Origin of the sequence: Arthrobacter sp. 7Tela_A1, assembly GCF_049311065.1 — a bacterium.
In the GTDB taxonomy this organism is placed as follows: domain Bacteria; phylum Actinomycetota; class Actinomycetes; order Actinomycetales; family Micrococcaceae; genus Arthrobacter_B.
Window position 1 is genome coordinate 1 of sequence record NZ_JAXIOO010000003.1, and the last position, 111,629, is coordinate 111,629.

The following is a 111,629-nucleotide window of genomic DNA, read 5'->3' on the forward strand; positions in this document are numbered from 1 at the left end:
CCCGAGAGCCCAGCCACCCCTCCCCAAACCATCGAGATGACAGAAACTGCCCGTTTCAGCGCTGTAACGTGCAGTTTCTGCTATCTCGATGTGGGAGGGGGCGGATTCGGAATGTTACGCGGAGACTTGCCCGAAGGCCGTCCGAGGGCGTTTAGTTGCTCTTGACCATCCCGAGCGGCTGAGAGACCTGGATCAGTGAAGCCGCAGCAACCCTGGTCGGAGTGCTTCCTCCTTGAAGCACTGCGATAGCGAGGTGGACGTCGCAGGAGGCCGCTAACCCGGCCCAGGACGTTTTCCGTAGGGTGCTACTGCCAGGACCGATGGAGTGTTCACATGACTGCAGTACTGTCCTCCGGCTCCCATGCCGTTTCCACTGTCCCGCGCCCCACACCCGGCTCTGCACTGCCGGTAACGTTCGACGGCGTCGGCCGCAGCTTCGGCTCCGGCGCAAACACCCACGTGGTGCTGCGCGACATCAATTTCGAGGTCCGTCCGGGCGAAGTCCTGGCCATCCTGGGCTCGAGCGGCTGCGGCAAGTCGACGCTGCTGCGTGCCACCGCGGGACTCGACGCGGCCTCCACCGGGCAAGTGCTGATCGACGGGACTGCCGTCCACGGCATCGACGACCGGTGCGCCGTGGCCTTCCAGGAACCGCGGCTGCTGCCGTGGCAGACCCTGCAGGCCAACGTCGCCATCGGCCTGCCCAAGAGCACCAGTGCGTCCGAGGGCAAGGCCAAGGTCGCCGAGCTCCTCAAGCTGGTTGAGCTGGACAGCTTCGCGAAGCACCAGCCGCGCGCTGTGTCCGGCGGCATGGCCCAGCGCGCGTCGCTGGCCCGGGCGCTGGCCCGCAAGCCCGGCGTGCTGCTGCTCGACGAACCGTTTGGCGCCCTCGATGCCCTGACCCGCCTCAAGATGCAGGACCTCCTGCTGGACGTGCACCGTGCAGCTCCAGCCACTGTCCTGCTGGTCACCCACGACGTCGACGAAGCGCTGCAGCTCGCGGACCGGATCATCATCCTCGGCCGCGAACCGGGCAAGCCCGGCGCCACCATCACGCAGACCATCACCGTCCCGGGTGTCCGTCCGCGGGACCGTGCCTCAGCTGAGCTGGCACGAATGCGCGGAGAGCTCCTGGCGAGCCTCGGCATCGACCGCCACTAGGCGACCCCTTCCCCACCGCCGCGGCGGATGCCGCGGGCCATCCGTGCCCGCGCCTTTCTTCTTCCCTGCCCTCCACTTCCTAAGGAATCCCCATGAACAGCCGTTCCCGCTTGTCCCGCCGTCCGTTCGCCGTCCTGGCGGCCACTGCCGCAGCGTTCTCGCTGGCCCTGACCGGCTGCGTTGCCGGCGAAGACTCCTCCGGCGCTGCCGCCAATGATGCAGCCGACGGCGGCACCCTGAACATCGACTTCGCCACCTACAACCCGCTCAGCCTGGTCATCAAGGACCAGGGCTGGCTGGAAGCCACCCTTGAAGAGGAGGGTGTGGACGTGAACTGGGTGCAGTCAGCCGGATCCAACAAGGCCAATGAGGCTCTGCGTGCCGGAGCGATCGACGTCGGCTCCACTGCCGGCTCCGCCGCCCTCCTGGCCCGGGCCAACGGTTCCCCCATCAAGACGATCAGCATCTACTCCCAGCCGGAATGGGCCGCCCTGGCCGTCGGACCGGATTCGGGCATCACCTCGGTGGCAGATCTCAAGGGCAAGTCAGTCGCCGCCACCAAGGGCACCGATCCGTACTTCTTCCTGGTGCAGGCCCTGGAAGAGGCCGGCCTGGAAACCTCCGACGTCACCGTGCAGAACCTGCAGCACGCCGACGGCCGTGCAGCCCTGGAAAACGGGTCCGTGGACGCCTGGTCGGGACTCGATCCGATCATGGCGGGGGCTGAGCAGGCGGGAGCCACGCTCTTCTACCGCAATCTGGACTTCAACACGTACGGCTTCCTGAACGCCACGGAATCCTTCCTTGAGGAGAAGCCGGAACTCGCTCAGGCCGTCGTGGATGCCTACGAGAAGGCACGCGCATGGGCCACCGAGAACCCGGAGGGAACCGCGCAGATCCTCGCTGACGTGGCTGGCCTGGATATCCAGGTAGCCCGCACCGTGATCCTGGAACGCAGCAACCTCGACGTCGACCCTGCTCCGGGCGATGCCCAGCGCAAGGTCCTGGAAAAGGTTGGCCCGGTGTTCGTGGAAACCGACGACGTCGCAGACCAGTCCGCCATCGACGAAGCCGTCTCCACACTGCTCGATGACTCCTTCGTGCAGAAGGCCGATCCGGAAACCATCAAGGAGTCCTAATGACCGGCACCCCCGCCCTCAGTGCCGCCGGGCCGGCGGCCCCCCCCCCAGCAAACCGGGCCCCCGCGCCGCGCCCCCCCCCAGCTGCATCCGTCGCCCCGGCGCCGGGCCGCCAGACCGGCAGCTCCTCCGGCGTCCTGTCCAAGGGCTGGGTCCGGGCAGTACTGGGACTCGTCGTTCCGGTACTCCTGCTGGCCCTCTGGCAGCTGGTGTCCGTGCTCGGTGTCTTCAGCACGGTCCAGCTCCCCTCCCCCGGCGCCGTCCTCTCCTCCGCTGCCGACCTTTTCGAACGCGGCGACCTGGGCACTCACATCGCCATCTCGACCCAGCGGGTACTCACCGGCTTCGCCATCGGCGCCGCACTGGGCCTGGTCCTGGGCGCGGTGCTGGGCCTCTCCAAGCTTGCGGACGTCCTGCTCGGTCCGCTCTTCGGGGCGGTCCGGGCCGTGCCGTCCCTGGCCCTCGTTCCACTGCTCATCCTCTGGATGGGCATCGGCGAGGACTCCAAGGTCACGCTGATCACCATCGGCGCGTTCTTCCCGGTCTTCACCACAGTGTCGCTGGCTTTGCGCCATGTGGACAAGAACCTCGTCGAAGCCGCCCGGGCCTTTGGGCTGAACGGCATCAGGCTGCTCACCACCGTGCAGCTGCCCGCCGTCGTCCCCTCGGTCTTCTCCGGCCTGCGCCTGGCCCTGGCCCAGTCCTGGCTGTTCCTGGTGGCGGCCGAACTCATCGCGTCCTCCATGGGCCTGGGTTTCCTGCTCACCGATTCGCAGTACAACGGGCGGACCGACCGGATGTTCCTGGCCATCGTGCTGCTGGCTGTCATCGGCAAGGCAACCGACGCCCTGCTGGGCATCGCAGAGAAGCAGGCGGTCAAGAAATGGGCATAGCAGCACCCGTCCAGGCTCCGGCGGAGCCGGAGTTCGCCACCGAAGCCGAGCGCATCGCATTCTGGGAGGACGCTGCCAGGCGGCTGCAGTGGCAGACGCCGTGGCAGACCGCGCACCGGTTCACCCCGCCCCAGCGGCTCAGCGGCCCGGAGGTTCCGGAAGCCGACGCCGAGTACACCGTCCCGGAGATCGAATGGTTCGCGGGCGGCAAGCTCAACGTCGCGGTGAACTGCGTCGACCGCCACGTCGCCGCCGGACGCGGCGACAAAGTCGCCCTGCACTGCGAGGGCGAACCGGGCGACCGCCGCAGCATCACCTACGCCCAGCTGCAGCAGGAAGTCTCCAAGGCAGCCAACGCACTGCTGGCCCTCGGGATCGAAAAGGGCGACCGGGTGGTCATCTACCTGCCCGTCATCGCCGAAACCATCATCATCACGCTGGCCTGCGCCCGGATCGGCGCCATCCACTCACTGGTGTTCGGCGGATTCTCCGCTGAAGCGCTGAAGTTCCGGGTGGAAGACACCCGGGCCAAGCTGCTGGTCACCACCGACGGGCAGTTCCGCCGCGGCACTGCCGTTCCGGTCAAGGACAACGCGGATGAAGCGGTGTCGGGTGACAACGCGATCGAGCACGTCCTCGTGGTCAAACGCACCGGCTCGGACATTGCCTGGACCGAAGGCCGGGATATCTGGTGGCACGAGACCTTGGACACCGCCTCCGATGTCCACGAACCCGAGTCCTTCGACGCCGAGACGCCGCTGTTCATCATGTATACCTCCGGCACCACGGGAAAACCCAAGGGCCTGGTCCACACCATGGGCGGCTACCTCACGCAGGCGTCCTGGAGCTACGAGTTCCTCTTCGCCAATCCGGACGAAGCCGCCCGCGAGGCGGACGTCCACTGGTGCACTGCCGACCTGGCCTGGGTCACCGCGCACACCTACGAGATCTACGGCCCGCTCTCCAACGGCGTCACCCAGGTGATCTTCGAGGGCACCCCGAACACCCCGCACCCCGGCCGGCATTTTGAGATCATCGAACGCTACAAGGTCACCAGCTACTACACCGCCCCCACCCTGGTGCGGTCCCTGATGGGCTGGTTCCCGGACGGCGTCCCGGACACCTGGGATCTCTCCTCGATCCGGCTGCTCGGCACAGTCGGCGAAGCCGTGAATCCCGAGGCCTGGCGCTGGATGCGGGAGAACATCGGCCGCGGCGAGGTCCCGGTGATCGACACCTGGTGGCAGTCCGAGACCGGTGCCACCATCCTTTCCCCTCGCCAGACCGACACCGCGTTCAAGCCCGGCTGCGCCTCCCGCGCGCTGCCCGGAGTCTCCACCCGGATCGTGGACGAGCACGGCAACGACGTCCCGCCGAACGTGCAGGGTTTCATTGTGGTGGACCGGATCGGCCCATCCATGGCGCGCACCTGCTGGGGCGACCCGCAGCGCTACCTCTCCTCCTACTGGCGGCAGTACGCGGAGCAGGGCTGGTTCCTGGCCGGGGACGGGGCCCGGTATGACGACGACGGCGACACCTGGATCCTGGGCCGGGTCGATGACGTGCTCAACGTCTCCGGCCACCGGCTCTCCACGATCGAAATCGAGTCGGCGCTGGTCTCCCACCCCTGGGTCGTTGAAGCCGGGGTCTGCCCCGTTGCGGATCCGAAGACCGGGCACGCCATCGCCGCGTTCGTGGTCCTGACGGATGCCGCTCCCACGGAGGCAGACTCCGTGACGAAGGCCCTGCGGGACCACGTCGCCAAGGAGATTGGGCCAATCGCCAAGCCGGCCGCCGTCGTCGTTGTTCCCGATGTTCCCAAGACCCGTTCCGGGAAGATCATGCGCCGCCTGCTCACCCAGCTGTTCGAGGGCAGCACGCTGGGAGACACCACCAGCTTGCAGAACGAGCCATGCATTCCCGCGATCCACACTGTGTGCGAGGCACGGCGCGCCGGGAGCGCGGCCTAGTGAACCCGCGCCAGGGTCACCCGGTCCAGCTCCACCGCGCCGCCCATGGCACGGTGCAGGCGCAGGAACTCCACCGGAGAAACTTCCAGGATGGTGGTGTTGTGCTTCGGCGGCAGCAGTTCCGGGTGCCGGCTGTCCATCATTTCGGTGAACATCTGCTGCGCCTCGACCCGGTCCATCGGCTGCGTCGGTGTGATTTTGTGGTTCGCCGAGGCCAGTTTGTACCCCGTTTCGACCACGATCACGTACTGTTCCATGCCAGCTCCCCGGGTCGCCTCGTCGCATCTGTTCTTCACATTGTTGGTTTTCCGCACCTAATAAAGCAACCATCGGAGAACCGCTTACCCGCGGTTCCCCCAAGGAAGGAGCACTCAGTTCCATGAGTGACCGCCAGTTCGGCTTCCGCACCCGTGCCCTGCACGCCGGCGGAACCCCCGACGCCATTCACGGCGCCCGTGCCGTGCCCATCTACCAGTCGACGTCGTTCGTGTTCAAGGACACCGCCGATGCCGCGAACCTGTTTTCGCTGCAGAAATACGGCAACATCTACTCCCGGATCGGCAACCCCACCGTCGCGGCGTTCGAGGAACGCATCGCGTCCCTCGAGGGAGGAATCGGTGCCGTGGCGACGGCGTCGGGCATGTCCGCGGAGTTCGTGACCTTCGCGGCGATCTGCTCCGCCGGGGACCACATCGTGGCCGCTTCCCAGCTCTACGGCGGAACGGTCACGCAGCTGGACGTCACGCTGCGCCGCTTCGGAATCGAAACCACGTTTGTTCCGGGCACGGATCCTGCGGACTACGCGGCGGCTATCCAGGAAAACACCAAGGCCGTGTACGCCGAGGTCGTCGCGAACCCCAGCGGCGAGGTCGCCGACATTGAGGGCCTGGCAAAGGTGGCGCACGACGCCGGTGTGCCGCTGATTCTCGACGCCACGCTGAGCACTCCTTACCTGGTGCAGCCGTTCAAGCACGGCGCGGACATCGTCATCCACTCCGCCACCAAGTTCATCGGCGGGCACGGCACCACCCTGGGCGGCGTCGTCGTGGAGGCCGGCACGTTCAACTGGGGCAACGGCAAGTTCCCGGCCATGACTGAACCTGTGGCCTCCTACGGCAACATCTCCTGGTGGGGGAACTTCGGTGAATACGGCTTCCTGACCAAGCTGCGTTCCGAGCAGCTGCGCGACATCGGACCGACGCTGAGCGCCCAGTCCGCCTTCCAGCTGCTGCAGGGCGTGGAAACCCTGGCCCAGCGGGTGGATGAACACCTTCGCAACGCCCAGGCCGTGGCCGAATGGCTGGAAGCGGACGAGCGCGTCGCCTGGGTGTCCTACGCCGGGCTGCCGTCGCATCCGCACCATGAGCGGGCCAAGAAGTACCTGCCCAAGGGGCCCGGTTCCGTCTTCAGCTTCGGTGTGAAGGGCGGCCGCGCAGCCGGACAGACGTTCATCGAGTCGCTGCAGCTTGCCTCGCACCTGGCCAACGTGGGCGACTCCCGCACCCTGGTGATCCACCCGGCATCGACCACACACCAGCAGCTCTCCCCCGAACAGCTGGCTGCAGGAGGTGTGCCGGAGGACCTGGTGCGCATTTCCGTGGGCCTGGAGGACCTGGAGGATATTCTCTGGGACCTGGACCAGGCACTCACCGCGGCCGCTGCCGGAACTCCGGCCGCCGCCGAAGAAGCTGCGTCCTGCAGCGTTCCGCTCGCAACCGAGGAGTCAGCCCATGTCTGAGACCCGCACCTGGGTGGGGCCGAGCGCCCCGGAACGCCTGGCCCTGCTGCGTTCAGCCACATCGATCGCCATCGTGGGAGCCTCGGACAAGCCGTCCCGTGCGTCCTACTTCGTGGCAACCTATCTGCTCTCCTCCTCGCCGTACAAGGTGTACTTCGTGAACCCGGTGGCCAAGGAAATCCTGGGCCAGCCGGTGTACGCGTCGCTGGCGGACCTGCCGGAGACCCCGGACATCGTGGACGTCTTCCGCCGGCACGATGACCTGCCGACGGTACTGGAAGAGGCCAAGGCTGTGGGCGCCAAGACGCTGTGGCTGCAGCTGGGCTCCTGGCATGAAGAGGTCGCCCGGGACGCCGAAGCAGCGGGAATGAACGTGGTGATGGACCGTTGCGTGAAGATCGAACACGCCCGGTTCCACGGCGGCCTGAACCTGGCCGGCTTCAACACCGGAGTGATTTCCTCCAAGCGGCAGCTCACCGCCTAACCCGCCTGCCGGCCCTCACCGGGACCATCGAGAGGCCAGTTACGGCCCGTTTCACGCCTGGAACGAGCCGTAACTGGCCTCTCGTGTGAAGGGGGACGGGTTAGCGGAAGTCCGCGGCCCGGTCAGTCATTATCCCGGCCGCCCTTGCCGCGGTTTTCGTGGCTCTTGCCGCGCTCACCGTGGTCCTTGCCGTACTCGTCTTTCGACGGACCGGAGCGCTTCTCAGCGTCCCCGCCGGATTGCCTTTGACTGTTCTCGAAACCGCTGCCCCGGTGGCCCTGGCCGTTCTCGTGGCCGTTGCCCCGGTGGCCCTGGTTCCAGTCCCTGCCGCTCCGCTGTTCTGAACGTTCCGGAGCGGGTTCCGGAGCGCGCTCCGGAGAATCTTCCGCGGGGGCTTCCACGGCGTCGGCTTCAGGCACCGCCGGCGTGGCCGGATCGGCTTCTGCCGACGGAGGCAGCTCCGGCTCCGGGTCCGGGATGGTTTCGGGAGCAGGTGCGGGATCGCCGGAGGAATCCGGGAGATCAGTTGGCGCCGGGGTTTCCGGAGCCGGCGCCGGGGCCGGAATCTGTTCGTAGTGCACGGGCGCCGGCGACTCGTGCGAGTTTTCCGCAGTCACCCAAAAGTCGCTGTTCGTCGCTGCGACCCCTGTAGTACCGGCAGCCATAGCCGCAATGACCGCTCCGCCCAGCAGGAAGCCGCGGCGCCGGGATTTCCGAAGCGGGGTGACTCCCGCCGTGAAGAGTGCTTCGAGTTCGGCGCACGGCACCGGTGCCTCGCCGCGGGACTCGGTGCGCAGCTTGCGGAGCGCGTCTGTGAGCTCCGGTGTTGCTGCGACACCTGATTCATCCAAGAGGCGCCGGATTGCTTCCTCGTCGCCGGGGTTGCTGGATATGCCGTTCATAGTCCCGCTGCCTCCTTTCCCGAGAAGCGTTCCTTGAGGGCCGCCAGGGCCCTTCGTTGAAGTTGTTTGACGGAGTTCTCCGTCTTCCCCATGATTTGCGCCGATTCCTCCAGGGAGAGATCCGCCACGACGCGCAGGAGGAGCACCTCGCGCTGCTGGTCCGTAAGTCCTTCCAGCAGGGGCGCAACCATGAGGGAGGTCCCCATCACTGTTTCTTCAGCCGATTCCGAATGCCGGGTATCCGCCAGCGGGTCATAGGGGGCGGTAACAGGCTGGCGTTCACGCCGCCGCTGGTCATCGACCATCCGGGCGTGGGCAACGGAGAAGGTAAAGGTTCGCAGACCTGCGGCTCCGCCGGTGATTGTCGATAGCTTGCCGAATACCGTCAGGAAGACCTCTTGTGCCAGGGCTTCAGGGTCGTCGCAGCCTTTTGATCTCAGGTAACCAAGGACTGCCGGCGCCAGGGACTCGTAAACAGCCCGCAGCGCCACGGGGCTGTTTGCACGCGCCTCAGCAACCATCTGCTCTGTGAGCGGGTCAGCCAAGGCGGGGTCCTTCGATCCAGAACGTTGGGGCGAACCAAATCGTACCCCGCCAAGGCTGATCCTGCAGGGAAATGGCCGCGCCGACGTTTTTTGGGGGGATAAACCCCGGCGCGGCCATTACACAGAGGTAATCGACCAACGACCCGGAAAAGTTACGCGGCTGCGAAAAAAGTTTCTCCTTCCGTTCCGGGACTCCCTCCACCCTGGTCCGGAGAGCTCTCCGGAGAGGCGGCGGCACCGGCGAATGTGGGAGACTTGAGCGGCGCCGCCCCCGTTGGCGCACGCCGCGCGGCAAGCGGGATCGACAAGCCTCCAAGCCCGCACCGGACCAGCAACCCCGGCGGCCGAGTGCCCCGGCACAGGAAGACCATGCCCCTCACCACCCCCCTTGACCGCCGCAGCGACACCGGGCTCCAACGCAGCCTGACCCTCAGGCACATCCGTTTCATTGCGCTTGGATCAGCCATCGGCACCGGGCTGTTCTACGGCTCGTCCCAGACCATCCAAGCGGCGGGACCCGCCGTGCTGATCGCCTACCTGATTGCCGGCTGCGCGGTTTTCCTGGTCATGCGGGCGCTGGGAGAAATGGCCGTCCGCCATCCCGTCGCCGGCTCGTTTTCGCAGTACGCCGGCCGCTACCTTGGCCCCCGAATGGGTTTCCTCACGGGCTGGACGTTCGCCTTCGAGATGATCATCGTTGCCATCGCGGACATGACCGCCGTAAGCATGTACATGGGTTTGTGGTTCCCGGACACTCCCGGCTGGCTGTGGATGGTCGCCGCGATGCTGGTGATCGGCGGGCTGAACCTGATGCGCGTGAGTGTCTTCGGGGAACTGGAGTTCTGGTTCACCCTCATCAAGGTCTCCACCATCATCGCGATGGTGGCAGGCGGCCTGTACCTGATCGTCTTCGGCATCAGCACCGGCGGCTACGAACCAGGCGTGCACCATCTGGTGGACCACGGCGGCTTCGCGCCCTTTGGAGTGTGGGGCGTGGTCATGAGCCTGGGAATCGTGGTGTTCTCCTTCGGCGGCATCGAGACACTCGGGGTAACCGCCGGCGAAACCGGGGACCCGCAGCGGGCCATCCCCAAGGCCGTGAACACCGTACCGGTGAGGATCCTGCTCTTCTACGTCCTCTCCCTGGGCGTCATGCTCTGCCTCCTCCCCTGGGACCGGATCGGCTCCGAGGGCAGCCCCTTCGTGCAGGTTTTCGCTGGCCTGGGCATTCCATTCGCCGAACACCTCATCAACGCCGTGGTCCTGACGGCAGCGCTGTCGGCGATGAACTCGATCTTCTACGCTGCCGCCCGCACCATGTACGGGCTCGCCGAACAGGGCCACGCCCCGCGCAGCTTTACCCGGGTGTCCCGCTTTGGTGTGCCTGTCTGGCCGGTGAGCATCCTCATGGCCAGCCTCGTCGCGGGGCTCGGGCTGTATCTGTGGATCCCGGACCAGCTGTTCCTGGTGGTGGCCTCGATCGCCACGTTTGCGACGCTCTTCACCTGGTCCTCCATCCTGCTCAGCCACCACCGCATGAGGCTGGAAATGCGGCGGGAAGGGACGCCGTCGGCCGGCTTTGAGTTCCCCGGATGGCCGGTGCTGAACTATGCCGCCCTGGCGTTCATGGGCGTGGTGACCGTCATCCTGGCCTTCACCGGACCTGGCCGGACAGCCCTGGCCGTCGGAGGGGTGTGGCTGCTGCTGATGCTCGCGGCTTACCGGTACCTCATTAAGGGCCCCGGCCGGCTGCCTATCGAACTGCCGGAACCCAACGCGCGCTAGCCCTCCACAAGCTGCTCATTGGCGGCAAAACGGCGGTTTTTCAGCACCGGAAGGAATTCCCGGACCTCGTCAATGCGGCTGCGCACTACGTCGGCAGTTACTACGCCGGACGGCTCCTCGCCGAGGAATACCTGCGGGATGCCCAGGGGATCAAGCACCGCAGAGTGGCCAATCGTATGGGAGCTCGAGGTTCCGGCGGCGGCCACCCACACGGTGTTCTCGATGGCACGGGCCTTCAGCAGCGTCTCCCAGTGGTCCACCTTGTGCTCGCCCTTGAACCAGGCGGCCGGCACCGCAAGAAGGTCAGCTCCCTGCACGGCCAGTGCGCGGGCCAGCTCGGGGAACCGCAGGTCATAACAGGTCATGAGGCCCACCCGCAGGCCGCCGATCTCCACCACCTGAATGCCGCGGTCCCCAGCCTTGATCCGGGTTGACTCCTGGTAGCTGAAAGCGTCGTACAGGTGCAGCTTGCGGTACGTCCCGGCAATCCTGCCGTCGTAATCGATGGCGACCAGGGTGTTGTAGGGCCGTTCTTCCCCTGAGGATTCATACCCGCCGGCGACGACGGCGATGCCCAGGTCCGCGGCAATCAGCGAGAGCTGCTGGACGAACCTGCTCCAGCCGGCGTCGACTGCCGAGGTGAGGGCTCCCTCCACCTTGCCGATGCTGAACATGGACTCTTCGGGGAAGACGATCAGCTCGGACCCTTCGGCTTTTGCCTTCTCCGCCAGCGAGCGCATCGCCGCAAGGTTTTCCTGGACGTCTCCGCCGGGGCTGAACTGACCTACGCTGACCAACATCGGATGACCGCCTTGCTTCGGGACCGGATTTTTCTCCAGCCTAGTGCAGGTCCTCAAAGTGGAGCACAGGTTTCAGGACCTCTCCGGCTTTCGCGGCCGCAGCGGCATCATTGATTTCACGGAAGCGGTAGGGGGTCACCAGCTTCTGCAGCGGGAACCGGCCCTGCTGCACCAGATCCACCAGCGCGGGCAGGAACAGCTGCGGGGTGGAGTCGCCTTCCGTAATACCCAGCACCTGCCGTCCGTTGAGCAGGAAGTTCACGTCCAGTTCCACGGTCGATCCGGAGGCGGGTGCACCAATCAAGCCGAGCTTGCCCAGCGGTGCCAGGGCGTCCGCTGCAGCCGCGGCGACGTGGGTGCTTCCCGTTGTTTCCAGTGCGTGCGTGACACCCGCCCCGTCCGTAAGTTCCAAAAGAGCCTGCAGCGCATCGGTGCTGCCGGAATTGACGACGTCGGTCGCTCCGAGTTCCCGGGCCAGCTCCAGCCGCGAGTCCACCAGGTCCATGACCACGATCCGGGTTGAGCCGCTGAGCGCCGCAGCCATCACGGCGGAGAGGCCCACAGGACCGGCCCCGAAGACCGCCAGGGTGGAGCCTGGCTCGGGGCGCAGGACGTTCAATACCGCTCCAGCCCCGGTCTGGATTCCGCAGCCCAGCGGGGCGAGCAGGCCCAGGTCGGCGTCAGGATCCACCTTGGTGACGCCGCGTTCGTCCGCGAGGACCAGGTTCGCGAAGGAAGACTGCGCGAAGAAATGCCCGTGAACTCCCAAGCCGTCCTTGGTAATGGTGGCGCTGCTGTCCATGCGCGAGCCGCCCAGCAGGTTGAGGTCCAGGAAGTCCACACAGTAGGCGGGATGGCCGCTGCGGCAGTTCCGGCAGGTGCCGCAGCTGGTGAAGCTGAGCAGGACGTGGTCGCCGGGAACCACGGAGGTCACGGCACTGCCGACCTCCTCGACGACGCCGGCTCCTTCATGGCCCAGGACGCCCGGCAGCGGGAACGGAATATGGCCGGCCTGGACTCCGAGGTCAGTTCCGCAGACGCCTGCTGCGATCATCCGGACCACCACCTCGTCCGGACGGGGGTCGTCGAGGACGACGTCGGTGATTTCAAACTGTTCATGGACGCCGCGCAGGATCGCGGCACGCGCCTGGGTAGTCATGTGCCAACGCTACGCGGCCCGGTGCCCGCGCGTCAGTGCCCGGACGCGGATCGGGGCGGCAGGTGGGAACTCCGCCTGCCGCGAATGGACATGGTGCCGCTAAGCGCTGACCGCCTCGGCTTCGCGCTGCTCGCTGCTGCTGCCCAGCGATGCCGAGGAGCCGGACTGCACCTCGATACGGCGCGGCTTGGCCTTTTCACTGACCGGGATGAGGACAGTGAGCACACCGTTTTCGTAGTGGGCGGTGATGCCTTCGGTGTCGAGGCCCTGGCCAAGGCTGAGCTGGCGCAGGAAGGAGCCGCCCTCGCGCTCACGGGTCAGCCACTGGACGCCGTCGGCACCGCGCAGGGTGCGCTCGGCACGGATCGTCAGGAGCTGGCCGTCGACGTCGATGTCCACGGAGCCCGGATCAATGCCGGGGAGGTCGACGCTGAGGACATACCGGTCGTCCTGCCGGTACAGGTCCATGGGCATGCCGCGCAGGGTTTCGCTGCGCAGGGTCTGGGCGAAACGGTCCAGTTCACGGAACGGGTCAAATCGGGTAGCCATCACACAATCAACTCCTTCACGCCTCCGCTGCTCCATTCAGCGGGCTGATCTGCTGTTTGAGGAAAAGTTGAGTTGGATTCGCTCAACTTTCGGCAGTAGATTAGCACTCGAAGCATGAGAGTGCCAGTCTTAGTTCGGGCCCCTTATGATTTCGCCCGGGCGGATCAATCCGTCCGCAGTCTTTCATTCGAAACTTGTCTGGAAGCAGGTCAAACGTGTTCGTCCCCGCAGACTTCCGGCGGCGCCATCCCGATGCTGCCCGGCTCCTGTCCCTCCCCAGCCGGGTTGCCGGCTCCCCTCCCTCCGCTGTCCTGGACACTGTCTGCTGGTTCAGCGTCCTTTGGGTAGCCGCCGGCCTGCTGGGCCTTGGCTTCTTCTCCGGCGGAACCACGTCTTTGGTCCTGGCGGTGGTGCTGCTTTACGGCACCGGTGCCTGCCTGGCTGTCGTGGGATGGCTGGCCTTCCGGGCGCTGCGGCTGCGGGCCGCCCGCCGCGCGGCCGAGGAACCAGACGCCACAGCTGCCCGGGACTTCCTCGCCGCGGAGGAGTTCGCCCGGGCCGAGATCCGCGCGGCGCTCTTCCCCGAGGGAGCAACCGGCCGGCCCGCCCGTGCGGACACCCCTCAGGCACCGGCAGGTCCCCGGTGTGCAGCGCGGCCATCCGCCAAGTCTCCGATCTCCAAGAAGGCCAGGCGCAAGTCCTCCCCCGGTAAGCCGAATAAGTCCTTCCCCCTGAACACCGCCGTGACGTCCGCGGCGGTACAGGATGACTTCGCGCAAGCCGCCTAGACTGTGGCGCCATGGACGAAATCAAGGAACCCGTGCAGCTTGCCCTGCCCGGCGGGAAGCTCAACCCCGCCGCAAGAGGCTTCACGCGCAGTCCGCTGCACGCCTTCGGGCACCTGCCGTCCGGGCTGCGGCACGGCTGGCGGAGCAAGCGGTGGGAGTACTGGGGCGTTGTGACCCCGGAGCTGGTGATCGGCATGACGATCGCCCACCTGGACTACGCCGCGACGCTTCAGCTGTACGTCCTGGAGCGTGCCACCGGCAAGGAAGTCCGCTGCGACCCGTTGGCCCTGCCCGCCGGCTCGGCGGCCCTCCTGCCGGATACGCTGCCGCCCCTGACCGCAGTGGGCTCCACGGGCGGGCTGCACTTGCGGTTCCATGACGACGCCGGCGGCACGCACCTGCGCGCCGAAGCGGAGCGCGTCGCCGTCGAACTCTATGCGCCGTCAGGCGGGGACGTGCTTGGCGTGGTGGTGCCGTGGTCGGACACGCGGTACCAGTACACGCTGAAGGACGTGGCCCGGGAGGTCAGCGGGACCGTGACGGTGGACGGGCAGGAGTATTCCGTCGGCGGGCCGGAGTCTTTTGCGGTGCTGGACCGCGGCCGCGGCCGCTGGCCGTATTCCAAACGCTGGAATTGGGCTGCCGGGTTCGGGACCGTGGCCGGCACGCGGCTTGGCCTGCAGGTCGGCGGCATGTGGACCGCCGGAACTCCGGCTACCGAAAACGCCCTGATCGTGGACGGAGTGCTCCACCATTACGACGGCGAACTGGAGTTCAGCTACGACCTGGCGGATCCGCTGGCTCCATGGCACGTGCGCGGGCCGTGGCTCGAGGCCACGCTGACGCCGTTCCACCGGCGCCTGGCGGCAACGAACGCCGTCCTCGTGGCTGCGAAGACCTGGCAGGCGTTTGGCTCCTGGTCGGGCTGGGCCGCGGCCCCGGACGGAACACGCCACCGGCTCGACGGCCTCCAGGGCTGGATCGAAGAGGCCCGAAACCGCTGGTAACCTGCCGGCGGGTGCCCGGATCAGTTCGAGGCCAGGGGTGTTCCGCCGCGGAATCCGCTGCTAGGTTCGTAGCGACCTCGCCCGAGCCGAAGGAGCCTTCCGTGAGCAGCAGATTTTCTTCCCTTGCCCTTGATGCCGTCGACGTGAACGCCCAGGCCGCATTCTGGACCCAGGCCCTCGGGTACCGGATTGCCGAGGAATTCGACGGCGGGCTCGGCCTGATGCCGGAAAACGGCGTCGTGGGGCCGCCGATCGACATCATTCCCGTCCCGGACGCGAAGACAGCGAAGCTCCGCCTGCACATCGACCTGGTTCCCGAAGGCTGCACCCAGCAGGAGGAAGTGGACCGGATGCTGGCCCTCGGTGCTGTCCGCGCCGACGTCGGACAGGGACCGGATGTTGACTGGGTTGTCCTGGCGGACCCCGAAGGCAACGAGTTCTGCATCCTCTCGGCCAGGGACCAGGACGGCGGATAACCGGGCATGGACACAACGGACATCACGATCCGCCAGGCAGCAGCCCAGGATTCCGAGCCCCTCGCCGAGCTCCACGTTGCAGCATGGCGTGCCGCCTACCGGGGAATCATGAGCGATGACTACCTTGACGGCATGGACGTGGCACGTGTGGCGGACGGCTGGCGGCGCAACCTCGGAACGCCGAATCCGGGCACCACGTACCTGGTCGCCGCTGTGGCCGGCCGCCCGGTCGGCTTCGCCGCTTTCGGTCCCGCGCCCGGAGAGGACGACGCCGGCACGGGAGAGCTCCGCGCCATCAATGTCCACCCCGGCTGGTGGGGCCGGGGAGCAGGTTCCGCCCTCTTCACGGAAGCGGAACGCCGTCTGGCCGGACTGGGCTGCGCCCGGGCCTTCCTCTGGGTGGCCAGGGAGAACCGCAGGGCCCACCTGTTCTATGAGAGACACGGCTGGACGAACGACGGCGGTGTCCTCGAGGACACCCGGTTCTCCCCTCCGGTGTTCGAAGTCCGGTACAGCCGGGACTTCCCTGCAGCCGCGCCTTCCGAGCGGCAGCAAAAAGCCCCGCAGCCACGGGGGCTGCGGGGCTTTCGGAAGAGCGGGACTACTCGCTGATCAGGTCGCGGATCACGATCGTCTGGTCGCGGTCCGGCCCGACACCGATCGCGGAGAACCGGGTGCCGGACATCTTTTCCAGTGCCAGCACGTAGTTCCGGGCGTTCTCCGGGAGGTCTTCCAGGGTCTTGGCCCCGGTGATGTCCTCGGTCCAGCCGTCGAAGTACTCGAAGATCGGCTTGGCGTGGTGGAAGTCGGTCTGCGTCATCGGCATCTCATCGAAACGCACGCCATCGACGTCGTAGGCCACGCACACCGGGATCTTCTCGATGCCGGTCAGCACATCCAGCTTGGTCACGAAGTAGTCCGTGAAGCCGTTGACTCGGGAAGCGTGGCGCGCCAGCACGGCGTCGTACCAGCCGCAGCGGCGCGGGCGGCCGGTGTTCACACCGAACTCACCGCCGGTCTTCTGCAGGTACAGGCCCATGTCATCGAAGAGTTCCGTGGGGAACGGACCGGCACCAACACGGGTCGTGTAGGCCTTGATGATACCCACGGCGCGGTTGATCCGGGTCGGGCCGATGCCCGAACCCACGGAGGCGCCCCCGGCGGTCGGGTTGGAGGAGGTCACGAACGGGTAGGTGCCGTGGTCGACGTCCAGGAACGTGGCCTGGCCGCCCTCCATCAGGATCACCTTGTCCTCGTCGAGGGCGCGGTTCAGCTCATAGGTCGAGTCGATGACCATGGGCCGCAGCCGGTCGGCGTAGGAGAGGAAGTACTGGACCATTTCCTCGATGTCCACGTCGCGGCGGTTGTAGACCTTCAGCAGCAGCTGGTTCTTCTGCCGCAGTGAGCCTTCGACCTTCTGGCGCAGGATGGATTCGTCGAAGATGTCCTGGACGCGGATGCCCAGGCGGGCGACCTTGTCCATGTAGGCCGGACCGATCCCGCGGCCGGTGGTACCGATGGCGCGCTTGCCCAGGAAACGTTCGGTGACCTTGTCCATGACCTGGTGGAACGGTGCCACGAGGTGGGCGTTGGCCGAGATCCGCAGTTTCGAGGTGTCCGCGCCGCGGGCTTCGAGTCCGTCGATTTCGGCGAACAGCGCTTCCAGGTTCACCACGCAGCCGTTGCCGATCACGGGAATCGCGTTGGGGCTCAGGATGCCGGCGGGCAGGAGCTTCAGCTCGTACTTTTCACCGCCGACGACGACGGTGTGGCCGGCATTGTTCCCGCCGTTGGGCTTGACGACGTAGTCGACGCGGCCGCCGAGCAGGTCGGTGGCCTTACCTTTACCTTCGTCGCCCCACTGGGCGCCGACGATGACAATTGCTGGCATGGGATCCTCCCCCATTAGTTACGCTAGGGAGCCGCGCCAGGCGCTGAACCGCTACCGTGCATGAGAACGCCCCTGCACTCATGCGAGGTAGGCCACAAAGGCACCGGCGCAGAGCTGCGGGGCTCTTACCTGTCAAGTTTAGCCGATCTGCGCCGGACCCGGTTTGGAAGACCTGATCCAGGCGTACGGTTGAACGATGGAGCGCTTCCGCGGCTATATCGCCGGGCTGGGCACTGCCTCGGGAACCCGCCTGGTTGTTGGACACTGGCCGGACTCCCCCTTTGGCCCTTTTACCGATGTCATGGTGGAAAACCGCTTCGGTTCACGGCTTCTCCTGGCCCCCAGCGAGACCCTAGCCCGGTATGTCTCTGCCACGTATACGTTCGATGCAATCGACGTCGTCCCGGTGAGCGCGTACCTCGGCGACGGAAGGCTCACAGTCGACGGCGGCCCGCTGCGGCTGAGCGCGGACCTGGGCGGCGTGACGCTGCTCGGCAGGATGCTGGAATCCGTTCCGGTGCCGCTCGCGGTGCACCCGCTGTGGCTGCAGGCCGTTAATCCGCTGGCCCGGCTGATCGTGCGCGGGGTGCGGACAGCGGGCACTACCGGTGACCGGCTGGAGTTCTACGGGGTCCGCTCCATCCGCCGGATCTCCGCGGCGGCGTGCTTCTGGAATTGCCAGGACCTCGGACCGCTGGCGCCGGTCCGCCCGCCGGTGAGGTTCGGATTCTCCTCGGTCCCGGCCCGACCCCAAATTCTTGCCGTCACGACTACAATCGCGGCGAGGCCCGCCGCCGGTGAAAGAGGAACCGCATGGAAAACCGCTATCACCCGCATGCCGAGTCCGTCTGGTCCTATCCCCGTCCGCCGCGCGTCGAACCAAGCAGCGAACTCGTCCAGGTCTGGCTTGGCGGATCCCGGATAGTCGAAACCAGGCAGGCACTGCGGGTGCTGGAAACCAGCCATCCCCCGGTGTATTACCTGCCGTTGGAGGCATTCGCTCCGGATACCCTGCACCCGGTCTCCGGTGTCACCCACTGCGAGTACAAGGGCACTGCCTCCTATTACGACGTCGTCTCCGGCTCGTCGCGGGCCGCCCGCGGCGCCTGGACCTACCTGCACCCCGCCCCGGGGTATGAGTCCCTAGCCACCACCGCCGCACTGTATCCCGGGCTGATGGACTCAGTCCTGGTGGACGGCGAGGAAGTCCAGCCCCAGGAGGGCGACTTCTACGGCGGCTGGATCACGAGCCGCGTGACCGGCCCCTTCAAGGGTGCACCCGGGACCTGGGGCTGGTAACGGCAACCGGACAGCGAAAAGGCGCCGCCCTTGCGGGAGGCGCCTTTTCGGTTCAATCCGTGGATACCCTAGCCGGCTTCGATAGCGGCCTTGGCAGCCGGGTCGGACGCATCCAGGAACTTCTCGATGCGGTCCACCTCATCGGCCTCGCCAATAGCGGCGGCCGCGCGCCCCAGGGCGTAGAGGGAACGCAGGAAACCCCGGTTCGGGTCGTGTTCCCACGGGATGGGCCCGGTTCCACGCCACCCGGCCCGGCGCAGCGCGTCCAGGCCGCGGTGGTAGCCCACCCGGGCGTAGGCGTAGGACTCCACCGGACGCCCGTCGGCAAAGGCCTCATCAGCCAGCGTCGCCCACACCTGCGAGGAGGTGGGGAACTTGGCAGCCAGGTCCACGGCCTCGTCACCGGCGGCGAGGCGGGCGACGACGTCGGTCTCTTCGGGCAGGTACGTGGGCTCGGGGCCGAGCAGGTTCTTGCGGAATTCGTCTGACATTAGAGGTGCTTTCCTGCCGATCCGAGGGACTGTGCAGCTTCGACCACACGCGCGGCCATGCCCTTTTCGGCCGACGCTCCCCAGACGCGCGGGTCGTACTGCTTCTTGTTGCCGACTTCGCCGTCCACCTTCAGCACACCGTCGTAGTTGCGGAACATGTGGTCCGCTACGGGGCGGGTGTAGGCGTACTGGGTGTCAGTGTCGATGTTCATCTTCACCACACCGTAGGACACGGCGTCGGCAATCTCCTGGGCGGAGGAACCGGAACCGCCGTGGAAGACCAGGTCGAACGGGCGCTCCTTGCCAATCGAGCTGCCAACGGCGTTCTGGATCTCCTGGAGGATTTCCGGGCGCAGCTTCACACCGCCGGGCTTGTAGACGCCGTGCACGTTACCGAAGGTCAGGGCAGTGATGTAGCGGCCCTTGCTGCCGTCGCCCAGCGCTTCGATGGTGGCCATGCCGTCTTCGACAGTGGTGTACAGCTTTTCGTTGATTTCGTTCTCGACGCCGTCTTCCTCGCCGCCGACAGTGCCGATTTCGACTTCGAGGATCATCTTGGCAGCTGCCGTGCGGGCCAGGAGGTCCTGGGCGATCCGCAGGTTCTCTTCCAGCGTCTCCGCGGAACCGTCCCACATGTGGGAGTTGAACAGCGGGTCTTCGCCGCGCTTGACCCGCTCCTCGGAGATCGCCAGCAACGGCAGGACGAAGTCGTCCAGCTTGTCCTTCGGGCAGTGGTCGGTGTGCAGGGCGATGTTCACGTCGTAGCTCTTGGCTACCTCGCGGGCGTAAGCGGCGAAAGCCACCGAACCGGTGACCATGTTCTTCACCGATGCGCCGGACCAGTAGGCGGCACCGCCGGTGGAGACCTGCACAATACCGTCCGAGCCGGCTTCAGCGAATCCGGCGAGCGCAGCATTCAGCGTCTGGGAAGAGGTGACGTTGACCGCCGGGTATGCGAACCCTCCTGCTTTGGCCCGGTCGATCATCTCTGCGTAGATCTCGGGGGTTGCAATAGGCATGCTGACTCCTTAGCGAAGATAAAAATGCGGCAGGGCCGGGCCCTCTGTGGCTTCCCCCATCCTAGCCACAAGTCACCGGCGCAGAGCAGGGTGTGCCGGTTCTTGACGCCTCCGGGAGCGTTCACCGGCGGCCCCGGCCGCCGGAACGGACCTCAGAGGCGAAAAGGGTCAGGACACCTTCTGGCCGAACACGTGCCGGCGGACCCAGCCATGCATGGCGATGGCTGCCGCAGCGGAGGCGTTCATGGACCGTGTGGAGCCGAACTGGGCGATGGACAGTGTTGCCTCGGCGGCTTCGTGCACCTCGGGAGTGAGTCCCGGCCCTTCCTGCCCGAAAACCAGCACACAGCTGCGGGGCAGGTCGTAGGTTTCCAGCGGAACGGAATCCGGGAAGTTATCGATCCCGATGATCGCCAGCCCCTCGGACCGGGCCCATTCCGTGAAGTCTTGGACGGTGGGATGGTGGCGGACATGCTGGTAGCGATCGGTGACCATGGCACCGCGCCGGTTCCACCGGCGTCGTCCGATGATGTGCACTTCCTTGGCCATGAACGCGTTGGCGGTCCGCACCACGGAACCGATATTGAGGTCGTGCTGCCAGTTCTCGATGGCGACGTGGAACTCGTGGCGCTTCGTGTCGAGGTCCGCGACGATCGCATCATGTTTCCAGTAGCGGTACTCGTCCACGACATTGCGGCGGTCTCCGGCGGCCAGCAGCTCGGGATCCCAGTGACCGCCCTCGGGCCAGGGCCCCTCCCACGGTCCGACGCCGACCTCGTGTGCCGGGAGCTCCGGACCGGGCTCCGCTGCGGGCAATGTTTCAGGGCTCTCTATCACCCTTCCAGCCTAAGGTGAAAGACTGGGCCCGCCCGCATCCAGGCCCCGGGAGGAGACTGCCGCCGCCCGGGCTGCTGCAGCGGGCTGCCGTGCCGAACCAGACCTGGAAGAGGACACCGTGGGCGAAAACGAAGACATCGAGTGCTGGCTGACGGACATGGACGGGGTGCTGGTCCACGAGAACCAGGCGATCCCGGGAGCGTCGGAGCTGATCAACCGCTGGGTAGACACGTCAAAACGGTTCCTGGTGCTGACCAACAACTCGATCTACACACCGCGTGACCTCGCGGCCCGGCTGCACGCCTCCGGCCTCGATGTGCCGGAGGAAAACCTGTGGACTTCGGCCCTGGCCACAGCCGAGTTCCTGAAGGACCAGCTCAAGAATGCCCCCTCCCCCGGCCGGGCCTTCGTTCTCGGCGAGGCGGGATTGACGACCGCGCTGCATGAGGCCGGCCTCATCCTCACCGACACCAAACCGGACTACGTTGTCCTCGGCGAAACACGGACCTACTCCTTCGGCACCATCACCAAGGCCATCCGGCTCATCCTGGACGGCGCACGCTTCATCGCCACCAACCCGGATGTCACCGGCCCCTCCCCGGAAGGGCCTATCCCGGCTACCGGTGCCATCGCTGCCCTGATCACCGCGGCGACCAACCGGGCACCGTACATCGTGGGAAAGCCCAACCCGATGATGTTCCGGTCGGCCATGAACAAGATCGACGCCCACTCAGAGACCACCGGGATGATCGGGGACCGGATGGACACCGACATCATCGCCGGCATCGAGGCAGGGCTGACCACCGTGCTGGTGCTGACCGGGATCACCCGGCGCGAGGACATTGCCCGCTACTCCTTCCGTCCCACCCAGGTCATCGACTCAGTCGCAGACCTGATCGGGACCATCTGAGCCCCGGCCCGGGCTAGAAGGGCTTCTTCTGCCCGCCGCCGCCCACAGCCGGGAGCGGGGCATAGGCAGTGAGCACCTGATCCACCACCTCCTGGTAGATCAGCGGATTCCACTGCGGACTGGCATGTGCCGGAAGTGCCCCGCGGGTGATCAGCGAATTCGCCACCATGTTCGCCCCGAACAGCTCCGTCCAGCGGGCCCGCGCCGTGTAGTAGTTCACTGTCGCGTCGTCCGGGTTGCCTATGTACGCGAGGTCGGCGTCCCCGATGGCACCCGCGTAGGCCGCGGCGTCGTAATGGTAGATGTAGGACGATTCCGACTGGATCAAAACGCTCGACGGCGCCAGCGGGGAGAGCTGCTCCAGCGTCTGGTCCACCACGGTATTCCAGCTGCGTTCGTCCTTGTGCAGGATCCGCTCGCCCAGCTCATAGCCGCCTCGCAGGGCGCTGGGAATGCGGTAGCCGGCCTCGTACAGCAGGACGACGCCTTCGATCATCCGGGCATCCAGGACATCGAAACGCCCGGAGGGGCTGGAGTCCAGGATGATCAGTTCCACCTGCACTCCGCGGGCCAGCAGCCGCGCCGCCATCTCTACCGCCAGCATGCCGCCGAAACTGTGGCCATAGAAGTACACCCGGTTGATCCGCCGGGTTCGGATGTGACGGAAGACTTCTGCTTCGATGACGTCCACGTCCAGACCGTTGTTGGAGTACCCGACGGCCGCCATCTGGCCGCGGGTGGCCAGCGCCGGACGCAGTGAATTCAGGATCCAGACAGCCTCTTCCCAGCTTGTTTTGTAGCCCGGAAAGAGGAACCACATGGCCCGTGGAAAGCGTGAGGCTGCCGCGTCGTCGCGCACTGGAATGATTTCCAGCTGCTCACGCTGCTCCTGGATCAGCCGGGTGACAAAGAGGTCGGTTGCCAGCGCCAGGCCTGCGCCGGCCCCTACAAGGAACCGCCGCCGGGAGAAACGTCCCAGGCTCTCCGCGCTGCGGAGGAGCTTGGCTGGATCGTCGGTCATAGGCTCCCGTTACCGCGTAGACGAATTAGTCGAGCCCGAGCTCGTCCTTGCCGAAGGCGAACAGATACGGAACGCCCGCTTCTGCTTCTATGCGCTCCTTGGCGCCCGTGTCGCGGTCCACGATCACGGCCACCGCCACGACGTTGCCTCCCGCGTTGCGCACACCCTCCACGGCGGTCAGCGCGGAGCCACCGGTAGTCGAGGTGTCCTCCAGCACGACGACGTCGCGGCCGGCAACATCAGGGCCTTCCACCTGGCGGCCCATCCCGTAGGACTTCTGCGCCTTGCGGACCACGAAGGCATCGACGGTGCCGCCGGCACGGACTGACGCGTTCATGACGGCAGTGCCCACGGGATCGGCGCCCATGGTGAGTCCGCCGGCGCTCTGGAAGGAAATCCCGGCGGCGTTGATCATGTCCAGCATGACTTCGCCGACCAGCTGGGAAGCCTCGTGGTGCAGGGTCACCCGGCGCAGGTCAATGTAGTAGTCGGCTTCCTTTCCGCTGGAAAGGATGACCTTTCCCCGGACCACGGCAAGCTCCTTGATCAGTTCCAGGAGGCGGGCACGGGCGGCGGCAGTCTGCGGCGAAGTCATGCCCGTAATCCTATCGGAGCGCCCGGCGGCAGCCCCTGTCAGGGAGGCCGCAGCACGTCACAGAGTGCAGGAGGCCTCCCCCGCGGAAGACCGACTTGTATAGGCTGAACGCCATGCGCGAACTACAAGCACAGATCATTGCCGAAATGGGCGTGCGCCCCAGTATCGACCCGCAGGCCGAGATCCGCCGCCGGGTGGACTTCCTCAAGGACTACATGCGTGCCTCCCACACCAAAGGGTTCGTCCTGGGCATCAGCGGCGGGGTGGATTCCACCCTGGCCGGCCGCCTGGCGCAGCTCGCCGTTGAGGAACTGAACGCTGAGGGCATCGACGCCGATTTCATCGCCCTGCGCCTGCCCTACCGGGTGCAGCACGATGAGGACGACGCGCAGGCCGCACTCGACTTCATCCAGCCCAAGACCCTGCGGACCTTCAATATTGGAGATGCAGTGGATGGCTTCGAGAAGGCCTATTCCGCCATGGGCGGTGAGAGCATCAGCGACTTCAACAAGGGCAACATCAAGGCCCGGGTCCGCATGACGGCGCAGTATGCGCTCGGCGGAGAGCACAACCTGCTGGTGATCGGCACCGACCACGGCGCCGAATCCGTCACCGGATTCTTCACGAAGTACGGCGACGGCGGAGCGGACATCCTGCCGCTGTTCACGCTGGACAAGAGGCAGGTGCGGGAAGTGCTCGCGGCCCTGGGCGCTCCGGAGAAGCTGGTGGGCAAGGCGCCGACCGCTGACCTGCTCGACGGCGTTCCCGGCCAGACCGATGAGACCGAGCTCGGCATCACCTACGAAGAGATCGACGACTACCTCGAAGGCCGGGAAGTCGCCGAGGATACCGCGCAGAAGATCGAGAAGCGGTACCTGATGACGCGGCACAAGCGGACGACCCCGGTTTCGCTGCTTGATTCCTGGTGGAAGTAGGCGTCTGAGGGGCAGCTGTCCCCGGAACGGCGGCAACGAAACTCCTCGCTCGCAGAGCTCGCTTGGAGTATTAAAGCCGCCTAACCCGGGGCCAGCAGCCGACTCGTGGGTGTGCGCAGGGCGGGAAGCCGCCTAACCCGGCACGTCCGGACCCGGTTCTGCCCCGTCCGGTGAGTCGGCAGAGCGCCGCCTAACCCGGCCTGTCCGGACCCGGTGGAGCGTCCTCGAGTTGCGCAGTTAAGCCGGGCTGAGGGAGTCCAGCTGGGTGGTGAAGGCGGCCGCGGTGGTGGCTTCGACGTCGGATACTTCCAGGCCCGGGGCTAGGCGGCGGAGGATCAGGGCGCCGTCCTCGACGTCGAAGACGGCGCGGTCGGTGATGATGCGGTCCACGACGCCGACGCCGGTCAGCGGGAGGTCGCACTCCGGGACAATTTTGGATGATCCGTCCTTGGCCAGGTGGTCAGTGATGACGATGACCCGAGGGGTGCCGGCAACCAGGTCCATGGCGCCGCCCATTCCCTTGACGAGCTTGCCGGGAATGGTCCAGTTCGCCAGGTCTCCGGCCGCGGAAACCTGCAGCGCTCCGAGGATAGCCGTTTGCACATGCCCGCCGCGGATCATGCCGAAAGACGTCGCCGAGTCGAAGAAGCTGCCGCCCGGGAGCACCGTGACGGTCTGCTTTCCTGCGTTGATCAGGTCCGCGTCCTCCTCACCCTCATAGGGGAAGGGGCCCATGCCCAGCAGCCCGTTCTCGCTTTGCAGGAAAACGCTGACGCCGGGTGGCAGGTGGTTCGCCACGAGGGTGGGAATGCCGATGCCGAGATTGACGTACTGCCCGTCCTGCAGTTCTGCTGCGGCGATGGCCGCCATTTCGTCCCGTGTCCACATGATGATCTAGGCCTCCACCCGGACCCGGACGGTCCGCTGCTCGATGTGCTTTTGGGTATCCTCCACGGCCACTACACGCTGCACGTAGATGCCGGGCGTGTGGATCCGGTCAGGTTCAAGGTAGTCCCGGCTGATTTCTTCCGCCTCGGCGATGGTGACGCGTCCCGCAGCAGCCACCAGGGGATTAAAGTTCTGCGCCGTCATCCGGTACCGGAGGTTCCCCTCCGGATCCGCCCGGTGCGCCCGGACCAGGGCCAGGTCCGCCACGATTCCGCGTTCCAGAATCGCCCGTCGGCCGTCGAACTCCATCTCGGGCTTGCCTTCAGCCACCGGCGTGCCCACTCCGGTGGGAGTGTAAAACGCCGGGATACCGGCCCCTCCGGCACGCAACCGCTCCGCAAGGGTGCCCTGCGGAACAAACTCCACCTCCAGATCGCCGGAAAGGTACTGGTCCGCGAAGAGCTTGTTCTCCCCCACATAGGACCCCAGGACCTTTCGGACCTGCCGGTTTTCCAAGAGCAGGCCCAAACCCTTGCCATCCACGCCCATGTTGTTGGAAACGATGGTCAACCCGGTGGCCCCGCTGTCCCGCAGTGCCGCGATGAGGTTGCCGGGAATGCCGCTCAACCCGAAACCGCCGACGGCGATCGTCATGCCGTCACGGACGGTGCCTGCCAGGGCCTCCGCCGTACTCTCATACACTTTTGACCCCATAGCGGCATCCTTCCGACCATAATGTGGACCACGGAGCGTGGATCCTTGGACGGTAGTCTGACGTGGAATCCAAGGTCAATGGATTGGTGCGTGCAGCGAGAAAGTGCTCAGATGGTGACCGTCGACGGGAAAGGTGTTCATAATATGGACATAGCAAACGGGGTCCAAGGCGCACAGGTGGTCCGGCGCCTTTCCCAGGTGCTGCGCACGGTGAGTGCGGCCGTGCCGCACGGAATCAGCACCAGCGACGTCGCCCGCTCCACCTCCCTGCCGCGGCCGACCGTCCACCGGCTCCTGGCGTCCCTCGCGGAGGAGGGTTTCTTGGATCACGACCGCTCAGCCGGCCGCTGGCTTCTGGGTCCGGAACTGTATCTGATGGGGTCAGTGGCAGCCGAGCGCTACGACGTCACCGGCGTCGCCCGGGAACATGTGAAGGCACTGGCCGAAGCGACCGGGGAAAGCGCCTTTTTCTCGGTCCGCCGCGGTGACGAAACGGTGTGCCTGCTGCGCGAGGACGGCGCGTTTCCCATCCGCTCGTTCGTGCTCTTCGAAGGCAAACGCTTTCCCCTCGGTGTTGCGTCGGCCGGGCTCGCGATCCTGGCGTTCTTGCGGGAAGACGCCGTGGAACGCTACCTGTCCGCTGCCGATCTCACCCGGGAGTTCGGCCCGGCGCACGGCCGTGAAGCGCTGCGGGACAGGATCGCCGAAACCCGTGCCGCCGGCTACGCCGTGAACCCGGAACTCATTGTCACGGGAAGCTGGGGCATGGGTGCTGCAGTTTTCGATCGTGCCGGCCAGCCGGCCTGGGCCCTGAGCCTCACCGGAATCGGCTCACGGTTCACCGAGCAGCGCCGCCCCGAACTCGGCCGCCTTCTCCTGAAGCACGCCCACGCACTCACTACGCAGCTCCGGTCCCACGGCACTCCCTGAGCTCGGTAAACCTTTGAACCAATCATCCTGTGGGGAGATAACGGTCTTTAGAGGGGTCCCCCGTCATCCTTTGGGGAGTTAACGCTCTTATTCGACCCCCTAAGCGACGTTATCTCCCCAATGGTTTGGCGGACCCCGCCCCATCCAGCGTTATCTCCCCACAGGATGCGCAACCAGAGGATGGCTCCCGCATTCGACGGGCCACGCACGCACCCGTCCGCCCCTCACCCACGCGGCTGAGTACAGGGTTCCACCAGGGGGCCCCGCATGACCGCGCTGCGCACCCACCCGCCCGGCGGACAGGCCGGGTTAGGCGGCTTTCATATTCCTTGCGAGCCCTGCGAGCACAGGAATTTCGTTGGCGCCGTTCCGGTCCGCCCGCCGGGTGGCCACCCGGGCACCTACGGGGGCGGTCCGGGCGGCAGACACCCGGCGGGCGGCGGACACCCTGCACCTACCGGCGCGCCCACGAAGGAGAAACGACACATGCACGCCCGTAGGACCCCCGTGCCCTGATTGGGTAACGTAGCAAGGGTGAAGATTGCTACCTGGAACGTGAACTCCATCCGCGCCCGTGCCGACCGCGTTGAAGGCTGGCTGCAGCGCTCCGACGTCGACGTCCTGGCCATCCAGGAGACGAAGGCGAAGGATGAGAACTTCCCGTGGGAGGTCTTCGAGTTCAACGGCTACGAAGTGGCCCATTTTGGCCTGAGCCAGTGGAACGGTGTCGCCATCGCTTCCCGGGTGGGGCTCGAGGACGTCGAGCGCACTTTCCCGGGCCAGCCGCACTTCGGCAAGACCGCGGAAACCACGGCCGCTGAGGCCCGGGCCATCGGTGCCACCTGCGGTGGAGTGCGGGTCTGGAGCCTGTATGTTCCCAACGGCCGCGCTGTCGGCGATCCGCACATGCCGTACAAGCTGGAGTGGCTGAAGATCCTCAAGGACCAGGCTGCCTCATGGATCAAGGACGATCCGAAACTGAACCTGGCGCTGATGGGCGATTGGAACATCGCTCCGCGGGATGAGGACGTCTGGGACATCGACTGGTTCCGCGCCCAGAACGCCACGCACGTGACCGAGCCGGAGCGTGCCGCTTTCCAGTCCTTCCTCGACGCTGGCTTCCATGACCTGGCCCGCCCGTATACCGAGGGCCCCGGCGTCTACACCTACTGGGATTACACGCAGCTGCGCTTCCCGAAGAAGGAGGGCATGCGCATCGACTTCGTGCTGGGCTCCCCCGCCCTGGCGGCCCGGGTCACGGGTGCGAGCATCGACCGCGAGGAACGCAAGGGCAAGGGCGCTTCCGACCATGCACCCGTGATCGTGGAACTGGACTAGCGGTGGCAGGGGCACCGGAGGCTACCGCGTGGCGTACCTTCCCGTACGTGTCCTATCTGCGCGTCTATGAACCGCTGGATGCGTTCGATGACGCCCAGCAGCTGCGCATCCTCGACCAACGTTCCCGCGCACGGCATGAGACTGAAGTCCTGGAACGCAGCGACGCCGTACGCCGGCTCGTCCGGCCGGTGTCGGATCCTTTTCCCCACACCTCCGGTGACCTGGTGCGGGTGCTGCACCATCCGCGGCCTGACGGCAGCACGACGCGCCTGTACTGCCCCAACCAGCTGGCCGTGCGGACCTCGCTCGCTGCAGAGTCCCTGGGTGAGACCGTGAACGGTCCCCTGGTCGATGTCCTGCTGCCGGAAGTGGCCCGGGAAGCCCACGCCGCGCGCATCGACCCTGACTCGTTCGCTGATTCGCTGGCCAAGCTGCACACCCGGTCAGCGACGTGGGGAGTGCCGTTCGGCTGGTTCATTTTGATCCACGAGGACGACGCGACCGACGTCGTGGAGGACGATGGCCGGGTGCTCACGGTGCGGATGTCCGCGCCGATCCCGCAGTGCATTGACCGGGCACGGCACGCTGCAGCCGCCCTGGCGCTGGCAGCACCCGAACTGGACCTGCTTGATGAACTGACCGACCTGGTCGCCTGGCTGGAAGTTTTTTCGCCGGATGCCGTTCTGGAGCTGGATTACGGGCCCGTTGCCGAGCTGGTTTATCCGGACGATTCACCGTCTGATGTGCGGCTGGGCATCGAATCACTGGCCGACGGCGACATGACGGGTGCCGCCGCGGCCTACCGCAGGCTGGCCGGCCGCTGGATTCCCATCCGCCAGCTCGCCCGCGCCTCCTAGCCCTCCACAGACCCACAGATTCATGCCCACGCGGGCCAGCGATCACCGGAGCAAAACCCCTAGCGGACCCGCTCCTCGCGGCCAAGGCGGTAGCGCCGTCCTGCATCCAGACTGATCAGCACCGTGGAACTGCGGCCGAGGGCGCTGTCCAGCGCGTCGACGAGGTTGGTTGCGTCGGCTGCAATCAGGTGCGGCGCGGCCCCCTGCCGCGGAGTGATCCGTACGCGAAGCCCGTTGCCGCCGCGGCCCAGGGACCATGTACTCACGGCCACCGACGTGACGTCCGGATCCTGCAGCAGGGCAGCCCTCAGCGCCTGCTCGGGAACCGCACCGCTGATGGCGATCCGGCCCGGGGCACCGTCGTCGTCGAACTCTTCCACCAGCGTGTCCACCCGTCCCCTGCCCTGTGCAGAAATCCACAGCACCAGCAGGACCACGGACAGGGCCATGGCGAGCGCCAGGAGCGGCCAAAGCCAGCTTTGGGACTGGCCGGGCATGGCCGTGTCTGCCAGGACCCGGCCGCCGTCCGCCATCAGGGCAGGGCCGGTGTTCCCCCACCAGCGGGCAGCTGCCGGATCGGCGCTCAAGAGAATCAGGCCGGTGCCGAGCGCGAGCAGGACCAGGCCGGAGAGGCCCAGCAGGACACGGTTCAGGGTGCGGGGTGTGCGGTTCATTGCCCGATCGCCCCCATAGTCGAGACCTGGACCTGCACGCTGGGCTGCGGCTCCAAACCTGTCAGCGCGAGTTCGTCCTCTACTGCCGAACGTACGGCGTCAGCATCGACCGGGATACCGGAGGTCGGCCGGATGCGCACCTCGACGCGGGTGCGGCCCACCGTCACCAGCACCTGGCCGGCAGTGACGCCCGCGGCCAGGCGGCTGCGGCGAGCCAGCGAGGCCGCGAGCACCTCGGCATCCACCACGACGGCGGCACGCGGGTTGGGAATGGCGTACCGGGCACGGCGTCCGGGCAACACAGCCATCAGGAAGAACCAGAGTCCGCAGAGGAAGATCAGGGCGCCAACCAGGCCGAGGATGAGCGGATCGGAGTCCCGGGGCAGGCCGGCCAGCCAGTGGGCGAACGTGGGCGGATCGATCAGCCATTCTTTCTGGCCGAGGGACTGGAGCACCGATTCCAGGAGCACGTACAGGCACAGCAGGATGCCGAGGACAGCTGCAATGACGGCAGGCACGGTGCGGGCGGCATGGGTTTCGCGGCGAACGATCCGCTTGGCAGCGGCATCGGAGGGAGCGCTGGAGAGAGTTTTGGGACCGGCGTCCGTTACGTGGCTCATCGAACCCGGCTCCCTTCCTGCACGCGGACGCCCGTGACCCGAATATCGACCAGCGAAAGAATCGAACCGGTGAGGTAGGTAATCCGCTGCAGCAGCACCGGTTTCGCGCCGTGCACCCGTTCCCAGACTGACCCGCCGGTGCGTGCCACGAGGGAGGGGTCCTTAGCCACTGCTTCGAGCGGCGGCATGGTGACGGGCAGGCTCATGGACAGGGCGAGCAGGCCCTCGTCGTCACTCCAGGTCACGCGCACCAGGGAGGCCGGGACGCCGAAGTGCTCGGCAGCAACTGCCTGGGCCGTGCTGGTCAGGGCCTGGGTACTGATCCGGTTGTGTCCGGCCAGCCCCCGCGCCGTGCGCGGAGTCGCCCGCGGCGTCATGACGGCAGCGCTCACGAGGAGGAACGGCGTCCGGTCAGGGCGTCCCGTACGCTGCGGAAGTCGACTTTGCCTTCGACGGCGCGACCGAAAAAGGCTCCGGCAGCGATGAACAGGGCCATGAGCAGGAAGCCCCAGAAGTCGAACAAAAGGGCAGTGAAGGCCAGCACGGCACCTACGGCCATGCCCACCACGGTCGGTTTCATTGTTCCTGCCTTACTTCGTTCGTCGTTATTCAGCACTGGGGGTACCGGCGGGACGCTTGGTTCCGCGGTTGTCCAGGGCTTCTGGCAGGTGCACGTCTGCAATGGAGACATTGACCTCCACTACGTTCAGCCCCACCAAATCCTCTACCGCTGCGTACACAGCGGTCCGCACCGCATCGGCGATCCCGGTCAGCGGCTGGCCGTAATCCGCAACAAGGGTCACGTCGACGGCGGCTTCCGTCTCCCCGACCTCAACGTGCACGCCGGCGGTAGCGCTGCTGTCAGAACCGGCGACAGCGTCACGCACGGCGCCGAGCGTCCGTGCACCGCCTGTGCCAAGGGCGTGGACGCCCGGCACGGAGCGTGCGGCTATCGCGGCAACCTTTGCCACAGCCTGCTCGGCGATGGCCGTCTTGCCGCCGCCTGGGGCTGCCGCTTCAGCGGCACCCGTTCCCGCGCCCTGGCCGGCAGGGACCGGGGCGGGTTCCTGCGGCTTGGGCCCGGGACCAGGCGGCGGAGCGGACACGCCGGAGCCTGGCTGCACGCCGGACGGCGGGGGCGGCACTGGCGGCATCGGCACAGCGGGGATTCCTGCCGGATCGGCGGGACCGGCCCCGGGATTCTTCTGGGCATCATCCATAAGAGCCAAGCCTAGCCCCTCACCTGCTTCGTTGGGCAGGGAAGGGTCACCCCATTCGCACCCGCCGGCCGGTCAGCACGGACGGCGCGATGCCTACGAACATGTTGCGCGCACCCCCGCCGTAAGGGGACTGCGCGCGGAGACCCCACAACGTCGTGAGCAGCGTTTCGTCCTGGATGCGGTTGGCTGGCCCGCTGACCAGGACCGACCAGCCCTCCATGCGGCCGACGTCGTGGGAATCGCTTTGGAAAGACGTGTTCAGATCCCCCGGAAGCAGGGCCAGTCCGCTGTCGGCACTGGTGCGGAAATATACGCACTGGTCATACACGAGGTAGCTCACCGGGAAAACCATCAGCCTGCCGTCCTGCAGGAACGCCACGCGTCCGGTATCCGCTCCCGCGAGCAGCGACCAGCACTCGGCTTCGCTGAGCTCCAGGTTTTCGTGCGGGCCTACTGAATCCCAGTCGTATCTTTCGGTGCTTGGAAACATCTTCGTCCTCCAATTGGTCGGACCTACCAGTGAACCGGGGACGCTGGACGAAAGAAAGGGCCTCGCCGGATACTCCCCCGCGGCGGCCCGCTTTCCTCAGTCCAGGACTATTCCGCCGCCGGCTTTGGGCTTGGGGTCCGGGAGGCGCTGCATCCGGAAAGACGTCAGCAGGCCCAGGGTTCCGGCGAGGATCGGGATGGACAGCGCGATTTGCAGGGCAAGGGGCCTGGCCTCCGTGTTGATGCGGAGGATTTCCTCCTGGATCTGCTCCGGCTGGCCGGTGAGGAGCTCCTGGAGCTGGGTGTCGCTGAGGAGCTGTGCGTCGTCTTCGAGCACCCGGGCCACCTGCTGCTGTTCAGCGGCCGGGAGCACCGTGCTGGACCCGGCCAGGCCGGTGAAGATGATGGACAGCGCCGCCAGCATGATGCCGCCCGCAAACGCGAGCCCGAAGGACAGGCCAAAGGAACCGGCGGCGGAGTTCACGCTGGCTGCCTCGCTGACCCGTTCGTCGGAGATCGGGGACAGGGTGTAGTTGTTCAACTGGGAAACCAGCAGCCCCAGCCCGGCCCCGGCAATGAGCAGCGGGAGAAGGAGCCACCAGCCGGAGTCCGCGCGCGGTATCACGGGAAGGAGCAGCACGAGCCCGGCGACCAGGAGCAGGAAGCCCCATCTGATCAGGCGGGCGGGTCGATGCTTTCCCGCCCGTTTTCCAGCGAACAGTGCAACGGCGAACATGGTCAGGGAGAGCGGGGCAATGGACAGCCCCGATTCCATGGCGTTGTAGCCGAGCACCATCTGCAGATAGATGGGCAGCACGATCATGGTGCCGCCCAGGGCAATCTGTTGCTGCATTTGGCCCGTGGCACCAAACCGGAAGGCTTTGGATCGGAAGAGGTCCGGGTCCAGCAAGGTGGGCTTCCCCAGTCGTTTCCTCCGGACCAGCCAGTAGACGAGCGAGCCCAGCCCGGCGGCGCCGGCGGCCAGGAGCGCCCCTACCGCTTCCCCGCCTTCCTGCCAGACCAGGATGCCCAGCACGATCCCGCCCATCCCCAGGATGGAGAGCAGCGATCCGACCGCATCCAGGGTCCGCGGCCCCTCATAGGGAACATCGTGAACGAGTTTGATGCCGGCCAGCACGACGGCGATGACGAGGGCTTCGAGCAGGAAGGCCATACGCCAGGACAGGAACGTGGTGATGAAGCCGCCCAGCAGCGGCCCGACCGCCGCGGCGATCGCCGCAGAGGCACCAACCAGCGCATAGACCCGCTGCTGTGCGGCTCCCTCGAAGTTGCCGTGGATGAGGGACTGGATGGAAGGGAGCAGCAGCGACGCCCCCAGTCCGCCGATCACAGCCCAGAAGACAATGATCGGCAGCAGGCTCTGTGCCAGCGTCATCGCGACGGCACCGACGGCATAGCAAACCAGTCCGGTCACGTAGGCCCGCCTGCGCCCAAACAGGTCGCCGATCTTTCCGCCGATCAGGATGAACGCGGCAGACACCAGCGCCTCAAGGGCGATGGTCGACTGCAGGCCGCTCACCGTGGCGCCGACGTCGTGCACCACCGCCGAGATGGAGACGTTCATGATCGAGGTGTCGACCACGAGCACGAACATAGCCATGGCCAGCAGCAACGCCAGCCGCCCGTTGAATGGGACTTCCTTGGCGCCGTCCTTGGCACCGTCTCCGCGCGCCGGTTTCATGGCTGGAACTGTTTCGGGCCCGGCGTGCCCGGGGCCGTCTGCAAACCGGGCATGTCGCCTCCTCTGGCGGCCCTGGCAGGGCCTGCCGGCGGTTTGATCCATCCTCTCGCATGAAACCACAGCCGCAACAGCGAAGGAAGAAGAATCCAAGACCCCGTCCCGGACAAAGAAAAACCCCGCACTCACTGAGTACGGGGTTTTTAGCTGGTGGCTCCGACCGGCGTCGATCCGGTGACCTTTCGATTTTCAGTCGAACGCTCTACCAACTGAGCTACAGAGCCGGGCATCATCGAAAAGATGATCACCGAGATCTTCCAAATCGCTTCAGAAAATCTGAGCGACCCTGACGGGACTTGAACCCGCGACCTCCGCCGTGACAGGGCGGCGCGCTAACCAACTGCGCTACAGGGCCTTGCATTTCACGAGTGTCAACTCTACCAGCTTTTCGGCCGGTGATTTACCACTTCCGTGAGTACCCCCAACGGGATTCGAACCCGTGCCGCCGCCGTGAAAGGGCGGTGTCCTAGGCCGCTAGACGATGGGGGCTCAGAACACGCAGCGTTCAACCTGACTGGCACCGAAAACTTCCCGGTTCCAGTCGTGTTTCCCGGCTGCGGACTTATAAAACTATAGGGCCTACTCGCGCGATCTTCAAAATCGGGTTCCGGGCACTCCCGGCTACAGTGGAAAAGTGCCGATTGAGATGAGCCTTGATGACTTCGAAGCCGCGGTCGACGACGCCTTGGATTCCATCCCTGAGGACCTCGCCAAGGCGATGAACAACGTCGCCGTCTTCATTGAGGACGAGTACGTCCCGGGCCCGCACGAAGACCCAGGGACGGAACTGCTGGGCCTCTACGACGGCACGCCCCTGACCGAACGGGACTCCTGGTGGGGTGCGGGATCCCTTCCGGACCGGATCGTCATCTTCAGCGGCCCGCTGACCCGGATGTGCGAAACGAGGGAAGAGCTCGTGGACGAAATCCGCATCACCGTCATTCACGAAGTCGCCCACCACTTCGGGATCGACGACGCACGGCTGCACGAACTCGGCTGGGACTAGCCTGTAAGTATGGGCGATCATTCCGGCCACAGCCACGGCCTGCCGTCAGGCACCGCCACGGGCAAGCACCGCCGCAAGCTGCTTGCTGTTTTCCTCATCACCATCACCGTGGTGGCCATCCAGGCCGCTGGCGCACTGGTCTCCGGCTCCCTGGCGCTGCTTGCAGACGCCGGACACATGCTCTCCGACGCCGCCGGCGTTTCGATTGCCCTGCTGGCCGCATGGATAGCCGGCCGCCCGGCAACATCGAAACGGACCTATGGTTATCAGCGGGCAGAGGTCCTGGCTGCACTGGCCAATGCGGTGCTGCTGATTGTCATTGCCGTCGTGATCTTCACCGAGGCGGTCCGCCGGATCGGGGACGCACCGGAGGTCCAGACCGGGATCATGCTTTTTGCCGCAGTCGTCGGCGGGCTGGCCAACCTGGTGTCCTTGTTCATCCTCCAAGGCGGCCGGAAGGAGAGCCTCAACGTACGCGGCGCCTACCTGGAGGTCCTGGGCGACCTGCTGGGCTCGGCCGCAGTGATCGTCTCCGCCGTCGTGATTATGCTCACCGGGTACCAGCAGGCCGATGTCTGGGCATCATTCCTCATCGCTTTGATGATCCTGCCGCGTGCCTGGTCGCTGCTGCGGGAGGTCATCGACGTCCTGCTGGAAGCGACGCCGCAGGGGGTGGACGTTGCGATGATCCGGGAGCACATTGTCCGGGTCGACGGCGTGAGCGATGCCCACGACATCCATATCTGGACCATCACCTCCGGCGTTCCGGTGTTCTCCGCGCACGTGGTGGTGGACGAGGCCTACCTGACCCCCGACGGGATGGATACGATCCTGGACCGGCTGGACAGTTGCCTGGCCAGCCATTTCGACACCGAGCACTGCACCTTCCAGCTGGAGCCGGAGCGGCATGCCGTCCACGAGGGTGAACGGCACGCCTGAGGGCTTCGGCTAGTCCTCGGCCATGGGACCGAACTTCTCCCGGTCCGCAAGGCGGGAATCATCCCGGTCCGGAACCACCATGACCGGCCCCTTGGCATGGTGCAGCACGCTTTGGCTGGTGGAGCCGAGCAGCATGCCCGTGAACCCGCCGCGGCCCCGGGTTCCCAGCACCACCAGTTCGACGTTCGCCGTCCGCGCCACCATCACTTCAGCCGGCGGCCCGTCGACCAGTTCCACGCTCATTTCCACGTCCGGGAAATGGCTCTGCAGCCAGTTCCGCCCTGCGGAGAGCTGTTCCATCACTTCCGCGTGGAGCGCGTCAAGATCCAGCGGGGCGGGAACCCACGCCAGCGAGCCGCTGAACGGCGGGAGGGCGCACACGATCCGCAGCGGCAGCCCGGTGCTCCTGGCCTGCTCCGCCGCAACCAGCGAGGCGGCGCGGCCCTGCTCCGATCCGTCGACACCCACCACGACCGCCTGGTGGACATCATCGGCCACCGGACTGCCGGCGGGGGCCTGGACACCCGCTTCGGGCAGTCTTCCGGCAGTGCGAAGCGGGACGACGACGGTGGGGCACTTTGCGTGTGCGGGCAGGGCACTGGAGACGGAGCCCAGCAGGCGGCCCACAAAACCGCCGCGGCCGCGGGAGCCGACCACCATCAGGTCCGCGTCCTCCGAGAGTTCCAGCAGCACGGCGGAGGCATCACCGCTTTCGACCCGCGGCACGATTTCCAGGCCGTCCCGTGAAATGCGGGCCAGCGCCTTCTCCTGGACCGAGCGCGCACCGTCACGGATGACGGCGTCGTCCACGGCGGTGTAGCCGGCGTCCATCGATGAGGCGGCAAAAATCGGAACCGTATATGCGGTGACGACGTGCAGGGGAACGCCGCGGCGGCGGGCTTCACGTGCTGCCCAGGTCAACGCGCAGATGCTTTGGTCCGACCCGTCAACTCCCACGACGATCCCAGCCCGGGCCGAGGCCGCTTCCCATTCAGAATCGGTCATACCGGCTCCCTTCGGATGCACGTGCCCAGCCTCCGTCGGCTGCGCTCCTAGTGCCAGACTACTCGTCTGACGGGCTCCGTTGCTGCAGATTTCCTTCATGCCCCCGGCCGGTTTAAGGCCTGTCCCCCAGCAGGACTACTATCGAAAATGCAGGATTCTCCCGTCCCAACCAGAACATCTTTAGAGGGAAGCCGTCATGCTCAAACAAGGTTCCAGGCTGGACCGGTATTTTGAAATTTCCAAGCGGGGTTCCTCGGTAGCTACCGAGGTCCGCGGAGGTCTGGCCACGTTCTTCGCGATGAGCTACATCGTGGTGCTGAACCCGCTTATCCTCGGCGGCGAGGACGGTTCGGGCCGCTCGCTTGGCGGGCCGGCGATTGCCGCGGCTACCGCACTCGTGGCAGGTGTCCTGACCATCGTCATGGGCGCCTGGGCCAAGCACCCCTTTGCCATGGCCACCGGCCTCGGCGTCAACGCCTTCGTAGCCGCTACCGTTGCCACCAACGACAACCTCACCTGGCCGGACGTGATGGGCCTGGTGGTCCTCGCCGGCATCACCATGTTCATCCTGGTGCTGACCGGGTTCCGGACGGCGGTGTTCAAGGCAGTCCCCGCGAGCCTCAAGACTGCCATCGTGGCCGGCATCGGCCTGTTCATCGCCCTGCTTGGGTTCGTGAACGCCGGCTTCGTCCGCCGCATCCCCGACGTCGCCGGGACCACCGTTCCGGTCGAACTTGGCGCAGGCGGAGTGCTGCTTGGCTGGCCCACGTTTGTCTTCGTCTTCGGACTGGTCCTGACCATCGCGCTGATGGCCCGCAGGACCCGCGGAGCCATCCTCATCGGCATCCTGGCATCCACGGTCCTGGCCGTCATCATCGAAGCCGTTGCGCCTCCCGGAAACCAGGGCGCCGGCGTTGCCACCGGTTGGTCCCTGGTCACCCCCAGCATGCCTGAATGGGCTGCGCCGGACCTGTCCCTGATCGGCAACTTCAACCTGTTCGGCTCGTTCGAGAAGCTTGGCGTCATCGGCGCCTCCCTGCTGGCCTTCGTCATCCTGCTCAGCATCTTCTTCGATGCCATGGGCACCATGGTCGGTCTCTCCACCGAGGCCGGCAGCATCGACAAGGACGGCAACATCCCGAACACCGAGCGGGTGCTGCTCGTAGACGCAGCCGGCGCCATCGTCGGCGGCGGTGCCAGCGTGTCCTCCAACCAGTTGTTCGTGGAGTCAGGCGCCGGCATCGGTGAAGGTGCACGTACCGGACTGGCCTCGATCGTCACGGGCCTGCTGTTCCTCGCAGCAATGTTCCTGACGCCGCTGATCTACCTGGTGCCGTTCGAAGCCGTGGCACCGGCGCTCGTCGTCGTCGGTTACCTCATGGTCTCCCAGGTGGCCAAGATCGACTGGACCGACATCGGCCTGGCGCTGCCGTCCTTCCTGACGATCGTGCTCATGCCGTTCACCTACTCGATCGCCAACGGGCTGGGCGCCGGGTTCGTCTCCTACGTGCTGATCCGCATCTTCCAGGGCCGCGCCAAGGAGATCCACCCGGTGATGTGGGTTGTCTCCGCCGCCTTCGTGCTGTTCTTCTGCGTCGGACCGATCGAAGCCGCACTCGGCATCATCTAGTCCCGGCACCGAAGACAAATCCATACAAAACGGGTGCCCCGGCCATTGCGGCCGGGGCACCCGTTTTTTCAGGCGGCGCCGCTAGGCCGGCTGGGCCGTGCGCTGGGCCTCGGCGTCGTGGATCACCTTGGAGCTGCCGGCGAAGGACCGGACCAGCGCGTCGTCCCAGAGCTGCGCCGGCAGGGCCCCGCCCAGCAGGCGCCGCGGCAGTGAAGCGTCCTGGGCGAAGGGGACATCCGAGCCGGCGATGATGATGTTCCCGTACCGGCGGCCCTTCAGCATCGCCGGATCAGCGACGATAGCCGTATGGCTGAAGGCGGCGGCAATCGTCGCGGCTTCGCGGCGGGCCATCCGCAGGTCCGGGGAGTCACCGCAGTTGACCACGTACAGCCCGTCCGCTGCCAGCACCTTTTTGGCATGGACCAGGAATTCGGCTGAGGTGAGCGGCAGCGGAGTCTTGTCCCCTGCGAAGACGTCCCGGATCAGTACGTCCCGGCTGTCTTCACTGAGCGATTCCGTAACTTCGCGGGCCTCCCCCACGCGCAGCCGCATCAGCGGTGCCCTGGGCAGGTCGAACCACCCGCGCACCAGTTCGGCCAGCTTGCCGTCCAGTTCGACGACGACCTGCCGGGCTTCCGGATAGACGGCGGCGAAGTAGCGCGCCAGGGAACAGGCTCCGCCGCCCAGGTGCAGGGCCCGCAGCCGGGTGTCTTCGGGGAAGCGGGACTCCACCAGCGCCGCAATCCAGCGCATGTACTCAAAGTCCAGTTCGCGCGGGTTCGCCAGGTCGATGTGCGAAGAGTGCACGCCGTTGATCTTCAGCAGCCAGCCCGTGGAGGAGTACTGGTCAGGCAGCAGCTCGCAGGTCCCGGTATCGATTTCGTGGCGGCCGGGCACGGGCCCTGTGCCGGTGTCCGGCACCTCGTTCGGCGCCGCCTTGCCGGGACGTTTCCTGCCCATTCAGTCCCCCGCCGGCCGGACGTGCATAAAGCTCATGCATCCAGCTTAGGCTTCGGAAGCGGCCGTTGCTTCCGGTCCCGCAGCGGGCTAGGAGTGCCCCCGGTATTCGTCCCCGTCGGCCAGGAGCTGCTCCAGCCGCTCCACCTTGCCCGTCAGTTCCCCGGTGTGCCCCGGGCGGATATCTGCCTTCAGGACCAGGGAAACGCGGCTGCCGTACCTGCCCACCGCTTCCGTTGCGCGGCGGATCACGTCCATGACTTCGTCCCACTCACCTTCAATGGTGGTGAACATGGCGTCCGTGCGGTTCGGCAGGCCGGACTGGCGGACGATTTTCACGGCCGCGGCAACGGCGTCGTGGACCGAAGCGTCGGCCGAGGGGCCGTCCGGGCCGGTTTCCGGGCCGGCGCCGGAGGGAGCAACTGAGAAGGCTACAAGCATGCGCCCAGTCTGCCACTCACGTGCGGAAAACCAGAACAGCACAGGCCAGGGCGAAAGACCTCCCCTAGTCCGTGACGTGCTTCCCGGACGTTCCACCGGCAACCGCTGCGGAAACCTCGTTCTTCGGATTCAGGCGTGAACGGCGGCGGCCGTAAACGAAGTACAGCGCAAAGCCGAGGGCCAGCCAGAACATGAAGTAGATCCAGGTTTCCACGGACAGGTTCGTCATCAGGTACAGGCACAGCAGCGCCGAGAGAACGGGAAGCACGGGGCCGAAGGGTACCCGGAAGGCGGGCTTCAGGTCCGGACGCTTGCGGCGCAGCACCAGGACACCGGCGCTGACCACGACGAACGCGGACAAGGTGCCGATGTTGATCATTTCCTCGAGCAGGTCCACCTGGGTGAACCCGGCGACAAGGGCCACCAGGACGCCGCAGAGGATCTGCAGCCGGGCCGGGGTGGCGTGCTTGGAACTGGTCTTGGACAGCGCGCGCGGCAGCAGGCCGTCGCGGGACATGGCCAGGACCACCCGGGCCAGGCCCATGAGCAGCACCATGATGACGGTGGTGAGGCCGATCAGCGAGCCGATCGCGATGATCTGAGCGGCACCGGTATTGCCGACCAGGGCGAATGCCGTGGCCAGGTTCGGCGACTCCACGGACGCGAGTTCCTTGTAGGACACCATGCCGGTCAGCGCCAGCGAGACGCCGATGTACAGCAGGGTCACGACGGCAAGTCCGGCGAAGATGCCGCGGGGAAGCGTGCGTCCCGGATTCTTGACCTCTTCGGCGGACGTAGCAACGACGTCGAACCCGATGAATGCGAAAAAGACGACCGCGGCTCCGGCGAATACACCGAGCATGCCGTACTGCGCCGGGGCGGCACCGGTGAAGAAGGAGAACAGCGACTGCGCCATCACGCCTTCGGAACCGGCGGCCTCAGTGGAAACGGATTCCGGGATGAACGGGGTGTAGTTCGCAAAGTCGATGTAGAAGAACCCGGCAACGATCACGAAGAGCACGACGCCGATCTTGATCAGGGTGAAGACGTTGCCGACCCGGGCGGAAAGCTTGGTTCCCATGACCAGCAGGACGGTGAACAACGCAACAATCAGGAACGGGCCCCACGTCATGTCTACCGGGCCAAGGGAAATCGTGGCCGGGATGTTCCAGCCGATCAGCGCAAAGACCTCGCTGAGGTAGATGCCCCAGTACTTGGCGATGACCGCCCCGGCCGTGAACAGTTCCAGGATCAGGTTCCAGCCGATGATCCAGGCGATCAGCTCACCCATGGTGGCGTAGGTGAACACGTACGCCGAACCGGCCACGGGGATGGCGGTGGCGAACTCGGCGTAGCACATGATGGCCAGCGCACAGGTGATGGCCGCCAGAACGAAGGACAGCGTCACTGCCGGTCCGGAGAACTGCGCGGCCGCCTTGGCTCCGACGGAGAAGATACCTGCGCCCACCGCGACGGCTACGCCCATGATCATCAGGTCCCAGGTGGTCAGGGACCGTTTGAGCCGGCGGCCTTCCTCATCAGCGTCGGCAAGTGATTGCTCAATGGGTTTGGTGCGGAACAGACTCACTGCGTTCGTCCTTGCTGTGGTGCTTGGGAGCGGCTCGCGGGCCGCAAGAATTGCGGACGATACAAGTGTAGGCCGAAGGCCCGTAGCGAAGTGCACTTGGCTTTGGGAGGATGGGGACAGCCCGTGCAGAATTCTCCGGCGCGGGTGCCGTCCTAGAGATCGGACAGTTCCATGGCCCGAGGTATCTATGTCAGCGCCATGACCCCCGGATCCGGCAAGTCTTTGATCAGCCTGGGCCTGGCCGACATGCTGCACCGGCACGCAGACCGGGTGGGGTTCTTCCGCCCGATCGTGGAGGGAACGGACCGCGACGACGATCCAGTGGTCCGCCTGATGCAGCGCCGCTTCAACCTCAGCACCTCCAACTGCCGCGGCGGACTGACCCGCCCGGAACTCCGGGCCCTCCTGGTGGCCGGCGAACGGGGCGAGGTGGACGCACGGTGCATGGCGATTTACAGCGAGATCGCAGCTAACTGCGACGTAGTCATCGTGGAGGGGACTGACCTCTCGGGACACGACGTCGCCCTGGAATTCGACCTCAATGCCCGCCTCGCCAATAATCTCGGTGCGGTGGTCATCGCCGTCGTCAACGGGCTGGACGTCGGCGTCGAGGAAGTAGCGGACGCGGTGGACGTGGCACGGCGCGAGCTGACTGCCGCGAAATGCGACATCCTGGCGATGATGGTCAACCGGGCCCCGGAGTCCGCCGTCGATGAAATCCGGGCACATGTCCGGCCCGGGGCGTCCCACCGCCCGGTCTACGTGCTGCCCGAGCTGAACGAGATCTCCCAGCCTTCCGTGTCCGAGGTCTCCAAGGCACTGAATGCCCGGCAGGTTGCCGGCAGCACGTCGCTGGAGCGGGACGTAACCGGCGTCAAAGTCGCAGCCATGACTGTGGGGAATTTCATCACCCAGCTCGCGGACGGATCGCTCGTGATCGCGCCCGGCGACCGTGCGGACGTCATGGTTGCCGCCCTCGCCTCCTCCTTTTCTTCCGAGTTCCCTGTTCCCAGCGGCCTGATCCTCACCGGCGGGCTTCCGGTGGATCCCGGCATCCTGGCCCTGCTGGCGCAGGCGCCCTTCCCTGTGTTCGCAGTGGACAGCGACACGTACGCGGCGGCCCGCGACGTGAGCCAGGTCCGCGGGGAGATCGCCACCGGGCAACGGCGGAAGGTTGCTGCCGCACTCGGCGTCTGGTCTCGCTACGTGGATGAGAAGGAACTCCTGGAGCGGCTTGAGCTGCCCCGCCCGGAGAAGACCACCCCCCTGCGTTTCCTGAACGAGCTCATTGTCCGCGCCCGGACAAACCGGCAGCACATTGTCCTGCCCGAGGGCCTGGACCTGAGGATCCTCCGCGCCGCGGAGATCCTGCGCCGGCGCGATGTCTGCGCACTGACCATTCTTGGCCCGGAGATACAGGTCCGGGAACTGGCCGCCAGCGAAGGCATCGACCTGAGCGGCATAACCTTCATCAATCCGGCAACCAGCGGACTGCGGGACGACTTCGCCCGGGAGTACCAGCAGCTGCGCGCCAACAAGGGTGTCACCCTGGAGGACGCCAACGAACGTATGCTCCAGGGGGCATATTTTGGAACCATGATGGTGAAGCTGGGCCGCGTCGACGGAATGGTGTCCGGTGCCGCGCACACAACAGCCAACACCATCCGCCCGGCACTGGAATTCATCCGCACCAGGGACGGAGTGAAGATCGTTTCCTCGGTCTTCCTGATGCTGCTGCAGGACCGGGTCCTGGTCTACGGCGACTGTGCAGTGAATCCGGAGCCGGATGCCGAACAGCTTGCTGACATCGCCCTGGCTTCCGCTGCGACCGCGGCACAGTTCGGCATCTCCCCGCGGGTAGCCATGCTCTCCTACTCCACAGGTTCCTCCGGGAAGGGCGGCGCTGTGGAAAAGGTCCGGCAGGCAACGGAAATTGTCCGCACGCATCGCCCGGACCTGCCGGTGGAGGGACCAATCCAGTACGACGCCGCGGTGGACGCGTCCGTGGCGGCGTCGAAAGCACCGGGATCGACCGTCGCGGGCCAGGCGACGGTGTTTATCTTCCCGGACCTGAATACCGGCAACAACACGTACAAGGCGGTGCAGCAGTCCGCCGGCGCAGTCGCCGTCGGACCGATCCTGCAGGGCCTGCGCAAGCCGGTCAATGATCTCTCCCGCGGCTGCACGGTCGAAGACATCGTGAACACCGTGGCCATTACAGCCGTACAGGCACAGGAGGACTAATGCTGATTCTCGTGGTCAATTCAGGTTCATCCTCACTCAAATACCAGGTCCGCGACACGGACACCCGTGAAGTCCTGGCCAAGGGACTCATTGCCCGGATCGGCGAAGGGGACGTTCCGGACCACCACACGGCCATGCTGCTTTTGAGTGAGCAGGTGCACGATGCCATGGGAGACAAAGGCATCGATGCAGTAGGGCACCGCGTCGTGCACGGCGGTGAGCGCTTCAGCCAGCCGGTACTGGTAGACAACGAAATCACCCGCGCAATTGAGCGCCTCAGCCCCCTGGCCCCGCTGCACAACCCCGCGAGTGCCATGGGAATCCGCGCCGTCGCCGAACAGTACCCGGACGTTCCCCAGGTCGCCGTCTTTGATACCGCGTTCCACCGGTCGCTCCCGGAGCGCGCGTGGCGTTACGCCATTCCGCAGTCCCTCTACCGCCGGTACGGCATCCGGCGTTACGGCTTTCACGGCACCAGCTGCGCCTACGTCAGTGAAATCGCGGCGGGGTTCCTCGGCATCCCGGTGGACCAGTTCGACGGCATCGTGGCGCACCTTGGCAACGGCGCGTCCGTTACCGCCTTGAAGGAGGGCCGCAGCATTGACACCTCCATGGGGTTCACCCCGCTGGCGGGACTCGTGATGGGAACCCGCAGCGGGGACATCGATCCCTCAGTCCTGGTGTTCCTGGAACGCCAGGGGTACACGGCCGAAGAGCTGGATGACCTGCTCAACCGCGAGTCGGGACTCCTGGCCCTGGGCGGGGCGCCGGATATGCGCGAACTTACGGCCTGGGCAGACGCAGGAAACGGCCAGGCTGAGCTCGCGCTGGAAATCTCTGCGTACCGGCTGGCCAAGTACATCGGCGGCTACCACGTGGCCGTCGACGGCGCCAAGGCAATCGTCTTCACCGCAGGAATCGGCGAGAACGACGATCCCTACCGGGCCAGGGTCCTGAACCACCTTGGAGCACTGGGCGTGCGGCTGGATGAAGAGGCGAATGCCTCGCCCTCCAAGGACACCCGGCGCATCAGCACACCGGACTCGGCCATCGAGGTACTGGTGGTCCCCACCGATGAAGAGGAAGCCATTGCCGAGGCAACAGCGGAGACAGTCCTCGCAGCGGGCCGGGAATAACAACCACGCTTTGACCAGCGGATCAACCCTACCGGCGGGTACTTCGGCAAACGGTCCCGAAGGCCTCCCGGAAGGCGACAGGCGACCATAAGCATTGCTATATTTCAGGGCAGGTTAAGCAGAAGCCGCGGAATCCCTCGTGCGTGGAGTTGGCATGGAGCACAGCCTGCGGGTACTGGTAAGAATCGATACTAAGAGCTCAACAGCATGCGTCGAAGTGCGCGGCTGCCTGGTCCCGGAGACATGCCTGGACCTGTTCGACATCCTCCGGCACACCGCCTCGCTGGGTGCCCATGTGACCGTCAACCTGTCCAAGGCGCATCATTTGGACGCGTCCGCGTTGGATGAACTGCTGGTCCGTGCGGACAAAATCCCGTCAGTACCCCTGGGCACCGGACACACCACGGTCTCGATCCAAATGCCTGCCCGCCTGCCCGCCTGCGGGCATGCCGCTGCACCCGAACAGGGCCTGCCGCTCACTAACGACCAGGTTTTCGACCTGGCCTTCCTGCAGCGCGATCCGAAAGCATTCCGCCGGCTGAGCTGAGTGCGCAGCCTGCCTCCTGCAGTCCCTCCGGGCTTCCGCACACCACGCCGCCTAATTGTCAGCAGGCTTACAAATTTGGCAGGATGGGTGCAACGTATCCCGCAGCAAACGAGCAGGAGGCAGCATGAAGGCAGTCACATGGCAGGGCAAGCGCAAGGTCAGCGTGGAAGAAGTGCCGGATCCGGTGATCGAACAGCCGACGGACGCCATCATCCGCATCACCTCCACCGCACTCTGTGGTTCGGACCTGCACCTGTATGAAGTCCTGGGTCCGTACATGAACGCCGGCGACATCGTGGGCCACGAGCCCATGGGCATTGTCGAAGAGGTCGGCAGCGCCGTCACCAACCTCAAGCGCGGCGACCGCGTGGTCATCCCCTTCCAGATCGCCTGCGGCCAGTGCTTTATGTGCCGCCAGGGCCTCCAGACGCAGTGCGAGGTCACCCAGGTCCGCGAAAAGGGCTCCGGCGCGGCACTGTTCGGCTACTCCGAACTCTACGGTTCGGTTCCGGGCGGGCAGGCAGAGTTCCTGCGCGTCCCGCACGCCGACTACGGCCCCATCAAGGTCAGCTCCGAAGGCCCGGACGACAAGTACCTCTTCCTTTCCGACATTCTGCCCACCGCCTGGCAGGGCGTGCAGTACGCTAACGTGCCCGACGGCGGCACCCTCGCCGTTTACGGCCTGGGCCCGGTGGGCCAGTTCGCCGCGCGGATCGGCACGCACCTGGGCTACCGGGTCATCGGTATCGAACCCGAGGCAGAGCGGCGGGAACTGGCAGCTCGCCACGGCGTCGAAGTGCTGGACTTCTCCAAGGACCTTGGCGATGAGCTGAGGGAGATGACGCAGGGCCGCGGCCCGGATTCGGTGGTGGATGCCGTCGGCATGGAAGCACACGGCTCCCACGTGGGCGCCTTCGCCCAGGCAGCTGTGGGCCTGCTCCCTGATGCGCTGGCCCAGAAAGCCATGGAAACTGCGGGAACGGACCGTCTCTCCGTTCTCCACAGCGCCATCGACTCCGTGCGCCGAGGCGGCACCATCTCGCTGAGCGGCGTCTACGGCGGCACGGCGAGCCCTATGCCGCTGATGACCATGTTCGACAAGCAGCTCAACTTCCGCATGGGCCAGGCCAACGTGAAGCGCTGGGTGGATGACCTGCTGCCGCTGGTCGAGGACCCGGCCGATCCACTGGGGGTACTGGACCTGGTGACCCACCGGGCAGGACTTGAGGCAGCCCCTGAGATGTACGAGAAGTTCCAGAAGAAGGAAGACGGCTGCATCAAGGTGGTCTTCCAGCCGGGGCTGAACTAGCTCCGCAGCGCATTTCCCGCCCGTCCCTTTCCAGGGGCGGGCGGGAGCGTTTAAGCCTTCCGCAGGCTCCAGGCCCAGCGGATGAGCGGAAGCTGCAGGGGCAGCCGCAGGCTGTGGATGACCCGCTCACGGCCCGAGCCCCGCTCCCCAAAGGCACGCTCGAGCGCACTGACATGGCCGGCAATAAACGCGGCGAACATCAGTGCCGTACCGGTGGCCGCGGCCCGGCGGGTGGCAGGAAAAAGCAAACCCGCTGCAGCGGCAATCTCTGCCGCACCGCTGGCGCTGATCCACTGGCTCCGCGTCAGGACACCAAACCGGCCCTGCTTGTCCCGGCAGAGGCTCCGCGGCACCACCTGCCCGTAGAACCCCGGACTGCGGAAGTGGTTGACTGCGCTGACGCTCAGCAGCACGGCCAGTGCAGCGGCTGAGACGGACTGTTTCTTCATGAACTTCTTTCCATCGGTGGAACCGGCTGGCGTCTGGATGGCTGAGCGGCGGCCGGAGCCGACTGGATTGCGTCGGCAGCGCGCACCAGGGCCAGATGGGAAAACGCCTGCGGAAAGTTCCCGGCCATCCGGTCACCGCTGGTGTCATATTCCTCGCTGAGCAGCCCTACCTCGTTCGCATACCCTACAAGCTGGTCCATCAGGGCCACGGCTTCGGCGCTCCGGCCAGTCCGGGCATACTGCTCCACCAGCCAGAAACTGCAGGCCAAGAAGGGGTTCTCGCCCGGCTCCAGACCGTCGACGCCGGAATCACTGCGGTAGCGATGCAGCAGCCCGGCCGGATTGAGCAGTTCGTGTTCCAGGAATTCCACGGTCCCGAGCATCCGTGGATCGTCATAGTCCAGGAACCCCACCTGCGGCAGCTGGAGCAGAGCCGCATCCGGCAGGGAGCTCCCGTAGGACTGCACGAAGGTATTGCGGCCGGCGTCGTAGCCCTTGTCCATGATCTCCGCCCGCAGTCCGTCCCGAAGTGCTTCCCAGATTTCCACCGGTCCGGACAGACCATCCTGCCTGGCGGCCTGTGCAGCCCGGTCGAAGGCAGCCCACATCATCACCCGGGAATGGGTGAAGAAGCGCGGCACCCCCCTGACCTCCCAGATCCCGTGGTCCGGGTCCTCCAAATGGCGTTCCAGGAACCCCAGCAGGGCCCGCTGCAGCGGCCAGGAGAAACCGTCTTCCTCGATCCCGCGGTCTCGCAGGCGGGCGAGGGCCACCATGACGGTGCCGACGACGTCGGCCTGGTACTGGTTCACTGCTCCGTTTCCGATCCGCACGGGGAGGGCACCGGCATGGCCGGTGAACTGCGGCAGTATGCGCTCGGGGAGGTCCCGGCCGCCGTCCACCGCGTACATGATCTGCAGGTCGTCCGGATCCCCCGCCACCGCCCGCAGCAGCCAGTTGCGCCAGTGCAGGGCCTCCTCTGAATAGCCGTGGGTCATCATTGCTTCGAGTGTCAGGGCCGCATCCCGCAACCAGCAGAAGCGGTAGTCCCAATTCCGCGATCCGCCGAACTCCTCCGGCAGCGACGTGGTGGGAGCAGCGACTATGCCGCCCGTGTCCTCATGGGTCAGCGCCCGGAGCACCAGCAGCGAGCGCAGGACCGGTTCCTGGTAGCGGGCGCTGTCAACGCAGAGCCCCGACCATTTCCGCCAGTATGCGGTGGTGGAGGCAAGGCAGGCATCGATGTCGTTCGGCTCCGGAGCGGGCCGGTGGGAGGGGTACCACACCAGCTCCAGGTCCACCTGTTCCTTTTCTCCGACGATGAAGCTCCCTGTATGGCGGTGATCGCTGCCGTGCGGAATGTTGCCTCCGTGCAGCACCATGGCACCCGGTCCGGCAATGGCCAGCAGCCGCTCTGTACCGTCCTGTCTGTCGCGGCGCATCCACGGGACGGTGGTGCCGTAATTGAAGCGGACCTCGAGCTCCTGGCGCATGTCAACGCGGCCGCTCAGGCCTTCGATCCGCCGCACCACGGAGGCCCTGCGGTCCTTGACCGGCATGAAGTCCGTAACGAGGACTTCCCCGGAGTCCGTCCGCCAGTGGGTCTGCAGGATGAAGGTGGAATCCAGGTAGGCCCGGTGCAGCACCCGTGCGCCCGGGCCGGAGGGAGCCACCACCCACCGGCCGTGGTCCTTGTTGCCGAGCAGGGCACCGAAGACGGAGGGCGAATCGAACCGTGGAAGGCAAAGCCAGTCAATACTTCCGTTCCGCGACACCAGGGCACCGGTGTGGAGGTCCGAAAGCAGGGCGTAGTCCTCAATTGGAGTGGCCATTGCACCACTCAACCACACGCTCCCGGCAGCAGCCTATGGGCCAGGCGCGCAGCCCTACGTCAGCTGTGCACCGGCATCGAGCCGGGAAAGAACCTCCCGCAGGCGTGCCGGATAGTTCGTCGTGAACTCGCGCACTCCCAGCGCGAAAGCGGCTGTGGCCTCCGCTTCGGTGTCCACGGTCCAGGCCCGTACGGTCCGGCCGGCGTCCACCCAGGCTGCTATCCGCTCGGGGTGGGCGCGCAGGTACTCCACACCCGGCCCGGCGATGCCGGCGCTGCCGTCCGAGACAAGCTGTTCGCCGGCGGCCAGGGCACCGTGCAGCATGCCGGCAGCATCCGATCCTGCAGGAAGCAGCGCCTCGGCTTCGGCCACAGCGGCGTCGTCGACGTCGGACAGCAGCTGGCACACGAACCCTGCCGGAACAATCTCCAGCAGGTACTGGACGGATTCGGGACTGAAGCTCATGAAGCTCACAGTGACCGATCCCAGCCGCGAGGTTTCGGGGTCCCAGCCGCGTGAGCGGAGCAACGCCAGGACGGTGTCTTCCAGCTCCAGACCGAAGGGACCCGGCTGCTTGAACTCTATGGCCAGCCCGATTTCCCGCTCGACGACGGCGAGAAGGTCCAGCAGGTCGGAGAGGGACAGCAGCTGCTCGGCCTCCGTTCCGAAACCTTCCGGCAGGACAACCCCCTTCCAGGCGCTGAAATCCAGCAGGCGCAGCTGGTCAAGGGTGATACCCGCGACGGCGCCGGTTCCGGATGACGTCCGGTCCACCGTGGAGTCATGGATGAGCACGGCCTGCCGGTCACTGCTGAGGTGGACGTCGCACTCCAGCCCGTCAGCGCCGTCGGCCAGCGCCTGGAGGTACGCGGCGCGGGTGTGCTCGGCATACTCGCCACTGGAACCCCGGTGGGCATAGATGAGGGATCGCATGCAGGACCTTCCGGTGCGCTGTTCAGGAACTGGATCCACCCTACGCGAGTTCCCCGGCAGTCCACGGGCGCTCCGGGCCCCGCCATGCGTGGCGCGCAGGGACCCGGTGCTGGTTAGATGGCAGTGCCGGTCCACACAGGTACGGCGGGAGAAACCCGGCGCCTGGACTTCGCAGGACCGCACCTAAGTTTTGGGAGTTGCCTGAATGTCCGCTTGCCTGACGTCCTTGAACCCTACGGCCCGGCGTGTTCCCCCGCCCGTGCAGTGCCGGTTTGTTCCGGAGGTGCGCCCATGAGCACGCCGCTGCTGGAAAAGGATGCCGTCAAAGCCGCTGCCCTGCGGCGGATGAAGCTTGTGGCCACCGGCCTGCTGGTGATCCTGGGCATCATTTTCGTTATCGCCTTCGCCCTCCAGGACCAGTACCCCTGGCTGCAGTACGTGCGTGCCGCAGCCGAAGGAGGCATGGTGGGTGCCCTGGCGGACTGGTTCGCGGTCACCGCTCTGTTCAAGCATCCCCTGGGCCTGAAAATCCCGCACACGGCCATCATTCCCCGCAACAAGGACCAGATCGGCGCCACGCTGGGGGACTTCGTGGAGGACAATTTCCTCTCGGACGAGGTCGTCGAAGCGAAACTGGCCTCGATCGGAGTTGCCGAACGTGCCGGGGCCTGGCTGTCCCGGCCCGAGAGCGCCGCGCGGGTGGCCGCTGAAGGGGCGGCGGCGATCCGCGGGCTCCTTCGGGTGCTCGACGACGAGGCAGTCCGGGAAGTCCTTGAGTCCATCTTCCGCAGGCATGTGGTTGACGTCCCGTGGGGGCCTCCGGTGGGACGGATGGCTGGGAAGGTATTCGACGAAGGGCACCACCATAAACTGGTGGACCTGCTTGTGGACAGCCTCACCGAATGGGTTGAACAGAATCCCCACATAGTTTCGCGGCTGGTGTCCGAACGCTCGCCGTCATGGGTTCCCGGGTTCCTGGACGACCTGGTCGGTGAGCGAGTCCAGGTAGAGCTCACCCGCTTCCTCGAAGCTGTGCAGGACGATCCGAACCACCAGGTGCGGCGGGCGCTCGATGATTACCTGCGCGGCCTGGCAAACGACCTGCAGCACGATCCGGAAGCCATGGCCAAGGCTGAGCGCATCAAGGAACAGGTGCTGGATGATCCGCGGGTGAAGGAACTGGTCACCCAGACATGGAGCACCATCAAGAACGCCCTCGCCGAGGCAGTCGACGATCCGGACAGCGAACTGACCACCAACTTCAAGTCAGCCGTGCAGGACTTCGGAACGCGGCTGGTCAGCGATCCGGAGCTGGCCGCCAAGGTCAACGCCTGGGTGGCTGATGCCGCGGGTTACCTGGTCCGCACCTACCGCAAGGACATTGCCGGCGTCATCACAGAAACAGTGGAACGCTGGGACGCCGAAGAGACCTCGGAAAAGATTGAACTGCAGGTCGGCAAGGACCTGCAGTTCATCCGCATCAACGGCACAGTGGTCGGCTCACTCGCCGGCTTGGCCATCTTTACCGTCGCGCACGCCATTTTCGGCTAGGCAGGCCGCTTGTCAGGGAGCGCCTGGATCTCCTCGGCAAGTTCTCCGGGAATGGAATGGGGTGCCTCGCCGAAGGCGCGGTGCGCCGCCTTAATGACGGACCGGCCCATCGTGTAGTTGCCGGCCCCGCCAATAACCGCGCCAACCCCCAGCGGCAGTGCCCGCCCAATGATGACGGATCCCTGGCGGGCAAGCATCTTCTTCATGAACTGGCGCCGGATTGTCGCACCGAGGCTGCCCAGCATCCCGGACGAAGCGCCGCCGAGGGCGTTGCCCCACGGCTGGCCCTTGCCGAGCTGCTGCATCATGGCAGTGCCCTCTTCGCCGAGCATGATGGCCATGACCATGGTCCGCGAGCGGTCGGGGTCCTGGAGCCGAATCCCGTGGATCTCAGCAACAGACTGGGCATAGAGGGCCGTGGCTTCGAGGAAGCCCACGGTCGCGGCCGCGGAGAGGCCCAGCGCAGCAGCAGTCCCTACCGCCGGGATCACGGCCGTTGCGCCAACTGCGGCTCCGCCTCCGGCAACGGCTGCGAGATAGTGGTGTTCCAGGATTTTCACGAGTTCCGCGGCGGACGCCTCGGGGTGCCTGCGCTGCAGCCTGCGGATGTTGGCAAGGACCAGCGGCCGCTGGACTTCCACGGCCCGTTCTATCCCCCGGGCAATGTGCGACTTGGGCCTGCCGTCACTGTCGAAGACGGCACCGCCGGCAAGCCGCAGTGCACTGTTGGTCTTGAAGCCCATGAACGCTCCTTACAATCGCCGATGTCCGCCCATCAGCCTACGCGAGCGGACTTAAAAGAGAACGGGCCCACGGAAGCAAATCCGTGGGCCCGTTTCCTGGCTGGGGGAAGAACCCGCAGCCGTGCCTCACTAAGCCCGAGCACCGCGCTTGGTGATCATGCCGTAAACCAGCAGGACGATCACGGAGCCGAGAATGGCTACGATCCACGTCTGGATCGAGAAGAATTCCTCAAGACCAATACCGAAGATTGCGTTACCGATGAAACCGCCCAGCAGGGCGCCAACGACACCGAGGACCATGGTGATGATCCATCCGCCGCCCTGGCGTCCCGGAAGCAGGGCCTTCGCAATGGCGCCTGCAATAAGTCCCAGAATAAGGAAAGCAATGATACCCATGTGAATACTCCTTGCTGTGTGAGTGACTAGTGAAAGTCCGCGCTGCCTGTGGGCAACGCTTTCCCTAAGCCTACTTCATAAGTAACCTTATGCGAACTCGAATCGGCCCAAAATGACCCCCAGCAAGAACATAACGCCTAGTCAGAGTGTTAATCAGGGACCTTATATTTTTTTGCGTCCCGCACGAATCTGTTCAGGAAAACCCCTATGTCGCGCACTTCCTCCACACCTATCCGGTGCCCCATGCCAAGGTAGGTGCGGGCGGTCAGGAAGGTATTGGCAGCCAGCCAGGATTCGGCTGCAAGCACGGCGTCGGGATGGATGACCCAGTCCTCGCGGTCCCTTCCCCAGAAGAAGGGAACCGGGTCCGCCAGGGGTTCGGCCATGGCGAGCAGTTCACTGGGAACCACGAACCCGGACAGGCCGACAACGCAGGTAAACGCCGTGGGCCTCAGCCTCAGGGCTGTCACCGCCATGGCCATCCCCTGCGAGAAGCCCAGCAGTGAGACGCCGCTGAACGTTCCCTGCTGCTGCAGTTCCGTAATGCTCGCCAGCACTGCAGATCCGGCCGACAGCACCTCGGCCGGATCCGATGCCAGCAGCGGGTCCAGCAGGAACCAACCGAAGCGCCCGCCGACGTCGAACGGGCCGCGGAGCGCAGCGCAGGTGATCCCTGCGGGCAGGCGGCCAAAGAGCTCGGCCATGGCGGCCTCGTCAGAACCGTACCCGTGCAGCATGACCAGCAGGTGGGTGCCGGCGCGGTCCTTTTCGGGGGCGGACCAGAGAACGTGGTGCATGCCTCCAAGACTAGGGCCGCCAGCGCGCTGCGGCGTTTGGGGACGCAGCGGACCGGCCTTCCGGGAAGCCATTGCAAATGGGTTGGACAGGAATCTACCGTTGCAGGACAGCGCATACCCGTGCGCCGCGGCCACTGATTACGGGGGCACATGTACTCAGCAACGAACCGGGGCGCCATTGTGACGCTCACCGCCAACCCGAGCCTTGACCGGACGATTGAACTCGCCGGAACCCTGGTGCGCGGGGCTGTCCAACGGGCCGCTGGCAGCCACGAGGAATCCGGCGGCAAGGGCGTGAACGTTTGCCGGGCACTGAAAGCGTCCGGCACTGACTGCATTGCGGTCCTCCCCGGCGATGACTCGGATCCCGTGATGGCCGGACTCCGTGCGGCGGACATTGACTACCGCAACCTCCCCATCGGTACCGCCCTGCGGGCGAACCTGACGCTGACCGAGCCGGACGGCACCACCACGAAGGTCAACCTGCCCGGGCCGGAGCTGGGCACCGCTTTGCAGGAGAGGCTTCTGGCCCTCACCGTGGATGCCTGCGCCGGCCCCGGGGATTCGCTGCCGGCAAGCTGGCTGGTGCTGGCCGGCTCGCTTCCGCCGGGTCTCCCGGCGGATTTTTACGCGGTCGCCGCCCGCGCCGTCCGCGAACGGTTCGGCGCCGGGGCACCACTGCTGGCCATCGATTCATCCGGTGCCCCCCTGCTGGGAGCGCTGCTCCACGATGCTGCCCCGGACCTGCTCAAGCCCAACGGGGAGGAGCTCTCCGAGGTCACCGGTATCTCCTCCGGTGAGGAACTCGAAGCCAATCCGCCCTTGGCGGCGAGCGCCGCCATGACACTGATCGAGCGCGGCGTCGGCGCTGTCCTGGCCACACTGGGCGCAAAGGGCGCCCTGCTGGTAACGCCCGCCGGCGCCTGGCTAGCTACCCGCCCGCCGGTGGCCGCGCGTTCCACGGTCGGCGCCGGTGACTCTTCGCTGGCCGGGTACCTCCTGGCGGCGACGGCGGGACAGGCGCCTCCTGACTGCCTGCGCCAAGCTGTCGCGCACGGAGCAGCAGCGGCATCCCTGCCTGGCTCCACCGTTCCCTCTCTGGAGCAGACCGAACCGGAGGCCGTGACGGTCAGTCCACTCGAACTGCATCCGGTTCCGCCCGTAACTCCGCGGGGCGGCCCTGCATCAACCATGCCTAAGGAGCAAGAGTGATGTCAGATTTGATCATTCCGGACCTGGTCACCCTCGATCAGGACCTGGGCACCACGCGTGAGCAAGTCATCCGCCACCTTGCCGAACAGGTCGCGGCCACCGGCCGGGCCACGAGTTTTGATGGACTCTTCACGGATGCGATGGCCCGTGAGCAGAAAACCGCCACGGGCGTACCGGGCGGGATAGCCATTCCACACTGTCGATCCGCCGCCGTCACCCAGGCGAGCCTGGCCATGGCTCGGTTGAAGCCACCGGTGGACTGGGGTGCCAAGGACGGCCCGGCGGACATCGTGTTCTTCATCGCCGCTCCTGAAGGCGCCGACCAGGAACACCTCCAGCTGCTGGCAAAACTTGCGCGGTCATTGATCAAGAAAGACTTCACCTCCGATCTTCGCAATGCGGCAACACCTCAGGACGTCGTGGAACTCGTGGACGGTGCACTGGGGCTGGGTCCGGCTCCACGGACAACTCCGGCTCCCCCCACCGGCTCCACGGATACCGGGTCCGGTGCATCCAGCGCAGACCATCCAGGCGGAGCATCCGGGGCGGCAGCTGCCGGAGGTGCTGCCGCAGGCGCCACCGCTGCAGGCGTAGGAGCCGGAGCCGGCTCGGAAAACCCCGCGGGGAACGTGAGCGGCGGCGGTGGAACCGCAACGGCAGGAGACGAACCGGCGTCGGCATCCGGTTCGAGGCCGGAAAGCCTCGTAGCAGTCACGGCCTGTCCCACAGGAATCGCCCATACCTACATGGCCGCGGATTCCCTGGCGGCAGCCGCAGCTGAACGCGGCATAGACCTGCAGGTCGAAACCCAGGGATCGGCCGGGTCCACCCCGTTGGACCCCGAGGTAATCAAGAACGCCTCGGCGGTGATTTTCGCCGTTGACGTGGATGTCCGGGATAAAGGCCGCTTCGGCGGGAAGCCTGTGGTCAGCGGCCCCGTCAAGCGGGGGATCGACGAGCCGGGCGTGATGATCGACGAAGCCCTGGCAGCCGCCAAGGACCCCAATTCCCGGAAGGTTTCCGGAGGCGGAGGCGGCGGCGAGGAGCGGGCGTCTTCGGGCGGAGAGAACTTCGGCGGACAGCTCAAACGGGCCCTGCTCACCGGCGTCAGCTACATGATCCCCTTCGTCGCCGGCGGCGGCCTGCTGATCGCCCTCGGGTTCCTGCTCGGCGGCTATGAACTCTCACTCTCTGACGACGCCGGGGTCGCCAACGGCGATAACATGCTGGACGGAACGGGCCTCTTCAACCTTCCGCCCGAGGGCCTGGTGGCCTATCTGGGAGCGGTTTTCTGGAAGATCGGCAACATCTCCCTCGCTTTCCTGGTGCCGGCGCTGGCCGGTTATATCGCCTATGCCCTGGCAGACCGCCCGGGCATCGCCCCCGGGTTCACGGCAGGCGCCGTTGCTGTGTTCATGGACGCAGGGTTCCTCGGCGGCATTGCCGGCGGCCTCCTTGCAGGTTATGTGGCCATGTGGGTGGGCCGCTGGAAGGTCCCAAGCTGGCTTCGCGGACTGATGCCGGTGGTTATCATTCCGCTCCTTGCCTCCCTCATAGCGTCCGGTCTGCTCCTACTGGTCCTTGGCGGACCGATCGCCGCGCTGACACTTGCCCTGAACGACTGGCTGTCCGGCCTGACCGGCGTCGCCGCTGTGGGGCTGGGCGTGATCCTGGGGCTGATGATGGGCGCCGACCTCGGCGGCCCGATCAACAAGGTGGCCTACGCCTTTGCAGTAGCGGGGCTGAGTGAGGGCGCCTTCGATAATCAGGCACCCTGGCAGATCATGGCCGCCGTTATGGCCGCCGGCATGGTTCCTCCGCTGGGCATGGCGCTGGCGACTGTGCTGGACAAGAGCCAGTTCAGCATGGCGCTCCGGGAGAACGGCAAGGCCGCCTGGCTGCTGGGCGCGGCGTTCATTTCGGAAGGCGCGATTCCCTTCGCCGCCTCCGATCCACTGCGGGTGATCCCCTCCACCATGCTGGGCGGAGCTACTGCCGGTGCGATCTGCATGGCCGCGGGAGTAACGTCGCAGGCACCCCACGGCGGGATCTTCGTCTTCTTTGCGATCGGGAACATCCTGATGTTCATCGTCGCAATCCTCGCCGGCATGGTCGTCAGCGCACTGGTCCTGGTCGGCCTGAAACGGGCAACATCGCCAAAGAACACAACGGAACCGATTGTTGCCTAGTAACCGCGTGACCCACAGAGAGGTACTTTAATGCGCACCATCAAGGGAATCGGAGTCAGCCCGGGCCGGGTGCTGGGCCCGTCTCTGCGGATGCCGCCGCCCGTCCCGGAACCGGATGCCGGCCTCAAGTTTGGCCCCGACAGTTCCGTGGACGGGGAAAAGGCACGCCTGAAGGACGCCGCGGACAACGTGCGCGAGGACCTCAAGCGCCGCTCTGCAGCGGCATCAGGCGATGCCAAAGCCGTCCTTGATGCGACCGCGATGATGGCAACGGACCCGATGCTCCTCAAGGCAGCCGGGAAGCACATCAACAACGGAATGGCTGCTGACCGTGCCATCTGGGAAGCAGGCCTGGAAGTCGCCTCCATGCTCCAGAGCCTGGGCGGGTACATGGCAGAGCGGACCCAGGACGTGCTGGACGTGCGTGCCCGCATCGTCGCCGAGCTGGACGGACTGCCGGCGCCCGGCATACCGGCGTCGGACGTACCCTTCATCCTGACCGCGGAGGAACTGGCACCGGCGGACACTGCGACGCTCGATCCGGCACTGGTGATCGGACTCGTCACCAGCGGCGGCGGCCCCCAGTCGCATACCGCCATCCTGGCCCGGTCCCTCGGCCTGCCTGCCGTGGTGGGAGCAGCGAGCGCGGATTCGATCGTTGACGGGGCAGAAATCTACCTGGACGGCGCCGCCGGGACAGTCGTCGTGAACCCCGGAGTTGCCGAACGCGAGGCAGCACAGAAGTACGCCTCACGGGGTTCCCTCCCAGCCTTCAACGGAGTGGGTACGACGTCGGACGGCCACCGCGTCCCCCTGCTCGCCAACGTGGGTTCAGGCAAGGATGCCGTGGCGGCAGCCGCGGCCGGGGCAGAAGGCGTGGGACTGCTGCGGACGGAGTTCTGTTTCCTCGGCCGCGACACCGAACCCAGCATTGACGAGCAGGTCGCTGCCTACGGCGCAGTTTTTGAGGCTTTCCCGGGCCGCAAGGTGGTGATCCGGACCCTGGACGCCGGGGCGGACAAGCCGCTGCCGTTCCTGACGGACGCCACCGAACCCAATCCGGCGCTTGGGGTCCGCGGCTTCCGTACGGACCGGTCCTCTCCCGGCGTCCTCACCAGGCAGCTGGAGGCGATTGCCGCGGCGGCCGGCTCCCATGAATCGGATGTCTGGGTGATGGCACCCATGATTTCCACCGCCGATGAAGCGGCCGACTTCGCGGTGATGTGCGGCGCCGCGGGGCTGGCAACGCCTGGCGTCATGATCGAAGTGCCTGCCGCTGCGATCATGTCCAGGGCGGTCCTGTCACGGGTGAAGTTTGCATCCCTGGGCACCAACGACCTGACGCAGTACACCATGGCCGCGGACCGGCAGCTCGGAACGCTGGCGTCCCTCAACGATCCCTGGCAGCCGGCTGTCCTGCAGCTCATTGCCGCTACCGTGGCCGGCGGTGCCGCGGCGGGTGAAGTGGACGGAGCTGTGCGCAACGTGGGGGTCTGCGGGGAAGCCGCCGCAGACCCGGCCCTCGCCGTCGTGCTGACCGGTCTGGGTGTGAACACGTTGTCCATGACTCCCCGTGCGCTCTCCACCGTGGGTGCGGTCCTGGCCTCAGTGACCCTCCCCCAGGCCCAGGAGCTGGCGGCACTGGCCCTGGCTGCCGAAACCGCAGCCGAGGGGCGTACCCAGGTGAGGCGCAAGCTTCCTCTCCTTGAGCAGCTCGGCTTGTAACGGCATTCCCGATCACCAAATGGAAGGACATACCAATGGCTGAACGCCAAGCAACCATCGCCAGCAGGGTGGGGCTGCATGCCCGCCCCGCCTCCCTCTTTGCGGAAGCAGCCGGGGCCCAGCCGGTGGAGGTAACGATCGCCATGGAAGGCGATCCTGCGGAAGAGGCAATGGACGCCTCGTCCATGCTTTCCCTCATGAGCCTGGGCGCGTCACACGGAGACGTGGTGGTCCTGCGGGCGGAGGGCGAGGGCGCGGACGCTGCGCTGGACGAGCTGGTCAAAATCCTGGAAACGGACCTGGACGCGCAGTAGCCTGCGCGTTAGCAGGACCGAAAAGGTGAAGCCAGCGGCTTTATGGGCCGCTGGCTTCATTAGCAACTTCACGCTGACCCCCCACAGGCAGCGGACGTTACATATTCATTAGTCTGGCATATGAGCATGAATATGTGAACAGAATTTGTGAAAATCAACTCACATTTCGGTAACTTTCAGCAAGCGGACTCGGCCGGGGCCGGAGCATCTGCCGGCGGTGTGACATCCACATGATGGCAAGACCCACGGTGACGAGGATGACCGCAGAAAAAGGCAGGAGCAGCATGAAGGCGCCGAGATCGGCGACGAGGGCAAAAGCCGTGAAGACCACGACGATGCCGAGCCCGGTACCCATGAGTCCCGCCCCGATCCGGTGCGGCAGGCGGTAGCGGGCATTGCGGGATACGGCGAGCGCCGGAGCACACACGCAAGCCGCGACGTAGGCCGGGTAGAGCCGGCCCAGCATGGCATAGACCTGCACGGAGACCTGCTCGTCATAGGCATACAGGCTTGTAGACGTGGCAGGCAGGTCACTGGCAACGAAGAATCCGACGGTCAGCGCAACGATGATACCCAGGACCACCAGTCCGATTGGCCCAATGATCAGCTTCTTCGCCCAGTCAGCATCAAAGGCTGCTGCTGCGCGCACGCCGAGGATGACGAAGACACCGTACAGCGCCATCCTCAGGAAGAGGTTGGCCACGTTGACGCCTCCCAGCAGCGGGTCAACAGCCGTATAGATTGCGGGCAGGCTCAATCCCACGGACACGGATATCAGCACCATGCACGCGAACATCATGCGATTGCGCCCCCGGATTGCATCCGGCAGGCGGAAAAGTGCGAAGAGGGAACTGATCCCAAAAGCCGTCATCTGGACGGCTACCCCTGCGGTCATCCCAAGTTCTCCAAAAGTGCGTGGTCATATTTTTCGTCTTGTTCGCGTTTCCGCAGAACTTTTGCAAGCGCATCCAGCCGGTCCCGCGCAAGGGTGACCAGTTCGACGTCGGACAGACCCGCGACAGCCTGCTCCCTGGCCCCCTCGGCCCAGCCGCCTTCTTCAGGCAACAGCACACCGGTGACAACCAGTCCGCTGGTGAGCGAAACGCCTGACAGGCGCGCCGCCTGGACTGCGACATCCGGCGACAGCCGTTCCGCGCTCAGCTGGGCAGAAATGTTCTGCGGGGCGATTCCCGTGGCGGCCGAGAGCCGCTGGCGCAGGTCCCCTGCATCGATGGCTTCGAACCACAGGCGCACCGAACCGGAGTACGGAAAAACACACGGTTCCAGCTGGGGGGTTGCTTCCGCCTCGGACGCAGCCCGCGACAGGAGGGTTCGCAGAATGCAGGGATAGGACACCTGGCTGATGAGCTCTGCATCGGTGGGCGCGCGGCGGCCTTCGGCCAGTCCCTCGAACTCGGGAAACGAAGACAGTGCGATAACCGGATCTTCGTGGAAGGCGCGCGCCACGCGCACCACGGTGTCTACCGACACCCTGCCGCGCACCAGCTGCTGCGCGAGGGTCGAGCGCTTGATTCCGGTCTTCCGGCAGAGGTCGCTCGTAGATTCCCCTGGCGCCACAGAGGTACGCCAATTCTGGAATGCCTTAGCGGCAACCCCCATTGCATCCCCCTGATTGGATTCTTCGAACAGGCATCAGTATACTGTGATGACTGGCTCCCCCCTCTGCGTTCCCCCCATATGCAGAGGCGGGAGCCAGCTCCAATTAACCGGGGCTTGCCGCCCGCCCGGGTTCCTACGCTGAACTTCCCGACGCTAACCGGCCCGCCGGCGGGCGGCAGCGCGCGCCTCTTCCCAGGCGTCCTCGAGCTGATCTACGGCGGAAGCGCAGAGCTGCAGCGCACCGTCACTCCCGGGCTCTGACTCAGCCGCCGCCTGCGCAGCCTCTGCCGCGGCGGCCGCCCGGGCAAGCCTGCTGGTCTCGGCTTCCCGCACATCCGAGATCCCCGGATACTCGCTGCCCTTCCAGGGATCGAGTTCGTAGGAGCTCCAGTCCAGCAGTACAGCCTGACGCCGCTGCGCCAGCGCTTCGATCCGGCTTTTCCACAGTTTCCTGCGGCGGGCGTCCAGCCTTCGCATATGTCTGCGCCGCAGCCACAACCATCCGGCTGCTGAGCCCGCCAGCACGGCCAGCCCGGTGACGGCGGCGGCACCCGAACCTGAGACCCCCGCCCACGCCACGGCGGCGACGGCAGTGAGCACACCCGTGAGGCCAACCCAGAAGAGCCGCTCACCGTCACCCCTCCGCAGTGCCGAATCCATGGCGGGAACACCGAAGAGGACGGCCGCGGCAGCCAGCAGGAGGGCGGGGAGGGCGGCCAGGAAGCCGTTATCCATGCCTGGCATCGGCGAAGTACTCCCTTCATGGTGCTGAATGGACGGGCTGAGCGGGCTGCGGACTGCGCGGCGGACAGCGCCGCAAAATACCAAGTATGCTGATAGACGATGTTTTCGGAACTCTGCTTCGTGAAAATCAAGCATTGCATGACGCCTCACACCTAAGGAACTACATGTTGGTACCTGCTCCGCGGGGAGAGCTCACCTCCGCACTCTTGGATGCCCTTCAGGCCGGCCCGGAGACTTCTCCGGACACGTACCGGAGGCTGGAGGCGACCACCCGTGACGTCCTCGCCGCGGCCGGGGACATCCTTCGGCACGACGATGTGCAGCTGGCATTGTTCTGCCTCTATGAACTCCACTACAGCGGCCTGGACGGCGTTGATCCGGACATGGAATGGCAGCCGGAGCTGATCAGGGTGCGGCGCTTGCTCGAAGCGGCCTTCGAGGCGGCCCTGCGTGAGGCAGTGCGCGTACCCGCCCTGCCCGCGCCCGAGGCAGAGCAGGTTGCCCAGGCCCTGTTCGCCATGGCCGCGGATGATGACGGACCAGGCGTTTCCCGGTTCATCGCCCGGCACGCGACCGAGGATCAGCTCCGGGAGTTCCTGGTTTTGCGCTCTGTCTACCAGCTGCGGGAAGCGGATCCCCACAGCTGGGCCATTCCCCGTCTGGCGGTTGGGCGGGCCAAGGCTGCGCTGGTGGAAATCCAGGCCGATGAATACGGCGGCGGCCGGCCGGAGCGGATGCATTCCCTGCTGTTCGCCCGCACCATGGAAGGCTTGGGACTGGATACGCGCTACGGCTACTACCTGGACCGCGTTTCCGCCCTGGTCCTGGCCTCGTCAAACGCCATGTCCCTCTTCGGCCTGAACCGGCGCCTGCGCGGCTCGATCGCCGGGCATCTGGCCGCTTTCGAGATGACCTCTTCAATTCCCAACTCGTTCTACGCCCGGGGATTCAAGCGTGCGGGCTACGGGGAGGACGTCACGTTCTACTTCGATGAGCACGTCGAAGCAGATGCTGTCCATGAGCAGATTGCCGCCCGGGACCTGGCCGGTGGACTTGCCGAAGCGGAGCCCGAACTCCTGGCGGACATCATTTTCGGCGCCTCGACCGTGCTGACGCTGGACGCCCTGCAGGGAGCGGAGCAGCTTGCCGCCTGGACCGAGGGCCGCTCGGCCCTGCGGGAGCTCCCGGGGCAAGCGTCCGGAGCCGCAGCAGCCCTCGCGGCCGATGCCGCCGCCGTCGGGGTCCCGGCGTGAGCGCCGCGCCGTCCAGCCCGGCCGCGACCATCAAAAGCACTGGAATCAGGGTCGTGGCAGTCGGCGGGGACAGCGCAGACCCGGCCGCCGTGAGCCTGACATCCTGCCCCGGAGGGCCGCTGCTGGTACGCGGAGACTTCGAGGTGCAGGCCGACGACGGAACGGTCATTCCGAAGAACCGGGAAACCGTGGCCTTGTGCCGCTGCACCGGGTCCAAGATCAAGCCGTGGTGCGACGGCACCCATAAGCTCCTCAAGCGCCCGGCGGCAGAGACTGAGGCATAGCGCGCGCGGTGGACAAACGGAGGACAAAGCAAGAAGCACCCCGGTTCAGGTGAACCGGGGTGCTTCTTCGCCGTTCGGCGCAGGGTGGGCCCTGTGGGGCTCGAACCCACGACCCACGGATTAAAAGTCCGATGCTCTACCAACTGAGCTAAAGGCCCCCCGCCAACTGGCCGCGAAATGCTCCCGGCGCGTCGACTTTTCCACTTTATCGCACGGCTAACGAATCGTGGAATCCCCCGCACTCCAAGCAGGGCCAGGGTCCGGCGGGCGGCATTTCCGCTTGCCGGAAGCCGCCTCGATTCCCGGTTCCTGCGGGAGTATTCTCAAAACATGACTGAGTCGAATGCATCAGTTCCCCGTCACCACAAGCCAAAGCTCTACGCGCCCATGGACTTCGCCAATCACCCCGGCGGCGCAGATCCGGCCCGCGTTTCGGAAGCTGCCCATCTGGCCGCCCAGGCACTGGTCCACCATGGCAGGCAGAGCGATGATCCGGAGGTCACAAGGCGCCTGGTCGAGCTGGCTGACCAGCAAGGCCTGGAAGCCATTGCCGAGATTTGGGCCACGAGTCCGGCACGGTCGCTTCCGGGCGCGCTCTGGCGCCTGTACGCACTGAGGGCCGCGGTCCAGCAGAATCCGGAGCGGGTTGCGTCCTACTATGCGGCCGGCAAGGAAGCCGCGCAGGTGTCCAAGGTCGTGGCAGGCGTCGCCGAGCCCCTGGGCGCTGACGAAGTACGGGCCATGGCCGACACGATTCTCTCCGGTGCCTTCGAGGGAGATTTCGACGTCGCCCTGGAACGCTTCGCCGCTTTCTGCCGTGTTGTGGCCCTCGGTGAAACGCATCACGCGGACTCCACTGAGACGGCCAACAGCGAGCGCGCCACCGAGCTGACCCGCAACGCCCGGCAGCTGGTTTTGACTGCTGAGGACCTGGAACATTCTGCTGAGGCGTGGCGCCGCGGCGAGCTGGACTGACCAACGATCCGCTGCTCCGTGCCTGTGGATAGCGCAGTTGACATCGGAGACAGGGAGTAGAAAACTGAAACTGGTGTCGGACCGCGGAACCCCCGGGCTTCAACTTAGAGCCGCTTCGAGCGGCCTTCCGCCGAGAGGCGCTCCCGGTTCGGCACCGTTACTCTTTCCTCCATCGGATATTCTTACCGGTGTGACGACCCCCCAGCAGCTCAGGTCCACCCGATGAAGCTCCGCCTTTTCCCGCAGGAGAATGCAGGCCTGGACCTGCTGTCCCGGATGGCGTCGCAGGCAGTGCGCGGTACGGCCACCCTGTCCGAGGCACTTGGCGCCGAGCCGGCGGAGTTTCCCCGGCTGGCCGAGGAGCTGCACGCGCTGGAAGCGGAGACAACCGAGCTCCATTTCGCACTCATGACGCAGATGCGGACCAGCTTCATTAATCCCCTCCCCCGCGAAGACCTGTACGACCTTTCCCTGATTCTGCTGGCAGCAATGGAGCGGCTCGACAGCGCGGCGGAGATCATATCGCTCTACAAACTCACGAACATCTCCCGCAGGGCAGCCGAACAGCTCGAAGTCGTCGGCCGCCAGTCGGAGCTGACCGTTGCCGCCATGCGGACCCTCGCCTCGCTGGAGGACCTCGAGGACTACTGGATCGAGATGCTGCGCCTGAGCAAGCGCGTGGAACGCACCCACCGCATGTGGCTGGCGGAGCTCGCCCACGACCACAAAGCCCTGTCCTACATCCGCCACCGGGACCTAGCAGACCAGCTCGCGGCAGCGTCGAAGGAACTCCGCCGTGTGGGTACCTACGTGGGCAATATCCTGGTGCGGGAATCGTAGGTGACCACCGTCCTGCTCGTCGCCGTGATCGCCTTTGCGGGCTGCTACGCCTTCATCAACGGCTTCCACGACGTCTCCAACTCCGTTGCAGCCGCGGTCCGGACCCGGGCACTAACCCCGGGCACCGCCGTCGTCTCGGCGAGCATCTTCAATCTCCTGGGCGCGCTGATGAGTACCGCCCTGGCCTTGGTCCTGGCCGACCTGTTCATCAAGCTCCCCGCCGGCAGCAGTGGCCTGGGGATCCTCATAGCCGGCCTGGCAGCGGCCTGTGCGTGGGGTTTATGGACGTGGCTGCGCAGAATGCCCTCATCCTCTACCCACGCCCTTATAGGCGGCATTGTGGGTTCCGGAGCGGCATCAACGCTCATTGGCGGGCAGAGCATCTCCGAGTCATTCCGGGTGCTCTGGGACCAGATCGCGCTGCCCCTGCTGCTCTCCCCCGTGATTGCCTTTGTCCTGGCCTATCTGTTGGTGTATCCCGTGATGTGGCTGATGCGGTACAGCTCGCTGCGCCGGGGGGACGCCGGCAACCGGATTGCGCAGTCCGTGCTGTCCGCAGCGTTTTCACTGGGTCACGGCATGCAGGACGGGCAGCGGACCATGGCCGTGATTGTCCTGGGGCTGGTGGCTGCCGGCTACTCGACCGGCGGCGAAATCCCCTGGGGCGTGCAGCTGTTCGCCGGAGGCGCCCTTGCTGCGGGCGCACTGTTCGGTGGATGGCGGATCACCCATACCCTCGGCTACCGGCTGGTGCGCATTGATCCGCTGCGCGGCATGAGCGCCCAGGCCGTGGCCACGGGGATGCTCTTCCTGGGCGGACTGTGGCTGCACATTCCGCTCTCCAGCACCCAGACCATGACGTCCGCCGTTGTCGGTGCGGGAGCCAACCGCCGCTTTGCCGCGGTGCGCTTCATCCCGCTTCGCGAGATCCTGATCACCTGGCTGATCACTGCACCGGCCGCGGCCCTGCTGGGCGGAATCTTCTTCCTGGCGCTCAGTCCGCTCCTCTGAGGCCCGCCTCAAAAGCTCCGGATTACCCGAAGCGGCCCGAGACGTAATCCTCCGTGGCCTTCACTGACGGGTTGTTGAAGATCACCGTGGTGTCGTCGTACTCAATGAGTTTGCCGGGCTTGCCGGTGCCGGCGATGTTGAAGAACGCCGTCTTGTCCGAGACGCGTGCGGCCTGCTGCATGTTGTGCGTGACGATCACGACCGTGTAGTCGCTCTTGAGCTCCTCGATGAGGTCCTCGATGGCCAGCGTCGAGATGGGGTCCAGGGCCGAGCACGGCTCATCCATCAGGATCACCTCGGGTGAGACCGCAATGGCACGGGCAATGCACAGGCGCTGCTGCTGGCCGCCGGAGAGGCCCGAGCCGGGCTTGTTCAGCCGGTCCTTGACCTCGCGCCACAGGTTCGCGCCGGTGAGGGACTTCTCCACCAAATCATCGGCGTCGGACTTGGAGATCCGCTTGTTGTTCAGCTTCACGCCGGCCAGCACATTGTCGCGGATGGACATGGTGGGGAACGGATTCGGGCGCTGGAACACCATGCCGATGTGGCTTCGGACCGTCACGGGATCGACGCCGGGGCCGTAGAGGTTTTCGCCGTCGAGGAGGACTTCACCCTCGACGCGGGCACCGGGAAGGACTTCATGCATCCGGTTCAGCGTGCGCAGGAAGGTGGACTTGCCGCAGCCGGACGGACCGATGAATGCCGTCACCGAGCGCGGTTCCATCTTGATGCTGACGTCTTCGACGGCCAGGAAGTCGCCGTAGTAGACGTTGAGGCCCTTGACGTCGATTCGCTTGGACATGTGTTTCCTTCTGTTCTGTTCCGGTGGACATCCGTACGGATGTCCGGTGCCGCAGCAGCGGCCGGGTCGGTCTGGAGGTCAGCGGCCGGTCTTCGGCGCGAAGATTCGCGCGACCAGCCGTGCGGCGAGGTTCAGCAGCATGACCATCACGATCAGCAGCAGGGCGGCGGCCCAGGCACGCTGGGTACTCGGGTCGGTGTTCGTCGGTGAGGTCGGGCTCATCAGCTGCCGGTAGATGAAGGTCGGAAGGCTGGCCATCCATCCGGCAAACACGTTGAGGTTGATGGTGTTCACAAAGCCGGCCGTCACCAGCAGCGGTGCGGTCTCGCCAATAACGCGGGCTATCGCCAGGGTCACACCGGAGGCAATGCCGGAGATCGCAGTGGGCACCACGACCTTGAGGATGGTCCGCCATTTGCGCACACCCAGAGCGTAGGCGGCCTCGCGCAGTTCGTTCGGGACGATCTTGAGCATTTCTTCCGTCGAGCGCACCACCACGGGGATCATCAGGACGGACAGCGCGACGGCGGCGACGAAGCCGGTGCGGGTGCCGGGCCCGAACAGCAGGCCAAAGAAGGCGGCCGCGAACAGGCCCGCGACGATCGAGGGGATGCCGGTCATAACGTCGACAAAGAACGTGATGGCACGGGCAAGGGGTCCGCCCTTGCTGTACTCGACAAGGTAGACAGCGGTGAGCAGGCCGATCGGCACGGAGATGACCGTCGCCCACAGCGTGATCAGCAGGGTGCCCATGATCGCGTGGTAGGCACCGCCCAGGACCGGTCCCCCGGTCTCCACGGTGTTGTTGTCCACGGTGCCGGTCATGCCGCCCATGGAAGTAAACAGGAAGTCCGGGCTCAGGCCGGGGATCCCGCGCACCAGCACGGTGAAGATGACCGAGACCAGCGGGACCAGCGCCAGGATGAAGGCGCCGTAGATCAGGTTCGTGGCGAAGCGGTCCACAGCCCGTCGGCTGCCTTCCACGACGCGGGTGAGGATCGTTCCGGCAGCCACGAAAAGGACGGCGGAGAAGATCGCGAACGATGCGATGTGGAAGCCAAGGAGGGCGGAAAGCGCAGCACCCAGGATGACCGAGGCGGCCAGGACGGCCCACATGGCATAGCCCGGCAGCTGGTTCTTGGTCAGTGATGACGAGCGGGTCAAAGTGGTGTCAATCATCAGTTGGCTCCCGAGAATTCTTTGTGGCGGCTGATGATCCAGCGGGCAATGACGTTCACGATCAGCGTGATCACGAAGAGGACCAGGCCGGCGGCGATCAGCTCAGAGAGGCGCAGGCCGTACGCCTCGGGGAAGTTCAGTGCGATTTCCGCGGCGATCGTCTGGTTGCCTGGCCGGATCAGGCTGGCGATGAGGCCGCCGGAGGACAGCACCAGGGCCACGGCCATGGTCTCGCCGAGGGCGCGGCCCAGCCCCAGCATCACGGCGCTGATAATGCCCGGACGCGCGAAGGGGAAGACGGACATGCGGATCATTTCCCAGCGGGTGGCTCCCATGGCCAGGGCAGCTTCCTCATGGAGCTTGGGCGTCTGCAGGAAGATCTCCCGGCTCAGCGAGGTGATGATTGGCAGGACCATGACTGCGAGGACAATGCCCGCGGTGAGCATGGTCTTGCCGGTCTGGCTCGCGGGTCCGGCGAAGAGGGGGAACCAGCCTGCATTATCGGCAAGCCAGTTGTACGGGCCCACGAGTGCGGGCGCCAGCACGGTCATGCCCCACGCTCCGTAGACCACTGACGGAATGGCGGCCAGCAGGTCCACGACGTAGCCCAGGGTTTGGGCGAGCCTGCGCGGCGCATAGTGGGAGATAAAGAGGGCGACGCCGATTCCCACGGGTGTTGCAATCAGCAGTGCGATGGTGGCGGCAATGACCGTGCCGATCACCAGCGGGAAGATGTAGGCCAGGAAACCCGACCCGCCGGAGATGTCGGATGAGGATGCGGTGAAGGTGGGGAGTGCCTGCCACAGCAGGAACGCTGCGACGGCGAACAGGACAGTCAGGATGAGGCATCCTGCCAGGAGCGTGATGCCGGAGAAGACTTTGTCCCCCGCGCGCCCGGCACCGCCGGTGCCCTGTATTGACTTGCTTGACACTGCACAACCCTTCGAACTTTGTTGGCACTTTTGCATTACGTTGTGGACAAGACACCGCACTCGCCAGTTTTCACTGTCCATCGATGAGATTCAAGCTGGGCCCGGACCGGGCGAATGCCCCGCGCTGCGCCCGCGGCGCGGCGCGGGGACTTGTCCTTCAGCTCTTAGTTTGGGGAAGCAACCTTTATGGAATCGAGTGCTTTCGAAGCCTGTTCCTGCAGGTTAGCGGACATCGGGGCATTGCCTGCGGCGCCGGCCGCGGCTGCCTGGCCGTCAGGGCTGACCACGTAGTGGCCAAAAGCCTTCACCAAGTCCACAGTTTCCTGGTCCTCATACGCGGTGCAGTAGAGGTGGTAGGAGACCAACACCACAGGGTAGGCGCCGGATTCAGTGGTGTCCCGGGCAAGCTCCATGGCCATGTCCAGTTCCGGACGCGCCTCTCCCTCCACCGGTGTCGACGCGTCCACGGCCTTCGCCGCCGCATCGGCGGTGTAGGCAACGTAGTCATCGCCCACCTTCACGGCTACCGTACCCATGGTTCCGACGGCGGAGGCGTCCGCGTAGGTAATGGCCCCTTCGGTAGAGCTGGCTGCGGATACGACGCCGCTGGTGCCCTGGGCGTTTTCCTGGCCGCTGAGCCCGGCCGGCCATTCGCCGTCGGGCTCATCGGTCCAGACCGACGGAGCCGCGGCCGCCAGGAATTCGGTGAAGTTCTCCGTGGTTCCCGACTCGTCCGAGCGGTGAATCACCGTGATGGCGGTGGCGGGCAGTTCCGTGCCCTCGTTCTGGCCGGCGATGGCTGGATCGTTCCACGCGTTGATCTCGCCGCGGAAAATCCCGGCGATGGTGTCAGCGTCGAGGTTCAGTTCCTCCACGGCCTCCAGGTTGAACGCGATGGCGATGGGGGAAATGTAGGCGGGAATGTGGAGCGCACCGTCTGGACCGCAGACTTCCAGGGACGATTCGGCTTCCTCGTCCGAGAGGTAGGCGTCCGTTCCCGCGAACTGCGCTCCTCCTGCCAGCAGGGCTTCGCGGCCGGCTCCGGAGCCGTCCGGTGAGTACTGGACCGAGGCGGCGGGGTTGGCAGCATTGAACCCCGCAATCCAGGCATCCATGGCAGCAGCCTGCGAACTGGCTCCGGCCCCGGTCAGCGTTCCGGAGACGGTCGAAGCGGAGGCTGTTGCGTCTGTGCCGGCTGCAGCGCCGGTGGCATTGTCGGAGCCGCAGGCAGCCAGGGCCAGTGCAGTTGCCGAAAGAACGGCCGCAGTGCGGCCCAAACTCCATACCTTCACGTTGATGTTCCCTTTCAAGGGTGTGGTGGCATTTCTGGCGCGAAGAGCGCCGGGGGACCGTGTTCCTGGGCGGCTTTCCCCGTCCCGCAACTGAGCGTGCCCGTCCAAAGTGAACAAAAAGTGAACTGGGCCCAAGCACTGGGGGAATTCCGTCAGCACCCGCGAATATCCGCTTGTGCGCGGACGGTCCGGAAGTAAGCGGACCTGGGTCCAGCGGACGGCCTGCCGGCCATACCGGCCCGCCGGGTCGGCAGCATCGGCGGCGCCGCCCTAGACTAATCCCATGCCAGCCCGTGACCGTATCGCCGCCAGCCGCGGGTTCCTGCGGGACCGGTTCCGGGTAGGGGTGAAGCGCAGCGGAGCGTCGGTCATCCCCGCACTGCAGATGACTATCTGCGCGGTGGGTGCCTATGCCTTTGCTGAATATGTCCTCGGCCACGAAGGTCCGCTGTTCGCGGCGACCGCAGCCCTGATCTCGCTGGGCTTTTCCCGGGAACCCCGGACCCGCCGGGTGCTGGAGGTCGGAATCGGCTGCACGCTGGGCATCACCATCGGCGAGGTGCTGCTCCACGTCCTGGGCACCGGTCTCTGGCAAGCCGCGATCGTGCTGTTTGTTTCCCTGATGCTGGCCCGTTTCCTGGACCGCGGAGTCATTTTTACTACCCAGCTGGGACTGCAGTCCCTGCTCGTGGTGCTGCTTCCGGCGCCCGACGGCGGTGTCTTCACCCGCAGCATCGACGCAGTGGTGGGCGGCATCTTCGCCCTGATTGTCACCATGCTGGCGCCGCGCGACCCGCGGCGCGAACCAAAATCCAACATCCGGGAGCTGCTGAGCGAACTCTCCGCCGTGCTGCGCCAGACCGCCGACGCACTGGTCCGCAGCGACTCGACCCTGGCCTGGCATGCATTGGTCCGGGCCAGGAACACCCAGCCGCAGCTGGACCTGCTGGCCCGCAGTATCCGCGACGCCCGCGAAGTCGCGAGGATTTCGCCGGCCTACCGGCGGTACCTCGCCGAGCTGGGCGATCTGCGCGGATCCGTCAGCTACCTGGACCTGGCGATCCGCAACAGCCGGGTCTTCGCCCGCCGGACCACCTCCGTCATTAACCACGCAGCGCTTTCGGATTCCGCCCTGGAGAAAGTCTCCGAAGTCATCAATGACACAGCGGACGCCGTCGATGTGCTGGCCCGCGCCCTGGGCGGCGGGGAATCCGCAGCAATGCGCGAACGCCATCTGCGCCAGGCCCGCAACGAACTTGCCGCCGTCGCCTCCCGGCTGCACCCCGCGCACCTGGAGGTCACCGATCTCTACGGCGATGCCCTGGTGATGCTCTTCCGGCCGCTGGTGGTCGATCTCCTCGAAGCCACCGGCCTGCCGCACGAAGAAGCAGTCAGTTACCTTTCCGAGGTCTAACCTGCCGGCGGCATGCGGCCTGCGTGGCCGCCGGTGTCAGTGCCGCCGGATAGCCTGTTGGCATGGCCACCAAGACTTCCCGGGCAAAAACTGCCAACTACCGTTGCACCGAATGCGGCTGGACCGCCGTGAAATGGGTGGGCCGGTGCGGTGAGTGCCAGGCCTGGGGAACAGTGGAAGAAGCCGGGGAAGTCCTGGCCCGGACTACGCCGGCGGCAACAGTCGCCCGCCCGGCGCAGCGGATCGCCGACGTCGACGCCACCACTGCCGCCTACCAGCCCACGGGGGTGGGAGAGCTGGACCGCGTGCTGGGCGGCGGCCTCGTCCCCGGCGCCGTCATCCTGCTGGCAGGGGAACCGGGTGTCGGCAAGTCCACACTGCTGCTGGATGTCGCCGCACGGGTAGCCGGGCAGGGCAAGGACGTTCTCTACGTCACCGGCGAAGAATCCACCGCGCAGGTCAAGCTGCGTGCTGAACGGATTGGCGCCGTGTCCCAGACCCTTTATCTCAGCGCCGAGACCGACCTGGGCCAGGCGCTCGGACAGGTCGAACAGGTCAAGCCTGCCCTGCTGATCGTGGATTCGGTGCAGACGCTGAGCAGCTCCGCGGTGGACGGCAGTGCCGGCGGCGTCAGCCAGGTCCGCGAGGTCGCGGCGTCGCTCATCAACGCGGCCAAGACCAGGAACATGACCACCCTGCTGGTCGGCCACGTCACCAAGGACGGTTCCATCGCCGGCCCCCGGCTGCTGGAACACCTGGTGGATGTGGTCTGCCAGTTCGACGGCGACCGCCACTCACGCCTCCGGCTGGTCCGCGCGGTGAAGAACCGCTACGGCCCGACGGATGAGGTGGGCTGCTTCGATCTCACCGAAGACGGCATCGAAGGACTGGCAGACCCGTCCGGACTGTTCGTTTCGCGCACCAAGGAACCAGTGTCCGGAACCTGCATCACGGTCACCCTGGAAGGGCGGCGTCCGCTCGTTGCCGAGGTCCAGGCCCTGCTGGCTGAAACCGGAAACGCCCAGGCCCGCCGGGCCACGAGCGGCCTGGACTCGGCCCGCGTGGCCATGCTCCTTGCCGTGCTGCAGCAGCGCGCCTCCATGAACCTCGCCAAGGACGACAGCTACGTGGCCACCGTTGGCGGCGTGAAGCTGTCCGAACCGGCGACCGACCTCGCCGTCGCCCTGGCTGTTGCATCAGCCAAGATGAACAAGCCGCTTCCTGCCCGGCTCATCGCTTTCGGGGAGGTTGGCCTGGCCGGGGAGGTCCGTCCGATTCCCGGCATAGCCCGCAGGGTGCAGGAAGCCGAACGGCTGGGGTTCAGCCATGCCGTGGTTCCGGCTTCACCCAACGGTCCGGGCCAGGTTCCGGCCGGCTTCAAGGTTCGTGAGGTCACTACGCTCTCCGAGGCCCTGGAACTGCTCTTCTAGGGCGCGCCGGTTCCGCCAGTGACCGATTTCGCTGTCATACTGCGGGAACAATGAGGCCAATGTGGCCCGTTGTCGCATTACTATGGTGAAGTGTCTGCGCACCCCACGCCCAGAACGCCCGTGGGCCGGACTGGCCGGAAGGAAGTGACGATGGCACGCAGCCCTGAGGATGCACTAAAAGCCACTCTGGCCAGAGTGGCGCCCGGAACCGCCCTCCGCGACGGTTTGGAGCGGATCCTCCGCGGCCGGACCGGCGCGCTGATTGTCCTTGGCTTCGACCGCACTGTGGACTCCATCTGCTCCGGCGGCTTCGACATCGGCATTGAGTTCTCCTCCACCCGTCTGCGTGAGCTGGCCAAGATGGACGGTGCGATCGTCTGTGACCGGGACGGGGCAAACATCCTGCGCGCCGCTGTGCAGCTGGTGCCGGACCACACCATTGAGACGCACGAGTCCGGAACCCGCCACCGCACGGCAGAACGCGTCGCCATCCAGACCGGCTTCCCTGTGATTTCGGTCAGCCAGTCGATGCAGATCATCCAGCTCTACGTCGGGGGCCTGCGCCACGTCCTGGAGGGTTCAGAACCCGTCCTGGCGCGCGCCAACCAGGCCCTGGCCACCCTGGAGCGCTACCGCACCCGCCTGGACCAGGTGACCAACTCCCTCTCCGCACTGGAGATTGAGGCGATGGTGACTGTACGCGACGTCGCCGTCACCCTCCAGCGCCAGGAAATGGTGCGCCGGATCTCCGAGGAGATCTCGCAGTACGTGCTTGAACTGGGAGTCGACGGGCGCCTGCTCTCCCTCCAGCTCGAAGAGCTCACCACCGGCCTGGGCCCCGGAAGCGAAATGATTGTCCGCGACTACGCCGATATCAGCAGCACTCCGGGCAATGTGGATGAGCAGGTCGCAACGCTGCAGAACCTCAGCTCTTCCGACATGGTGGACCTGGGCAAGATCGCTGCCGTAGTTGGTTTCCAGCCCGGCCAGGACTCCCTCGAAGCAGTGGTCCAGCCCCGCGGCTACCGCCTCCTGAGCAACATCAAGAGCGTTCCGCCAGCTGTCTCGAACCGCTTAGTGGACCACTTCAGCGGCCTGCAGAACCTCATGGCCGCCAACATCGAGGATCTGATGCAGGTTGACGGCATCGGCGAACAGCGGGCCCGGACCGTGCGCGAAGGACTTTCCCGGATAGCGGAGACCAGCCTGCTCGACCGGTTTATGTAATCCCGCCGGCGCGCCGGCCCTCAATCCAGCTGGAAGACAGCTTTCTCGCTGGTTTTCCCGCCCAGGCTCGCCGTGAACACGTACCACCCGGGGTTGGGGTTGCTGGCTACGGCCGTGCAGCCGGGAGCCGAACGCAGCCGTTCCCACGTGAAGTTGGCTGTCTCGGTGGCACCCGCAGCGAACTCCTTCACCAGGTCTTCGCCGCCGTCCTGGCAGTCCACCGAGGAGAAGATGCGGTCCGAACCGCTGGTAACCGTGAACTCCATTTGCGTGGTGCCCACATTGATCTCGCAGGGCTCCGGACCCGTATTCGTCACTTTGAGGCTCAGTACCGGATTCACCCCGGCGGCATAGACCTGCGCGTCAGTGGCTGCTTCAACCTTGACCGCCGAGTCCGGACAGGCGGGATCCGCGTCGGCCTCGTCTTCGGCAGGTGCCTCCGGCTCTTCCGCGGCCTTGCCGCCGTCGTCCTCCGAAGCTGACGGCGAAGCACTCGGCGCGGACTGGAAAGGTTCCGCGGCATCCGCGTTGTTGGGACCGGCGAGGGCCCCCGCGAGCGCTGTGGCTGCCCAGGCGCCGCCCGCTACGACGAGCAGCAGGGCAAGGAGGAGCACCAGGCGCCGCCTGCGGTAGACAGCCTTGCTGGGACGCGCAGGCGTACGGGAGCCGCTGCCGCCGCGCGGCTTGGCCTTCGCGCCGGCAGTGCCTCCACGGCCCGGCTTGCCCTGGGGCTTTTTTCCCGCCATGTGTTAAGGCTAGGGAGGCGGCGGCGGATTACTGCGCACACCACGCCGGTCAGTAGAGTATTGGTGGTCAGACAGAGGGAGCAGCGGATGGAACCGGAGCACAAACGGCAGCTCCATGCCCGCATCAACGGCTGGTTCGCCGAAAATGCCCGCGACCTTCCCTGGCGCGACCCGGAGTGCAGCCCATGGGGCATCCTGGTCAGCGAGGTCATGCTCCAGCAGACGCCCGTAGGGCGTGTCCTGCCGGTGTGGCGGGAGTGGATGGAGCGCTGGCCCGAGCCTTCCTCCCTAGCGGCTGAACCCAGCGGCGAGGCTGTCCGCGCGTGGGGGCGGCTGGGATATCCGCGCCGGGCGCTGCGCCTTCATGCAGCCGCCACGGCGATCACGGAAACACACGGCGGCAAGGTCCCGGATACCCATGCCGCCCTGCTCACCCTTCCCGGCGTCGGGGACTACACCGCCGCCGCCGTCGCGTCCTTCGCGTTTGGACGCCGGGAAACCGTAGTGGATACGAATATCCGCCGTGTCCATGCCCGGCTGGTCACCGGCAACGCCCTTCCTTCCCCGTCCCTGACAGCTGCGGAAATGCGGCTCGCCGTCTCGCTGCTTCCCGACGACGGCGCTGAAGCTGTCGCCTGGAACGCGTCGGTGATGGAGCTGGGAGCCATGGTCTGCACCGCCCGCACTCCCCGCTGCGAAGAGTGCCCCGTGCTGAGTAACTGCGCCTGGGTGCATGCCGGACGTCCGGAGCCGCATTACGTCCCCAAAGGCCAGGCGTGGCACGGGACCGACCGCCAGGTAAGAGGCGCCATCATGGCGGTCCTGCGGCATGCAGAGGGTCCGGTGCGGCGCGAACTGCTGCTCACCGGGCCGGTGGATCTGGAAGCTCCCGCCGCAGATTCCTCCTTGAGCCCGCTGGGGGCACTGCATGCGCTTTCCGCGCCGCAGGAACAGCTGGAACGCGCCCTGGCAGGTTTGCTGCGCGACGGATTGGCAGAGCTTTCTGACGCGGGTATCCGGCTGCCGGCGTAGGGGTCCGGCTTCCTAAATCTCACCGAACCCGTTGCGGACCTCAAGTCCGAGCATCTCGATGGCCCGCTCGGCGTCCGGACCATGCGCCGAAACCGTCAGGGTGTCGCCCGCTTTCAGCCCCAGCGTCATCAGCATCATCACGGATTTACCGTCGACGCCGTTGATGGTGATCTCCGCGTCCAGGTCCGCCATTGCCTGCGCCACGGCCGCTGCCGGCCGTGCATGCAGGCCCATCGGGTTGATCAGTTCCCAGGAGGCTTCCTGCACCCCGGTGTCGTCCTGGTCTATGTCGTCCAGCGTGCCGGCAGGCGCCTGGCCGCTGTCCTGCGGCGGGGTGGCCGCGGCCCCGGCCATGGAGGCCGCGGTGGCCTCGGCATCCCGGATCACCGTTTCCAGCGTCTGACCGGTCTGGGCAGCCACTGCCGCCGCCACCGCGCCTTCGACCAGCGGAGCGTCAGCCAGGCGCACTCTCTCCGCCTGCTCGGGATCCAGGAACTCCAGGGCCATTTCCGTGGTCATGACCGCAGACCCCAGGTCCGCCAGGATGGCTGCTCCTGCTCCGCCGTCGGCCCGGGCTATGCCTGCCGTAATCTTCTCCAGGCTGGTGCCAATCCCGCCGTCATCCGTTCCGCCCGCCGCAATGATGGCCACGTCCGGCGCCATCTGTCCGGCAAGGTCGCAGACGCCCTCAGCGAGCTTCTCACTGTGGGAGACGATGACCAGCCCTACCTTCATGCCTGCTCCCCCGCCGCGCGCGCAGCAGCTTCGAGGATGAGCGCCGTCGAGGCGGCACCGGGATCAAGGTGCCCGGCGCTGCGCTCACCGAGATAGCTGGCCCGGCCCTTCCGGGCGATGAGCGGTTCGGTGCCGGCCAGTCCCGCCTCGGCCGCGTTGGCGGCTGCCTCCAGAGCCTCCGGACCGCTGGCCTCTGCTGAGGCGGCGGTCTGCGCAGCTTCCACCGCCGGCGAAAAAGCGTCCACCATGGTCTTGTCCCCGGGCTCGGCCTTTCCCCGGCTCACGATGCCGTCGCGCGCCGCTGCAAGGAAAGCTGCGACGTCGTCGGCGGTCAGGGTGTCCTTCCCGGCCACGGCCGCAGCTCCGCGCAGGAATGCCGTGCCGTAGAGGGGCCCGGCAGCGCCGCCCACTTTGGACATGAGCGTCATGGCGGCGGTCTTGAAGACGTCCGCCGGCGTGGCCGGCACCCCGTCAGCGTCGAGCTTCTCGACGATGGCACTGAAGCCCCGGTCCATGTTCTCGCCGTGGTCGGCGTCGCCGATCGCCCGGTCCAGGTCGATCAGCCGCTGCCGGTTGTCCGAGAGGGACACGGCCGCGTCCCGCATCCATGCTGCAGCCCACTGGGCATCGAGTTCCATTCCTACGCTCCCCACCGCAGGGCCGCGGTATGAACCGGTGAGTCCCACAGATCGATCATGTCGTCGTCGAGTTTCAGCACCGTCACCGACGCGCCCTGCATTTCCAGGGCCGTGATGTAGTTGCCCACCAGGGACCGCTCCACCTGGATGCCCCGGTCCGCCAGGACCTTGGCCGCATGTCGGTACACGATGTAGAGCTCACTCAGCGGGGTGCCGCCCATCCCGTTGACGAAGAGCAGCACGCGCTCCCCCGAGCCGGTACCGAGATCCGAGAGGACCGGTTCGAGCAGCTGGTCCGTGATGGCGTCAGCATCGGCCATCGGCATGCGGCGGCGGCCGGGCTCGCCGTGGATTCCGACCCCCAGTTCGATTTCGTCCTCTGCCAGTTCAAAGCTCGGCTCCCCGGCGTGCGGAACGGTGCAGGCACTCAGGGCAACTCCCATGGACCGAACGTTGGCGTTGACACGTTCGGCAATGGCCGCCACTGAATCCAGGGAGTCTCCGCGTTCGGCCGCTGCACCCGCAATGCGCTCCAGCAGCACCGTCCCGCCAACCCCCCGCCGTCCGGCGGTATAAAGCGAATCCTCCACGGCGACGTCGTCATTGACCACCACCGTGCGGACCTGGATGTCCTCCATCTGGGCCAGCTCCGCTGCCGTCTCGAAATTGAGGATGTCCCCGGTGTAGTTCTTAACGATCAGCAGGACGCCTGCACCGGAGTCTGTCCCCGTGATGGCGGGAAGGATCTGGTCCGGTGTCGGGGACGTGAAGACGGCCCCGGGCACGGCGCCGTCCAGCATGCCTTTGCCGACATACCCGGCGTGGAGCGGTTCATGGCCGCTGCCCCCGCCGGAAACCAGGGCAACTTTGCCGCGCACGGGAGCATCAGCGCGCAGGACGTAGGCCGGATCTGTGTGTACCTTCACGATGTCGCCGTGGGCCTGCGCGAAACCCTCAAGGGATTCAGCGACCACCGAGCGGGGATCATTGATGAGTTTCTTCATTGTCCGAACTCTCCTTTGCCCACAAAACGGGGTAAGACCGGGACCGGCATCCATGCCGGCCCACGCCCGCTGACTGAGAGCCACACTACCGCGCTGCAGGGACGCTGCACAGGCTTGGAAACTTCCCCCCGAACGCACTGAAGGAAGGGCGTTATGCCCTTCCTTCAGTGTTCCCCGGCCAGCAGCGACAACAGCGACCGGGAGCGTAATGCGGGAGGTTATCCCGAGCGGACTATTTGCCCTTGAAAGCATCCTTGACGTGTTCGCCGGCCTGCTTCATGTTTGCCTTGGTCTGGTCTCCCTGACCTTCAGCCTCCATTCCGCGGTCGCCGGTGACCTTGCCGAGGCCTTCCTTGACCTTGCCGCCGATTTCTTCGCCCTTGTTCTGCATCTTGTCGTCTGCGCCCATAAGAGGTACCCGCTTTCTGATCGGCAAGCCGCCATTCCTGGTAAGGAAACTACCGCCTGCATTTGTGATGCTAAGTATGCTTAGCTTAGCGGTTCCAGGGCAGGGCGGCCAGTTATCCCGTCCGGTTCTTCTATGCGCGAACAGTGCGGATCATGCGCGTGTTACCGAGGGTATTCGGCTTCACCCGGGCCAGGTCAAGGAATTCAGCCACGCCTTCGTCATGGGAGCGCAGGAGTTCCGAATACACCTCAGGATCCACCGCGGACTGGTTTTCCATCACGACAAAGCCGTGGCGCTTAAAGAAGTCAACTTCAAAGGTGAGGCAGAAAACCCGTGTGACCCCAATTTCCGCGGCGTCCAAAAGCAGCTGCTCAAGAAGGATGTGCCCGACCCCGCGCCCCCGCCAGTCGCGGTGCGTTGCCAGCGTCCGAACCTCGGCCAGATCCTCCCACATCACATGCAGGGCACCACAGCCCACCACGTTGCCTGCAGCGTCCTCCGCGATCCGGAATTCCTGGAGCCCCTCGTAGTACGCGACCGCCTCTTTCGCGACCAGCACCCGCTCCTCAGCCAGCGGCGCCACCAATTCGCGGATCTTCCCGACGTCGGAGGTGCGGGCGCGGCGGACGGTGACCTGTGCTGTCTGTGAGGTAAGCGTCATTGGTTCAGTCTAGGACTTCTGCTTCGGGCTCTTTTGCCGGCGGGCAGTGAGGAAGACACAAAAAAGCCCCCGGGAATCCCGGGGGCTTCTTCGCTTTAGTGCCTTAGTTTGCGGTGCCTGCGTCGCCCACACCGGCTTCAATTGCCGAGGGGGCTTCTTCGATGGCACGGGGCGCACCATGTCCGGTGAAGGTGAACGTTGCTTCGTCTCCCTCGCCTTCCACGTCGACCGAAACCAGTTCGCCGGGCTTCAGGTCACCAAAGAGGATCTTCTCCGAGAGCTGGTCCTCAATCTCGCGCTGCATGGTGCGGCGCAGCGGCCGGGCACCCATCGCCGGATCGTAGCCGCGCGTTGCGAGCAGGACCTTGGCTGCCGGGGTGAGCTCGATGCTCATGCCCTTTTCTGCCAGGCGCTTGCCCAGGCGCTCCAGGAACAGGTCCACGATCTGGACGATCTCTTCCTGGGTCAGCTGCGGGAACACGACGGTGTCATCAACACGGTTGAGGAACTCGGGGCGGAAGTGCTGGCGCAGCTCTTCCGTAACCCGGGCACGCATCCGGTCGTAGCCGGTCTTCGTGTCGGTGCCGGACTGGAAGCCGGTCATGACGCCCTTGGAGATGTCCTTGGTGCCAAGGTTGGTCGTCATGATGATGATGGTGTTCTTGAAGTCCACCACCCGGCCCTGCGAGTCGGTCAGGCGGCCGTCTTCCAGGATCTGCAGCAGCGAGTTGAAGAGATCGGCGTGGGCCTTCTCAACCTCGTCGAACAAGACCACGGAGAACGGACGGCGGCGTACCTTTTCGGTCAGCTGTCCGCCTTCTTCGTAGCCGACGTATCCGGGAGGTGCACCGAACAGTCGCGAGACCGTGTGCTTCTCGGAGTACTCGGACATATCCAGCGTGATGAGTGCTTCTTCGTCTCCGAAGAGGAACTCAGCCAGTGCCTTGGCCAGCTCGGTCTTACCGACGCCGGTGGGACCGGCGAAGATGAACGAGCCGCCCGGGCGCTTCGGATCCTTCAGGCCGGCACGCGTACGGCGCATGGCCTGCGAGATCGACTTGATGGCCTGGTCCTGGCCGATGACCCGCTTGTGCAGCTCATCTTCCATCTTGAGCAGCCGCGTGGATTCTTCTTCGTTCAGCTTCACCACGGGGATGCCGGTCGAGTTGGCGAGAACCTCTGCGATCAGTTCCTCGTCGACCTCGGCAATGTCATCCAGGCCGCCGGACTTCCACTGGCGTTCCTTCTCTGCACGCTGGTCCTGGAGCTTCTGCTCCTTGTCCCGCAGCGAGGCAGCGCCTTCGAAGTCCTGCGCGTCGATCGCGGATTCCTTCTCCATCTTCAGGGCGGAGATGCGCTCGTCGATTTCCTTCAGCTCCGGCGGAGCCGTCATACGGCGGATACGCAGCCGGGCGCCGGCCTCATCGATCAGGTCGATGGCCTTGTCCGGCAGGAAGCGGTCACTGATGTAGCGTTCGGCGAGGGTCGCTGCCGAAGCCAGTGCGGCATCCGTGATGGAGACGCGGTGGTGGGCTTCGTAGCGGTCCCGCAGGCCCTTGAGGATTTCGATCGCGTGGGCAACAGATGGCTCGTTGACCTGGATCGGCTGGAAGCGGCGCTCAAGCGCTGCATCCTTCTCGATGTGCTTGCGGTACTCGTCGAGCGTGGTGGCACCAATGGTCTGCAGCTCACCGCGGGCCAGCATCGGCTTCAGGATCGAGGCTGCGTCGATGGCGCCTTCTGCGGCACCTGCGCCCACCAGGGTGTGGATCTCATCGATGAAGAGGATGATGTCGCCGCGGGTGCGGATTTCCTTGAGGACCTTCTTCAGGCGTTCCTCGAAGTCACCGCGGTAACGGGAGCCGGCCACCAGTGAACCGAGGTCCAGGGTGTAGAGCTGCTTGTCCTTGATGGTCTCAGGGACATCGCCGCGGACGATCGACTGCGCGAGGCCTTCGACGACGGCCGTCTTGCCGACGCCCGGCTCGCCGATCAGGACGGGGTTGTTCTTGGTGCGGCGCGAAAGCACCTGCATTACCCGTTCCATCTCGTGCTCGCGCCCGATGACCGGGTCAAGCTTTCCTTCACGCGCTGCCTGGGTGAGGTTCCGTCCGAACTGGTCCAGGACCACTGAACCCGCCGGCTGGCCTTCGGCCTGCTGGCCGCCGGCCGAGACCGGTTCCTTGCCCTGGTAGCCGGAGAGCAGCTGGATGACCTGCTGGCGGACGCGGTTCAGGTCGGCGCCAAGCTTGACGAGGACCTGCGCCGCAACGCCTTCGCCTTCACGGATGAGGCCGAGCAGGATGTGCTCGGTGCCAATGTAGTTGTGCCCAAGCTGCAGGGCTTCCCGCAGCGAGAGCTCAAGGACCTTCTTGGCCCGCGGGGTGAAGGGGATGTGGCCGGACGGAGCCTGCTGGCCCTGGCCGATGATCTCCTGCACCTGTTCGCGGACAGCACCCAGGGAGATACTCAGGGATTCAAGGGCCTTAGCGGCTACGCCTTCGCCCTCATGAATGAGCCCAAGCAGGATGTGCTCGGTCCCGATGTAGTTGTGGTTGAGCATGCGTGCCTCTTCTTGGGCAAGCACGACAACGCGACGGGCACGGTCGGTAAATCTTTCAAACATGAGGCACACTCCTAGCTAACGCGTAATTCGATGCTACGGCGCACGGCCCGGGTTAAGGGCCGTGTTCGCCATGGGCGTGACCTCTTGGGGGCAGTTAGCCCTGGGCTGCGCGGTAAGCCTCGATGATCTCGCTGTTGACGCGGCCCCGCTCCGAAACGGTGTAGCCGTTGCTGCGGGCCCATTCGCGGATCTGCGCAGCTTCGTTGCTCCGTGATGCGCCGGTGCCGCGGGGACGGCCGGTGCGTCCTCCGGTCTTGCGTCCGGCATCCACATAAGGCTTCAACGCCGCCCGCAGGTTCTTCGCATTGTCAGTTGAGAGGTCAATCTCGTACTGTGACCCATCCAGGCCGAAACGCACGGTTTCATCCGCACTTCCACCGTCAACATCATCAACCAGAATGATTTTTACCTTTTGCGCCATGTCAGGCTCCTATGCAGTACAAGCGGCGAATGTCGTTAAAATAACGGGACCGCTTTCGAGTATGACGCAATTGGCAATGACTCGTCAAAGCAGGGGAGGTAATTTTTTTACTTTTATTGTTTATCTGCTCCGCCGGCAGCATCATTCTTGGGTTCCGCTGCCAACTTGGCCCGTTCGGCCTCGCGTTCCGCTTCGGCGAGTGCTTTTCTCTCGGAACGGTCGGCGTTCAGTACTGCCTTCATGACGAAATAAAAGAGAGCTGCAACACAAATAGACGGCAGCAGGACTTCGACGTATTCCATCTTCTAACCCATTTCCGGCTTGAGCAGGGGAAACAGAATTGTTTCCCTGATTCCTGCGTTCGTGAAAAGCATCACCAAGCGGTCGATGCCCAGGCCGATGCCGCCCATGGGCGGAGCGCCGTACTCCAGCGCACGGAGAAAGTCCTCGTCCAGTGCCATGGCCTCATCATCCCCGGCAGCGGCACGGCGTGACTGTTCAGTCAGGCGCTCACGCTGGATGACCGGGTCGATCAGCTCGGAGAAGGCAGTTCCCCGCTCCATACCTCCGATGATCAAGTCCCAGGCTTCGATCAGGCGGGGATCCTCCCGGTGCGGGCGGGCCAGCGGCTGAGCCGAGGGAGGATAGTCGTACACAAAAGTCGGCTGCAGCAGTGTGGGCTCGACGATTTCACCAAAGAGCTCGATGACCAGCTTCTCGGCGTCCCACTTGGGATCGACCTTCACGCCGCGCTCTTCGGCGATGCGGCGCAGGGCCGCTGCGTCGGTGTCCGGAGTGATCTCCTCCCCCACGGCCTCGGACAGGCCGGGGTAGACGGAGAGCCAGCGCCACTCACCATCCAGGTCGATCACGCCTTCGGCAGTCTCGATCTGCCGGCTTCCGGCGGCATCCGCGGCGTTAAGGATGATCTCCTTGATCCGGTCCGCCATCACGTACTGGTCGGCGTAGGCCTCGTAGCACTCCAGGGTCGTGAACTCGGGGCTGTGCGTGGAATCGACGCCTTCGTTGCGGAAGATCCGGCCCAGCTCGTAAACGCGCTCGATGCCGCCGACTACGGCGCGCTTGAGGTAAAGCTCGGTGGCGATGCGCAGGGTCATCGGCTGATCGAACGCGTTGAGGTGCGTTTCAAACGGCCTCGCGGCGGCGCCGCCGTGGATGAGCTGGAGCATCGGGGTTTCGACCTCGACGTAGCCGTGGTCATGCAGCGTGTCGCGGACGGCACGGATGATCGCTGCCCGCTTGTAGACCATGTCCCGGGCTTCGTCCCGGACCATCAGGTCCACGTACCGCTGGCGGACACGGGTTTCCTCGTTCAGGCCGGCGTGCAGCACCGGGAGCGGCCGGAGGGCCTTGGAGGCCATGGACCAGGAGTCCGCCATCACAGACAGCTCACCGCGGCGGGAAGAAATCACTTCGCCGTGGATGAAGACATGGTCTCCGAGGTCCACGGTGGCTTTCCAGTCAGCCAGGGCTTCTTCGCCGATCGAGGCCAGCGAGAGCATGGCCTGCAGGCGCGTGCCGTCGCCTTCCTGAAGGGTGGCGAAGCACAGTTTTCCGGTGTTGCGGATGAACACCACACGGCCGGAGACACCGACGGTTTCGCCGCTGGCCTCGTCTGCCTGCAGGTGCCCGAACTTTTCCCGGACCTCGCGCAGCGAGTGCGTGCGTGCGACTCCTACGGGATAGGCTTCGTCACCGCGCTCGAGCAGCTTGGCGCGCTTTTCAGCGCGGATGCGCATCTGCTCGGAGGTGTCTGCTGCTTCGGGAACGGGATTAGAGGAGGTCACGGTCCTTAAGTCTACCCAGCCGTGCACGTGCGCCGGACCCGGAGCGGGCAGCACCGGTCCCTAGCCGCTAAGTTCCGCGTTGTCGATCAGGCGGATACTGCCCACCCGCGCCGCGACGAGCGCCAGCGCCGGGCCGGAAAGGGTGTCGGAGGGACCGGCGGGCAGTGCTGCCAGGGTCAGCGGATCCACGACCTCGAAATAGTCGAGTTCGACGCCGCTGCGCGATGTGATGAGTTCGACGGCGGCAGGCAGGTCCAGCGGCCGGCCCGCGGCTGCGCGTTCCTGCAGCTGGAAGAGCGCCTGCGAAAGCACCAGGGCGTCTTTGCGCTGTTCCGGGTCCAGGAAGACGTTGCGGCTGGACTCGGCCAGGCCGCCTTCGGCCCGGACAATCGGCACGGGAAAGACCTGCACCGGGAAGTTCAAATCAGCAACCATGCGCCGGATGAGGGCCACCTGCTGAGCGTCCTTCTGCCCGAAGTAGGCCCGGTACTCTGCTGGGACCGCCGGCTGGGCGCAGTGCAGCAGTTTTGCGACGACGGTGAGGACGCCGTCGAAATGGCCGGGCCGGAAGGCTCCTTCAAACCGGTTTCCCAGGTCGCCGGAGCTGACCCGGACCAGGGGCGCACCTCCGGGGTACATGGTTTCTTCCGCCGGCGCGAAGACGATGTCCACGCCCGCCTCCCCCAGCAGCGCGAGGTCCGCTTCCAGGGTTCTGGGGTAGCGGGCCAGGTCATCGGGATCGTCAAACTGGAGCGGGTTCACGAAGACGCTGGCGACGACGACGTCATTGTCTGCGCGGGCGGCCTGTGCCAGGGCCGCGTGGCCCTGGTGCAGGGCTCCCATGGTGGGAACCAGTCCGAGCGCGGGCCGGTCCTTGCCGGTCGCCTCGAGGAGTTCCGTGATTGCCTTGCTGAGCTCTGCTGGGGTTGTTGCCAGCCGGGGGTGGTTCACCGGGGTCCTTCGGGTTGGGATTTCAATACTTCTATGATGGCCTCTCCCTGGGCCTCGGTAAGAAGTCCGCGGGCAACTGCCCGCCGGGCTGTCGCGGTGGAGAGCGCCTGGTACGCCGCGACAAGGTCCGGAGCACCGCCGGAGCGCAGGGCAGCGGAGTGCGCGGCGACTGTTCCGGTGTCTCCCCGGGCTACGGGACCTGTCAGCGCATGCTCTCCAGACGCCAGCGCGTTCTCCAGCGATGCGCGCATCAGCGGTCCGAGCAGCCGTTCGGGCTGTTCCACGCCGAGGCCGCGCAGGAGTTCCGAGGACTGCGCGGCAATCGTCACCAGATGGTTCGAGGCGTGGGCCAGGGCTGCGTGGTACTGCACCCTGTCGGCTTCATCGATAACCACGGGCTCGGCACCCATTTCCACGACAAGGGCCTGGGCGATGGGCAGGACGGCGGTCGGGGCCGTCACGCCGAAGGAGCAGTCCGCCAGGCGGGAGAGGTCCAGGCTCATGCCGGTGAACGTCATGGCCGGGTGGATCGCCAGCGGAATCGCACCCGCCCGCCGCGCCGGTTCCAGGACTGCCGTGCCGAAGCGTCCGGACGTGTGTGCCACGAGTTGGCCTGCCTGCCAGGCACCTGTTGCGGCGAGGCCCGAGACCAGCGGCTCCAGGGCGTCGTCGGGCACGGCAAGCAGCACGAGTTCCGCGCGCTCGACAATGTCTGGAATCTCCAGGACGGGAACACCCGGCAGAAGGTTCTCCGCCCGTTCCCTGCTCGCATCGGAAACGGCCGAAACGCCTACTATGGCGTGCTCGGCGGCCCGCAGCGCGGCTCCCAGGACGGCGCCGACCTTGCCTGCGCCGATCACGCCGATTCCCAGCCGTCCGCGCCGGCGCTGATCAGCGGTGTTCATTCCAGTTTTCCTCCATCTGTGGTGCGGGCTGCGCTGCCTCGCCAGGTTGCGCTGCTTCTGCCGGTGCCGCCGGTTTCGGCAGCCCGGTCCCGGGCACTGCCGGTCCGGTTGCCGTTTCGCGGTGCAGCCAGCGTTCGGTGCGGTCCCGGCGGCGGGCATCGGCTGCCCGTACGGACTGCTCACTGAAGAGCTCCAGCAGCACGGAGTCCTCCAGCTGGCGGATCCGCGGGGACACGGGCCCGGGGGTCGAATGCAGGCGCAGGTCTGCGATCCGCAGTTTCCGGGCCAGCGGGCCCTGTTCCAGTGCCATGGACTGGATGCGTTCATGCGGCACGACGGCGAGGCTGCGCCACAGCCGCCCCCTTCGGCTGAGCAGGGCTGTCCCGGTCAGGGCATAGCCGCTGCGCCGCCACTGCAGGGGCGCAACCCAGCGGGCACGGCGGGGTGAAACCGTGAAGCCGTGGTCCTCCCCGCTGCCTTGGATCCCGGCGGTGAAGAGTCCCACCGGGTCCGCGGTGCCGGGGTTCGGCAGCACCAGGGCGAGGATTCGAAGCGTTTCATCGAGGGTTCCCACCGGCAGGAGGCGCGTCCGGGCGGCGTCGTTTCCTGCTGCGACGCCGTATCCGGCCACGTTAACCGAGATCCGGTACCAACCGGTCAGGCGCCAGAGCAGCGGCTGGGTGACGGCCACCGCCTGGATGCGTCCCGGCGGAACAGTCTGGGTACGGGTATCCAGGAGTCCGGAGCGAATCCGGACTCCATCCCGGGAGATCGCGGCGCGGAAGTTCCAGGCGCCGCTCAGCGTCGACCAGTAGCCGCCCGCGACGCCCAGCCCCACCGGGATGAGGGCCGCCAGGGAAATCCCTTCCCCGGTCACGGCAGTGATGCCGGCTATGGCCGCGGCCGCGATGAGCAGGAAGACGGTATTTCCGGACAGGAGCGTGGCGCCGATAACCCGGCCCGGGGTCAGCGCCAGAACCGGCTGTTCCGGAGCTTCCGAGGGCGCGCCGGGCTCCCCGGGCTCCCCGGGCGCGGCTGCGGAAGGTTCGGCGCCGGACGCACGGTCAAGGATGGTTGCCCGCAGGGAGCGGGCGTCGTCCAGGCGGAGGAAGGCCAGCCGGACGGCGGACTCGCCGGCGTCCGCAACCTCGAACCGGAGTTCCGCAAGCCCGAAAAGCCGGGCAAGCAGCGGCTGGTTGATGTCGATGGCCTGCACCCGGTCCAGGCGGGCCTGCCGGTGCTGGCGGAAGAGCACGCCGGACCTGACCCGCACATGTTCGGCCGTGACCTGATAGCGGGTGAACCACCAGGAGAGGAAAAAGACGACCGAAATAACCACCAGGACGGCGATGAGGGCCAGCACCCCCCAGAGAAGGGGCGTTCCCGGGGGCAGCGGGCCGGAGGACTCCTCCCGCAGGAACAGTCCTTCGACCTGGTCACGGCCCACGAAATAGGCAATGGCCGCCAGCGCGATCCACCCGCGGACCAGCGGCGAGACCGGATGGACCCGCTTCCATTCGGTCCCGGGGCCAGCAGGAGGCTGCTCCTGGCCGTCCGGAGCGCCGGGGTCTTCCGGGGTGGTCACAGTCCCGCCAGCTGGGCCTCGCCGCGCGCGGAGAGGTGCTCGCGCAGCCGGGCGCCTTCAGGGCCGGGGATGCCGGGGATGGTGGCGTTGGTGCCCGTGGACGCAGTGTGCAGCTTCAGCGTGCAGAGCCCAAAGAGCCGCTCGAGGGGTCCCACGGCGACGTCGACGTACTGCATCCGCCCATAAGGCACCACCAGGGTGCGCTGGAAGAAGATTCCGGAGCGCAGCAGCAGGTCCTCGTTCCGTTCTGCGTACCCAATGGCGCGGACCTGGCGGGGCAGCAGGACGCCGCGCCACACAAAGCCGGCCAGGAACACGGCAGGGAGTCCCCAGGCGATCCAGGCAGGGAAGCCGCCCCAGATGTCCAGGCTGCGCAGAACCAGGGGCACGCTGAACACGGCCAGGGTGATGACGGCTTCTATTGCCAGGGAGACCAGGCGCAGGGTGAGGTAGCGCGGGGATACCCGCTGCCACTGCAGACCCTGCGGATCGATGGCTTGGCTAGGCATACTCTCCCCCGCCGTCAGGCATGTTGTCTTCTCGGCCGTCCTTGTCCTCGGGCGGCAATTTGCAGAACCGTTCAACCACCAGTCCGGTGGCGATCATGATCATCCCACCGACGGACATGGCAAGCGAAGCCCACGTGGGCCCGTGGTTTGGCCGCATTTCCCAGAGGCCAAGCTGGTCCAGGAAGATTCCCCCGTGCCATCCCAGCAGCAATGCTCCGGCATAAGCCGTGGCCTGCGCCAGCACGAGCGTGCGGGCTGCGGCTATGGGGTCGAGGGGCTTCTCACGGTCACCGTCCCGCCAGCGCCGCACCCGCAGCCCCAGGAAGAGCGTGAATCCCACGATGAATGCCAGTGTGAGCAGGGCGGAAAAGCCCAGGACCGGTGACGGGAAACCGTTGCGCGTGGTCCAGGCGTTGACCTGCCAGCCGGCGATTCCACAGACCACCGCTACGACTGCCAGCCAGCGGTACCGAATGGTCCTCACGTTTGGGTTCACTCCCCCTCGAAAAGCTCTACTCCGGAATGGTCCTGCGCCCGGCTGGCCAATTCTGCCACCGGTTCCCCTTCCAGCACCGCACCCGGATCCATCCAGGCCCACGGCTGCAGCACAAAAGCCCGTTCCGCCGCCCTCGGGTGCGGAATCACCAGGTCCTCATCGTTCACATGTTCGGTGCCGTAGGTGATGATGTCGACGTCGAGCGTCCGGGGACCCCAGCGCACCTCACGGGTGCGCTGGTGAAGGTTTTCCACCTGGTGGCAGTGCTCAAGGAGCTGGTGCGGGTCCAGCGTTGTTTCGAAGTCGGCGACAAGGTTCAGGTAGTCGGGCTGCTCGGGTCCACCCACCGGCTTGGTGCGCGCCACGGGGGAAACCGCCACAAGCTTCATGGCCGGATGGTCCGCAAGGGCGGCGACGGCGTCGGACAGGGTGGTGCGGGATTCGCCCAGGTTGCTGCCCAGCGCCAGGACGGTCCGCACTGCTGCGCTCATGCCCGTTCCCGGTGGATCAGGATCTCGACGTCGCCAAAGGGAACCGGAATGGGAGCGTGGGGCTTGTGGACCGTAACGTCCACGGCGTCGATCATCGGAAAGGCGTCCAGGACGTGGGTTGCGATGCGTTCAGCCAGCGTCTCGATCAGGTTTACCGGATCTGAGGCAATGATGGCGCAGACCTGCTCCGCCAGTTCGCCGTAGTGCGCTGTCAGGGTGAGGTCGTCCGCGGCGGCCGCCGGACGAAGATCCGTGTGCAGCACCAGGTCAACGGTGAACTCCTGGCCGTCGCGCCGTTCGTGGTCGAATACTCCGTGGTAGCCCGTGGCTTTCAGTCCGGTGAGCCTGATCCGGTCGCGGAGCGCGTCGGCCACGGGTCAACCCTGCCAGGCTGCGGCGACTTTGACGGCATCAGCATTGGCTGCGACGTCGTGGACCCGGACTGCCCAGACACCCTGGCTCGCGGCCAGGGCAGTGGTTGCCAGGGTGGCGTTGTCCCGCTCGGCCGGCTTCGCGGCTTTGCCTGCCGTCGTCAGCAGGGAGCCCAGGAAGCGCTTGCGCGAGGCTCCGATGAGCACACGGTGGCCCAGGACCGTGAAGCGGTCAACGTTGCGCAGCAGTGCCCAGTCGTGTTCGGCGTTCTTTGCGAAGCCAAGTCCCGGATCCAGGATGATCTGCTCCGGGGTGACACCGGCGTTGTAGAACGTGTCGCGCAGCGCGGTGAGCTCAGCGATGACGTCCTCCACCACGTCGTCGTAGTCCGCCTTCGGATCCTGGCTGCGGACGCTTCCGCGGCTGTGCATCAGGACGTAGGGAACCTTGGTGCGCGCAATCAGTTCGGGCATCGCCGGGTCAAGCTGCAGTCCGGAAACATCGTTGATCAGTCCGGCGCCGGCTTCAATGGCCTTGGCTGCGGTGGAGGCGTTCATGGTGTCGACGCTGATCAGCGCTCCGGCTTTCACCAGCGCCTGCACAACGGGCAGGATCCGCCGCTGTTCTTCCTCGGGGCTGATCCGCTCGGCATCCGGACGGGTGGATTCGCCGCCGATGTCGATGATGTCAGCGCCGTCGTAGTGCATTTTGAGTCCCGCGCGGATCGCCGCGTCAGTGGTGGCATGGTCTCCGCCGTCGCTGAAGGAATCCGGGGTCACGTTCAGGATCCCCATCACCAGGGTCCGTCCCGTGGGCAGATCCTCAAAGCGGCGCTGCTTGGCAGCGGGGCGAATCACCGGCAGCGGGTTGGTGGCAGGCCCGGTTCCGGGAGTGGCAGCTAGCGAATCCATGGAGTCGTCCTATCGTCCGAGTATCAGGCTCATTGCTTCAGCACGCGTGGCGGTCTCGCGCAGCTGGCCGCGCACGGCCGAGGTTACCGTTTTGGCCCCCGGCTTCCGCACTCCGCGCATGGACATGCACAGGTGTTCACATTCAATGACGACGATCGCTCCGACGGGCTGCAGGTTGTCCATCAGGGCGTCAACAATCTGGGTGGTGAGACGCTCCTGGACCTGCGGGCGCCGGGCGTAGACGTCCACCAGCCGGGCGAGCTTGCTCAGCCCCGTGACTTTGCCGTCGTGGGACGGGATGTAGCCGATGTGCGCAGAACCGTGGAAGGGAACCAGGTGATGCTCACAGGTGGAGTAGAACGGGATGTCCTTGACCAGCACCATTTCCTCATGGTCAAGGTCGAAAGTGGTGGCGAGCAGGTCAGAAGGGCTCTGGTGGAGTCCGGCGAAGATCTCCGCGTAGGACTTGGCCACCCGGGACGGTGTCTGCTTGAGGCCGTCGCGGTCAGGATCCTCTCCAATGGCAAGGAGAATTTCGCGCACCGCCCGCTCAATGCGGGGCTGGTCCACTTCTGAGGCGGCCTCGTTCAGCTCGGCCAAAGTCAGTTCGTCGTCGAAATCCGTCACTGCTCGATCCTACCGTGGACGCTGAAGGTACCCTGACGGCCGGAGCAGGTGCCCCGGCCGTCAGGTCTTGCGCTATTCGCTGCGGTTGGAGGAACCGCTGTGGCTGCCCCGCCCGCTGTTTTCGGGTTCGGGAAGCCCGTTCGCGGAAACATCGAAGTCCTGCGGAATCTCAGCGTCCGCAATCTGGTCCTGCGGGGCCACCGTGTCCGGGTCGGGTTCGCCGGCGGCCGCTGCCTGGGCCCGTTCGCGGGGGGAGACCACCGGGGGAATGTCATGCACCGGACGGGTGGGCTTGGAGAGCCAGACTTCCCGGAGGTCACGCTTGCGGACGTCCTTGAAGACCTCCGCGATCTCGGCCTGGTTCAGGGTCTCGCGCTCGAGCAGCTCCAGCGCCAGGCGGTCCAGCACGTCGCGGTTCTCCGTCAGGATCTGGTACGCCTCGTCATGGGCGTTATCCAGCAGGCGGCGGACTTCCTCATCCACCACATAGGCAACCTGGTCGGAGTAGTTGCGTTCCTGGCCCATGTCCCGGCCCAGGAACGGTTCGCCGCCGCCGGAGCCAAGCTTCACGGAGCCAATCCGCTCGCTCATGCCGTACTGCGTGACCATCTTGCGGGCGGTGGAGGTGGCTTTCTCGATGTCGTTGGACGCACCGGTGGAGGGATCGTGGAACACGATTTCCTCGGCCACGCGTCCGCCCATTGCGTAGGCCAGCTGGTCCAGCAGCTCGTTCCGGGTGATCGAGTACTTGTCATCCTGCGGCAGCACCATGGTGTAGCCCAGCGCCCGGCCGCGCGGCAGGATGGTCACTTTGGTGACCGGGTCGGTATTCCGCAGCGCCGCGGCTACCAGGGCGTGTCCGCCTTCGTGGTACGCCGTGATCTTGCGCTCGAGTTCCTTCATGACGCGGCTGCGCTTCTGCGGTCCGGCGATGACCCGGTCGATTGCCTCGTCCAAAGCGCGGTCGTCGATCAACTGCGCATTGGAGCGCGCGGTGAGCAGGGCAGCCTCGTTGAGCACATTGGCAAGGTCTGCACCGGTGAAACCCGGGGTCTTCTTCGCCACGGTTTCCAGGTCGACGCCCGGTGCCATGGGCTTGCCCTTCGCATGGACCTGAAGGATCCGCAGGCGGCCCTGCATGTCCGGAGCCTCCACGCCGATCTGCCGGTCGAAGCGGCCCGGGCGCAGCAGCGCGGGGTCCAGGACGTCCGGGCGGTTGGTGGCAGCGATCAGGATGACGTTGGTATTGCCGTCAAAGCCGTCCATCTCCACCAGGAGCTGGTTCAGCGTCTGCTCGCGTTCATCGTTTCCGCCGCCCACGCCGGCACCGCGGTGACGTCCGACGGCGTCGATCTCATCAACGAAAATGATCGCCGGTGCGTTGTTCTTGGCCTGTTCGAAGAGGTCGCGGACGCGGGAGGCGCCCACGCCGACGAACATTTCCACGAAGTCCGAACCGGAGATCGAGTAGAACGGAACACCGGCCTCGCCGGCTACGGCGCGGGCCAGCAGCGTCTTGCCGGTGCCGGGAGGGCCGTAGAGCAGGACACCCTTGGGGATCTTCGCCCCCACGGCCTGGAACTTTGCGGGTTCCTTCAGGAACTCCTTGATTTCGTGGAGTTCCTCCACGGCTTCATCTGCCCCGGCGACGTCGGCGAAGGTCACCTGGGGCATGTCCTTGTTGGTCAGCTTGGCCTTGGACTTGCCGAACTGCATGACCTTGGAGCCGCCGCCCTGCATGCGGGTGAGCAGGAACCAGAAGATGACGCCGAGGATGATGATGGGCAGGAAGAGGCCGAGGAAGCTGGTGAACCAGTTGGTCTGGACCGGCTGGTCGGTGAAGCCGTCCACGTCGGAGTCGTTCACCGCCTTGACGATGTCCTCGCCGCGGGCCGTACCGAAGAAGAACTGGACGTTTTCGCCCTTGTCTTCGTAGGGCTGGCGAAGGGTAAGGTCCACGCGCTGCTCGCCGTCGTAGATCTTTGCCTGTTCCACCTTGTTGTCGGCCAGCAGCTGCAGGCCTACATTCGTGTCAACCTGGGAAGCGCCGGAGGGGGCAAGGTTGGGAAGGATGATCAGCAGTGCGGCAAGAGCCAGCACGATCCAAATGATCGGTCCCTTGAAGAAGTTCTTAGATTTCATTCGTCGTCAGGGCCAGAGCCCCGTCCCTCCTGATCAACAACGCTTGTCTTGCGCGAGAATTTGCTGCGCCGGCACCGTCTTGATGGTTGCAGCAATGTCTAGCTATACACCGTCTCCCCAAAAGACACGGTCGGAAAGCTGCTTTAGTTCCCTCAGGGCGTAGCCGCCGGCCGTGATTCCGCTCATGCCGGCGGGAACGAAAAACCCGCCGTCCCCGCTGCGCCGCCCCCAAAGGGGTACCGGCACCAGGGGCGGCGGGTCAGGGCACCTGGTGCCGGTTACTCGTAGACGTGCGGAGCCAGGGTGCCGATGAAGTCCAGGTTGCGGTACTTTTCAGCGAAGTCCAAGCCGTAGCCAACCACGAATTCGTTCGGGATCTCGTAGCCGACGTACTTCACGTCGATTTCGACCTTGGCAGCATCGGGCTTGCGCAGCAGGGTGCAGATTTCCACGCTGGCCGGTCCGCGGGACTGCAGGTTGGTCCGCAGCCAGGACAGCGTCAGGCCGGAATCGATGATGTCTTCGACGATGAGGACGTGCTTGCCCAGCAGGTCGGTTTCCAGGTCCTTCAGGATCCGGACGACGCCGGAGGACTGGGTGCCGGAGCCGTAGGAGGAAACTGCCATCCAGTCCATGGAGACGTGGCTGTGCAGGGCGCGGGAGAGGTCCGCCATGACCATCACGGCGCCCTTCAGGACACCAACCAGGAGGACATCGCGTCCGGCGTAATCGCGGTCGATCTCCGCCGCCAGCTCCTTGATCCGCTCGGCAATCTGTTCCCTGGTGTAAAGAACGTGTTTGAGGTCTGACTGGACGTCGTGTGAATCCACGAAATGACTCCCGGGTACGAGATGTTGCAGCTGGTCTTAGGCGCTGCTCTTTTTCCTAAAAACTAGATTGCCATAGCTTGAGGCACCTTGGGGAACCGGCTTCCCGCGCACCTGGCGGTAGGCGCTGACCTTACCCGCCAGCTGGACAGGCCCGGCCGAGCCCTCACGGCGCAGCAGTGCCTCCACTGCGCGCACCCTTTCCCAGCTGGGACGGGCTGCTCCGAGTTCCGCGGCGGCCAGGGCCAGCACGCGCTGCCTCAGTGCCGGGGGCAGCACCCGAAGTCCGTTTTCCGAGAGCAGGATCTCATCCGGGTTGCCGGAATCCGGCGCTTCGCTGCGCAGCCGCGCATAGGTTTCTGCCGCCTGCCCGTCGAGGAAATCGGCGTCCTGGGCCAAGATCCGGGAACTGCGGTACAGCGCTTCCGCTATGCCCGGCCCGAGCGCCTGTTCCAGGAACGGAAGCACCTCGGTCCTCACCCGGGACCTCGCGTAGGCAGGGTCCGCATTGGTCGGATCGTGCCAGGGGTCCAATTCCCGGGCGGCGCAGATCTCTTCGACCTCATCCCGGCGCAGGCCCAGGAACGGACGGAGGTAACGTCCGCGGCGGGGCGGAATGCCGGCGAGGGACCTGGTCCCGGATCCGCGTGCCAGGCCAAGGAGCACCTGCTCGGCCTGGTCGTCCAAAGTATGGCCGAGCAGGACGGCGTCGGCCCCGGCCGCCTCGGCGGCGGCATCAAGTGCCTCGTACCGGACGCTGCGCGCAGCAGCCTCGGGCCCCATGCCGGATTCGGGAACCCGGACACTGTGGATCGTGACCGGGTGCAGTCTCATGGCACGCAGCTTCCCGACAGCTTCCGCGGCAACTTCGGCAGATCCGGGCTGAAGCCCGTGGTCAACGACGGCGGCCCCGACCCGATAGTCCCCGCGCCGGTTGAAGAAGGACGCCGTCTCGGCGAGGGCCAGGGAGTCCGGACCGCCGCTGCAGGCGACCAGGAGCACGGGCGGTGCCTCGCCGCCGGGGGCGAGGCCGGCGTCGAGCAGGAACTCCCGCAGCATGGCCCGGGCCTTGCCCAGCGTGGGGTTCAGCCGCTTACGGGCGCGTACTGCGGGAACGAGGGGATGCGTTTGGGGATCATTCACGTGCGGATTACAGCCCCATCCGCTGGATCCAGAGATCCGGGTTGTGGATCTCCGCTTCGGTGGGGAGGTTCTCCGCGCGTTCCCAGACCCGGTTGAAGCCCTGCATGCCGGCTTTGTCCACCACCGACCGGACAAACTTGGATCCGTCGGCGTACTGGCGCATCTTGGCGTCCAGCCCCATGACCCGGCGGAAGAATTTGTCCAGCCAACCACGGTTGGCACCGCGGTCATTGAAGCGGCGGCGGATGGTTTTCACGCTCGGGATGATGCTGGAGTCGACGGCGTCCATCACCACGTTGGCGTGGCCTTCCAGCAGGCTCATGACAGCGGTGATGTGGGAGAGCCGGGCCTTGTCTTCCGGATCCTGCAGCAATGTCAGCACGTCCAGCTGCCGTGCGGGAACACCGTCGGCAGATTCCACGGCCTTCCCCGTTCCGGCAGCTGCGGAAAGCTGCTTGGCCAGTTGGTTGATCCGCTCCGGCAGGCCCTGCGCCTTGTCCATCAGTCCGTTGCTCAGCTGCCGGATCTGGTCCAGCATGTGGTCGCGCAGCCACGGGGCCGCAGCGAACTGGACCCGGTGGGTCTGTTCGTGGAGGCAGACCCAGAGCCGGAAGTCCCGGGGTTCAACATTCAGTTCCTGCTCGGTACTGATGATGTTCGGAGCCACCAGGAGCAGCCGGCCGCCGGTCTTGGCAGGGTTATCCGCTGCCAGCGCTGCGAAGGGATCGTACTGGCCCAGGACCTTGCTGGCCAGGAAGGCCAGCACGGCACCGAGTTCGGCACCTGTCAGCGTGCCGGCGACGGCGGTGTTCGTGGCGTTGACTGCTTCGGGGCGCGTCTGGGCCAGGTGCTGCAGCATGGGGTTCATCAGGGCGGCGAAACTCTGTGAGTTCGCTTTGGCCCAGGACGCACGGTCGACAATCAGGACCTGGGAGTCACGCAGGTCCTCCGCAGCGTCCAGGCCCGTAATCCGGTGGACGTGGGCCACGGATTCATCCGCGAGGCGGCGAAGGTCGGCGACGGCGGCCTGGATTTCGCGGCGGCTCATCTTGGGTCCGGGGGCCACCAGGGCAGCGGCTGTGGCAGCTGCAAAGTCCCAGTTCACCAAACGGCTGGCGGTTGCGGCACTCAGGTGCTGCTGGTTGCTTTCCATGGCACCATTCGATCACAGGCGCAGCTCAAAGTGTTCCGCCCGGTTCCAATTGTGCGGGTGTTCAGCGGCAGCCGCAGCCCGCCAGGACCGCTGCAGCGGCGTCGACTGCTTCCCGTGCCTCGAGCGTGTTTCCGTCAAGTCCCCGCGCCACCAGCGCGAACGCCAGGAGCCGGCCATCGGCATCGGTGACGTATCCGTTCAGCGCGGTGACGGCAAACAGTGTTCCGGTCTTCGCCCGGACCAAACCTGCTGCTGCGCCGCCGTCGTCATACCGCCGCTCCAAGGTACCGCTTAGCCCGGCGACCGGCAGGCCGCGGGCAACCGCACGCAGCCCCTCGTCGCTGGAGGTGAGGACCAGCCGGACGGCGTCCGCGAGCTGCCGCGCGGTCAACGCGTTTTCGGCGGCGAGTCCGGATACGTCCGCCAGCACCATTCCTGCGGTGTCAATCCCCAGGGCTGATGCCTGGTCAGCCACAGTGTCCAGGGCCCCTTCAAACGACGGCTCGTGCCCCGTTGCCGCAGCGGCCGAGCGGGCCAGGGCCTCTGCAAGATAGTTGTCCGAAACCATCAGCATCTGCTGGATCTGTTCGGAGACCGTGGCTGACTCAACGACGGCAAGCCGGCGCGCTCCGGCCGCAACGGTTCCCCGTTCAACGCCGTCGGCCACACTGAAGCCGGCTTTCTCTCCGGCCTGGGCCAGGGCGTTCCGGAACGCTTCCGCCGCAGCCAGCGCCGCGTCCTCGGTACGCGGCCCGCCTTGCCGGGATTCATCCGTCCAGGCGGAGTTCACTGCCAGCGGGTAGACCGGAGCAATCTCCCCCGCTTTGATGTCTGCTTCGTTCCAAGCGGAGGAGAGAACGGGCCCGCTGAAGAAGGAATCATCGACCTGGACCCGGACCGTCCCGGCGTTGGAACCCAGGGCCTTGGCGGCAGACTGGGCCAGCGTTGCCAGTCCGGCCCGGCCGACGACGGCATCGTCCTGGGACTCTCCCGTGCCCAGCAGCACGTCTCCGCCGCCCTTAAGCACCACGGTGGTTTCTCCCGCGGCTGCCGGCGCCGCGTGGACGGTGGTTTCAAAGCGTGACCCGGGTTCCAGGGCCGAGGCTACGGCAGCCGCGGTCAGGACTTTCAAGGTCGACGCCGGCATCCCGGCCACAGCCGGATTGCGCTCGTACAGGACCCGCCCGGTGAGGGCATCAGTGACTACGGCGGAAAACGATCCGGCCCCTTCCAGGGCAAGCTCGGCGTCGAGCAGGCCGGCCAGGACCTCCGGATCCGGAACCGGGGCGGCAGGGTCGAGCGGACTGACGAAGGGGTTCTCCGTCAGCGCTGCGGGGGGACGCTGGTAGGAAGGAGTAACGCTCTGGCGTTCGACAGCGGAACCGTCCAGCGCGCGGAGCAGGGGCGGACCGGCGTAGACAGCCAGGGGCACCAGCAGGACGGCAAAGGCCAGCGCCAGCGCCAACCCGGAGAACATCCTCGCCAAGGGCCACCATCTTCTGTTTCGTCGCTTCCCTGATGCCTCAGGTCCCGCCCCAGCGGCGGCCGTCTGCGAGGCTTCCAGCACCGGTGCGGACCCGGTAACGCCTGCGGACATATATCTTTAACACTAGACCGGCGCGGTGAGCCAAACGGACATTCCCAAATGGACGGGGAATTCCGGCTGCGCCCATTGTCCATCTGCGCACTAAAGTGCACTAAACCGTCTGTCCGTTTGCGGTCCGCCCGGGCCGTTTTCAAGGAGCCGATATATGAAACTCGACGTAACGATCGAGATCCCCAAGGGATCCCGCGTCAAGTACGAAATTGACCACGAGACGCACCGCCTGCGCCTGGACCGCGTACTGTTCACCTCCATGCAGTACCCGACCCACTACGGCTACTTCGAAAACACCCTGGGCGAGGACGGCGATCCGCTGGACGCCATGGTCATGCTCCAGGACTTCGACCTGATCCCGGGTGTGCTGGTTGAATCCCGCCCGATCGGCGTCTTCAACATGGTGGACGACGGCGGCGGAGACGCCAAGGTCCTCTGCGTTCCCGTGGACCCGCGCTTCGACCACATCCAGGACATCTCCGACGTGTCGGATTTCCTGCTGGACGAAATCAAGCACTTCTTCACTAAGTACAAGGACCTTGAGCCGGGCAAGTGGGTAGAGGCCGCTGACTGGGAAGGCCGCGAAGCCGCCGAAGCAGAGGTCGAAGCTTCCCTCGAGCGCTTCAAGGCGCAGGGCGAGGCCAGCGAAGAGGACGAGCCGCAGGGCCGCGACGTCAACGCGAACCCCGAAAACAACTAGGGACCTCCTCACCCCTCAACGAGATGACAGAAACTGCACGTACCAGCGCTGGTACGTGCAGTTTCTGCTATCTGGGCGCGGCACGCCCGATCAACCCATAGCGGTTGTTTCGGGAATTGCTCTGGCATGCTGAGGCCATGCATTTTGTGCTGACCATCAACCAGCGGGACTCCCGCGAGGTGGGCGACCAGGTTCCGGAGCTGCTGCGCTCCCTGCGGCACATCCCTGCTGCCGTTGGATTCCAGCGCTCCGTCGGGGATGAGCTCCAGGGGATCCTGGCTGACCCCGCTGCTGCGGTGGACGCCGCCCTGATTGCCGTGCGGGCCCGGCGCTGGCACGTGGGCCTCGGCATTGGCGAAATCCGCCGCCCCCTGCCGCAGGATGTGCTCCAGGCTGAAGGATTCGGGCTGGTCTACGCCAGGCGCGCCGTGGAACGGGCGCAACGTACCGGGGACCGCATACCGCTGGCCGTTGAAGGACCTGATACCCAAATTGCGGCCGAAGCGGAGGCTGTCCTGCGCTTGCTGGGGCAGCTGGTGGCCAGCCGCACCACCGCGGAATGGAACGTCCTGGACCTGCTGACCCCCGGAGCCCGGGGACAGCAGAAATACGTGGCCGAAGTGCTGGGCATCAGCGCACAGGCCGTCAGCAAGGCAGTGGTGCGCGCGCACTGGGTCGAGGAGTGGGCAACCCGTCCGGCTGCTGCCCGCCTGCTGGACCTGGCTGCCGGGCCCGCGTCCCTGCCGCCGGCGCCGCTTCCCTATCTGCGCTGAGCAGAGCGCGCGGCGAGCAGGCTTCCGGCGCAGGTCAGCGCGAGGCGAGCAGGCTGCGGAGGACTGCCGCGGCACCGTCCTCGTAGACGGACCCCGTGGTTTCTGAAGCCGCAGCGAGCACTTCCCGGGGGGACTGCCCCATGGCAACGCCTCGTGCGGCCCAGCCGAGCATTTCGATGTCGTTGCGGCCGGCGGCTACGGCGACGGTATTCCGCGGATCGATGTCCAGACGGCGCCGGACCTGTTCCAGCGCAGATGCCTTGGTGACGCCTGCGGCGGCGATGTCGAGCCACGCGGTCCAGCCGACGGAGTACGTGACGCCGTGCAGGCCGATTGCCTCGACAGCCTCCCCGAATTCCTCGGCCGTGCTGTCCGTGCTGAAGACCACCACGCGCACTGCACGGCACTCACGCATGTAGTCGAAATCGACGGCCTGGGCTTCGACGCCAAAGCTGGCGTCCTGGAAACGTTCAGTTGAGAGGAAGCGCCCCTCATGGTCTTCCAGCGCGAACTTGGCCGTGGGCAACTTGACCCGAAGGGCATCCAGGGCGGGGCTCGGATCAAAGACGACGCGGTCCACGATCTCGTAGCCTTCGGGGTGCTCAGGATCCAGCTGCAGGGTTACGCCGCCGTTGGAACAGACGCTGAAACCCTCAGTGAGCCCGATGCTTTCGAGGACGGGCAGGGCGGCTCCGAAGGAACGGCCCGTGGAAATCACCAAATGGTGTCCCGCGTCGACGGCGTCCCGGGCTGCTGCGCGCACATTGGGGGACATGTGGCCGTCGTGGTCGACTAGCGTGCCGTCAACGTCCAGTGCGACGAGGTGTTTGCTGTCTGAGTTGAACCGGTCTTCGATGCCGGCGGAGGTGAGAGTTGTCATCGACTTATATAAACAGACGCAGGTAAATAGCGGTAGGACGCGGTTCACACTCCGGGTGAACCGCCGGTGAACCGTTACCTGTCCCCCGCCGCTGCACAGAATGCGGCTGCGGGGGACCGGTCCGGATCAGAGGACCGGAAGAACTTCCAAGCCGCCCATGTAGGGCTGGAGTGCCGCCGGCACGTTGACCGAACCGTCCGGATTCTGGTGGTGTTCGAGGATTGCGACGATCCAGCGGGTGGTGGCCAGCGTGCCGTTCAGCGTGGCCACGGCGCGGGTCTTGCCGTCCTGGCGTTCGCGGATGTTCAGGCGCCTGGCCTGGAACGTGGTGCAGTTCGATGTGGAGGTCAGTTCGCGGTAGGCGTTCTGGGTGGGCACCCAGGCTTCGCAGTCGTACTTGCGGGCGGCGGACATGCCCAGGTCTCCGGCGGCCGTTTCGATGACGCGGTAGGGCAGCTCCACCTTGGCGAGCATTTCCTCTTCCCAGGCCAGCAGCCGTTGGTGTTCTGCGGCTGCATCCTCGACGCTGGTGTAGGCGAACATTTCCACCTTGTTGAACTGGTGCACTCGGATGATTCCCCGGGTGTCCTTGCCGTGGGAACCGGCTTCGCGGCGGTAGCAGGAGGACCAGCCGGCGTAACGCACCGGACCACCCGTGAGGTCCATGATCTCGTCGGCATGGTAGCCGGCCAGCGGAACCTCGGAGGTGCCCACCAGGTACAGGTCATCCTCGGCGAGCCGGTAGATCTCGGCGTCGTGGGCCACGTCAAAGCCTGTGCCCTGCATCGTTTCCGGGCGCACCAGCGTCGGCGTGATCATCGGCACGAAGCCGGCTTTCACTGCCTGGTCCATGGCCATCTGGAGCAGGCCCAGTTCCAGCCGGGCACCGACACCGCGCAGGAAGTAGAACCGGGATCCGGAAACCTTGGCGCCGCGCTCCATGTCAATCGCGCCCAGGAGCTCACCGAGTTCGAGGTGGTCGCGGGGAGTGAAGCCTTCCGCCGCAAAGTCGCGGGGCGTACCAACGGTCTTGAGGACGGTGAAGTCGTCTTCACCGCCTGCGGGAACGCCGTCTTCAACGACGTTCGCGACGCGCCGGACCAGAGCCTCCTGCTCTGCCTGGACGGCGTCTGCCTCGGTTCCGGCAGCCTTGACGGCTGCAGCCAACTCCTTGACCTCGGCGAGGAGGGCCTGCTTCTCATCGCCCTTGGCCTGGGCTACGCGCTTGCCGAACGCATTCTGCTCGGCCCGCAGCGTCTCGTAGCGGGTCCGCGCCTCGCGCCGGCGGGCGTCTGCGGAAATGATCGCGTCCACCAGCTCGGGTTCAGCCAGCCGTGCCCGTTGGGAAGCTCGGAACTTGTCAGGGTTTTCTCGCAGCTCATTAACATCGATCACGGTTCAAGAGTACCGAAAACCGTCTTGCCGCCCCGCACGCAGGGCTGGACTAGTCTGGAAATCACCATGCCTGCCGAAATAGCCGTCATCCTGCTGCTGACAACTGCCGTTATCGCATCCCTGACCACGTGGCAGGTGATGTCCCGGCGGGACCGCCGCCTGGTCGCCGCCGCACGCGTCACCCGTCCCGTAGCCGCAGCGGACCAGCGGGTTGCCATGATCATCAACCCGATCAAGTCGCAGGCAGATTCCGCCCGCACCATCCTCGGCGCAGCCTGTGAAATCGCAGGGTGGGAACCTCCGCTGATTTTCGAGACGACGGTGGAGTCCCCCGGCCACCGGCAGGCCCAGCAGGCGCTGGAAGCAGGAGCCGACGTCGTACTGGCGGCCGGCGGGGACGGCACTGTCCGCGAGGTGGCCCGCGCGCTGGCACACGCCCCGGCCGCCATGGGCCTGATTCCGCTGGGCACCGGGAACCTGCTGGCCCGGAACCTCGGCCTGCCCCTCAATGACCTGGCCGGCAGCGTCCAGGCAGCGCTGCACGGTTCGGAGCGGCGGATCGACATGGGCCGGCTGGTGCTGGAGAACGCACGCACCGGGGACCGCTCCACCAGCAACTTCCTGGTCATGGGTGGAATCGGCCTTGATGCGGAGGTCATCGCGGCTACGCGTGACGAGCTCAAGCGACGCGTGGGCTGGCTGGCCTACAGCGAAGCCGGGGTGCGGCTGCTGCCCGGCCCGCGGCGGCGGATGCGCATCCAGCTCGACGACGAGCCGGCACAGGTGCGCAAGGTCCGGAGCGTGCTCTTCGCCAACACCGGCAGGCTGCCGGCAGGAATCGACTTCATCCCGTCCGCCGCGGTGGACGACGGCATGCTGGACATCGTAGTGCTGAGCCCCCGGACGGTCCTGGGCTGGGCAGCCGTTGCCGGGAAGATCGTCACCCGCAACCGCCGCGACCTTCCCCTGATCGAATACCGCCGGGCACGCAAGGTAACCGTCAGCACCGAGGACCCCACGATCACGCAGCTGGACGGAGACCTGACGGGCGCAGCAACCAGCGTCAGCGTCACCGTGGACCCGCATTGCCTGCGCGTCCGAGCTGCTGACCCGCAGCCGCCGGGCGGGGCAGGAAGCACGTCGGCCGCCTCCCCAGCCCGGTCAAGGCTGCGGAGACGGCCGCGAGCCGGATCATTCCGCTAAGAAGCGGGTGGTCCTGACTAGTCCTGGGTGCCTTCGGAGTCGGTGTAACCGCCTTCTTCGTCGCGGGCCCCGCCGCGGGACGGCGGCTCCTTTGAGCCGTCTGCGTCCGTGTACTCGCCTTCATCCTTGTTCAGCGACGCAGGAGAGGCCTGCTGGCGGATGAGTTCCTGCTCCTCGGCGAAGCGGATGTCGTTACCCTGGTCGCCAACGTCGCCGCGCCAATTGTCGTCGCCGGTGGACTGGCCGCTTGGCTTGGGGTCCGTCAGCCGCTCTTCTTCGTTCGGGTGCTCGCTCATAGTCCGCCTTTCGTTTCGATGGCTTGCCCGGCTGCCTTGCGGCACGGGTCTATAAGCATACTTACCATAAGGCGGCAGCAAATGCTCGGCTAATCCCCGAGCATCTCGCGCACTGCCGTCTCTGAGGCCGAGTATCCGGCGACTGGAATCACTTCCCCGGCGAGGAACCGGTCCACCACCCGCGGGTCGACGTAGGACTTGCGGGCGACGGCGGGAGTGTTGCCCAGGCGCTCCGCCACCTCACGCACGGTGCGGGCCACGGCCTGCTGCTGCGCGCGCCTGGTCGTGGCACCGGAGTGCGCCCGGGCCAGTCCCATTGCCGCCGAGACTGTTGCCTGCCAGGTCCGGAAGTCCTTGGCGGTGAAGTCCCCGGCCGTCGCCTCGCGCAGGAAACCGTTCAGCTGGGAGGCATCGATGCTGTGCCACTGCCCGTCCACACCGATGTAGGCCAGCGCGGTATCCGCATCCGGCCGCTCCAGCATGGGCACCATGGCTGCGACCAGGTCCTCGTCGTCGAGCTCCACATGCCATTCCTGGCCATGCTTGCCTGGAAAGTCCAGGATCAGGCGGGTGTCCTGGACCGTGACGTGTTCGATCCGCAGCGTGGTGGTCCCATAGGAACCGTTCATTTCGGCGTACCGTGAGCCTCCGACCCGCAGGGCTCCGGAGTCTATGATCCGCAGCGCCGCCGCGAAGGCACGCTCCGGGGTGCTCTCGGCGCTGCGCAGGTATTTCGTAATGATCCGGCGGGCGGAGGGGAGGGCCTGCGCCAGCTCAAGGGCCCGGTCAAACTTTTCCCGGTCCTTCATCTCGCGCCAGTGCGGATGGTAGATGTACTGCCGCCGCCCTGCAGCGTCCTGGCCGGTAGCCTGGATATGCCCGTTCGGGTACGGACTTATCCAGACATCCTGCCAGGCGGGCGGGATGGCAAGCGATCGTATGCGCTTCAGCACCTGCGGATCCCGCAGCACCTCATTCCTGAGCCCGCGGTAGCTGAACCCCTTGCCCCAGCGGCGGCGGGTGTATCCGGGATGTTCGCAGTTGCTGCGGCGCAGGCGGGGCATGGCTAGCCGTCAATCAATGACGCAAGCCACTGGTCCGCAGCCTCGAACGCCTCGTCCGAGGTGTGCCGCGGCACGTCCGCGCGGCGGTGGTCCGCCCGGGGATAAGAACCGAGGAACCTCAGCCCCGGCGAGACCCGGTGCAGGCCCTTAAGCGCGTCGGCCACCCGTGCGTCAAAGACGTGCCCGTCAGCGTCGATGCTGAAGAAATAGTCGCCGAGGAAGGCTCCGGTGGGCCGGGATTCAATTCGGCTCAGGTTGACCCCGCGGGTGGAGAAGTGCTCCAGGATTTCCATGAGTGCGCCCGGACGGTCTTCCGGAAGCGGAATAACAACGGTCGTTTTGTCCGCGCCGGTCGGTTCCGGCAGGAGTCCGGGCAGGCTGATCAGGATGAACCGGGTGACGGCGTCGGCTACGTCCCCTATGTCCCGGGCGATGACATTCAACCCGAGCCGCGAGGCCACCAGGGGCGCGCAGATGGCGGCATCGAAGCCGGACTCTGGATCCTGGAGTCCGACGGCGGCGGCTGCCGTCGACGAAGCGGGCAAGTATTCCGCCTGTGGAATGTTATTTCCCGCCCAGTCCCGGCACTGTGCCCAGGCATGGCTGTGCGTGGAAACCCGGCGGATGTCTGCCAGTTCCATACCTGGCCGAACCGCCAGGACAAAGGTAATGGGAACCAGGATTTCGCGCAGGATCCGCAGCGGCTGGCCAACGGAGATCGCGTCAAGCGTGGCGCTGACACCGCCTTCGACCGAGTTCTCAATCGGCACCACAGCTGCATTGGCGTGGCCGGAGCGCACCTTTTCCAAGGCCGAGCTGACGCTCGCGGACGGAATGCGCACCGCCTGGTCTGCTCCGGGAACCTGCAGCAGCGCAGCTTCGGTGAACGTCCCTTCCGGACCCAAATAGGTGTAGACCATGGCGCCGGGCAGGCGCTGCGCCCCGGCGCTGCCGGAGCCGCTCATACGACTGTGGGTTCTTGCCCGTTGTCGGAGACCATCGGCTGGCCGGCCTCCAGCCAGGCGCCCATGCCGCCCGTGACGTTAACGGCCGAATATCCATGCGCTTCCAGCCACTGGGTAGCCCGGGCGCTGCGGCCGCCCGAGCGGCAAATCACCGCAAGGTCGGTGTCCGGGTCAAGGTCATCCAGCCGCTCCGGAAGCTGGTCCAGCGGAATATGCAAAGCGTCGGGGGCATGCCCAGCTTCCCATTCATAGTCCTCGCGGACATCAAGGATCCGGGCACCTTCAGGAATGGCCGTCACTGACACGTTTTCCATCTCGCTCATTACTTCCTCGCAGTTGTCTTAGCCGGGTCTGACAAGGCACGCGATAGCCCGCCTTCAGTCTGTCCCACAGTTTCTTCAAGCCTATAGTGGGATGCACCGCCAGAGAACTGAAGAGCCCCGGCCCCGGAGGTAACAAATGCCCATTGGTCCGACTACCGACAACAGCACGAGCTCCTCCCCCGGAGACTTGGGTGGCCTGACCGCGGTGGCACTGCGGGACGCTCTTGCAGCCGGTGAAATCTCGGCACGGGAAGTTGCGAGGTACTATCTGGACCGGGTCGCCGAGCTGAATCCAAAGCTGGGCTCCTTCGTGGAAGTCACTGCTGAACAGGCCCTCGAAGAAGCTGCACGGGCGGATGAAGAGCACACCCAAGGCCGGAGCCTTGGCCTGCTGCACGGCATGCCGCTGGCGCACAAGGACCTCACCGACGTCGCGGGCGTTCCGACCACCATGGGCAGTGCAGCCGTACCGCGTGAACCCGCAGCGCAGGACGGACCGCTTCCCGCCGTCCTCCGGCGGGCCGGTGCGATCAGCCTGGGCAAAACGCAGGTGCCCGAGTTTGGCCTCAGCAGCTACAGCGAGAACCTCATTTGCCCGCCCGCGCGCAATCCCCTGGATCCTTCACTAAGTCCGGGCGGCTCGTCCGGAGGCAGTGCGGCTGCCGTCGCAGCCGGCATGCTGCCGTTTGCACCCGGCACCGACGGAGGGGGATCGGTTCGGATCCCGGCAGCGGCAACCGGCCTGACGGGCCTCAAACCAAACCGCGGACGAGTACCTTCCGGCGGTGGCCAGCGCGACCTCGGACAGTTCGTCGTCGCCGGCCCGCTGGCCAGGACGGCTGCTGACGCCGCCCTGCTGCTGGATGCCATGACCGGCGAGCCGAATTTCCACGCCACGAGCGCACCCTCGGTGCCTGGCAGTTTCCTGGCGGCGGCACTGCGCGCCGAGGGCCGCTTCCGCATCGGGGTCAGCACGCGTTCACCGTTTGAGTCCCGGCTGGAGATCCAGCTCGACCCTGACGCCCGGCTGGCCCTCGAAGCGGGCATTCTGGCACTTACCAACGCCGGCCATGACATCTCCGATGCCGAGGTCCGCTATGACGAGCGGTATCCGGATGCCTTCGGCCTGGTCTGGACCGCGCCGCTGGCGAACATTCCGCTGCCGCCCGGGGCCGAGGAGCTGCTGACCCCGCTTACGGCGACCATGCGCCGCCGGGCCCTGCAGCGTTCCGCAGCAGACCTGGCCGCCGCCGTCGACATCCTGCGCGCGTTCGAGGAGGACACGATCTCCCAGTATTCGCAATGGGACATGGTGCTCACACCGGCACTGGGCATGACGCCCCGTCCTGTCGGCTGGTACTGGACGGGTGACGCAGACGAAGACTACGCGCTGCAATGCCAGTATTCTCCGTTCACCTCCATGGTGAACGTGTGCGGCCTTCCCGCCATCACAGTGCCGACCTACCGGAATGCGGACGGACTGTGGATGGGCATCCAGCTGATCGGGCGTCCCGGAGCGGAAGCACAGCTGCTTTCCGTGGCGGCGCAGCTTGAAGCGCCCTAACAGGAAGGGGCTTAACGTTCGGCAGTTTTGTCCAGCATGTGGACAAAACTGTCCGCGCGGCGGTGAGACCTGTCACAGAACCTTGATTGTTCCTCCACGGAACTCCCCGGTTTTGGCGGATTTCCACCATTAGGACCCCTTAGCCCTTTGGGACTATTGGACGATGAGTCCAAGTCCCACCACTACCGAACCCGCGCCTGCTGCGCGGAAGGCATTTTTCGGCCATCCCCGGATGCTCGCGAATCTCTTCAGCGTTGAGCTCTGGGAACGCTTCTCCTTCTACGGCATGCAGGGCATCCTGCTCTACTACATGTACTACTCCGTCACTGAAGGCGGACTGGGCATGGCCGAGGGAGTGGCTGCAGGCCTCGTCGGCGCCTACGGCGGCGGCGTCTACCTCTCCTCCATCGTCGGCGCATGGGTAGCGGACCGCATCCTCGGTTCCGAACGGACCCTCTTCTACTCGGCCATCCTCGTGATGATCGGCCACATCTCCCTTTCCCTGGTTCCCGGCTACGCCGGCCTGGCAATCGGACTGGTGCTCATCGCCATTGGCTCCGGCGGCCTGAAGGCCAACGCCACGGCCCTTGTGGGAAGCCTGTACGACGAGAAGGATGAACGCCGCGACGCCGGATTCTCCATCTTCTACATGGGCATCAACATCGGCGGCCTGATCGGCCCGATCCTGACCGGCCTGCTCTGGGATTCTTTCGGCTTCCACGTCGGCTTCGGCCTCGCAGCAGCCGGCATGGCCATCGGCCTCGCCCAGTACGCCGCCACCCGCAAATACCTGCCGGAATCGGCGCACCTGGTGGCCAACCCGCTGCCCAAGAACCAGTTCGCCCGGGTGGGAGCAATCGCCGCAGCAGCCGTCATCCTTGTGCTGACAGCCGTTGCCTTCGGTCTGATCAACAGCGAAAACCTGGTTGGCCTCATGGCGATCCTCGCACTGGCCGCGGCGGTCGCCTACTTTGTGGTCATCCTTTCCAGCAAGCGCGTAAGCCAGGTTGAACGCCGCCGCGTGTTCTCCTTCATGCCGCTGTTCGTGGCGAGCACCGTCTTCTGGGCCCTGTTCCAGCAGCAGTTCACCGTCGTGGCGCTCTACGCGGACACCTCACTGAACCGCGAGGTCTTCGGCTGGGAAATGCCGCCGAGCTTCGTCCAGTCCATCAACCCGATCTTCATCATCATCTTCGCCGCCGTGTTCGCAAGCATGTGGACCAAGCTGGGCAACCGCCAGCCCGGTACCCCGCTGAAGTTCGGCATTGGCTTGGCTGTGATGGGCCTGGCGTTCCTGGCCTTCATTCCGTTCTCCGGCGGCGGCCCAGCCAGCACACCGCTGCTGGCGCTGGCCGGAATCCTGCTGCTGTTCACCTTCGCAGAACTCTCGCTCTCCCCCACCGGCCTGTCGGCAGCTACGAAGCTGGCACCGGCTGCGTTCCCCACGCAAATGGTGGCACTGTTCTACCTGTCCGTATCCCTGGGCAGCACGCTTTCGGGCTGGCTGGCACAGTTCTATAGCCAGGACACCGAAGTCACCTACTTCTCCTTCCTGGGCATCACGGCAATCGCGCTGGGCATCATCCTTGCCCTCTGCGCACCGGCCATCAAGAAGCTCATGGGTGGAGTGCGCTAGCACCTTCTCAAGAACTCCTAGCAAAAAGTGCCCCTTTGGGTACCAAACGGGGAACTTTTTGCTACCCGGTCGGGCCTTCCAGGCACCGGTCGGATCTGGACACTATGACGACACCCTTCCAATTTTGATGTGTGTTCGTCGCCGGAGATGGCGCTTCGTAGAACATGTGTCTTCGCAATGACGTAACCATTAGACAATGTGACTGTCCTCACAGTTAGTATCGATGGATCAGCCGGTGCGAAACGACACCCGTGCACCCTCGGAACGACGCCGACGTCGGCCCCCGAGGTCCGGGCCAGGGAAGCCCGGCACCACGTCACCCTGCCCCGGCGCCGTCCGCCGCTGGGCAGCGCACTGAAAGGGCAACGATGAAGCGTTCTACGACAGGGGCACTGGGGGCCCTTCTGCTGAGTGCATCACTCGCAGTCACCGCCTGCGGCGCCGATGCTGAAGCCGGCGATTCCGAAATGGTGAAGATTGGCATCACCCAGATCGTGGAGCACGATGCGCTTACCTCCGCCAAGGAAGGGTTCAAGCGGGCCCTGGCGGAGAACGGCTACACCGAGGGCGAGAACATCACGTACGACGAGCAGAACGCAGCCGGTGAGCAGGCAACTGCCACCTCGATCGCCTCGAAGTTCGCCTCCGATGACCTCGACCTGGTGCTTGCCATCGCCACGCCGACGGCACAGGCCGCCGCACAGGCCATCACCGATATTCCGATCCTCATCACAGCTGTCACCGAACCGGAAGAAGCCGGACTCGTCGATTCCTGGGACGCCCCCGGTGCCAACCTCACCGGCACCAGCGACCTCAACCCGGTCGCAGACCAGCTGGCACTGATCAAGGAACTGGCTCCGGATGCCAAGACGGTGGGAATCGTCTACAGCTCGGGCGAAGTGAACTCCGAGGTGCAGATCGAACTGGCGCAGGAAGCAGCCAAGGATCTTGGCCTCGAGCTGAAGCTCGCCGCCGTGAGCAACACCGCTGAGGTACAGCAGGCTGCCGAGTCCCTGGATGTGGATGCCTTCTACATCCCCACGGACAACAACGTTGTGGCCGCCCTGGACTCCGTCGTCCAGATTGCGGAAACCAAACAGATCCCGCTGGTCACCGGTGACGCCGGTGCCGTCGAAGCCGGCGGCGTTGCCACCTGGGGCATTGACTACGAAGCGCTCGGCTACCAGACCGGCCTGATGGCCATCAAGATCCTGGAAGAGGACGCCGACCCGGCCACCATGCCCATCGAAACCCTGGATGAGGTGCAGCTCGTGGTCAACAAGACCGCAGCCGCCAACATGGGCATCGAGATTCCCGCGTCGATGCTCGAAAAGGCCGACAAGGTCATCGAGTAATCCTCGAAGCTGCCCTCTCCACCCTGCTGTAAGGAACAAACTTCCATGATCACTGCTGTTGAACTGGGGCTTATCTACGCCGTTATGGCCCTGGGCGTTTACCTCACCTTCCGGATCCTGGATTTTCCGGACCTTACCGTGGATGGCAGCTTCACCACCGGCGCAGCCGTGGCGGCCATTTCCATCACCAACGGGGTTCCACCCCTGGCCGCCACGGCAGCCGCGTTCGGAGCCGGCCTGATAGCCGGCTGCGTCACCGGCCTGCTGCACACCAAGGGCAAGATCAACGGCCTGCTGGCCGGCATCCTGACCATGATTGCCCTGTACTCCATCAACCTGCGGATCATGGGAACGTCAAACCTCTCCCTGCTCCGCGAGGACACCCTCATCACCCCCCTGCGTGAAAACGGGTACCTGGGCGGCGCCGTCGCCATTGCACTGTTCGCCCTCCTGGCCCTGGGCGTGAAGCTCTTCCTGGACTGGTTCCTCCACACCGACCTCGGCCTGGCGATGCAGGCCACGGGCGACAACCAGGAAATGGTCAGCAGCTTTGGCGTCAGCACGGACCGGATGAAGATCCTGGGCCTGGCGCTCTCGAACGGATTCGTCGGCCTGTGCGGTGCCATGGTGGCGCAGTACCAGGGCTTCGCCGACATCGGCATGGGCATCGGCCTCATCCTGGTTGGACTTGCATCGGTGATCATCGGCCAGGCCATCTTCGGCAGCCGTCTGATCGTGGTTTCCACCCTGGCTGTCGTCCTGGGTGCAGTTGTCTACCGGATCGTCATCGCCCTGGCCCTGGACCTGGGCTTCGAGCCCAACGACATGAAGCTGATTTCCGCAGTGCTGGTGGTGCTCGCACTCATCCTGCCGCAGTGGAAACTGTTCCGCCGGCTGCCCACCTTCAGCAGCCTGCGCAAATCCACCGTCACCACGGCCAGCTAGCAGGAAAGCCAAAACGATGCTGAAAATCGACAACGTACAAAAGACCTTCTTCGCCGGCACCGTCAACGAACGCGTGGCGCTGGCCAAAATCGACCTGGAACTGCACGCCGGAGAGTTCATCACGGTGATCGGTTCCAACGGTGCGGGCAAGTCCACATTGCTGAACATGGTCTCGGGCAAACTCCGCCCGGACACGGGTTCCGTGCTGATTGACGGCAAGGACGTCACGAAGCTGGCCGACTACCAGCGGGCCAAGTTCATTGGCCGGGTGTTCCAGGACCCGATGGCCGGTTCCGCCCCGCAGCTGAGCATTGAGCAGAACATGTCCATCGCCTACGAGCGCGGCAAGCGCCGCGGCCTGGGCTGGGGCGTATCAGGCAAGAAGCGCGAGCTGTTCCGCGAAGAGCTCAAGTCCCTGGAACTGGGACTTGAGAACCGGCTCAAGGCCAAGGTCGGCCTGCTCTCCGGCGGCCAGCGCCAGGCGCTGTCACTGTTGATGGCAACGTTCAGCGAGCCGAAGATCCTGCTGCTGGATGAGCACACCGCAGCTCTGGACCCGCAGCGTGCAGCACTGGTCTCACGCCTGACCGGGGAGATCGTGGCCCGCCACAAGCTCACCACGCTGATGGTCACGCACAACATGCAGCAGGCTCTGGACCTGGGAACGCGGCTCATCATGATGCATGAGGGCCAGATCATCCTGGACCTGGACAGCACCCAGAAGAGCGCAATGACCGTGCCGGACCTGCTTCACGAGTTCGAGAAGATCAAGGGCGGCCTGGACGACCGGACACTGCTCCAGTAGCCCTCCTCCCCATCGAGAGGCCAGTTACGGCCGGTATGAGCGCTCAAACCAGCCGTAACAGGCCTCTCGCGTGGGCGGCCGGAACCGGAAGAAGGCGGCACGGAAGG

115 protein-coding genes and 4 tRNA genes are annotated in these 111,629 nt (G+C 65.8%); 47 read left to right on the top strand and 72 right to left on the bottom strand.

All coding sequences use genetic code 11. The features are described 5' to 3' along the window. Positions 1–333: 333 nt before the first annotated feature. The 4 genes from TVB01_RS01645 (at position 334) to acs (ending at position 5,163) form a co-directional block, all read left to right on the top strand. Positions 334–1,161, top strand: a complete 828-nt coding sequence (locus TVB01_RS01645) for an ABC transporter ATP-binding protein (protein WP_422453609.1) — start codon at positions 334–336, stop codon at positions 1,159–1,161. Between the two features lie 92 nt (positions 1,162–1,253). After that, positions 1,254–2,300: an aliphatic sulfonate ABC transporter substrate-binding protein gene (locus tag TVB01_RS01650; protein ID WP_422453611.1), complete on the top strand. Its 1,047-nt coding sequence runs from the start codon at positions 1,254–1,256 to the stop codon at positions 2,298–2,300. Next, positions 2,300–3,193 carry an ABC transporter permease gene (locus tag TVB01_RS01655; RefSeq protein ID WP_422453612.1) on the top strand — a complete coding sequence of 298 codons (894 nt, stop codon included), beginning with the start codon at positions 2,300–2,302 and terminating at the stop codon, positions 3,191–3,193. The genes TVB01_RS01650 and TVB01_RS01655 overlap by 1 nt, the downstream gene beginning before the upstream one ends. Then, positions 3,184–5,163 (top strand): acetate--CoA ligase, encoded by a 1,980-nt coding sequence (gene acs / locus TVB01_RS01660; protein WP_422453613.1) that lies wholly within the window; start codon positions 3,184–3,186, stop codon positions 5,161–5,163. The genes TVB01_RS01655 and acs overlap by 10 nt, the downstream gene beginning before the upstream one ends. On the opposite strand, the gene TVB01_RS01665 is transcribed toward acs, so the two are convergent. Next, a complete protein-coding gene (locus TVB01_RS01665; RefSeq protein ID WP_422453615.1) occupies positions 5,160–5,420 on the bottom strand; it encodes a hypothetical protein in 261 nt (86 codons plus the stop codon). The two genes, acs and TVB01_RS01665, sit on opposite strands and share 4 nt — an antisense overlap. A gap of 122 nt (positions 5,421–5,542) precedes the next feature. Between TVB01_RS01665 and TVB01_RS01670 the strand changes: the two genes are divergently transcribed. Together TVB01_RS01670 and TVB01_RS01675 are read left to right on the top strand one after the other, a co-directional pair. Next, positions 5,543–6,901 carry an O-acetylhomoserine aminocarboxypropyltransferase/cysteine synthase family protein gene (locus tag TVB01_RS01670; protein WP_422453616.1) on the top strand — a complete coding sequence of 453 codons (1,359 nt, stop codon included), beginning with the start codon at positions 5,543–5,545 and terminating at the stop codon, positions 6,899–6,901. Then, entirely contained in the window at positions 6,894–7,385 is a 492-nt protein-coding gene (locus tag TVB01_RS01675) for a CoA-binding protein (RefSeq protein WP_422453618.1), read from the top strand. Before TVB01_RS01670 ends, TVB01_RS01675 begins: the two co-directional genes overlap by 8 nt. 122 nt (positions 7,386–7,507) lie before the next feature. On the opposite strand, the gene TVB01_RS01680 is transcribed toward TVB01_RS01675, so the two are convergent. Beyond that, positions 7,508–8,287, bottom strand: coding sequence for a hypothetical protein (locus TVB01_RS01680; RefSeq protein WP_422453620.1), 780 nt, complete (start codon positions 8,285–8,287; stop codon positions 7,508–7,510). Next, positions 8,284–8,832, bottom strand: a complete 549-nt coding sequence (locus tag TVB01_RS01685; RefSeq protein ID WP_422453622.1) for an RNA polymerase sigma factor — start codon at positions 8,830–8,832, stop codon at positions 8,284–8,286. The genes TVB01_RS01680 and TVB01_RS01685 overlap by 4 nt, the downstream gene beginning before the upstream one ends. A gap of 369 nt (positions 8,833–9,201) precedes the next feature. Here TVB01_RS01685 and TVB01_RS01690 point away from each other — a divergent pair, with 369 nt between their 5' ends. Continuing rightward, positions 9,202–10,617, top strand: coding sequence for an amino acid permease (locus tag TVB01_RS01690; RefSeq protein WP_422453623.1), 1,416 nt, complete (start codon positions 9,202–9,204; stop codon positions 10,615–10,617). On the opposite strand, the gene TVB01_RS01695 is transcribed toward TVB01_RS01690, so the two are convergent. The 3 genes from TVB01_RS01695 to TVB01_RS01705 all read right to left on the bottom strand — a co-directional run bounded on the left by TVB01_RS01695 (position 10,614) and on the right by TVB01_RS01705 (position 13,125). After that, positions 10,614–11,417 carry a carbon-nitrogen hydrolase family protein gene (locus TVB01_RS01695; protein ID WP_422453624.1) on the bottom strand — a complete coding sequence of 268 codons (804 nt, stop codon included), beginning with the start codon at positions 11,415–11,417 and terminating at the stop codon, positions 10,614–10,616. The two genes, TVB01_RS01690 and TVB01_RS01695, sit on opposite strands and share 4 nt — an antisense overlap. 40 nt (positions 11,418–11,457) lie before the next feature. Continuing rightward, positions 11,458–12,576 (bottom strand): NAD(P)-dependent alcohol dehydrogenase, encoded by a 1,119-nt coding sequence (locus tag TVB01_RS01700; protein ID WP_422453625.1) that lies wholly within the window; start codon positions 12,574–12,576, stop codon positions 11,458–11,460. A 99-nt stretch (positions 12,577–12,675) separates the two neighbouring features. After that, positions 12,676–13,125 (bottom strand): Hsp20/alpha crystallin family protein, encoded by a 450-nt coding sequence (locus TVB01_RS01705; protein WP_422453626.1) that lies wholly within the window; start codon positions 13,123–13,125, stop codon positions 12,676–12,678. A 215-nt stretch (positions 13,126–13,340) separates the two neighbouring features. Here TVB01_RS01705 and TVB01_RS01710 point away from each other — a divergent pair, with 215 nt between their 5' ends. The 4 genes from TVB01_RS01710 (at position 13,341) to TVB01_RS01725 (ending at position 16,008) form a co-directional block, all read left to right on the top strand. Beyond that, the gene (locus tag TVB01_RS01710) at positions 13,341–13,913 is read left to right on the top strand and encodes a hypothetical protein (protein WP_422453627.1); all 573 of its coding nucleotides are present in this window, start codon (positions 13,341–13,343) and stop codon (positions 13,911–13,913) included. An 11-nt stretch (positions 13,914–13,924) separates the two neighbouring features. Further along, positions 13,925–14,920 carry a DUF2804 domain-containing protein gene (locus TVB01_RS01715; RefSeq protein WP_422453629.1) on the top strand — a complete coding sequence of 332 codons (996 nt, stop codon included), beginning with the start codon at positions 13,925–13,927 and terminating at the stop codon, positions 14,918–14,920. A gap of 101 nt (positions 14,921–15,021) precedes the next feature. Beyond that, positions 15,022–15,396, top strand: coding sequence for a VOC family protein (locus TVB01_RS01720; RefSeq protein WP_422453631.1), 375 nt, complete (start codon positions 15,022–15,024; stop codon positions 15,394–15,396). 6 nt (positions 15,397–15,402) lie between these two features. Then, positions 15,403–16,008, top strand: coding sequence for a GNAT family N-acetyltransferase (locus tag TVB01_RS01725; RefSeq protein WP_422453632.1), 606 nt, complete (start codon positions 15,403–15,405; stop codon positions 16,006–16,008). Here TVB01_RS01725 and TVB01_RS01730 read toward each other — a convergent pair. Beyond that, complete coding sequence (locus tag TVB01_RS01730; protein ID WP_422453634.1) at positions 15,998–17,287, bottom strand: adenylosuccinate synthase; 1,290 nt, start codon at positions 17,285–17,287, stop codon at positions 15,998–16,000. The genes TVB01_RS01725 and TVB01_RS01730 overlap by 11 nt on opposite strands. Positions 17,288–17,483: 196 nt before the next feature. On the opposite strand from TVB01_RS01730, the gene TVB01_RS01735 reads away from it, so the two are divergent. Continuing rightward, on the top strand, positions 17,484–18,212 hold the full coding sequence (locus tag TVB01_RS01735) for a hypothetical protein (RefSeq protein ID WP_422453636.1): 729 nt from the start codon (positions 17,484–17,486) through the stop codon (positions 18,210–18,212). A 23-nt stretch (positions 18,213–18,235) separates the two neighbouring features. Next, the gene (locus tag TVB01_RS01740) at positions 18,236–18,586 is read left to right on the top strand and encodes a DUF427 domain-containing protein (protein WP_422453638.1); all 351 of its coding nucleotides are present in this window, start codon (positions 18,236–18,238) and stop codon (positions 18,584–18,586) included. 68 nt (positions 18,587–18,654) lie between these two features. Here the strand turns inward: TVB01_RS01740 and TVB01_RS01745 are convergent, their stop codons facing one another. The 3 genes from TVB01_RS01745 to TVB01_RS01755 all read right to left on the bottom strand — a co-directional run bounded on the left by TVB01_RS01745 (position 18,655) and on the right by TVB01_RS01755 (position 20,933). Continuing rightward, a complete protein-coding gene (locus TVB01_RS01745) occupies positions 18,655–19,077 on the bottom strand; it encodes a DUF3151 domain-containing protein (RefSeq protein ID WP_422453640.1) in 423 nt (140 codons plus the stop codon). Beyond that, positions 19,077–20,096 carry a class II fructose-bisphosphate aldolase gene (gene fbaA / locus TVB01_RS01750; RefSeq protein WP_422453642.1) on the bottom strand — a complete coding sequence of 340 codons (1,020 nt, stop codon included), beginning with the start codon at positions 20,094–20,096 and terminating at the stop codon, positions 19,077–19,079. The genes TVB01_RS01745 and fbaA overlap by 1 nt, the downstream gene beginning before the upstream one ends. 168 nt (positions 20,097–20,264) lie before the next feature. After that, positions 20,265–20,933 carry a TrmH family RNA methyltransferase gene (locus tag TVB01_RS01755; RefSeq protein WP_422453643.1) on the bottom strand — a complete coding sequence of 223 codons (669 nt, stop codon included), beginning with the start codon at positions 20,931–20,933 and terminating at the stop codon, positions 20,265–20,267. Between the two features lie 157 nt (positions 20,934–21,090). Between TVB01_RS01755 and TVB01_RS01760 the strand changes: the two genes are divergently transcribed. Next, positions 21,091–21,843, top strand: coding sequence for an HAD-IIA family hydrolase (locus tag TVB01_RS01760; protein ID WP_422453830.1), 753 nt, complete (start codon positions 21,091–21,093; stop codon positions 21,841–21,843). 13 nt (positions 21,844–21,856) lie between these two features. Here the strand turns inward: TVB01_RS01760 and TVB01_RS01765 are convergent, their stop codons facing one another. Next, positions 21,857–22,864 carry an alpha/beta fold hydrolase gene (locus TVB01_RS01765; protein ID WP_422453644.1) on the bottom strand — a complete coding sequence of 336 codons (1,008 nt, stop codon included), beginning with the start codon at positions 22,862–22,864 and terminating at the stop codon, positions 21,857–21,859. A 25-nt stretch (positions 22,865–22,889) separates the two neighbouring features. Beyond that, entirely contained in the window at positions 22,890–23,459 is a 570-nt protein-coding gene (pyrE, locus tag TVB01_RS01770) for an orotate phosphoribosyltransferase (RefSeq protein ID WP_422453645.1), read from the bottom strand. 113 nt (positions 23,460–23,572) lie between these two features. Between pyrE and nadE the strand changes: the two genes are divergently transcribed. Beyond that, complete coding sequence (gene nadE / locus TVB01_RS01775) at positions 23,573–24,394, top strand: ammonia-dependent NAD(+) synthetase (protein ID WP_422453646.1); 822 nt, start codon at positions 23,573–23,575, stop codon at positions 24,392–24,394. 237 nt (positions 24,395–24,631) lie between these two features. On the opposite strand, the gene TVB01_RS01780 is transcribed toward nadE, so the two are convergent. Continuing rightward, positions 24,632–25,285, bottom strand: coding sequence for a CoA transferase subunit B (locus TVB01_RS01780; protein WP_422453832.1), 654 nt, complete (start codon positions 25,283–25,285; stop codon positions 24,632–24,634). A 3-nt stretch (positions 25,286–25,288) separates the two neighbouring features. Next, positions 25,289–25,996 (bottom strand): CoA transferase subunit A, encoded by a 708-nt coding sequence (locus TVB01_RS01785; protein ID WP_422453647.1) that lies wholly within the window; start codon positions 25,994–25,996, stop codon positions 25,289–25,291. A gap of 144 nt (positions 25,997–26,140) precedes the next feature. On the opposite strand from TVB01_RS01785, the gene TVB01_RS01790 reads away from it, so the two are divergent. The 3 genes from TVB01_RS01790 to TVB01_RS01800 all read left to right on the top strand — a co-directional run bounded on the left by TVB01_RS01790 (position 26,141) and on the right by TVB01_RS01800 (position 29,121). After that, positions 26,141–26,926: an IclR family transcriptional regulator gene (locus TVB01_RS01790; RefSeq protein ID WP_422453648.1), complete on the top strand. Its 786-nt coding sequence runs from the start codon at positions 26,141–26,143 to the stop codon at positions 26,924–26,926. A 534-nt stretch (positions 26,927–27,460) separates the two neighbouring features. Continuing rightward, positions 27,461–28,264, top strand: coding sequence for an exodeoxyribonuclease III (locus TVB01_RS01795; protein WP_422453649.1), 804 nt, complete (start codon positions 27,461–27,463; stop codon positions 28,262–28,264). Positions 28,265–28,266: 2 nt separating this feature from the next. Further along, positions 28,267–29,121 carry a hypothetical protein gene (locus TVB01_RS01800; protein ID WP_422453650.1) on the top strand — a complete coding sequence of 285 codons (855 nt, stop codon included), beginning with the start codon at positions 28,267–28,269 and terminating at the stop codon, positions 29,119–29,121. Positions 29,122–29,180: 59 nt separating this feature from the next. Here the strand turns inward: TVB01_RS01800 and TVB01_RS01805 are convergent, their stop codons facing one another. From TVB01_RS01805 to TVB01_RS01850, 10 genes are all read right to left on the bottom strand, one after another. Then, entirely contained in the window at positions 29,181–29,795 is a 615-nt protein-coding gene (locus tag TVB01_RS01805) for a hypothetical protein (RefSeq protein WP_422453651.1), read from the bottom strand. Then, a complete protein-coding gene (locus TVB01_RS01810) occupies positions 29,792–30,415 on the bottom strand; it encodes a DUF6286 domain-containing protein (RefSeq protein ID WP_422453652.1) in 624 nt (207 codons plus the stop codon). Before TVB01_RS01810 ends, TVB01_RS01805 begins: the two co-directional genes overlap by 4 nt. Beyond that, positions 30,412–30,807 carry a hypothetical protein gene (locus TVB01_RS01815; RefSeq protein ID WP_422453653.1) on the bottom strand — a complete coding sequence of 132 codons (396 nt, stop codon included), beginning with the start codon at positions 30,805–30,807 and terminating at the stop codon, positions 30,412–30,414. The genes TVB01_RS01810 and TVB01_RS01815 overlap by 4 nt, the downstream gene beginning before the upstream one ends. Next, positions 30,804–30,995, bottom strand: coding sequence for a hypothetical protein (locus TVB01_RS01820; protein WP_422453654.1), 192 nt, complete (start codon positions 30,993–30,995; stop codon positions 30,804–30,806). The genes TVB01_RS01815 and TVB01_RS01820 overlap by 4 nt, the downstream gene beginning before the upstream one ends. A 25-nt stretch (positions 30,996–31,020) precedes the next feature. Continuing rightward, positions 31,021–31,635 carry an Asp23/Gls24 family envelope stress response protein gene (locus TVB01_RS01825; protein WP_422453656.1) on the bottom strand — a complete coding sequence of 205 codons (615 nt, stop codon included), beginning with the start codon at positions 31,633–31,635 and terminating at the stop codon, positions 31,021–31,023. A gap of 46 nt (positions 31,636–31,681) precedes the next feature. Next, complete coding sequence (locus TVB01_RS01830; protein ID WP_422453657.1) at positions 31,682–32,125, bottom strand: pyridoxamine 5'-phosphate oxidase family protein; 444 nt, start codon at positions 32,123–32,125, stop codon at positions 31,682–31,684. A 96-nt stretch (positions 32,126–32,221) separates the two neighbouring features. Then, complete coding sequence (locus TVB01_RS01835) at positions 32,222–33,826, bottom strand: MFS transporter (protein WP_422453658.1); 1,605 nt, start codon at positions 33,824–33,826, stop codon at positions 32,222–32,224. 205 nt (positions 33,827–34,031) lie between these two features. Beyond that, positions 34,032–34,107, bottom strand: a tRNA-Phe gene (locus TVB01_RS01840). Between the two features lie 57 nt (positions 34,108–34,164). Beyond that, positions 34,165–34,238: transfer RNA gene (locus TVB01_RS01845), tRNA-Asp, on the bottom strand. Positions 34,239–34,299: 61 nt separating this feature from the next. Beyond that, positions 34,300–34,372 (bottom strand) — tRNA-Glu (locus tag TVB01_RS01850). Between the two features lie 157 nt (positions 34,373–34,529). Here TVB01_RS01850 and TVB01_RS01855 point away from each other — a divergent pair. Next, positions 34,530–34,889, top strand: coding sequence for a metallopeptidase family protein (locus TVB01_RS01855; RefSeq protein WP_422453834.1), 360 nt, complete (start codon positions 34,530–34,532; stop codon positions 34,887–34,889). Between the two features lie 9 nt (positions 34,890–34,898). Continuing rightward, positions 34,899–35,828 (top strand): cation diffusion facilitator family transporter, encoded by a 930-nt coding sequence (locus TVB01_RS01860; protein WP_422453660.1) that lies wholly within the window; start codon positions 34,899–34,901, stop codon positions 35,826–35,828. Between the two features lie 9 nt (positions 35,829–35,837). On the opposite strand, the gene TVB01_RS01865 is transcribed toward TVB01_RS01860, so the two are convergent. Continuing rightward, positions 35,838–36,833, bottom strand: a complete 996-nt coding sequence (locus tag TVB01_RS01865) for a universal stress protein (RefSeq protein ID WP_422453661.1) — start codon at positions 36,831–36,833, stop codon at positions 35,838–35,840. A gap of 196 nt (positions 36,834–37,029) precedes the next feature. Here TVB01_RS01865 and TVB01_RS01870 point away from each other — a divergent pair, with 196 nt between their 5' ends. Continuing rightward, positions 37,030–38,463 (top strand): NCS2 family permease, encoded by a 1,434-nt coding sequence (locus TVB01_RS01870; RefSeq protein ID WP_422453663.1) that lies wholly within the window; start codon positions 37,030–37,032, stop codon positions 38,461–38,463. Positions 38,464–38,544: 81 nt separating this feature from the next. On the opposite strand, the gene TVB01_RS01875 is transcribed toward TVB01_RS01870, so the two are convergent. From TVB01_RS01875 to TVB01_RS01885, 3 genes are all read right to left on the bottom strand, one after another. Next, the gene (locus TVB01_RS01875; protein WP_422453664.1) at positions 38,545–39,423 is read right to left on the bottom strand and encodes a spermidine synthase; all 879 of its coding nucleotides are present in this window, start codon (positions 39,421–39,423) and stop codon (positions 38,545–38,547) included. Between the two features lie 87 nt (positions 39,424–39,510). Next, positions 39,511–39,861: a thiamine-binding protein gene (locus TVB01_RS01880; protein ID WP_422453666.1), complete on the bottom strand. Its 351-nt coding sequence runs from the start codon at positions 39,859–39,861 to the stop codon at positions 39,511–39,513. Between the two features lie 64 nt (positions 39,862–39,925). Beyond that, positions 39,926–41,449 carry an amino acid permease gene (locus TVB01_RS01885; protein WP_422453668.1) on the bottom strand — a complete coding sequence of 508 codons (1,524 nt, stop codon included), beginning with the start codon at positions 41,447–41,449 and terminating at the stop codon, positions 39,926–39,928. Positions 41,450–41,620: 171 nt separating this feature from the next. On the opposite strand from TVB01_RS01885, the gene pta reads away from it, so the two are divergent. From pta to TVB01_RS01905, 4 genes are all read left to right on the top strand, one after another. Next, on the top strand, positions 41,621–43,693 hold the full coding sequence (pta, locus tag TVB01_RS01890) for a phosphate acetyltransferase (protein WP_422453669.1): 2,073 nt from the start codon (positions 41,621–41,623) through the stop codon (positions 43,691–43,693). Further along, entirely contained in the window at positions 43,693–44,829 is a 1,137-nt protein-coding gene (locus TVB01_RS01895) for an acetate/propionate family kinase (protein WP_422453670.1), read from the top strand. Before pta ends, TVB01_RS01895 begins: the two co-directional genes overlap by 1 nt. Before the next feature lie 154 nt (positions 44,830–44,983). Then, positions 44,984–45,376, top strand: coding sequence for a hypothetical protein (locus TVB01_RS01900; protein WP_422453672.1), 393 nt, complete (start codon positions 44,984–44,986; stop codon positions 45,374–45,376). Positions 45,377–45,500: 124 nt separating this feature from the next. Next, positions 45,501–46,685: a zinc-dependent alcohol dehydrogenase gene (locus TVB01_RS01905; protein ID WP_422453673.1), complete on the top strand. Its 1,185-nt coding sequence runs from the start codon at positions 45,501–45,503 to the stop codon at positions 46,683–46,685. Between the two features lie 50 nt (positions 46,686–46,735). Here TVB01_RS01905 and TVB01_RS01910 read toward each other — a convergent pair whose 3' ends face one another. Genes TVB01_RS01910 through TVB01_RS01920 form a run of 3 tightly spaced genes read right to left on the bottom strand, consistent with a single transcriptional unit; the run spans position 46,736 to position 49,899 of the window. After that, the gene (locus TVB01_RS01910) at positions 46,736–47,134 is read right to left on the bottom strand and encodes a hypothetical protein (protein WP_422453675.1); all 399 of its coding nucleotides are present in this window, start codon (positions 47,132–47,134) and stop codon (positions 46,736–46,738) included. Continuing rightward, entirely contained in the window at positions 47,131–48,984 is a 1,854-nt protein-coding gene (locus TVB01_RS01915; RefSeq protein ID WP_422453677.1) for a glycoside hydrolase family 15 protein, read from the bottom strand. Before TVB01_RS01915 ends, TVB01_RS01910 begins: the two co-directional genes overlap by 4 nt. A 36-nt stretch (positions 48,985–49,020) precedes the next feature. Further along, on the bottom strand, positions 49,021–49,899 hold the full coding sequence (locus TVB01_RS01920) for a glycerophosphodiester phosphodiesterase (RefSeq protein WP_422453679.1): 879 nt from the start codon (positions 49,897–49,899) through the stop codon (positions 49,021–49,023). A 291-nt stretch (positions 49,900–50,190) separates the two neighbouring features. Between TVB01_RS01920 and TVB01_RS01925 the strand changes: the two genes are divergently transcribed. Further along, complete coding sequence (locus TVB01_RS01925; RefSeq protein ID WP_422453680.1) at positions 50,191–51,450, top strand: DUF445 domain-containing protein; 1,260 nt, start codon at positions 50,191–50,193, stop codon at positions 51,448–51,450. Here TVB01_RS01925 and TVB01_RS01930 read toward each other — a convergent pair. The 3 genes from TVB01_RS01930 to TVB01_RS01940 form a co-directional block, all read right to left on the bottom strand. Continuing rightward, the gene (locus TVB01_RS01930; RefSeq protein WP_422453682.1) at positions 51,447–52,193 is read right to left on the bottom strand and encodes a hypothetical protein; all 747 of its coding nucleotides are present in this window, start codon (positions 52,191–52,193) and stop codon (positions 51,447–51,449) included. The two genes, TVB01_RS01925 and TVB01_RS01930, sit on opposite strands and share 4 nt — an antisense overlap. Before the next feature lie 129 nt (positions 52,194–52,322). Next, a complete protein-coding gene (locus TVB01_RS01935) occupies positions 52,323–52,589 on the bottom strand; it encodes a GlsB/YeaQ/YmgE family stress response membrane protein (RefSeq protein WP_325788564.1) in 267 nt (88 codons plus the stop codon). A gap of 149 nt (positions 52,590–52,738) precedes the next feature. Continuing rightward, entirely contained in the window at positions 52,739–53,386 is a 648-nt protein-coding gene (locus tag TVB01_RS01940) for an alpha/beta hydrolase (RefSeq protein WP_422453684.1), read from the bottom strand. A 150-nt stretch (positions 53,387–53,536) separates the two neighbouring features. Between TVB01_RS01940 and TVB01_RS01945 the strand changes: the two genes are divergently transcribed. Genes TVB01_RS01945 through TVB01_RS01960 form a run of 4 tightly spaced genes read left to right on the top strand, consistent with a single transcriptional unit; the run spans position 53,537 to position 58,826 of the window. Then, on the top strand, positions 53,537–54,598 hold the full coding sequence (locus TVB01_RS01945; RefSeq protein ID WP_422453686.1) for a 1-phosphofructokinase family hexose kinase: 1,062 nt from the start codon (positions 53,537–53,539) through the stop codon (positions 54,596–54,598). Then, positions 54,598–56,787: a PTS fructose transporter subunit IIABC gene (locus TVB01_RS01950; RefSeq protein ID WP_422453688.1), complete on the top strand. Its 2,190-nt coding sequence runs from the start codon at positions 54,598–54,600 to the stop codon at positions 56,785–56,787. The genes TVB01_RS01945 and TVB01_RS01950 overlap by 1 nt, the downstream gene beginning before the upstream one ends. Before the next feature lie 30 nt (positions 56,788–56,817). Next, entirely contained in the window at positions 56,818–58,512 is a 1,695-nt protein-coding gene (gene ptsP / locus TVB01_RS01955) for a phosphoenolpyruvate--protein phosphotransferase (protein WP_422453689.1), read from the top strand. 35 nt (positions 58,513–58,547) lie between these two features. After that, positions 58,548–58,826 carry an HPr family phosphocarrier protein gene (locus TVB01_RS01960; protein ID WP_422453690.1) on the top strand — a complete coding sequence of 93 codons (279 nt, stop codon included), beginning with the start codon at positions 58,548–58,550 and terminating at the stop codon, positions 58,824–58,826. 154 nt (positions 58,827–58,980) lie between these two features. On the opposite strand, the gene TVB01_RS01965 is transcribed toward TVB01_RS01960, so the two are convergent. From TVB01_RS01965 to TVB01_RS01975, 3 genes are all read right to left on the bottom strand, one after another. Next, entirely contained in the window at positions 58,981–59,721 is a 741-nt protein-coding gene (locus tag TVB01_RS01965) for a hypothetical protein (RefSeq protein ID WP_422453691.1), read from the bottom strand. Next, positions 59,718–60,404, bottom strand: a complete 687-nt coding sequence (locus TVB01_RS01970) for a hypothetical protein (protein ID WP_422453693.1) — start codon at positions 60,402–60,404, stop codon at positions 59,718–59,720. Before TVB01_RS01970 ends, TVB01_RS01965 begins: the two co-directional genes overlap by 4 nt. A 195-nt stretch (positions 60,405–60,599) precedes the next feature. Continuing rightward, positions 60,600–61,190, bottom strand: a complete 591-nt coding sequence (locus TVB01_RS01975) for a hypothetical protein (protein WP_422453694.1) — start codon at positions 61,188–61,190, stop codon at positions 60,600–60,602. A 164-nt stretch (positions 61,191–61,354) separates the two neighbouring features. Here TVB01_RS01975 and TVB01_RS01980 point away from each other — a divergent pair, with 164 nt between their 5' ends. Together TVB01_RS01980 and TVB01_RS01985 are read left to right on the top strand one after the other, a co-directional pair. After that, positions 61,355–62,443, top strand: a complete 1,089-nt coding sequence (locus TVB01_RS01980; protein WP_422453696.1) for an iron-containing redox enzyme family protein — start codon at positions 61,355–61,357, stop codon at positions 62,441–62,443. Further along, on the top strand, positions 62,440–62,727 hold the full coding sequence (locus TVB01_RS01985) for a CDGSH iron-sulfur domain-containing protein (RefSeq protein ID WP_422453697.1): 288 nt from the start codon (positions 62,440–62,442) through the stop codon (positions 62,725–62,727). Before TVB01_RS01980 ends, TVB01_RS01985 begins: the two co-directional genes overlap by 4 nt. Positions 62,728–62,812: 85 nt before the next feature. Here the strand turns inward: TVB01_RS01985 and TVB01_RS01990 are convergent. Next, positions 62,813–62,885 (bottom strand) — tRNA-Lys (locus tag TVB01_RS01990). Between the two features lie 172 nt (positions 62,886–63,057). Between TVB01_RS01990 and TVB01_RS01995 the strand changes: the two genes are divergently transcribed. The 3 genes from TVB01_RS01995 (at position 63,058) to TVB01_RS02005 (ending at position 65,553) form a co-directional block, all read left to right on the top strand. Then, positions 63,058–63,702: a hypothetical protein gene (locus tag TVB01_RS01995; RefSeq protein WP_227896539.1), complete on the top strand. Its 645-nt coding sequence runs from the start codon at positions 63,058–63,060 to the stop codon at positions 63,700–63,702. Between the two features lie 222 nt (positions 63,703–63,924). Then, positions 63,925–64,542, top strand: a complete 618-nt coding sequence (locus TVB01_RS02000; RefSeq protein ID WP_422453699.1) for a DUF47 domain-containing protein — start codon at positions 63,925–63,927, stop codon at positions 64,540–64,542. Further along, entirely contained in the window at positions 64,543–65,553 is a 1,011-nt protein-coding gene (locus TVB01_RS02005) for an inorganic phosphate transporter (RefSeq protein ID WP_422453700.1), read from the top strand. 22 nt (positions 65,554–65,575) lie between these two features. Here TVB01_RS02005 and pstB read toward each other — a convergent pair whose 3' ends face one another. The 4 genes from pstB to pstS all read right to left on the bottom strand — a co-directional run bounded on the left by pstB (position 65,576) and on the right by pstS (position 69,758). Next, positions 65,576–66,355: a phosphate ABC transporter ATP-binding protein PstB gene (gene pstB / locus TVB01_RS02010; protein ID WP_227896536.1), complete on the bottom strand. Its 780-nt coding sequence runs from the start codon at positions 66,353–66,355 to the stop codon at positions 65,576–65,578. Between the two features lie 78 nt (positions 66,356–66,433). After that, on the bottom strand, positions 66,434–67,531 hold the full coding sequence (gene pstA / locus TVB01_RS02015; protein WP_422453835.1) for a phosphate ABC transporter permease PstA: 1,098 nt from the start codon (positions 67,529–67,531) through the stop codon (positions 66,434–66,436). A 2-nt stretch (positions 67,532–67,533) separates the two neighbouring features. Further along, complete coding sequence (pstC, locus tag TVB01_RS02020) at positions 67,534–68,502, bottom strand: phosphate ABC transporter permease subunit PstC (protein WP_422453702.1); 969 nt, start codon at positions 68,500–68,502, stop codon at positions 67,534–67,536. Between the two features lie 128 nt (positions 68,503–68,630). Next, positions 68,631–69,758 carry a phosphate ABC transporter substrate-binding protein PstS gene (gene pstS, locus TVB01_RS02025; protein WP_422453704.1) on the bottom strand — a complete coding sequence of 376 codons (1,128 nt, stop codon included), beginning with the start codon at positions 69,756–69,758 and terminating at the stop codon, positions 68,631–68,633. Positions 69,759–70,041: 283 nt separating this feature from the next. Between pstS and TVB01_RS02030 the strand changes: the two genes are divergently transcribed. From TVB01_RS02030 to disA, 3 genes are all read left to right on the top strand, one after another. Then, positions 70,042–71,172 (top strand): FUSC family protein, encoded by a 1,131-nt coding sequence (locus TVB01_RS02030; RefSeq protein WP_422453706.1) that lies wholly within the window; start codon positions 70,042–70,044, stop codon positions 71,170–71,172. Between the two features lie 62 nt (positions 71,173–71,234). After that, positions 71,235–72,602 carry a DNA repair protein RadA gene (gene radA / locus TVB01_RS02035; RefSeq protein WP_422453707.1) on the top strand — a complete coding sequence of 456 codons (1,368 nt, stop codon included), beginning with the start codon at positions 71,235–71,237 and terminating at the stop codon, positions 72,600–72,602. Positions 72,603–72,752: 150 nt separating this feature from the next. Beyond that, positions 72,753–73,829, top strand: coding sequence for a DNA integrity scanning diadenylate cyclase DisA (disA, locus tag TVB01_RS02040; protein ID WP_422453708.1), 1,077 nt, complete (start codon positions 72,753–72,755; stop codon positions 73,827–73,829). 20 nt (positions 73,830–73,849) lie between these two features. On the opposite strand, the gene TVB01_RS02045 is transcribed toward disA, so the two are convergent. Then, positions 73,850–74,575, bottom strand: a complete 726-nt coding sequence (locus TVB01_RS02045) for a hypothetical protein (protein ID WP_422453709.1) — start codon at positions 74,573–74,575, stop codon at positions 73,850–73,852. An 87-nt stretch (positions 74,576–74,662) separates the two neighbouring features. Between TVB01_RS02045 and TVB01_RS02050 the strand changes: the two genes are divergently transcribed. After that, entirely contained in the window at positions 74,663–75,607 is a 945-nt protein-coding gene (locus TVB01_RS02050) for an A/G-specific adenine glycosylase (RefSeq protein WP_422453711.1), read from the top strand. 12 nt (positions 75,608–75,619) lie between these two features. Here the strand turns inward: TVB01_RS02050 and dhaM are convergent, their stop codons facing one another. From dhaM to dacB, 23 genes are all read right to left on the bottom strand, one after another. Beyond that, complete coding sequence (gene dhaM, locus TVB01_RS02055; RefSeq protein WP_422453713.1) at positions 75,620–76,342, bottom strand: dihydroxyacetone kinase phosphoryl donor subunit DhaM; 723 nt, start codon at positions 76,340–76,342, stop codon at positions 75,620–75,622. Continuing rightward, positions 76,339–76,980, bottom strand: a complete 642-nt coding sequence (gene dhaL, locus TVB01_RS02060; RefSeq protein WP_422453714.1) for a dihydroxyacetone kinase subunit DhaL — start codon at positions 76,978–76,980, stop codon at positions 76,339–76,341. Before dhaL ends, dhaM begins: the two co-directional genes overlap by 4 nt. Positions 76,981–76,982: 2 nt before the next feature. Beyond that, the gene (gene dhaK / locus TVB01_RS02065; RefSeq protein ID WP_422453716.1) at positions 76,983–77,984 is read right to left on the bottom strand and encodes a dihydroxyacetone kinase subunit DhaK; all 1,002 of its coding nucleotides are present in this window, start codon (positions 77,982–77,984) and stop codon (positions 76,983–76,985) included. Positions 77,985–78,216: 232 nt separating this feature from the next. Beyond that, complete coding sequence (locus TVB01_RS02070; protein ID WP_422453717.1) at positions 78,217–78,420, bottom strand: CsbD family protein; 204 nt, start codon at positions 78,418–78,420, stop codon at positions 78,217–78,219. A 103-nt stretch (positions 78,421–78,523) separates the two neighbouring features. After that, on the bottom strand, positions 78,524–79,054 hold the full coding sequence (locus TVB01_RS02075) for an amino-acid N-acetyltransferase (protein ID WP_422453718.1): 531 nt from the start codon (positions 79,052–79,054) through the stop codon (positions 78,524–78,526). Positions 79,055–79,157: 103 nt separating this feature from the next. Further along, a complete protein-coding gene (locus TVB01_RS02080; RefSeq protein WP_422453720.1) occupies positions 79,158–81,680 on the bottom strand; it encodes an ATP-dependent Clp protease ATP-binding subunit in 2,523 nt (840 codons plus the stop codon). Between the two features lie 94 nt (positions 81,681–81,774). Then, on the bottom strand, positions 81,775–82,101 hold the full coding sequence (locus tag TVB01_RS02085; RefSeq protein WP_227896521.1) for a histone-like nucleoid-structuring protein Lsr2: 327 nt from the start codon (positions 82,099–82,101) through the stop codon (positions 81,775–81,777). Between the two features lie 113 nt (positions 82,102–82,214). Continuing rightward, positions 82,215–82,403, bottom strand: coding sequence for a hypothetical protein (locus TVB01_RS02090; protein WP_422453722.1), 189 nt, complete (start codon positions 82,401–82,403; stop codon positions 82,215–82,217). A gap of 3 nt (positions 82,404–82,406) precedes the next feature. Then, the gene (gene lysS, locus TVB01_RS02095) at positions 82,407–83,861 is read right to left on the bottom strand and encodes a lysine--tRNA ligase (RefSeq protein WP_422453837.1); all 1,455 of its coding nucleotides are present in this window, start codon (positions 83,859–83,861) and stop codon (positions 82,407–82,409) included. Positions 83,862–83,969: 108 nt separating this feature from the next. Beyond that, entirely contained in the window at positions 83,970–84,860 is an 891-nt protein-coding gene (gene panC / locus TVB01_RS02100) for a pantoate--beta-alanine ligase (protein WP_422453723.1), read from the bottom strand. Further along, positions 84,857–85,765 (bottom strand): Rossmann-like and DUF2520 domain-containing protein, encoded by a 909-nt coding sequence (locus tag TVB01_RS02105; protein ID WP_422453724.1) that lies wholly within the window; start codon positions 85,763–85,765, stop codon positions 84,857–84,859. Before TVB01_RS02105 ends, panC begins: the two co-directional genes overlap by 4 nt. Then, positions 85,752–87,350 carry a PH domain-containing protein gene (locus TVB01_RS02110; protein ID WP_422453726.1) on the bottom strand — a complete coding sequence of 533 codons (1,599 nt, stop codon included), beginning with the start codon at positions 87,348–87,350 and terminating at the stop codon, positions 85,752–85,754. Before TVB01_RS02110 ends, TVB01_RS02105 begins: the two co-directional genes overlap by 14 nt. Beyond that, complete coding sequence (locus TVB01_RS02115; RefSeq protein WP_422453727.1) at positions 87,347–87,859, bottom strand: PH domain-containing protein; 513 nt, start codon at positions 87,857–87,859, stop codon at positions 87,347–87,349. Before TVB01_RS02115 ends, TVB01_RS02110 begins: the two co-directional genes overlap by 4 nt. Then, on the bottom strand, positions 87,852–88,343 hold the full coding sequence (locus tag TVB01_RS02120; protein WP_422453728.1) for a DUF3180 domain-containing protein: 492 nt from the start codon (positions 88,341–88,343) through the stop codon (positions 87,852–87,854). The genes TVB01_RS02115 and TVB01_RS02120 overlap by 8 nt, the downstream gene beginning before the upstream one ends. Before the next feature lie 8 nt (positions 88,344–88,351). Continuing rightward, complete coding sequence (folK, locus tag TVB01_RS02125) at positions 88,352–88,846, bottom strand: 2-amino-4-hydroxy-6-hydroxymethyldihydropteridine diphosphokinase (protein ID WP_422453729.1); 495 nt, start codon at positions 88,844–88,846, stop codon at positions 88,352–88,354. Continuing rightward, on the bottom strand, positions 88,843–89,220 hold the full coding sequence (folB, locus tag TVB01_RS02130) for a dihydroneopterin aldolase (RefSeq protein WP_422453730.1): 378 nt from the start codon (positions 89,218–89,220) through the stop codon (positions 88,843–88,845). Before folB ends, folK begins: the two co-directional genes overlap by 4 nt. A 3-nt stretch (positions 89,221–89,223) precedes the next feature. Beyond that, entirely contained in the window at positions 89,224–90,129 is a 906-nt protein-coding gene (gene folP / locus TVB01_RS02135) for a dihydropteroate synthase (RefSeq protein ID WP_422453732.1), read from the bottom strand. 9 nt (positions 90,130–90,138) lie between these two features. Then, the gene (gene folE, locus TVB01_RS02140; RefSeq protein ID WP_422453734.1) at positions 90,139–90,756 is read right to left on the bottom strand and encodes a GTP cyclohydrolase I FolE; all 618 of its coding nucleotides are present in this window, start codon (positions 90,754–90,756) and stop codon (positions 90,139–90,141) included. Between the two features lie 72 nt (positions 90,757–90,828). Beyond that, on the bottom strand, positions 90,829–92,898 hold the full coding sequence (gene ftsH / locus TVB01_RS02145; protein ID WP_422453736.1) for an ATP-dependent zinc metalloprotease FtsH: 2,070 nt from the start codon (positions 92,896–92,898) through the stop codon (positions 90,829–90,831). Positions 92,899–93,176: 278 nt separating this feature from the next. Next, the gene (gene hpt / locus TVB01_RS02150) at positions 93,177–93,728 is read right to left on the bottom strand and encodes a hypoxanthine phosphoribosyltransferase (RefSeq protein WP_422453738.1); all 552 of its coding nucleotides are present in this window, start codon (positions 93,726–93,728) and stop codon (positions 93,177–93,179) included. A gap of 36 nt (positions 93,729–93,764) precedes the next feature. After that, positions 93,765–94,784: a tRNA lysidine(34) synthetase TilS gene (gene tilS, locus TVB01_RS02155; RefSeq protein WP_422453839.1), complete on the bottom strand. Its 1,020-nt coding sequence runs from the start codon at positions 94,782–94,784 to the stop codon at positions 93,765–93,767. A gap of 91 nt (positions 94,785–94,875) precedes the next feature. Beyond that, the gene (locus TVB01_RS02160; RefSeq protein WP_422453739.1) at positions 94,876–96,021 is read right to left on the bottom strand and encodes a zinc-dependent metalloprotease; all 1,146 of its coding nucleotides are present in this window, start codon (positions 96,019–96,021) and stop codon (positions 94,876–94,878) included. Between the two features lie 61 nt (positions 96,022–96,082). Continuing rightward, on the bottom strand, positions 96,083–97,498 hold the full coding sequence (dacB, locus tag TVB01_RS02165; protein ID WP_422453841.1) for a D-alanyl-D-alanine carboxypeptidase/D-alanyl-D-alanine endopeptidase: 1,416 nt from the start codon (positions 97,496–97,498) through the stop codon (positions 96,083–96,085). Positions 97,499–97,772: 274 nt separating this feature from the next. Between dacB and TVB01_RS02170 the strand changes: the two genes are divergently transcribed. Continuing rightward, complete coding sequence (locus tag TVB01_RS02170; protein WP_422453741.1) at positions 97,773–98,318, top strand: inorganic diphosphatase; 546 nt, start codon at positions 97,773–97,775, stop codon at positions 98,316–98,318. Positions 98,319–98,455: 137 nt separating this feature from the next. Then, positions 98,456–99,091, top strand: coding sequence for a hypothetical protein (locus tag TVB01_RS02175; protein WP_422453743.1), 636 nt, complete (start codon positions 98,456–98,458; stop codon positions 99,089–99,091). Between the two features lie 34 nt (positions 99,092–99,125). Here the strand turns inward: TVB01_RS02175 and TVB01_RS02180 are convergent, their stop codons facing one another. Both TVB01_RS02180 and serS read right to left on the bottom strand, forming a co-directional pair. Continuing rightward, a complete protein-coding gene (locus TVB01_RS02180; protein WP_422453745.1) occupies positions 99,126–99,971 on the bottom strand; it encodes an HAD family hydrolase in 846 nt (281 codons plus the stop codon). A 126-nt stretch (positions 99,972–100,097) separates the two neighbouring features. After that, on the bottom strand, positions 100,098–101,366 hold the full coding sequence (gene serS / locus TVB01_RS02185; protein ID WP_422453746.1) for a serine--tRNA ligase: 1,269 nt from the start codon (positions 101,364–101,366) through the stop codon (positions 100,098–100,100). A gap of 66 nt (positions 101,367–101,432) precedes the next feature. Between serS and TVB01_RS02190 the strand changes: the two genes are divergently transcribed. Beyond that, entirely contained in the window at positions 101,433–102,569 is a 1,137-nt protein-coding gene (locus tag TVB01_RS02190) for a diacylglycerol/lipid kinase family protein (protein WP_422453747.1), read from the top strand. Between the two features lie 17 nt (positions 102,570–102,586). On the opposite strand, the gene TVB01_RS02195 is transcribed toward TVB01_RS02190, so the two are convergent. From TVB01_RS02195 to TVB01_RS02210, 4 genes are all read right to left on the bottom strand, one after another. Then, complete coding sequence (locus TVB01_RS02195) at positions 102,587–102,865, bottom strand: hypothetical protein (RefSeq protein ID WP_422453749.1); 279 nt, start codon at positions 102,863–102,865, stop codon at positions 102,587–102,589. An 89-nt stretch (positions 102,866–102,954) separates the two neighbouring features. After that, complete coding sequence (locus TVB01_RS02200) at positions 102,955–103,929, bottom strand: DNA topoisomerase IB (RefSeq protein ID WP_422453751.1); 975 nt, start codon at positions 103,927–103,929, stop codon at positions 102,955–102,957. 2 nt (positions 103,930–103,931) lie between these two features. Beyond that, a complete protein-coding gene (pheA, locus tag TVB01_RS02205) occupies positions 103,932–104,894 on the bottom strand; it encodes a prephenate dehydratase (protein ID WP_422453752.1) in 963 nt (320 codons plus the stop codon). Next, complete coding sequence (locus TVB01_RS02210) at positions 104,891–105,217, bottom strand: rhodanese-like domain-containing protein (protein WP_422453754.1); 327 nt, start codon at positions 105,215–105,217, stop codon at positions 104,891–104,893. Before TVB01_RS02210 ends, pheA begins: the two co-directional genes overlap by 4 nt. A 136-nt stretch (positions 105,218–105,353) precedes the next feature. On the opposite strand from TVB01_RS02210, the gene TVB01_RS02215 reads away from it, so the two are divergent. From TVB01_RS02215 to TVB01_RS02235, 5 genes are all read left to right on the top strand, one after another. After that, the gene (locus TVB01_RS02215) at positions 105,354–106,781 is read left to right on the top strand and encodes an amidase (protein ID WP_422453756.1); all 1,428 of its coding nucleotides are present in this window, start codon (positions 105,354–105,356) and stop codon (positions 106,779–106,781) included. A gap of 163 nt (positions 106,782–106,944) precedes the next feature. Next, positions 106,945–108,417 carry a peptide MFS transporter gene (locus TVB01_RS02220; RefSeq protein WP_422453757.1) on the top strand — a complete coding sequence of 491 codons (1,473 nt, stop codon included), beginning with the start codon at positions 106,945–106,947 and terminating at the stop codon, positions 108,415–108,417. A gap of 368 nt (positions 108,418–108,785) precedes the next feature. Then, entirely contained in the window at positions 108,786–109,772 is a 987-nt protein-coding gene (locus TVB01_RS02225) for an ABC transporter substrate-binding protein (RefSeq protein WP_422453759.1), read from the top strand. Positions 109,773–109,817: 45 nt separating this feature from the next. After that, a complete protein-coding gene (locus tag TVB01_RS02230; RefSeq protein ID WP_422453760.1) occupies positions 109,818–110,717 on the top strand; it encodes an ABC transporter permease in 900 nt (299 codons plus the stop codon). 16 nt (positions 110,718–110,733) lie between these two features. Next, entirely contained in the window at positions 110,734–111,522 is a 789-nt protein-coding gene (locus tag TVB01_RS02235; protein WP_422453762.1) for an ABC transporter ATP-binding protein, read from the top strand. The last annotated feature ends 107 nt before the right edge of the window (positions 111,523–111,629 follow it).

Coding starts and splice junctions, on each gene's coding strand:
- TVB01_RS02220 (WP_422453757.1), top strand. CDS start 106,945: ATGAGTCCAAGTCCCACCACTACCGAACCCGCGCCTGCTGCGCGGAAG.
- TVB01_RS02080 (WP_422453720.1), bottom strand. CDS start 81,680: ATGTTTGAAAGATTTACCGACCGTGCCCGTCGCGTTGTCGTGCTTGCC.
- TVB01_RS02000 (WP_422453699.1), top strand. CDS start 63,925: ATGAAGCTCCGCCTTTTCCCGCAGGAGAATGCAGGCCTGGACCTGCTG.
- TVB01_RS01870 (WP_422453663.1), top strand. CDS start 37,030: ATGCTCAAACAAGGTTCCAGGCTGGACCGGTATTTTGAAATTTCCAAG.
- TVB01_RS01980 (WP_422453696.1), top strand. CDS start 61,355: ATGTTGGTACCTGCTCCGCGGGGAGAGCTCACCTCCGCACTCTTGGAT.
- TVB01_RS02085 (WP_227896521.1), bottom strand. CDS start 82,101: ATGGCGCAAAAGGTAAAAATCATTCTGGTTGATGATGTTGACGGTGGA.
- TVB01_RS01975 (WP_422453694.1), bottom strand. CDS start 61,190: ATGCCAGGCATGGATAACGGCTTCCTGGCCGCCCTCCCCGCCCTCCTG.
- TVB01_RS02180 (WP_422453745.1), bottom strand. CDS start 99,971: ATGACAACTCTCACCTCCGCCGGCATCGAAGACCGGTTCAACTCAGAC.
- TVB01_RS01645 (WP_422453609.1), top strand. CDS start 334: ATGACTGCAGTACTGTCCTCCGGCTCCCATGCCGTTTCCACTGTCCCG.
- TVB01_RS02090 (WP_422453722.1), bottom strand. CDS start 82,403: ATGGAATACGTCGAAGTCCTGCTGCCGTCTATTTGTGTTGCAGCTCTC.
- TVB01_RS01835 (WP_422453658.1), bottom strand. CDS start 33,826: ATGAAACCGGCGCGCGGAGACGGTGCCAAGGACGGCGCCAAGGAAGTC.
- TVB01_RS01960 (WP_422453690.1), top strand. CDS start 58,548: ATGGCTGAACGCCAAGCAACCATCGCCAGCAGGGTGGGGCTGCATGCC.
- TVB01_RS01865 (WP_422453661.1), bottom strand. CDS start 36,833: ATGACCGATTCTGAATGGGAAGCGGCCTCGGCCCGGGCTGGGATCGTC.
- TVB01_RS01735 (WP_422453636.1), top strand. CDS start 17,484: ATGGAGCGCTTCCGCGGCTATATCGCCGGGCTGGGCACTGCCTCGGGA.
- TVB01_RS01745 (WP_422453640.1), bottom strand. CDS start 19,077: ATGTCAGACGAATTCCGCAAGAACCTGCTCGGCCCCGAGCCCACGTAC.
- TVB01_RS01905 (WP_422453673.1), top strand. CDS start 45,501: ATGAAGGCAGTCACATGGCAGGGCAAGCGCAAGGTCAGCGTGGAAGAA.
- TVB01_RS02170 (WP_422453741.1), top strand. CDS start 97,773: ATGAAACTCGACGTAACGATCGAGATCCCCAAGGGATCCCGCGTCAAG.
- TVB01_RS02030 (WP_422453706.1), top strand. CDS start 70,042: ATGCCAGCCCGTGACCGTATCGCCGCCAGCCGCGGGTTCCTGCGGGAC.
- pheA (WP_422453752.1), bottom strand. CDS start 104,894: ATGAGCGGCTCCGGCAGCGCCGGGGCGCAGCGCCTGCCCGGCGCCATG.
- TVB01_RS01875 (WP_422453664.1), bottom strand. CDS start 39,423: ATGGGCAGGAAACGTCCCGGCAAGGCGGCGCCGAACGAGGTGCCGGAC.
- TVB01_RS01900 (WP_422453672.1), top strand. CDS start 44,984: ATGGAGCACAGCCTGCGGGTACTGGTAAGAATCGATACTAAGAGCTCA.
- pyrE (WP_422453645.1), bottom strand. CDS start 23,459: ATGACTTCGCCGCAGACTGCCGCCGCCCGTGCCCGCCTCCTGGAACTG.
- tilS (WP_422453839.1), bottom strand. CDS start 94,784: ATGCTGCGGGAGTTCCTGCTCGACGCCGGCCTCGCCCCCGGCGGCGAG.
- TVB01_RS01925 (WP_422453680.1), top strand. CDS start 50,191: ATGAGCACGCCGCTGCTGGAAAAGGATGCCGTCAAAGCCGCTGCCCTG.
- TVB01_RS02050 (WP_422453711.1), top strand. CDS start 74,663: ATGGAACCGGAGCACAAACGGCAGCTCCATGCCCGCATCAACGGCTGG.
- TVB01_RS01860 (WP_422453660.1), top strand. CDS start 34,899: ATGGGCGATCATTCCGGCCACAGCCACGGCCTGCCGTCAGGCACCGCC.
- TVB01_RS01930 (WP_422453682.1), bottom strand. CDS start 52,193: ATGGGCTTCAAGACCAACAGTGCACTGCGGCTTGCCGGCGGTGCCGTC.
- folP (WP_422453732.1), bottom strand. CDS start 90,129: ATGGATTCGCTAGCTGCCACTCCCGGAACCGGGCCTGCCACCAACCCG.
- TVB01_RS02190 (WP_422453747.1), top strand. CDS start 101,433: ATGCCTGCCGAAATAGCCGTCATCCTGCTGCTGACAACTGCCGTTATC.
- TVB01_RS01650 (WP_422453611.1), top strand. CDS start 1,254: ATGAACAGCCGTTCCCGCTTGTCCCGCCGTCCGTTCGCCGTCCTGGCG.
- pta (WP_422453669.1), top strand. CDS start 41,621: ATGGCCCGAGGTATCTATGTCAGCGCCATGACCCCCGGATCCGGCAAG.
- dhaM (WP_422453713.1), bottom strand. CDS start 76,342: ATGAAGGTAGGGCTGGTCATCGTCTCCCACAGTGAGAAGCTCGCTGAG.
- TVB01_RS01825 (WP_422453656.1), bottom strand. CDS start 31,635: ATGGATGATGCCCAGAAGAATCCCGGGGCCGGTCCCGCCGATCCGGCA.
- TVB01_RS01940 (WP_422453684.1), bottom strand. CDS start 53,386: ATGCACCACGTTCTCTGGTCCGCCCCCGAAAAGGACCGCGCCGGCACC.
- TVB01_RS01935 (WP_325788564.1), bottom strand. CDS start 52,589: ATGGGTATCATTGCTTTCCTTATTCTGGGACTTATTGCAGGCGCCATT.
- acs (WP_422453613.1), top strand. CDS start 3,184: ATGGGCATAGCAGCACCCGTCCAGGCTCCGGCGGAGCCGGAGTTCGCC.
- TVB01_RS01655 (WP_422453612.1), top strand. CDS start 2,300: ATGACCGGCACCCCCGCCCTCAGTGCCGCCGGGCCGGCGGCCCCCCCC.
- TVB01_RS01695 (WP_422453624.1), bottom strand. CDS start 11,417: ATGTTGGTCAGCGTAGGTCAGTTCAGCCCCGGCGGAGACGTCCAGGAA.
- TVB01_RS01910 (WP_422453675.1), bottom strand. CDS start 47,134: ATGAAGAAACAGTCCGTCTCAGCCGCTGCACTGGCCGTGCTGCTGAGC.
- TVB01_RS02225 (WP_422453759.1), top strand. CDS start 108,786: ATGAAGCGTTCTACGACAGGGGCACTGGGGGCCCTTCTGCTGAGTGCA.
- TVB01_RS01690 (WP_422453623.1), top strand. CDS start 9,202: ATGCCCCTCACCACCCCCCTTGACCGCCGCAGCGACACCGGGCTCCAA.
- TVB01_RS01705 (WP_422453626.1), bottom strand. CDS start 13,125: ATGGCTACCCGATTTGACCCGTTCCGTGAACTGGACCGTTTCGCCCAG.
- TVB01_RS01895 (WP_422453670.1), top strand. CDS start 43,693: ATGCTGATTCTCGTGGTCAATTCAGGTTCATCCTCACTCAAATACCAG.
- TVB01_RS01820 (WP_422453654.1), bottom strand. CDS start 30,995: ATGAAACCGACCGTGGTGGGCATGGCCGTAGGTGCCGTGCTGGCCTTC.
- TVB01_RS01700 (WP_422453625.1), bottom strand. CDS start 12,576: ATGACTACCCAGGCGCGTGCCGCGATCCTGCGCGGCGTCCATGAACAG.
- TVB01_RS02175 (WP_422453743.1), top strand. CDS start 98,456: ATGCATTTTGTGCTGACCATCAACCAGCGGGACTCCCGCGAGGTGGGC.
- dhaK (WP_422453716.1), bottom strand. CDS start 77,984: ATGAAGAAACTCATCAATGATCCCCGCTCGGTGGTCGCTGAATCCCTT.
- TVB01_RS02075 (WP_422453718.1), bottom strand. CDS start 79,054: ATGACGCTTACCTCACAGACAGCACAGGTCACCGTCCGCCGCGCCCGC.
- fbaA (WP_422453642.1), bottom strand. CDS start 20,096: ATGCCTATTGCAACCCCCGAGATCTACGCAGAGATGATCGACCGGGCC.
- TVB01_RS01665 (WP_422453615.1), bottom strand. CDS start 5,420: ATGGAACAGTACGTGATCGTGGTCGAAACGGGGTACAAACTGGCCTCG.
- TVB01_RS01950 (WP_422453688.1), top strand. CDS start 54,598: ATGTCAGATTTGATCATTCCGGACCTGGTCACCCTCGATCAGGACCTG.
- folK (WP_422453729.1), bottom strand. CDS start 88,846: ATGAGCGCAGCAGTGCGGACCGTCCTGGCGCTGGGCAGCAACCTGGGC.
- dacB (WP_422453841.1), bottom strand. CDS start 97,498: ATGTTCTCCGGGTTGGCGCTGGCGCTGGCCTTTGCCGTCCTGCTGGTG.
- ftsH (WP_422453736.1), bottom strand. CDS start 92,898: ATGAAATCTAAGAACTTCTTCAAGGGACCGATCATTTGGATCGTGCTG.
- TVB01_RS02115 (WP_422453727.1), bottom strand. CDS start 87,859: ATGCCTAGCCAAGCCATCGATCCGCAGGGTCTGCAGTGGCAGCGGGTA.
- TVB01_RS02200 (WP_422453751.1), bottom strand. CDS start 103,929: ATGCCCCGCCTGCGCCGCAGCAACTGCGAACATCCCGGATACACCCGC.
- TVB01_RS01760 (WP_422453830.1), top strand. CDS start 21,091: ATGGACGGGGTGCTGGTCCACGAGAACCAGGCGATCCCGGGAGCGTCG.
- nadE (WP_422453646.1), top strand. CDS start 23,573: ATGCGCGAACTACAAGCACAGATCATTGCCGAAATGGGCGTGCGCCCC.
- TVB01_RS01675 (WP_422453618.1), top strand. CDS start 6,894: ATGTCTGAGACCCGCACCTGGGTGGGGCCGAGCGCCCCGGAACGCCTG.
- TVB01_RS01830 (WP_422453657.1), bottom strand. CDS start 32,125: ATGTTTCCAAGCACCGAAAGATACGACTGGGATTCAGTAGGCCCGCAC.
- TVB01_RS01730 (WP_422453634.1), bottom strand. CDS start 17,287: ATGCCAGCAATTGTCATCGTCGGCGCCCAGTGGGGCGACGAAGGTAAA.
- pstB (WP_227896536.1), bottom strand. CDS start 66,355: ATGTCCAAGCGAATCGACGTCAAGGGCCTCAACGTCTACTACGGCGAC.
- disA (WP_422453708.1), top strand. CDS start 72,753: ATGGCACGCAGCCCTGAGGATGCACTAAAAGCCACTCTGGCCAGAGTG.
- TVB01_RS01920 (WP_422453679.1), bottom strand. CDS start 49,899: ATGCGATCCCTCATCTATGCCCACCGGGGTTCCAGTGGCGAGTATGCC.
- TVB01_RS01680 (WP_422453620.1), bottom strand. CDS start 8,287: ATGAACGGCATATCCAGCAACCCCGGCGACGAGGAAGCAATCCGGCGC.
- TVB01_RS01995 (WP_227896539.1), top strand. CDS start 63,058: ATGACTGAGTCGAATGCATCAGTTCCCCGTCACCACAAGCCAAAGCTC.
- TVB01_RS02210 (WP_422453754.1), bottom strand. CDS start 105,217: ATGAGCGAGATGGAAAACGTGTCAGTGACGGCCATTCCTGAAGGTGCC.
- TVB01_RS01965 (WP_422453691.1), bottom strand. CDS start 59,721: ATGACCGCAGGGGTAGCCGTCCAGATGACGGCTTTTGGGATCAGTTCC.
- TVB01_RS01805 (WP_422453651.1), bottom strand. CDS start 29,795: ATGAACCGCACACCCCGCACCCTGAACCGTGTCCTGCTGGGCCTCTCC.
- TVB01_RS02230 (WP_422453760.1), top strand. CDS start 109,818: ATGATCACTGCTGTTGAACTGGGGCTTATCTACGCCGTTATGGCCCTG.
- pstC (WP_422453702.1), bottom strand. CDS start 68,502: ATGCAAAAGTGCCAACAAAGTTCGAAGGGTTGTGCAGTGTCAAGCAAG.
- TVB01_RS01790 (WP_422453648.1), top strand. CDS start 26,141: ATGGACATAGCAAACGGGGTCCAAGGCGCACAGGTGGTCCGGCGCCTT.
- TVB01_RS01945 (WP_422453686.1), top strand. CDS start 53,537: ATGTACTCAGCAACGAACCGGGGCGCCATTGTGACGCTCACCGCCAAC.
- dhaL (WP_422453714.1), bottom strand. CDS start 76,980: ATGGAACTCGATGCCCAGTGGGCTGCAGCATGGATGCGGGACGCGGCC.
- TVB01_RS01765 (WP_422453644.1), bottom strand. CDS start 22,864: ATGACCGACGATCCAGCCAAGCTCCTCCGCAGCGCGGAGAGCCTGGGA.
- TVB01_RS01725 (WP_422453632.1), top strand. CDS start 15,403: ATGGACACAACGGACATCACGATCCGCCAGGCAGCAGCCCAGGATTCC.
- TVB01_RS02195 (WP_422453749.1), bottom strand. CDS start 102,865: ATGAGCGAGCACCCGAACGAAGAAGAGCGGCTGACGGACCCCAAGCCA.
- lysS (WP_422453837.1), bottom strand. CDS start 83,861: ATGCGCATCCGCGCTGAAAAGCGCGCCAAGCTGCTCGAGCGCGGTGAC.
- TVB01_RS02105 (WP_422453724.1), bottom strand. CDS start 85,765: ATGAACACCGCTGATCAGCGCCGGCGCGGACGGCTGGGAATCGGCGTG.
- TVB01_RS01785 (WP_422453647.1), bottom strand. CDS start 25,996: ATGGGGTCAAAAGTGTATGAGAGTACGGCGGAGGCCCTGGCAGGCACC.
- TVB01_RS02160 (WP_422453739.1), bottom strand. CDS start 96,021: ATGGAAAGCAACCAGCAGCACCTGAGTGCCGCAACCGCCAGCCGTTTG.
- ptsP (WP_422453689.1), top strand. CDS start 56,818: ATGCGCACCATCAAGGGAATCGGAGTCAGCCCGGGCCGGGTGCTGGGC.
- TVB01_RS01670 (WP_422453616.1), top strand. CDS start 5,543: ATGAGTGACCGCCAGTTCGGCTTCCGCACCCGTGCCCTGCACGCCGGC.
- TVB01_RS02215 (WP_422453756.1), top strand. CDS start 105,354: ATGCCCATTGGTCCGACTACCGACAACAGCACGAGCTCCTCCCCCGGA.
- TVB01_RS01880 (WP_422453666.1), bottom strand. CDS start 39,861: ATGCTTGTAGCCTTCTCAGTTGCTCCCTCCGGCGCCGGCCCGGAAACC.
- TVB01_RS01810 (WP_422453652.1), bottom strand. CDS start 30,415: ATGAGCCACGTAACGGACGCCGGTCCCAAAACTCTCTCCAGCGCTCCC.
- TVB01_RS02235 (WP_422453762.1), top strand. CDS start 110,734: ATGCTGAAAATCGACAACGTACAAAAGACCTTCTTCGCCGGCACCGTC.
- TVB01_RS01715 (WP_422453629.1), top strand. CDS start 13,925: ATGGACGAAATCAAGGAACCCGTGCAGCTTGCCCTGCCCGGCGGGAAG.
- TVB01_RS01855 (WP_422453834.1), top strand. CDS start 34,530: ATGAGCCTTGATGACTTCGAAGCCGCGGTCGACGACGCCTTGGATTCC.
- radA (WP_422453707.1), top strand. CDS start 71,235: ATGGCCACCAAGACTTCCCGGGCAAAAACTGCCAACTACCGTTGCACC.
- TVB01_RS02045 (WP_422453709.1), bottom strand. CDS start 74,575: ATGGCGGGAAAAAAGCCCCAGGGCAAGCCGGGCCGTGGAGGCACTGCC.